Source organism: Paraburkholderia sp. BGA-UO-ETr-F12 (assembly GCF_059567945.1).
This window is the reverse complement of sequence record NZ_JCAQOZ010000018.1, coordinates 54,869-143,934: the sequence shown is the minus strand read 5'-3', so window position 1 is coordinate 143,934 and position 89,066 is coordinate 54,869. Positions and strand designations below refer to the sequence as shown.

Annotated in this window: 93 protein-coding genes, 1 tRNA gene and 1 riboswitch; of the genes, 40 read left to right on the top strand and 54 right to left on the bottom strand. The window is 62.4% G+C overall.

The window, feature by feature from the left end:
• Positions 1–388 precede the first annotated feature (388 nt).
• A complete protein-coding gene (locus AC57B6_RS07720) occupies positions 389–1,165 on the bottom strand; it encodes an enoyl-CoA hydratase (RefSeq protein ID WP_025647763.1) in 777 nt (258 codons plus the stop codon).
• Between the two features lie 132 nt (positions 1,166–1,297).
• Here AC57B6_RS07720 and paaN point away from each other — a divergent pair, with 132 nt between their 5' ends.
• The 5 genes from paaN (at position 1,298) to paaK (ending at position 7,083) form a co-directional block, all read left to right on the top strand.
• Entirely contained in the window at positions 1,298–2,998 is a 1,701-nt protein-coding gene (gene paaN, locus AC57B6_RS07715; RefSeq protein WP_106355207.1) for a phenylacetic acid degradation protein PaaN, read from the top strand.
• Positions 2,999–3,124: 126 nt separating this feature from the next.
• A complete protein-coding gene (gene pcaF / locus AC57B6_RS07710; RefSeq protein WP_046567662.1) occupies positions 3,125–4,327 on the top strand; it encodes a 3-oxoadipyl-CoA thiolase in 1,203 nt (400 codons plus the stop codon).
• Positions 4,328–4,373: 46 nt separating this feature from the next.
• The gene (gene paaG / locus AC57B6_RS07705; RefSeq protein ID WP_046567660.1) at positions 4,374–5,165 is read left to right on the top strand and encodes a 2-(1,2-epoxy-1,2-dihydrophenyl)acetyl-CoA isomerase PaaG; all 792 of its coding nucleotides are present in this window, start codon (positions 4,374–4,376) and stop codon (positions 5,163–5,165) included.
• A gap of 1 nt (position 5,166) precedes the next feature.
• Positions 5,167–5,628, top strand: coding sequence for a hydroxyphenylacetyl-CoA thioesterase PaaI (gene paaI, locus AC57B6_RS07700; RefSeq protein ID WP_025647758.1), 462 nt, complete (start codon positions 5,167–5,169; stop codon positions 5,626–5,628).
• Positions 5,629–5,778: 150 nt separating this feature from the next.
• Positions 5,779–7,083: a phenylacetate--CoA ligase PaaK gene (gene paaK / locus AC57B6_RS07695; RefSeq protein WP_496420936.1), complete on the top strand. Its 1,305-nt coding sequence runs from the start codon at positions 5,779–5,781 to the stop codon at positions 7,081–7,083.
• 108 nt (positions 7,084–7,191) lie between these two features.
• Here the strand turns inward: paaK and mltA are convergent, their stop codons facing one another.
• Entirely contained in the window at positions 7,192–8,316 is a 1,125-nt protein-coding gene (mltA, locus tag AC57B6_RS07690; protein ID WP_491563237.1) for an MltA domain-containing protein, read from the bottom strand.
• 28 nt (positions 8,317–8,344) lie between these two features.
• Between mltA and AC57B6_RS07685 the strand changes: the two genes are divergently transcribed.
• A complete protein-coding gene (locus AC57B6_RS07685) occupies positions 8,345–8,506 on the top strand; it encodes a hypothetical protein (RefSeq protein ID WP_028199700.1) in 162 nt (53 codons plus the stop codon).
• A 46-nt stretch (positions 8,507–8,552) separates the two neighbouring features.
• On the opposite strand, the gene apaG is transcribed toward AC57B6_RS07685, so the two are convergent.
• Positions 8,553–8,927 (bottom strand): Co2+/Mg2+ efflux facilitator ApaG/CorD, encoded by a 375-nt coding sequence (gene apaG / locus AC57B6_RS07680; RefSeq protein WP_028199699.1) that lies wholly within the window; start codon positions 8,925–8,927, stop codon positions 8,553–8,555.
• Positions 8,928–9,204: 277 nt separating this feature from the next.
• On the opposite strand from apaG, the gene rpe reads away from it, so the two are divergent.
• The 8 genes from rpe (at position 9,205) to AC57B6_RS07640 (ending at position 16,508) form a co-directional block, all read left to right on the top strand.
• A complete protein-coding gene (rpe, locus tag AC57B6_RS07675) occupies positions 9,205–9,888 on the top strand; it encodes a ribulose-phosphate 3-epimerase (RefSeq protein WP_028199698.1) in 684 nt (227 codons plus the stop codon).
• Positions 9,889–9,931: 43 nt separating this feature from the next.
• Positions 9,932–10,648, top strand: coding sequence for a phosphoglycolate phosphatase (locus AC57B6_RS07670; protein WP_454806534.1), 717 nt, complete (start codon positions 9,932–9,934; stop codon positions 10,646–10,648).
• Between the two features lie 370 nt (positions 10,649–11,018).
• A complete protein-coding gene (trpE, locus tag AC57B6_RS07665) occupies positions 11,019–12,512 on the top strand; it encodes an anthranilate synthase component I (protein WP_028199696.1) in 1,494 nt (497 codons plus the stop codon).
• A gap of 13 nt (positions 12,513–12,525) precedes the next feature.
• The gene (locus AC57B6_RS07660; protein ID WP_496420935.1) at positions 12,526–13,113 is read left to right on the top strand and encodes an aminodeoxychorismate/anthranilate synthase component II; all 588 of its coding nucleotides are present in this window, start codon (positions 12,526–12,528) and stop codon (positions 13,111–13,113) included.
• 17 nt (positions 13,114–13,130) lie between these two features.
• Positions 13,131–14,162, top strand: coding sequence for an anthranilate phosphoribosyltransferase (trpD, locus tag AC57B6_RS07655; protein ID WP_028199694.1), 1,032 nt, complete (start codon positions 13,131–13,133; stop codon positions 14,160–14,162).
• Positions 14,163–14,180: 18 nt separating this feature from the next.
• Positions 14,181–14,966 carry an indole-3-glycerol phosphate synthase TrpC gene (gene trpC / locus AC57B6_RS07650; RefSeq protein WP_279224574.1) on the top strand — a complete coding sequence of 262 codons (786 nt, stop codon included), beginning with the start codon at positions 14,181–14,183 and terminating at the stop codon, positions 14,964–14,966.
• Between the two features lie 39 nt (positions 14,967–15,005).
• The gene (locus AC57B6_RS07645) at positions 15,006–15,632 is read left to right on the top strand and encodes a CYTH domain-containing protein (protein WP_030100708.1); all 627 of its coding nucleotides are present in this window, start codon (positions 15,006–15,008) and stop codon (positions 15,630–15,632) included.
• A gap of 33 nt (positions 15,633–15,665) precedes the next feature.
• On the top strand, positions 15,666–16,508 hold the full coding sequence (locus tag AC57B6_RS07640) for a uracil-DNA glycosylase (protein WP_496420934.1): 843 nt from the start codon (positions 15,666–15,668) through the stop codon (positions 16,506–16,508).
• A 108-nt stretch (positions 16,509–16,616) separates the two neighbouring features.
• Here the strand turns inward: AC57B6_RS07640 and AC57B6_RS07635 are convergent, their stop codons facing one another.
• From AC57B6_RS07635 to AC57B6_RS07620, 4 genes are all read right to left on the bottom strand, one after another.
• On the bottom strand, positions 16,617–17,213 hold the full coding sequence (locus tag AC57B6_RS07635; RefSeq protein WP_028199690.1) for an FMN-dependent NADH-azoreductase: 597 nt from the start codon (positions 17,211–17,213) through the stop codon (positions 16,617–16,619).
• Between the two features lie 154 nt (positions 17,214–17,367).
• A complete protein-coding gene (locus AC57B6_RS07630; RefSeq protein ID WP_028199689.1) occupies positions 17,368–19,158 on the bottom strand; it encodes a M61 family metallopeptidase in 1,791 nt (596 codons plus the stop codon).
• Between the two features lie 96 nt (positions 19,159–19,254).
• The gene (locus tag AC57B6_RS07625) at positions 19,255–19,980 is read right to left on the bottom strand and encodes a DsbC family protein (protein ID WP_028199688.1); all 726 of its coding nucleotides are present in this window, start codon (positions 19,978–19,980) and stop codon (positions 19,255–19,257) included.
• Positions 19,981–20,101: 121 nt separating this feature from the next.
• Positions 20,102–21,274 (bottom strand): UbiH/UbiF family hydroxylase, encoded by a 1,173-nt coding sequence (locus tag AC57B6_RS07620; protein WP_496420933.1) that lies wholly within the window; start codon positions 21,272–21,274, stop codon positions 20,102–20,104.
• A 263-nt stretch (positions 21,275–21,537) separates the two neighbouring features.
• Here AC57B6_RS07620 and ychF point away from each other — a divergent pair, with 263 nt between their 5' ends.
• From ychF to AC57B6_RS07585, 7 genes are all read left to right on the top strand, one after another.
• Positions 21,538–22,632 carry a redox-regulated ATPase YchF gene (gene ychF / locus AC57B6_RS07615; RefSeq protein WP_046567635.1) on the top strand — a complete coding sequence of 365 codons (1,095 nt, stop codon included), beginning with the start codon at positions 21,538–21,540 and terminating at the stop codon, positions 22,630–22,632.
• 328 nt (positions 22,633–22,960) lie between these two features.
• Complete coding sequence (ugpB, locus tag AC57B6_RS07610) at positions 22,961–24,286, top strand: sn-glycerol-3-phosphate ABC transporter substrate-binding protein UgpB (RefSeq protein ID WP_030100703.1); 1,326 nt, start codon at positions 22,961–22,963, stop codon at positions 24,284–24,286.
• Between the two features lie 78 nt (positions 24,287–24,364).
• The gene (gene ugpA / locus AC57B6_RS07605; protein ID WP_028199684.1) at positions 24,365–25,249 is read left to right on the top strand and encodes a sn-glycerol-3-phosphate ABC transporter permease UgpA; all 885 of its coding nucleotides are present in this window, start codon (positions 24,365–24,367) and stop codon (positions 25,247–25,249) included.
• Positions 25,246–26,091 carry a sn-glycerol-3-phosphate ABC transporter permease UgpE gene (gene ugpE, locus AC57B6_RS07600; RefSeq protein ID WP_028199683.1) on the top strand — a complete coding sequence of 282 codons (846 nt, stop codon included), beginning with the start codon at positions 25,246–25,248 and terminating at the stop codon, positions 26,089–26,091. The genes ugpA and ugpE overlap by 4 nt, the downstream gene beginning before the upstream one ends.
• Positions 26,092–26,189: 98 nt before the next feature.
• Positions 26,190–27,278: a sn-glycerol-3-phosphate import ATP-binding protein UgpC gene (locus tag AC57B6_RS07595; protein ID WP_281662693.1), complete on the top strand. Its 1,089-nt coding sequence runs from the start codon at positions 26,190–26,192 to the stop codon at positions 27,276–27,278.
• Positions 27,279–27,492: 214 nt separating this feature from the next.
• Positions 27,493–29,157, top strand: coding sequence for an energy-dependent translational throttle protein EttA (ettA, locus tag AC57B6_RS07590; RefSeq protein WP_028199681.1), 1,665 nt, complete (start codon positions 27,493–27,495; stop codon positions 29,155–29,157).
• A 271-nt stretch (positions 29,158–29,428) separates the two neighbouring features.
• On the top strand, positions 29,429–30,547 hold the full coding sequence (locus AC57B6_RS07585; protein WP_144193616.1) for a DUF748 domain-containing protein: 1,119 nt from the start codon (positions 29,429–29,431) through the stop codon (positions 30,545–30,547).
• Positions 30,548–30,549: 2 nt separating this feature from the next.
• Here the strand turns inward: AC57B6_RS07585 and AC57B6_RS07580 are convergent, their stop codons facing one another.
• The 3 genes from AC57B6_RS07580 to AC57B6_RS07570 are packed head-to-tail and all read right to left on the bottom strand — an operon-like array spanning position 30,550 to position 33,295.
• On the bottom strand, positions 30,550–31,173 hold the full coding sequence (locus AC57B6_RS07580; protein WP_281662694.1) for an HAD family hydrolase: 624 nt from the start codon (positions 31,171–31,173) through the stop codon (positions 30,550–30,552).
• A 33-nt stretch (positions 31,174–31,206) separates the two neighbouring features.
• Complete coding sequence (locus AC57B6_RS07575; RefSeq protein ID WP_496420932.1) at positions 31,207–33,021, bottom strand: aminopeptidase P family protein; 1,815 nt, start codon at positions 33,019–33,021, stop codon at positions 31,207–31,209.
• A 19-nt stretch (positions 33,022–33,040) separates the two neighbouring features.
• Entirely contained in the window at positions 33,041–33,295 is a 255-nt protein-coding gene (locus AC57B6_RS07570; protein WP_028199677.1) for a hypothetical protein, read from the bottom strand.
• A gap of 205 nt (positions 33,296–33,500) precedes the next feature.
• Between AC57B6_RS07570 and AC57B6_RS07565 the strand changes: the two genes are divergently transcribed.
• The 7 genes from AC57B6_RS07565 to AC57B6_RS07535 all read left to right on the top strand — a co-directional run bounded on the left by AC57B6_RS07565 (position 33,501) and on the right by AC57B6_RS07535 (position 39,583).
• Positions 33,501–34,211: a response regulator transcription factor gene (locus AC57B6_RS07565; RefSeq protein WP_106355238.1), complete on the top strand. Its 711-nt coding sequence runs from the start codon at positions 33,501–33,503 to the stop codon at positions 34,209–34,211.
• A 62-nt stretch (positions 34,212–34,273) separates the two neighbouring features.
• The gene (gene hemA, locus AC57B6_RS07560) at positions 34,274–35,560 is read left to right on the top strand and encodes a glutamyl-tRNA reductase (RefSeq protein ID WP_028199675.1); all 1,287 of its coding nucleotides are present in this window, start codon (positions 34,274–34,276) and stop codon (positions 35,558–35,560) included.
• Between the two features lie 122 nt (positions 35,561–35,682).
• Positions 35,683–36,765, top strand: coding sequence for a peptide chain release factor 1 (gene prfA / locus AC57B6_RS07555; protein WP_028199674.1), 1,083 nt, complete (start codon positions 35,683–35,685; stop codon positions 36,763–36,765).
• A gap of 4 nt (positions 36,766–36,769) precedes the next feature.
• Positions 36,770–37,612, top strand: a complete 843-nt coding sequence (prmC, locus tag AC57B6_RS07550) for a peptide chain release factor N(5)-glutamine methyltransferase (RefSeq protein WP_496420931.1) — start codon at positions 36,770–36,772, stop codon at positions 37,610–37,612.
• Between the two features lie 114 nt (positions 37,613–37,726).
• The gene (gene grxD / locus AC57B6_RS07545; RefSeq protein WP_012434475.1) at positions 37,727–38,038 is read left to right on the top strand and encodes a Grx4 family monothiol glutaredoxin; all 312 of its coding nucleotides are present in this window, start codon (positions 37,727–37,729) and stop codon (positions 38,036–38,038) included.
• 49 nt (positions 38,039–38,087) lie between these two features.
• A complete protein-coding gene (locus AC57B6_RS07540) occupies positions 38,088–38,684 on the top strand; it encodes a UbiX family flavin prenyltransferase (RefSeq protein WP_028199672.1) in 597 nt (198 codons plus the stop codon).
• Between the two features lie 113 nt (positions 38,685–38,797).
• On the top strand, positions 38,798–39,583 hold the full coding sequence (locus tag AC57B6_RS07535) for a DODA-type extradiol aromatic ring-opening family dioxygenase (protein WP_496420930.1): 786 nt from the start codon (positions 38,798–38,800) through the stop codon (positions 39,581–39,583).
• Between the two features lie 116 nt (positions 39,584–39,699).
• Here the strand turns inward: AC57B6_RS07535 and AC57B6_RS07530 are convergent, their stop codons facing one another.
• On the bottom strand, positions 39,700–41,295 hold the full coding sequence (locus AC57B6_RS07530; RefSeq protein ID WP_028199670.1) for an APC family permease: 1,596 nt from the start codon (positions 41,293–41,295) through the stop codon (positions 39,700–39,702).
• A 528-nt stretch (positions 41,296–41,823) separates the two neighbouring features.
• Here AC57B6_RS07530 and AC57B6_RS07525 point away from each other — a divergent pair.
• A complete protein-coding gene (locus AC57B6_RS07525; RefSeq protein ID WP_007180251.1) occupies positions 41,824–42,027 on the top strand; it encodes a cold-shock protein in 204 nt (67 codons plus the stop codon).
• A 111-nt stretch (positions 42,028–42,138) separates the two neighbouring features.
• Here the strand turns inward: AC57B6_RS07525 and AC57B6_RS07520 are convergent, their stop codons facing one another.
• A complete protein-coding gene (locus tag AC57B6_RS07520) occupies positions 42,139–43,389 on the bottom strand; it encodes an Hsp70 family protein (protein ID WP_046567621.1) in 1,251 nt (416 codons plus the stop codon).
• A gap of 189 nt (positions 43,390–43,578) precedes the next feature.
• Here AC57B6_RS07520 and AC57B6_RS07515 point away from each other — a divergent pair, with 189 nt between their 5' ends.
• Positions 43,579–45,054 carry an MFS transporter gene (locus AC57B6_RS07515; RefSeq protein WP_106355246.1) on the top strand — a complete coding sequence of 492 codons (1,476 nt, stop codon included), beginning with the start codon at positions 43,579–43,581 and terminating at the stop codon, positions 45,052–45,054.
• Between the two features lie 167 nt (positions 45,055–45,221).
• Here the strand turns inward: AC57B6_RS07515 and AC57B6_RS07510 are convergent, their stop codons facing one another.
• Both AC57B6_RS07510 and AC57B6_RS07505 read right to left on the bottom strand, forming a co-directional pair.
• Complete coding sequence (locus AC57B6_RS07510) at positions 45,222–45,815, bottom strand: nitroreductase family protein (RefSeq protein WP_028199667.1); 594 nt, start codon at positions 45,813–45,815, stop codon at positions 45,222–45,224.
• Positions 45,816–46,017: 202 nt separating this feature from the next.
• Complete coding sequence (locus tag AC57B6_RS07505; protein ID WP_030100691.1) at positions 46,018–47,301, bottom strand: MFS transporter; 1,284 nt, start codon at positions 47,299–47,301, stop codon at positions 46,018–46,020.
• Positions 47,302–47,455: 154 nt separating this feature from the next.
• On the opposite strand from AC57B6_RS07505, the gene AC57B6_RS07500 reads away from it, so the two are divergent.
• On the top strand, positions 47,456–48,097 hold the full coding sequence (locus AC57B6_RS07500; RefSeq protein WP_028199665.1) for a TetR/AcrR family transcriptional regulator: 642 nt from the start codon (positions 47,456–47,458) through the stop codon (positions 48,095–48,097).
• Positions 48,098–48,182: 85 nt separating this feature from the next.
• Positions 48,183–48,737: a DUF1415 domain-containing protein gene (locus tag AC57B6_RS07495; protein WP_046567616.1), complete on the top strand. Its 555-nt coding sequence runs from the start codon at positions 48,183–48,185 to the stop codon at positions 48,735–48,737.
• Between the two features lie 66 nt (positions 48,738–48,803).
• Here AC57B6_RS07495 and AC57B6_RS07490 read toward each other — a convergent pair whose 3' ends face one another.
• Positions 48,804–49,646, bottom strand: a complete 843-nt coding sequence (locus AC57B6_RS07490) for a class I SAM-dependent methyltransferase (RefSeq protein ID WP_178369219.1) — start codon at positions 49,644–49,646, stop codon at positions 48,804–48,806.
• Between the two features lie 384 nt (positions 49,647–50,030).
• Here AC57B6_RS07490 and AC57B6_RS07485 point away from each other — a divergent pair, with 384 nt between their 5' ends.
• Positions 50,031–50,351, top strand: coding sequence for a type II toxin-antitoxin system HicA family toxin (locus AC57B6_RS07485; protein WP_028199662.1), 321 nt, complete (start codon positions 50,031–50,033; stop codon positions 50,349–50,351).
• A 91-nt stretch (positions 50,352–50,442) separates the two neighbouring features.
• Here AC57B6_RS07485 and AC57B6_RS07480 read toward each other — a convergent pair whose 3' ends face one another.
• Complete coding sequence (locus AC57B6_RS07480) at positions 50,443–50,652, bottom strand: DUF1059 domain-containing protein (RefSeq protein ID WP_028199661.1); 210 nt, start codon at positions 50,650–50,652, stop codon at positions 50,443–50,445.
• Positions 50,653–51,038: 386 nt separating this feature from the next.
• Between AC57B6_RS07480 and AC57B6_RS07475 the strand changes: the two genes are divergently transcribed.
• Positions 51,039–52,313, top strand: a complete 1,275-nt coding sequence (locus tag AC57B6_RS07475; RefSeq protein WP_496420929.1) for a TIGR03862 family flavoprotein — start codon at positions 51,039–51,041, stop codon at positions 52,311–52,313.
• Positions 52,314–52,398: 85 nt separating this feature from the next.
• Here AC57B6_RS07475 and AC57B6_RS07470 read toward each other — a convergent pair whose 3' ends face one another.
• From AC57B6_RS07470 to AC57B6_RS07435, 8 genes are all read right to left on the bottom strand, one after another.
• The gene (locus AC57B6_RS07470) at positions 52,399–53,523 is read right to left on the bottom strand and encodes a methyltransferase (RefSeq protein ID WP_406867586.1); all 1,125 of its coding nucleotides are present in this window, start codon (positions 53,521–53,523) and stop codon (positions 52,399–52,401) included.
• Between the two features lie 425 nt (positions 53,524–53,948).
• A tRNA-Thr gene (locus AC57B6_RS07465) sits at positions 53,949–54,024 on the bottom strand.
• Positions 54,025–54,043: 19 nt separating this feature from the next.
• Positions 54,044–54,574: a ClpXP protease specificity-enhancing factor gene (locus tag AC57B6_RS07460; RefSeq protein ID WP_183803316.1), complete on the bottom strand. Its 531-nt coding sequence runs from the start codon at positions 54,572–54,574 to the stop codon at positions 54,044–54,046.
• Positions 54,575–54,648: 74 nt separating this feature from the next.
• The gene (locus tag AC57B6_RS07455) at positions 54,649–55,260 is read right to left on the bottom strand and encodes a glutathione S-transferase N-terminal domain-containing protein (RefSeq protein ID WP_006052302.1); all 612 of its coding nucleotides are present in this window, start codon (positions 55,258–55,260) and stop codon (positions 54,649–54,651) included.
• 95 nt (positions 55,261–55,355) lie between these two features.
• Complete coding sequence (locus tag AC57B6_RS07450) at positions 55,356–56,111, bottom strand: cytochrome c1 (protein ID WP_496420928.1); 756 nt, start codon at positions 56,109–56,111, stop codon at positions 55,356–55,358.
• Between the two features lie 23 nt (positions 56,112–56,134).
• Positions 56,135–57,514 carry a cytochrome b gene (locus AC57B6_RS07445; RefSeq protein ID WP_028199656.1) on the bottom strand — a complete coding sequence of 460 codons (1,380 nt, stop codon included), beginning with the start codon at positions 57,512–57,514 and terminating at the stop codon, positions 56,135–56,137.
• Positions 57,514–58,134: a ubiquinol-cytochrome c reductase iron-sulfur subunit gene (gene petA, locus AC57B6_RS07440; RefSeq protein ID WP_028199655.1), complete on the bottom strand. Its 621-nt coding sequence runs from the start codon at positions 58,132–58,134 to the stop codon at positions 57,514–57,516. The genes AC57B6_RS07445 and petA overlap by 1 nt, the downstream gene beginning before the upstream one ends.
• Before the next feature lie 222 nt (positions 58,135–58,356).
• Complete coding sequence (locus AC57B6_RS07435) at positions 58,357–59,103, bottom strand: Nif3-like dinuclear metal center hexameric protein (protein WP_028199654.1); 747 nt, start codon at positions 59,101–59,103, stop codon at positions 58,357–58,359.
• 19 nt (positions 59,104–59,122) lie between these two features.
• On the opposite strand from AC57B6_RS07435, the gene AC57B6_RS07430 reads away from it, so the two are divergent.
• Positions 59,123–60,346, top strand: coding sequence for a Do family serine endopeptidase (locus AC57B6_RS07430; RefSeq protein ID WP_028199653.1), 1,224 nt, complete (start codon positions 59,123–59,125; stop codon positions 60,344–60,346).
• Positions 60,347–60,440: 94 nt separating this feature from the next.
• Here the strand turns inward: AC57B6_RS07430 and tatC are convergent, their stop codons facing one another.
• The 29 genes from tatC to AC57B6_RS07285 form a co-directional block, all read right to left on the bottom strand.
• The gene (tatC, locus tag AC57B6_RS07425; protein ID WP_028199652.1) at positions 60,441–61,220 is read right to left on the bottom strand and encodes a twin-arginine translocase subunit TatC; all 780 of its coding nucleotides are present in this window, start codon (positions 61,218–61,220) and stop codon (positions 60,441–60,443) included.
• Positions 61,221–61,254: 34 nt separating this feature from the next.
• Positions 61,255–61,773, bottom strand: a complete 519-nt coding sequence (gene tatB / locus AC57B6_RS07420; protein WP_028199651.1) for a Sec-independent protein translocase protein TatB — start codon at positions 61,771–61,773, stop codon at positions 61,255–61,257.
• Between the two features lie 39 nt (positions 61,774–61,812).
• Complete coding sequence (gene tatA, locus AC57B6_RS07415) at positions 61,813–62,052, bottom strand: Sec-independent protein translocase subunit TatA (RefSeq protein WP_028199650.1); 240 nt, start codon at positions 62,050–62,052, stop codon at positions 61,813–61,815.
• 254 nt (positions 62,053–62,306) lie between these two features.
• Complete coding sequence (locus AC57B6_RS07410) at positions 62,307–62,672, bottom strand: histidine triad nucleotide-binding protein (RefSeq protein ID WP_028199649.1); 366 nt, start codon at positions 62,670–62,672, stop codon at positions 62,307–62,309.
• 82 nt (positions 62,673–62,754) lie between these two features.
• Positions 62,755–63,150, bottom strand: a complete 396-nt coding sequence (locus tag AC57B6_RS07405; RefSeq protein ID WP_028199648.1) for a DUF4870 family protein — start codon at positions 63,148–63,150, stop codon at positions 62,755–62,757.
• A gap of 94 nt (positions 63,151–63,244) precedes the next feature.
• Positions 63,245–63,625: a phosphoribosyl-ATP diphosphatase gene (locus AC57B6_RS07400; RefSeq protein ID WP_030100683.1), complete on the bottom strand. Its 381-nt coding sequence runs from the start codon at positions 63,623–63,625 to the stop codon at positions 63,245–63,247.
• Positions 63,622–64,032 (bottom strand): phosphoribosyl-AMP cyclohydrolase, encoded by a 411-nt coding sequence (gene hisI, locus AC57B6_RS07395; RefSeq protein WP_028199646.1) that lies wholly within the window; start codon positions 64,030–64,032, stop codon positions 63,622–63,624. The genes AC57B6_RS07400 and hisI overlap by 4 nt, the downstream gene beginning before the upstream one ends.
• A 1-nt stretch (position 64,033) precedes the next feature.
• Positions 64,034–64,807, bottom strand: coding sequence for an imidazole glycerol phosphate synthase subunit HisF (gene hisF / locus AC57B6_RS07390; RefSeq protein WP_028199645.1), 774 nt, complete (start codon positions 64,805–64,807; stop codon positions 64,034–64,036).
• A gap of 217 nt (positions 64,808–65,024) precedes the next feature.
• Positions 65,025–65,777 carry a 1-(5-phosphoribosyl)-5-[(5-phosphoribosylamino)methylideneamino]imidazole-4-carboxamide isomerase gene (gene hisA / locus AC57B6_RS07385; protein ID WP_012434504.1) on the bottom strand — a complete coding sequence of 251 codons (753 nt, stop codon included), beginning with the start codon at positions 65,775–65,777 and terminating at the stop codon, positions 65,025–65,027.
• A gap of 214 nt (positions 65,778–65,991) precedes the next feature.
• On the bottom strand, positions 65,992–66,633 hold the full coding sequence (hisH, locus tag AC57B6_RS07380) for an imidazole glycerol phosphate synthase subunit HisH (protein ID WP_028199644.1): 642 nt from the start codon (positions 66,631–66,633) through the stop codon (positions 65,992–65,994).
• Positions 66,630–67,250, bottom strand: a complete 621-nt coding sequence (locus AC57B6_RS07375; RefSeq protein WP_028199643.1) for a YchE family NAAT transporter — start codon at positions 67,248–67,250, stop codon at positions 66,630–66,632. The genes hisH and AC57B6_RS07375 overlap by 4 nt, the downstream gene beginning before the upstream one ends.
• Before the next feature lie 59 nt (positions 67,251–67,309).
• The gene (hisB, locus tag AC57B6_RS07370; RefSeq protein ID WP_028199642.1) at positions 67,310–67,897 is read right to left on the bottom strand and encodes an imidazoleglycerol-phosphate dehydratase HisB; all 588 of its coding nucleotides are present in this window, start codon (positions 67,895–67,897) and stop codon (positions 67,310–67,312) included.
• 120 nt (positions 67,898–68,017) lie between these two features.
• Entirely contained in the window at positions 68,018–69,088 is a 1,071-nt protein-coding gene (gene hisC, locus AC57B6_RS07365; protein ID WP_028199641.1) for a histidinol-phosphate transaminase, read from the bottom strand.
• A gap of 168 nt (positions 69,089–69,256) precedes the next feature.
• Positions 69,257–70,579, bottom strand: coding sequence for a histidinol dehydrogenase (hisD, locus tag AC57B6_RS07360; RefSeq protein ID WP_028199640.1), 1,323 nt, complete (start codon positions 70,577–70,579; stop codon positions 69,257–69,259).
• A gap of 60 nt (positions 70,580–70,639) precedes the next feature.
• The gene (hisG, locus tag AC57B6_RS07355; protein ID WP_028199639.1) at positions 70,640–71,338 is read right to left on the bottom strand and encodes an ATP phosphoribosyltransferase; all 699 of its coding nucleotides are present in this window, start codon (positions 71,336–71,338) and stop codon (positions 70,640–70,642) included.
• Complete coding sequence (gene murA / locus AC57B6_RS07350) at positions 71,335–72,597, bottom strand: UDP-N-acetylglucosamine 1-carboxyvinyltransferase (RefSeq protein WP_028199638.1); 1,263 nt, start codon at positions 72,595–72,597, stop codon at positions 71,335–71,337. The genes hisG and murA overlap by 4 nt, the downstream gene beginning before the upstream one ends.
• A 111-nt stretch (positions 72,598–72,708) precedes the next feature.
• The gene (locus tag AC57B6_RS07345; RefSeq protein ID WP_028199637.1) at positions 72,709–72,948 is read right to left on the bottom strand and encodes a BolA family protein; all 240 of its coding nucleotides are present in this window, start codon (positions 72,946–72,948) and stop codon (positions 72,709–72,711) included.
• A 15-nt stretch (positions 72,949–72,963) separates the two neighbouring features.
• On the bottom strand, positions 72,964–73,728 hold the full coding sequence (locus AC57B6_RS07340; protein ID WP_028199636.1) for an ABC transporter permease: 765 nt from the start codon (positions 73,726–73,728) through the stop codon (positions 72,964–72,966).
• Complete coding sequence (locus tag AC57B6_RS07335; protein WP_028199635.1) at positions 73,725–74,657, bottom strand: ABC transporter ATP-binding protein; 933 nt, start codon at positions 74,655–74,657, stop codon at positions 73,725–73,727. The genes AC57B6_RS07340 and AC57B6_RS07335 overlap by 4 nt, the downstream gene beginning before the upstream one ends.
• 223 nt (positions 74,658–74,880) lie before the next feature.
• Positions 74,881–75,177, bottom strand: a complete 297-nt coding sequence (locus tag AC57B6_RS07330; RefSeq protein ID WP_028199634.1) for an STAS domain-containing protein — start codon at positions 75,175–75,177, stop codon at positions 74,881–74,883.
• A complete protein-coding gene (locus AC57B6_RS07325) occupies positions 75,174–75,806 on the bottom strand; it encodes an MlaC/ttg2D family ABC transporter substrate-binding protein (protein ID WP_028199633.1) in 633 nt (210 codons plus the stop codon). Before AC57B6_RS07325 ends, AC57B6_RS07330 begins: the two co-directional genes overlap by 4 nt.
• A gap of 114 nt (positions 75,807–75,920) precedes the next feature.
• Positions 75,921–76,925 carry an MlaA family lipoprotein gene (locus AC57B6_RS07320; RefSeq protein WP_278500312.1) on the bottom strand — a complete coding sequence of 335 codons (1,005 nt, stop codon included), beginning with the start codon at positions 76,923–76,925 and terminating at the stop codon, positions 75,921–75,923.
• An 11-nt stretch (positions 76,926–76,936) separates the two neighbouring features.
• Positions 76,937–77,500, bottom strand: coding sequence for an outer membrane lipid asymmetry maintenance protein MlaD (mlaD, locus tag AC57B6_RS07315; RefSeq protein WP_028199631.1), 564 nt, complete (start codon positions 77,498–77,500; stop codon positions 76,937–76,939).
• A 91-nt stretch (positions 77,501–77,591) separates the two neighbouring features.
• Positions 77,592–78,359: a lipid asymmetry maintenance ABC transporter permease subunit MlaE gene (gene mlaE, locus AC57B6_RS07310; protein ID WP_030100676.1), complete on the bottom strand. Its 768-nt coding sequence runs from the start codon at positions 78,357–78,359 to the stop codon at positions 77,592–77,594.
• Positions 78,356–79,177 (bottom strand): ABC transporter ATP-binding protein, encoded by an 822-nt coding sequence (locus AC57B6_RS07305; RefSeq protein WP_496420927.1) that lies wholly within the window; start codon positions 79,175–79,177, stop codon positions 78,356–78,358. Before AC57B6_RS07305 ends, mlaE begins: the two co-directional genes overlap by 4 nt.
• Before the next feature lie 94 nt (positions 79,178–79,271).
• On the bottom strand, positions 79,272–80,375 hold the full coding sequence (gene thiE / locus AC57B6_RS07300; protein WP_496420926.1) for a thiamine phosphate synthase: 1,104 nt from the start codon (positions 80,373–80,375) through the stop codon (positions 79,272–79,274).
• Positions 80,372–81,187, bottom strand: coding sequence for a thiazole synthase (locus AC57B6_RS07295; protein ID WP_030100674.1), 816 nt, complete (start codon positions 81,185–81,187; stop codon positions 80,372–80,374). The genes thiE and AC57B6_RS07295 overlap by 4 nt, the downstream gene beginning before the upstream one ends.
• A gap of 39 nt (positions 81,188–81,226) precedes the next feature.
• On the bottom strand, positions 81,227–81,424 hold the full coding sequence (gene thiS, locus AC57B6_RS07290) for a sulfur carrier protein ThiS (protein ID WP_028199627.1): 198 nt from the start codon (positions 81,422–81,424) through the stop codon (positions 81,227–81,229).
• Between the two features lie 83 nt (positions 81,425–81,507).
• Positions 81,508–82,638, bottom strand: a complete 1,131-nt coding sequence (locus tag AC57B6_RS07285) for an FAD-dependent oxidoreductase (RefSeq protein ID WP_496420925.1) — start codon at positions 82,636–82,638, stop codon at positions 81,508–81,510.
• A 230-nt stretch (positions 82,639–82,868) separates the two neighbouring features.
• Positions 82,869–82,992: riboswitch (TPP riboswitch) on the bottom strand.
• Positions 82,993–83,334: 342 nt separating this feature from the next.
• Between AC57B6_RS07285 and AC57B6_RS07280 the strand changes: the two genes are divergently transcribed.
• The 5 genes from AC57B6_RS07280 (at position 83,335) to AC57B6_RS07260 (ending at position 88,236) form a co-directional block, all read left to right on the top strand.
• Positions 83,335–85,086, top strand: coding sequence for an ABC transporter ATP-binding protein/permease (locus AC57B6_RS07280; protein ID WP_030100672.1), 1,752 nt, complete (start codon positions 83,335–83,337; stop codon positions 85,084–85,086).
• A 77-nt stretch (positions 85,087–85,163) separates the two neighbouring features.
• Complete coding sequence (locus tag AC57B6_RS07275; protein WP_028199624.1) at positions 85,164–85,937, top strand: SDR family NAD(P)-dependent oxidoreductase; 774 nt, start codon at positions 85,164–85,166, stop codon at positions 85,935–85,937.
• Between the two features lie 244 nt (positions 85,938–86,181).
• Positions 86,182–86,643, top strand: coding sequence for a hypothetical protein (locus AC57B6_RS07270; RefSeq protein WP_030100670.1), 462 nt, complete (start codon positions 86,182–86,184; stop codon positions 86,641–86,643).
• Between the two features lie 115 nt (positions 86,644–86,758).
• Complete coding sequence (locus AC57B6_RS07265) at positions 86,759–87,400, top strand: hypothetical protein (protein WP_496420924.1); 642 nt, start codon at positions 86,759–86,761, stop codon at positions 87,398–87,400.
• A 95-nt stretch (positions 87,401–87,495) separates the two neighbouring features.
• Positions 87,496–88,236, top strand: coding sequence for a response regulator (locus AC57B6_RS07260; RefSeq protein WP_028199621.1), 741 nt, complete (start codon positions 87,496–87,498; stop codon positions 88,234–88,236).
• Between the two features lie 56 nt (positions 88,237–88,292).
• On the opposite strand, the gene AC57B6_RS07255 is transcribed toward AC57B6_RS07260, so the two are convergent.
• Complete coding sequence (locus AC57B6_RS07255) at positions 88,293–88,964, bottom strand: flagellar basal body L-ring protein FlgH (protein WP_496420923.1); 672 nt, start codon at positions 88,962–88,964, stop codon at positions 88,293–88,295.
• Positions 88,965–89,066 lie beyond the last annotated feature (102 nt).

Below are 89,066 nucleotides of genomic sequence, written 5' to 3'. Positions count from 1 at the left end.
AATACTCGTGTGAGACTTGATACTTTCGCTTCCGGCAGACTCCGGGGAGTCCACCGCGCGTCGCGCATCAAGCGCCCACACTTATCGGCTGTTAATTTTTAAAGATCGAGTCCGCATTCACCACCGAATCCGCACCGCGTTGCCCACCTGCGCAACCACCGGTACCGCTTCGTTCTGCGTCGCTGCATCAGCAGCAGAGAAACGAGATTATGAAGAACTTTCGCTACATCGTCAACAGGTTTTTATCACTTTCTCAACCCGCTCACGTCGCTCAAACCCTTGCCACGACTGGCTCTCCCGCTTCCCCGTGCCCCGGTGTCCGGAGCACGAAAGAGCGAGATTCTAGCGAGCCGGGCACCGCCTTGCAAGCGTTATTTTGACAAGCGTATTAGCGATGCTTGAAAACCGGCTTGCGCTTCTCGACAAACGCGGCCATCCCCTCCTTCTGATCCTCCGTCGCGAACAGCGAATGGAAGAGGCGGCGCTCGAAATGCACCCCTTCTGCAAGCGTCGTTTCGTACGCTCGGTTAACCGATTCCTTGACCATCATCACCGCGGGCAGCGGAAACTCAGCGATGGTCGCTGCTGCAGCCACCGCCTCGTCAAGCAGCGAAACTGCGGGAATCACCCGGGAAACCAATCCAGCGCGCTCTGCCTCGGCAGCATCCATGAAACGGGCAGTCAGACAGAGATCCATTGCTTTCGCCTTTGAGACGGCGCGCGGCAGCCGCTGCGTACCGCCGGCACCCGGCATGATGCCGAGCTTGATTTCCGGCTGGCCGAACTTCGCCGTGTCGGCGGCAAAAATAATGTCGCACATCATCGCCAACTCACAACCACCGCCAAGCGCAAAGCCCGCCACCGCTGCAATGATCGGCTTGCGGATCGAGCGCACAGTTTCCCAGTTGCGAGTGATGTAGTCGCCTTTGTAGACATCCATATAGGTGTAGGTCGCCATCATGCCGATGTCGGCACCGGCGGCAAACGCTTTCTCGCTGCCCGTCACCACGATCGCACCAATCGCGTCGTCGGCGTCGAACTCGCGCAGCGCCGTGCCCAGTTCGTCCATCAAGGCGTCGTTCAGCGCGTTCAACGCCTTCGGACGATTCAATGTGACCAAACCGACCCGCCCTCTCGTCTCAACCAGAATGTTCTCGTAAGCCATGCCGCCTCCTAATGGTTAATGCTGCGCGAAAACGCTTCGCGCGGCCGTCTTAATAATGCTACCATTCACCAACCAACCGGTCGGTCAATTATTCGACAGGCTTTTCCCAACGTACAGTCAAGCCCCTCTGCCATGACACATCCGCTATTCACCAAGCACGAAGACACGCTGCAAAAGGCACTCACCGCGATTGAGACGCGCGGCTACTGGAGTCCGTTCGTCGAGATGCCCAGTCCGAAAGTGTACGGGGAAACAGCGAGCGCAGACGGCGAAGCCGCATTCAAAGCGCTTCTGAACAAGACGTTCGAAATCGACCAGCCATCGACCGGAGAAACCGTCGGCGCCGAAGTCTCGCCGTTCGGGTTCCCGCTCAACGTGCGCTATCCGAAAGCCGATCCGGACGCACTGATCTCCGCAGCGGCCGCCGCCCAGCGCGACTGGCGCCTCGCCGGGCCGCAGGCGTGGATCGGCGTATGCCTCGAAATCCTCGCGCGCGTGAATCGCGCCAGCTTCGAAATCGGCTACAGCGTGATGCACACAACCGGCCAGGCATTCATGATGGCCTTCCAGGCCGGCGGCCCGCATGCGCAAGACCGTGCACTCGAAGCAGTCGTGTACGCATGGGACCAACTGCGCCGCATCCCCGCCGATGCCCACTGGGAAAAACCGCAGGGCAAGAATCCGCCGCTCGCGATGCACAAACGCTACACCGTCGTGCCGCGTGGCACCGGTCTCGTGCTCGGCTGCTGCACCTTCCCGACATGGAACGGCTATCCGGGTCTGTTCGCCGATCTGGCAACAGGCAACACGGTTATCGTCAAGCCGCATCCCGGCGCGATTCTGCCGCTCGCGCTGACCGTACGAATCGCACGCGACGTACTGCGCGAAGCCGGTTTCGATCCGAACATCGTTACGCTGCTGGCGACCGAACCGAACGACGGCCCGCTCGTCCAGGATCTCGCACTGCGCCCGGAAATCAAATTGATTGACTTCACGGGCAGCACACAAAACGGCAACTGGCTTGAGCGCAATGCGCATCAGGCTCAGGTCTTTACCGAAAAAGCGGGCGTCAATCAGATCGTGATCGACTCTGTGGACGACATCAAAGCCGCCGCTCGCAATATCGCCTTCTCGCTCGCGCTGTACTCGGGGCAGATGTGCACCGCGCCGCAAAACATCTATGTGCCGCGCGCCGGCATCCGCACCGCTGAGGGCACGCTCGGTTTCGACGAAGTCGCTCAAGCTATCGCCACCGCGGTACAAAAACTGGTTGCAGACCCGGCGCGCGCCGTCGAACTGCTCGGCGCGATCCAGAACGAAGGCGTAACCCAACGCATCGGCGAAGCCGCCAAGCTCGGACGCGTTCTGGTGGAAAGCCAGTCGCTCGAGCACCCCGCTTTTGGCGGCGCCCGCGTACGCACGCCGCTCGTGCTTCAACTCGATGCCACAACCGACAAAGCGCAGTTCACCAAGGAATGGTTCGGCCCGATCTCGTTCGTGATCGCGACGGATTCGACCGCGCAGTCGCTCGACCTCGCTGGTGCAATTGCCGCCGAGCACGGCGCGTTGACGCTGTCGGTCTACAGCTCAGATGAAGCCGTGCTCGAAGAGGCGCACGAAGCATCGATCCGCGGTGGCGTCGCACTCTCGATCAATTTGACGGGCGGCGTTTTCGTCAATCAATCCGCAGCCTTCTCCGATTTCCACGGCACGGGCGCCAATCCCGCAGCAAACGCCGCGCTAGCTGACGCAGCCTTTGTCGCGAACCGCTTCCGCGTCGTTCAAAGTCGCGTTCATGTTGAACCGAAAGCGGCACCGGCGGTAGCTGGCTGAATGGCATAAGACAAAAGCACGGCTTTCGTCCTATGCCGTTTGGCCGAATAGACCGGGCCGTGCGCCCCAATTAACATGAGACATCGGATCGGCACATCTCGCCGATCCGCTCCGGTAGGAACCCACATGAACGACGCCTTCATCTGCGATGCGATTCGCACCCCAATCGGCCGCTACGGCGGCGCCTTAAAGGATGTCCGTGCCGACGACCTCGGCGCGGTACCGATCAAGGCGCTGATCGAGCGCAATCCCGGCGTCGATTGGCAGGCCGTCGACGACGTAATCTATGGCTGCGCCAATCAGGCCGGCGAGGACAACCGCAACGTCGCACGCATGGCCGCATTGCTAGCAGGCTTACCCACGAATGCACCCGGCGCGACCATCAACCGCCTGTGCGGCTCGGGCATGGATGCGGTCGGCACCGCTGCTCGCGCCATCAAGGCCGGCGAAGCGCGACTCATGATCGCCGGCGGCGTCGAAAGCATGACGCGCGCGCCGTTCGTGATGGGCAAGGCCACCAGCGCATTCTCGCGGCAGGCCGACATTTATGACACGACGATCGGCTGGCGCTTCATCAATCCGCTAATGAAGCGCCAATATGGTGTCGATTCGATGCCGGAGACCGCAGAAAACGTCGCCGTTGAATTCGGTATCAGCCGTGCGGATCAGGACGCGTTTGCGATGTCGAGCCAGAAAAAGGCCGCCCGCGCGCAGCGTGATGGCACCTTGGCTCAGGAAATCGTGGGCGTTGAAATCGCGCAGAAGAAAGGCGACCCCGTGCACGTGACGCTCGACGAGCATCCACGCGAAACATCCCTCGAAAGCCTGGGCAAGCTCAAGGGCGTGGTTCGCCCCGATGGCAGCGTGACCGCTGGCAATGCCTCGGGCGTAAACGACGGCGCGTGTGCACTACTGCTCGCGAGCCAGGAAGCAGCCGATCAATACGGATTGCGTCGCCGCGCACGTGTAGTGGGTATGGCGACGGCGGGCGTGGAACCGCGCATCATGGGCATCGGCCCGGCGCCGGCCACACAAAAGCTGTTGAAGCAACTGAACATGACACTCGAGCAGTTCGACGTCATCGAGTTGAACGAGGCGTTCGCTTCACAAGGGCTTGCCGTCCTGCGCACACTCGGTCTGCGCGACGACGATCCGCGCGTCAATCCGAACGGCGGAGCGATTGCACTCGGTCACCCGCTCGGAGCATCCGGCGCGCGCCTGATCACCACTGCGCTTTACCAACTGGAGCGGATCAACGGTCGCTTTGCGCTTTCCACGATGTGTATCGGTGTGGGTCAAGGCATCGCCCTCGTAATCGAACGGGTCTGAAATCGCCGCTGCCCTGCCGGTAAATGAGACTTTGAGGAGACACCCAATGTCATTTGAAGCGATTCGCCTCGACATCGACGCATCGAGTCGCGTGGCGACCATCACACTGAACCGCCCCGACAAGCTCAACAGCTTTACGCGTGCGATGCACCAGGAATTGAGCACCGCACTCGACCAGGTCGAGGCGTCCGGCGCCCGCGCGCTCGTGCTGACCGGTGCGGGCCGCGGCTTCTGCGCGGGACAGGATCTCGCGGATCTCGACTTCACGCCAGGCGCGATGACCGACCTCGGCGAGCTGATCGACGAGCATTTCAATCCGCTGATTCGCCGCCTGCAAGCACTGCCGTTGCCGGTGATTGCCGCGGTCAATGGCACGGCCGCTGGCGCCGGCGCCAATCTCGCGCTGGCTTGCGACCTCGTGCTTGCCGCTCGTTCGGCCAGTTTCATCCAGGCATTCGTAAAGATTGGCCTCGTCCCGGACTCGGGTGGCACCTGGTTCCTGCCGCAACGAGTCGGCATGGCACGCGCCTTGGGCCTCGCCATCACCGGTGACAAACTGGGCGCGGAGAAAGCCGAAAGCTGGGGGCTGATCTGGCAAGCGGTCGACGACACCGAACTCGCCGCCACCGCAAGCAAACTCGCAGCACAACTGGCGCAGCAACCCACGCGTGCCATCGCCGCGATCAAACAGGCAATGCGCGCGGGCGTGATGCAAACCCTGGATCAACAGCTTGATCTCGAACGCGATCTGCAACGCGAACTCGGTGCTTCGCACGATTACGCGGAAGGTGTGCAAGCGTTCGTGGAAAAACGCGCACCGCGCTTCGAGGGTCGCTGATATGTCCGCACAGCCCAACCACCCGGCCCACATGACCCCAGACGAACTTGCTCGCGCCACCGCGGCAGCAATGTACGAAAACGACGCTTGCAGCAAAGCGCTTGGATTCGAGATCGTAGAAGTCCGTCCGGGGTATGCACGCTTGCGCATGGCCGTGCGCGACGACTTCCTGAACGGCCATCAGATTTGCCACGGCGGCCTGATTTTCACGCTCGCTGATTCGACGTTCGCTTTCGCGTGCAATACGTACAACATCAACACCGTCGCGGCCGGATGCTCGATCGAATTCTTGCGGCCCGTGAAGGGTGGCGACGTGTTGACCGCCGAAGCGGTCGAACAAACGCTGAGCGGCCGCACCGGCATTTACGACATTCGAGTCACGAACCGCGCCGAGGAAACCGTAGCGATGTTTCGCGGCAAATCTGCGCAGATCAAAGGCAACCTGATCCCTACGGGCGATTGATTAGCAGAGCCGCACCAAATTCGCAGCAAAGTCGCAGCGCGCCCGCGACCCATTGGCCGCGCATCCATGAATAGCAATGAGTCCCCGGTTTTCGCGCAGAAGCGTACCGTAACCCCAGACCCAAGCATTGAGGCAGCAAGGAGACATTCGATGACCACCGCCCTTCCTCTCGATCCTATCGAGACAGCCAGCCGCGACGAACTCGCCGCGCTCCAACTCGAACGGCTCAAATGGTCGCTGAACCACGCTTACGAAAATTCGCCCGTATATCGGAAAAAATTCGACGAGGCCGGCGTCCATCCAAGCGAAGTGAAGGCCCTCGCGGACCTCGCGCGTTTCCCCTTCACCACCAAGAAAGATCTGCGCGATAGCTACCCGTTCGGCATGTTCGCGGTGCCGCAGGAACAGATTTCGCGAATCCACGCGTCGTCGGGGACAACGGGGAAACCGACGGTGGTCGGCTACACGGCGCGCGATATCGATACGTGGGCAAATCTCGTCGCCCGTTCGATCCGTGCCGCAGGCGCAAAACGCGGTGACAAGGTTCACGTGAGCTACGGCTACGGATTGTTCACCGGCGGCCTCGGCGCACACTATGGCGCCGAGCGCGCAGGGCTGACCGTGATTCCGTTCGGCGGTGGCCAGACTGAAAAGCAGGTGCAACTGATTCAGGACTTCCGGCCCGACATCATCATGGTGACGCCGAGCTATATGCTGTCGATCGCCGACGAACTCGAACGGCAAGGCATCGATCCGGCGAGTTGCTCGCTGCGCCTCGGCATCTTCGGTGCGGAACCGTGGACCAACGATATGCGCCAGGCAATCGAAAAGCGCATGGGCATCGATGCCGTCGATATCTACGGTCTGTCTGAAGTGATGGGACCGGGCGTCGCGTCGGAATGCGTCGAAACGAAAGACGGCCCGACCATCTGGGAAGATCATTTCTACCCCGAAATCATCGACCCCGAAACCGGTGAGGTGTTGCCGGACGGCGAACTCGGCGAACTGGTATTTACTTCGTTGAGCAAGGAAGCGCTGCCGATCATCCGTTACCGGACGCGCGATCTGACGCGCCTCTTGCCCGGCAGCGCGCGAACCATGCGCCGCATGGAAAAAATCACGGGCCGTTCCGACGACATGATGATCGTGCGGGGCGTGAACGTATTCCCGACGCAGATCGAAGAATTGCTGCTCAAGCAGCGCGCCCTCGCACCTCACTATCAGATCGTGCTGACCAAGGAAGGCCCGCTCGACGTACTGACGTTGAACGTCGAACCGTGTCCGGAATCGGCCCCGGACACAGCCGCGCTGACCAACGCGAAGCAGGCGCTGGCCTACGACATCAAGGCGCTGATCGGCGTAAGCGCGGTTGTGAACGTGCTGGGGGTAAACGGGATCGAGCGTTCGGTGGGCAAAGCACGCAGGGTAGTGGATAAGCGGAAATCGGGGCTTTAGGCCATAAACCGGCACGCCAAGGGTTGATGGTTGCTAACGGTACTGACCGGCATCAGTCCCGTTAGCAAATGTGCCGGCAGCGAACCCGCCGCCGCGCGCACCTAACCTTCACGAATTCGGCAACAGTAGCCACATCCGTCCGCCCTGCTTCATCTTGCCAGCCAGGTCGCCGGCATCGTCGCCGAGACCCCAGAAGTAGTCCGCGCGGACGCCACCCTTGATCGCGGAGCCGGTGTCCTGTGCAAAGACAAGGCGATTCATCGGTGAGTTCGTCAACGGACGCGTGGTCTGCAAGAACACCGGCGTACCCAGCGGAATCGAAGACGGGTCCACCGCGATCGACCGCTCCGGCGTCAACGGCACGCCCAGCGCACCAATCGGGCCATCCGCCCCGCCGCTCGGCGCACCTTCGCCGGACGGCATTTCGCGGAAGAACACGAAGCGCGGATTCGTATCGAGCAAGGCGTCAACCCGCGTGGGATTCGCGCGCGCCCATGCCTTGATGCCCTGCATGGTCGCTTGCGCCGGCGTCAGTTCGCCGCGATCGAGCAACCACCGCCCGATCGATTTGTATGGCTGGTTGTTGGTGCCTCCAAAGCCGACTCGCATTACGCTACCGTCTTCCATCACGATGCGCCCGGAACCCTGCACCTGCAGGAAGAAAGCTTCGATCGGATCGTCAACCCACACGAGTTCATTGCCGTTAAGCACGCCCGAGCGCTCGAGTTGCGCACGCGAAGGCAATGGAGCACCCGCGCGATAGCCGGATGGCCAACGGTACAACGCCGTCTGATACACGCCGTGCCGCGTGCGCGAACCGCGCAGCAAGGGCTCGTAGTAGCCGGTGACGAGGCCGTCGAGCGTGCCGTCGTTATTGGCTAACTGGAACGGCGTGAAATAGGCCTCAAAAAACGCCCGTGCGCCGGTCACGTCCAGATCGTCGATCTGCGAGGCCGCCGCGCATGCGCGCGCCCAGTTCGGTTGACGGGCGAGCCTCAGGCAGTTTTGCCGCAACGCAGCCGTTGCGCCGATCAGCGAATCGTCTTGCCACCCGGGCACCTGTTGCCAGGCTACCGCCGTAAGGCGCGTCGCGGCGATCTGCCCGGGTATGATCGCGGCACCCGTGGGCGGCGAAACCGAAGGCCGGACGGCGCCGCCGCCCCCGCAGGAAGCCAGCATCACCGCAACCGAAAGCGCGCCGAGCCATGCTCCGGCAGCGCGGACAAAACGCATACAATGTTCGTTCTTGATGGAAACCGCCATGTCTGATCTGTTCGACGAATACCCGATGCTCATCTTCGCGCTGGAATCGCTCCTAGCGCTCTTCCTGCTCGTCTTTATCGTTGTATGGACGTCGTCCGGCAAGAAAAAGGCCGCGCGCACCACCACCAATGACCAGCAAAAGCAGCAAAAATCCCAGTAAAGCCGCGCCGTAAAGCCTCTTAAAGACCGCGAGCCGCGCTGGCGGTTCAATGCAACGTACGCGGCATCCGCAAAATGAATTCGGGCACGGGAGCGTCAAAGCGCTCGCCGTCTTCCGCCACGCAGAAATACTCGCCGCGCATGGTGCCGACGGGCGTGGCGATCACCGCCCAACTCGTATATTCGAAGTGCTCGCCCGGTTTGAGCAGTGGCTGATGCCCGACTACGCCCAAGCCTTTTACTTCCTGAACGCTGTTATCGCTGTCGGTGATCACCCAATGCCGCGCAATCAATTGCGCGGGCACCTGGCCGCTGTTACGGATAGTCAGCGTGTATGCAAACGCATACTGGCGGCGCTCCGGGTCCGACTCTTCGGGCAGATACTGCACCTGCGCCGAGACGCTGAATTCGTACTGGCTCATCCTGATTCCGGTCTGGTGAAACGGGCAAAAAAATCGCGGGAAGCCCCGAACGCCAATGGTTTGCGGGCGCATTGGAGAAGCGGCGCTGATGGTTTGGCATTCTGCTTGATGCGCGGCACGCCCGCAACCGGACAAATCCCTCTGGCCAGGGGCGGTTAGGACGTTTTGTCAGCTTTATCGCGCCTCGTCAGTGCCGCCTGCTCAAACCGCCCCCGAACCGGTTCAGCAACGCGCAAAACGGTAAAATGACGTTTTCCCGCTTGCATCCGCCCCCGCCATGACGCAATTTCGCATCGCCCCCAGCATTCTGTCCGCCGATTTCGCCCGTCTGGGCGAAGAAGTCCGCAACGTTGTCGCCGCCGGCGCCGACTGGATTCACTTCGACGTGATGGACAATCATTACGTGCCGAACCTGACGATCGGCCCGCTCGTCTGCGAAGCAATCCGTCCGCACGTAGACGTGCCGATCGACGTGCACCTGATGGTGCGCCCGGTCGACCGGATCGTGCCGGACTTCGCCAAGGCCGGCGCGAATCTGATCAGCTTCCACCCGGAAGGCTCGGACCATATCGACCGCACGCTGTCGCTGATTCGCGACCACGGCTGCAAGGCCGGCCTCGTCTTCAACCCGGCGACGTCGTTGAATCATCTGGACTATGTGATGGACAAGGTCGACCTCGTGCTGATCATGTCGGTGAATCCCGGCTTCGGTGGGCAATCGTTCATTCCTGAGGCGCTCGTCAAATTGCGCGAAGCGCGCAAGCGGATCGACGCCTACAAGGAGAAAACCGGCCGCGAGATTCATCTCGAAGTGGACGGCGGCGTAAAGGTCGACAACATCGCCGAAATCGCGGCAGCCGGCGCAGACACGTTCGTGGCAGGCTCCGCTATCTTCGGCGCACCGGATCACAAGGCCGTGATCGACAAGATGCGCGCCGCACTCGCCAACATCGAGCACTGATCGAACACGAAGCGATTCCAAGGATCGCGCACACGGCAAGCACATGACGACTTCGTACCCTGCCCCGACCTTCACCGGCCCGCGCCTCCTGGCCGCGATCATCGACCTGGACGGCACGATGATCGATACCGCCGACGATTTCACCGCCGGCCTGAACGGCATGCTTGCGCAACTCGACGCGGAGGAAACCTCGCGCGAGGAAGTGGTTGGCTACATCGGCAAGGGTTCGGAGAATCTGATTCGCCGCGTGCTGGCCGAGCGCTTCGAAACGGAGCATGCACAGGAACGTTTCGACGAGGCGCTCGCGCTCTATCAGGAGGAGTACGCCAAGATCAATGGCGTACATACACGGCTTTACCCCGAGGTCGAAGCCGGCCTCAGCGCGATGCGCGACGCCGGCCTCAAACTCGCGTGCGTCACCAACAAGCCGCATCGTTTCGCGGTCGAATTGCTGGAGCAATACGGGCTCAGCCAGTATTTCAGCGTCGTGCTCGGCGGCGACAGTCTGCCGGAAAAGAAGCCGCATCCGCTGCCGATGCTCACCGCCGCGGCTCAGCTAGGCGTCGCGCCGCAAGCCACGGTCGCGATCGGCGATTCGGAAAACGATGCGCTGGCAGGCCGCGCGGCGGGCATGGCCACGCTCACGCTGCCGTATGGCTACAACCACGGCCGAGCTATACAAGAAATAAAATCCGATGGTATAGTTGCCTCGCTGCTCGATGCCGCCAAGGCCATCGCAGCGCACCATTCCACGACTTGAAAAGTCCTTCATCCTCATGTTTCTGAATAAAAAACGGAGTCTGATTAGCATCGACCGGGGAGCCTGGCCCTGGCGTCGCTGGTCGCGCTAACCTCGCCTGAGGTACGCTGAAGCACGTCTTCGGCAACCGTTTTTTACTTCGCTGCGCTCACGCGTTTTTTCCATCACTCTGTTTCGCTGCATCGGTTGATTTGGCTCCCATGTACCCGCAAAGTACATCTGTGGCGCTGAAACCCCTGCATGCGTCGATGGGAAACTCGCGCCGGTCGGTATCATCGTGTCAATACACCCCACCGACGCCTGACCGGCTGCGCAACGCCCCGCTTTGTCTGACGCATAGTGCCGTCTGACGTACGTACAGGATCGGAACATGACCGAACTCGAATTCCAGTCCCTCGCCAACGAGGGTTTCAACCGCATTCCGCTGATCGCCGAAGCGCTCTCCGACCTCGAAACGCCGCTCTCGCTGTACCTGAAGCTCGCACAGAGCGAACGCAACGGCGCGAACTCGTTCCTGCTGGAATCGGTGGTGGGCGGCGAACGGTTTGGCCGCTATTCGTTCATCGGCCTGCCGGCACGCACGCTGCTGCGCACCCGCAACGGCGTGTCGGAAGTGGTGCGGGACGGCAAAGTCGTCGAGACGCACGAGGGCGATCCGCTCGAGTTCATCCAGCAATTCCAGGGACGCTTCAAAGTAGCGCAGCGCCCCGGTCTGCCGCGTTTCGCGGGGGGCCTCGCAGGCTACTTCGGCTATGACGCGGTGCGCTACATCGAGAAAAAGCTCGCCCACTCCGCGCCGCCCGACGATCTGAATCTGCCGGACATCCAGTTGCTGCTCACCGAAGAAGTCGCGGTGATCGACAATCTGGCCGGCAAGCTCTACCTGGTGGTGTACGCGGACCCGACGCAGCCCGAGGCGTACACGAAAGCCAAACAGCGTCTGCGTGAATTGCGCCAGCGTTTGCGCACGACCGTGCAGCCGCCGGTCACCTCGGCCAGCGTGCGCACCGAGACCTACCGCGAGTTCGCGAAAGACGATTATCTGGCCGCCGTGCGCAAGGCCAAGGAATACGTCGCCGCCGGCGAGCTGATGCAAGTGCAGGTCGGCCAGCGTCTGATCAAGCCGTACCGGGACAATCCGCTGTCGCTGTATCGCGCGCTGCGTTCGTTGAACCCGTCGCCTTACATGTACTACTACAATTTCGGTGACTTCCATGTGGTCGGCGCGTCGCCGGAAATTCTGGTGCGCCAGGAAAAGCGCGGCGAAGATCGCATCGTGACGATCCGCCCGCTCGCCGGCACCCGTCCGCGCGGTAACACGCCTGAACGCGACGCGGAGCTCGCCACCGAACTGCTGAACGATCCGAAAGAAATCGCCGAACACGTCATGCTGATCGACCTCGCGCGTAACGACGTGGGCCGCATCGCGCAGATCGGCTCGGTGGTCGTCACTGACCAGATGGTGATCGAAAAGTACTCGCACGTGCAGCACATCGTGAGTTCCGTCGAAGGCAAGCTGAAACCCGGCACCACTAATTTCGACGTGCTGCGCGCCACCTTCCCGGCCGGCACGCTGTCCGGCGCGCCGAAGGTCCGCGCGATGGAATTGATCGACGAGCTCGAACCGGTGAAACGCGGCCTGTACGGCGGTGCGGTCGGCTATCTGTCATTCACCGGCGAAATGGATCTGGCCATCACGATCCGTACCGGCGTGATCGCAAACGGTAATCTGTATGTGCAGGCGGCAGCGGGTGTAGTCGCGGATTCGGTGCCGGAATCCGAATGGCAAGAGACCGAGAACAAGGCGCGCGCTGTGCTGCGCGCCGCCGAGCAGGTTCAAGACGGCCTCGATAGCGACTTCTGACCGGAGACACACCATGCTGCTAATGATCGACAACTACGACTCGTTCACCTACAACCTAGTGCAGTACTTCGGCGAACTCGGCGAAGACGTGCGCACCTATCGGAACGACGAAATCACGCTGGACGAAATTGCGAAGCTCAACCCGGAGCGCATTTGCCTGTCGCCCGGGCCGAGCAATCCGCAACACGCCGGCATCACGCTCGACGTGCTGCGCGATTTTGCCGGCAAGACGCCGATTCTGGGCGTCTGCCTCGGCCATCAAGCGATCGGCGAAGCCTTCGGCGGCCGCGTAGTGCGCGCGCAAACCATCATGCACGGCAAGGTGAGCACGATCGAAACCGACTGCAAAGGCGTGTTCGCCGACTTGCCGAAGCATTTCGTCGTGACGCGTTACCACTCGCTCGCGATCGAACGCGAATCGCTGCCGGATTGCCTCGAAGTGTCTGCATGGACCGAAGACGGCGAAATCATGGGCGTGCGTCACAAGGAATTGGCCGTTGAAGGCGTGCAGTTCCATCCGGAATCGATTCTTTCAGAACACGGCCACGCGTTGCTCGAAAACTTCGTGAAGCAGTCGAAGACCGCCCACCGCACTGCTTGATGAAGAGAGACGAAATCATGTCGATTACGCCCCAGGAAGCGCTGCAACGGACCATCGAGCACCGCGAGATTTTCCACGACGAAATGCTGCATCTGATGCGGCTCATCATGCGCGGCGAACTGTCGCCCGTGATGTCGGCGGCAATCATCACCGGCTTGCGCGTCAAAAAAGAGACCATCGGCGAAATCACCGCAGCCGCCACGGTGATGCGTGAATTTGCCCGGCACGTCGAGGTGCAGGACAACTCGAACTTCGTCGATATCGTCGGTACCGGCGGCGACGGCTCGCAAACCTTCAATATTTCCACCGCAACCATGTTCGTTTCGGCTGCGGCGGGCGCCAAGGTCGCGAAGCACGGTGGCCGCGGCGTATCGAGCAAATCGGGCAGCGCGGACGTGCTCGAAGCGCTCGGCGTGAACATCGATCTGCAACCGGAGCAGGTGGCGGCATCGATTGCGGAAACCGGCATGGGTTTCATGTTCGCGCCGAACCATCATCCGGCAATGAAGAACATCGCACCGGTGCGCCGCGAACTCGGCGTGCGGACTATCTTCAACATTCTCGGGCCGCTGACCAATCCGGCCGGCGCACCGAATCAGTTGATGGGCGTGTTCCATGCCGACCTCGTCGGCATTCAGGTGCGCGTGATGCAGCGCCTCGGCGCGAAACACGTGCTGGTGGTGTACGGGATGGACGGCATGGATGAAGTCTCGCTCGGTGCGGCCACGCAAGTCGGCGAGTTGCGCGACGGCCAGGTCCACGAGTATGAAATCCATCCGGAAGACTTCGGCATGCAGATGGTGTCGAACCGCACGCTGAAAGTGGCCGATGCCGCCGAATCCAAACTGATGCTGCTCGAAGCGCTCGACAACAAGCCGGGCGTCGCGCGTGAAATCGTCACGCTGAACGCGGGCACGGCGCTGTATTCGGCGAACGTAGCGGCGTCGATTGCGGACGGCATCCAGTTGGCGCGCGAAGCGATCGCGAGCGGCAAGGCACGGGCCAAGGTCGACGAACTGATCCGCTTTACCCAGCAATTCAAGCAGTAACTACGAAGCGAGACACTCATGAGCGACATCCTCGACCGCATCATCGCGGTCAAACGCGAAGAAGTCCGCGCGGCTGAACAGAGCGCGCCGCTCGAAGAACTGCGCCTCGAAGCGTCGTCGCGCGACATCCGCGATTTCGTCGGCGCATTGCGCGCGAAGCATGCGGCAGGCCTCGCCGCGGTCATTTCCGAAGTGAAGAAAGCGAGCCCGTCCAAAGGCGTGCTGCGCGAAAACTTCGTGCCGGCCGAGATCGCGCGTTCGTATGAAAAGCACGGTGCGGCCTGCCTGTCCGTGCTCACCGACGTGCAGTTCTTCCAGGGCAGCGTGGCGTACCTGGAAGAAGCCCGCGCCGCCTGCAATCTGCCGGTGCTGCGCAAAGACTTCATCGTCGATCCGTACCAGATCGTCGAAGCCCGCGCGATGGGTGCGGACGCGATTCTGCTGATTGCCGCGGCGCTTGAAACCTCGGAGATGCAGGATCTCGAGGCGCTCGCGCATTCGCTGGGCCTCGCAGTGCTAGTCGAAGTGCATGACCACAATGAACTGATGGAATCGCTTAAGTTGAAGACGCCGCTGATCGGCATCAACAACCGCAATCTGCGCACCTTCGAAACGTCGATCGAAACGACCATCGGCATGCTCGAATCGATTCCGGACGACCGCATCGTGGTCACCGAGTCGGGCATTCTGTCGCGCGTCGATGTCGAACGTCTGCGAGCGATGGACGTGCATACGTTCCTCGTCGGCGAGGCGTTCATGCGCGCGGAAGAGCCGGGCGTGGAACTTGCGCGGATGTTTTTCTAAGCGCGGCTTCAACACGCAGGCTACGTAGCGGAGCAGGTCATGGGCATGGAACGTGAAATCAAGCTGACGCTGCCGCCCACGCAGGTGCAGGCGGCGACGCAGTGGTTCGTCGCGCGCGCCGGTGCGGCGGGCCGGTCGGTCAAGTTGGTGAATATTTACTTCGACACGCCGCAGTTGACGCTGGCAGGCTCGAAAAGCGCATTGCGTTTGCGCCAGACGCCGGACGGCTGGCTACAAACCTTCAAGACGGTGGGCAAGGCCAGCAATGGTTTGCACAGCCGCCACGAGTGGGAAATGCCGGTGGCCGGCGAAAAACTGGAGATCGACGCGTTACTGCGCGAATGCGACGAACCCTCCGCCGCCGACGCTTTGCGTCAGGCCGCGCCCGACCTCATCGAACTGTTTCGCACGAATTTCACCCGCACGCTGTGGAACATCGAGCTGGACGGCTCGGAAATCGAAGCGGCGATCGATCAAGGTGACGTGTTCGCCGAGGTCGATCGCGAGACGCGTCGCGCACCGATTTCGGAAGTCGAACTCGAGCTGAAATCCGGCGACGAAGCGGCACTGCACACGCTTGCGGCAGAACTCGGCAAGCAGATAGCGGGCCTCGCGCCGGACAATATCAGCAAGGCGCAGCGCGGTTATCAGTTGCGGGCGGGTTGAGCAACGCCCCGTTTGCTGCGACACTTCCCCGCCATGACCTCCGCTTCCCCTACCCGCCCCAGTTCGTCGCAAGCCTCGCTGTTTGGCGATGACCCCTCCACACCGGCCGGTGCGACCGCGCAGCCGCAGCAAACGCCGGGCGCCGACGGCTCGCCGCCGCCAACGCTCGAAGCCCAATTCGACGCCCTGCCCCCGGCGTGGCGCGCGCACCTGAAACCGTTCATCGAAAGCGACGCCTATCCGTCACTGTGCCGTTTCGTCGACGGCGAGCGCGCAGCCGGCAAAACCGTCTACCCCGCCGATGTCTTTCGGGCTCTGCGGCTCACCAGTCCCGACGAAGTCAAAGTCGTGATTCTCGGCCAGGACCCGTATCACGGTGAAGACCGCGGCACGCCGCAAGCGCACGGACTCGCATTTTCCGTAGCGCCGAACGTGCGCACGCCGCCGTCGCTGCGCAATATCTTCAAGGAAATCGCCGCCAGCCTCGGCCACGAGCCGCCACGTCATGGCTGCCTCGACACTTGGGCCAAACAGGGCGTGCTGCTGTTGAACACGGTGCTGACCGTCGAGCGCGATTCGGCTGCGAGTCATGCAAAACGCGGCTGGGAGAAATGCACGGACACGCTGATCCACGAATTGGCCATGCGTCATGACGGCCTCGTATTCATGCTGTGGGGCGCGCATGCGCAAGCCAAACGCGCGTTGCTGGGCGGCAAGTCGCATTACGTGCTGGAGGCGCCGCACCCGTCGCCGCTGTCGGCACATCGTGGCTTTCTCGGTTGCGGGCACTTTGCGGCAGCGAACGACTATCTCGTGAAGCAAGGCCGCGCGCCAATCGATTGGCGCTTGCCCGAAGAAGCGCAGATGCTGGCATAGGTTCAATATCGCATCGGCAAGAAACAAAAACGCCACGGAATTCACATTCCGTGGCGTTTTTCAATTCCACCGCACCGCGATCACGCCGCGCGGCTCAAACCTCAAACCTTATGCAGCGGCAATCGCTTCGCGCGCGCCAGCCAGCGCTGCGCTCGCGGCGTCCGGGCCCATGTTCAGGCCTTCGGCGTAGATGAAGTTCACGTCGGTCATGCCGAGGAAGCCGAGGAAAGCCTTCAGGTAAGGCGTTTGGCTATCGTTCGGGGTGCCCAGATACTTGCCGCCGCGAGCCGAAACCACATAGACCTTCTTGCCCTTCACGAGGCCTTCGGGACCGTTCGCCGTGTACTGGAACGTAATGCCGGCGCGGGCGATGAAGTCGAAATACGTCTTCAGTTGCGACGAGATACCGAAGTTGTACATCGGTGCGCCGATCACGACGATGTCGGCGGCTTGCAGTTCGGCGATCAGCGCTTCGCTGCGTGCAGCGATCGCGACTTGTTCCGGCGTGCGCTGGTCGGCCGGCGTGAAGAACGCGCCGAGCACGGCGTCGTCCAGATGGGGCAGCGGTTCAGCTTGCAGGTTACGGACGACGACTTGCGCGCCCGGATTCGATTGTTGCAGCTTTGCGGTCAGCTCGTTCACGAGCAGGGTTGAGTTCGCGCCTTGCGAGCGTGCTGCCGAGTTGATTTGCAGGATCGTGGTCATGGTTGACTCCAGTAGGGGCGCGCAATGTTGCGCGAGTGGAGCCATTGTGTTTTTTTACCGACCCGGGAAAAAGCCGTGCGGCAGCGAAGGATTGTTGCACTGGTAGAACAATCCCCCGCTTTGAAACAGCGATTAACGCTGCTACGGATTACGATCAGCTTGCTAACCAGCGCTCCCGCGCCTTGCGCGCGGCAGGCCGCTTGTCGCTCGCCGTCAGCTTGTAGCGCGACACCTCAGGGCCGTCCAGCTTGACTTGCGCGGTACGCAACTCGTCCCGGCGGAAGGCGTGGACTTCGACTTTTGCGCCCGGCAGATAGCGCGACAGGAGCGAATCAAGATTCGAGCCGGTTACGCGCAAACCGTCGAGCGCGATCAGCACGTCGCCTGCGGACAGACCGGCTTTTTGCGCCGCGCTGCCTTCGTGAACCACTGCCAATGTGCAATCCGCGCCGCCGCGCACGCGTGCGCCGAGCGACGGCTTGCCGTTCTTTTCCAGATCCGGCGCAAGCGTGACGCCAAACGGTTCGAGCAGCGTGTCGAGCGGCAGATCGCGCGTGCCGTACACGGCATCGGCGAACAATTCACCCAATTGCACGCCGGTCGCTTCGGCGAAAATCGCCTCGACCTCACTTTCCTCCACGCCAACGGGCTTGCCGCGATAGAAGTCGCGCCCGAACCGCTGCCACAGCAGACGCATCACGTCGTCGAGCGACTTGCGGTTATTGGTCTGCGCGCGAATCGTCAAATCGAAGGCGAGCGCGACGAGCGAGCCCTTCGTGTAATAGCTGACGATCGCATTCGCTGCATTTTCGTCCTGCCGGTAGTATTTGACCCAGGCGTCGAACGAGCTTTCGGCTACCGACTGCTTCAGACGGCCACTGCCGCGCAGCACGCCGCCAATCACCTTGCCGAGCAGGCCGAAATAGTCGTCTTGCGAGATCAGGCCGCTGCGCACGAGGATCAGGTCGTCGTAGTAAGAGGTGAAGCCTTCGAACAGCCACAGCAGCGGCGTGTAGTTTTCGACGCTCAGGTCGTACGGCGCGAACACAGCCGGCTTGATGCGCTTCACATTCCAGGTGTGGAAGTATTCGTGGCTGCACAGGCCGAGATAGGTCCGGTAGCCCTCAGTCGGCGCCTCGCGGCCTTGCACGGGCAGATCGCTGCGATTGCAGATCAATGCGGTCGAAGCACGATGCTCCAGTCCGCCATAACCGTCGGTGACCGCCTGGGTCATGAACACGTAGCGATCCACCGGCGCCTTCTTCGACTTCGGCTCGAACAACGCGATTTGCGCTTCGCAAATACGTTTCAGGTCGGCTGACAAACGCGCCATATCGAGCCCGACCACGCGCCCCGCGATCACGATATCGTGCGGTACGCCGTGCGCCTTGAAGGTCTCCAGCGCGAACTCGCCCAACGTGACCGGGTGATCGATCAGTTCATCGTAGTTCTGCGCGCGATATTCGCCGAAGCCGTAGCGTTTCGTGCCGCGCGCTTCCGGCAACGCGGTCGCGACCCGCCAGTTGCGATACACGGCGCCGTCCGGCCTCTGGATATCGACCACGCACTGCGCCTCTTCATGACCGAGCGGCGCGAGGAACACGCTTGTGCCATTGAAAAAGCCGGTCGTGTCGTCGAGATGCGCGGCGCGCACCGACATATCCCATGCATACACCTCGTAGCGCAGCGTCAGCGCGCCTTTCACCGGTGCGGCCTGCCACGTGTGCTTGTCCGTTTTCTCGACGCGCACCTTCCGCCCGGCCTCATTGGTGCCGCGCAGCGTGACGATGTTGCGGGCAAATTCGCGCACCATGTAGCTGCCCGGAATCCAAACCGGCAGCATGAAACGCTGACCGGCCGGATCGGGATCGGCGACGGTCACGGTGACTTCGAACAGATGGGCGGCGGGTTGGCGGGGAACGATGGTGTAGCGGATCGGCTTCATCGGCGGCGACTAGAGATTGTTCTGGCAGGAAGGTTCGGGGCTTGATGTGAAAGGAGGCGCACTGCGCGCCTCCTTTCTTCGACTTGTGATGCGTGCTCAGTGCACGGCGGACATTTCCTTGTCCAGCCGGTCTGCCGAGACGGCGCCCGGCAGGCGGCGGCCGTCGGCGAGAAACACGGTCGGCGTGCCGTCGACGCCCATCGCGTGGCCGAGCGCCAGGTTCTTGTCGAGTGCAGCCGTATCACAGGTGCCGGCAGCAGTAGGCGCCTGGTGATCCTGCATCCACGACTCCCACGCCTTCGCGCGGTCGGTCGAGCACCAGATCGACTTCGACTTGGCGGTCGAATCCGGCGACAGCACCGGGTACAGGAAAGTGTAGACCGTGACGTTGTCGAGCGACTTGAGCGAGGTCTCGAGCTGCTTGCAGTACGGGCAGTTCGGATCCGAGAACACCGCGATCTTGCGTGCGCCGTTGCCCTTCACGACCTTCACCGCGTTGCCGAACGGCAGGCTCGCGAAATCGATGCGATTGGTTTCCGCCAGACGCGCTTCGGTCAGATTCTTGCGCGTTTTCGCGTCGACCATATCGCCAAGCATGAGATAGTCGCCATTCGCATCGCTATAGATGATCTGCGTGCCGAGATTCACTTCATACAGCCCGGCAATCGGCGACTTCGTCACGCTCTTGATCGTCACGTCGGCCAGACGCGTTTGCAGCGTGGCCTTGAGCTTGTCGGTGGCTTGATCGGCCTGCGCGGAGCAGCCCATTGTGACGGCGGCGATCACGAGCGCGGCGGCCGCGATGCGGAAGGATTTTTTCATGCTGAATTCCTGGAGTTCAATCGCGCGATGCGCGTTTTGGGGACGTATCCGGTCTGACCGGAATGGCGCCCATGCGTTCATGATACCCGTCCCGCCGGCCGGGCATGCCGGCCCGAGCGTTTTATCCGAGCGCGGCCGACACCAGCCAGCGCTTGATGAACGGCTGCGCGCCGACAAACGCCATGCCGGTATTACGCAATACCTTGGCAAACGGGCCGGGCGCCGAGAAGAGCTTTTGCAGGCCGTCGGTGGCGATCATCAGCGCGCGGATATCTTCGCGGCGGGCGCGCTCGTAGCGGCGCAGCAGCACCATGTCGCCGAGATCCCGGAAGGCTTCCTTGCCGGCGACCGTCTCGGCGAGCGCCGCGACATCGCGCAAACCAAGGTTCATGCCCTGCCCCGCCAACGGGTGAATCAGATGCGCGGCATCGCCGACCAGCGCGACGCGCGGCGCCACGAGTTTGTCGACGGTTTGCAGTGCGAGCGGGAAGCCCTGCGCTGGCGTCACGCATTCCAGGGCGCCAAACTGCCCCCCGGTCACGCGCTCGACTTCGGCCGCGAGTTGCGCCGGATCAAGCGCGAGCAGTTGTTCGGCGTGCTCGGTGCGCGCCGACCAGACCAGCGACACGTGGCCTTCCGGCATCGGCAGCAGCGCGATGATCTCGCCGTCCTTGAACCACTGGTAAGCGGTCTCGCCGTGCGGTTTTTCAGCCTTGAAATTCGCGACCACGCCGGTTTGCTTATAGTCGCGCCGGTTCATCTTCGAGCCGATCTGCGCGCGCACCCATGAATGCGCGCCGTCTGCGCCGACCACGAGATCGGCCTCGAGCACGTTGCCATTGGCAAGACCGACGCTCGCACTGTCGGCGGTGAAGTCGAGCGCCTGGGCGCGCGTGTCGATCCAGCTGAGATTCGGCTGGAACCGCAACGCGGCATCGAGCGCGCGTTCGATCACCGACGACTCGACGATCCACGCCAGTTGCGGCACAGAGGCCTGGAACGCGGAGAAATGAAGTTCGGCATGCGCATCACCATAGACGCGCATGTCGTAGACCGGGCCGAGCTTTGAAAGATCGAGCGCCTGCCAGACCCGCAGCCGCTCGAGAAGCGCCTGCGAACTCGACGACAGCGCGTAGACCCGCGAGTCGAAGGTCGCGCCCGGCGGCAGCGCCGCGCACGGTTGCGCGAGCAGCGCTACGCGCAGCCCGCCTTGCGTGAGCGCCAGCGCCGCGGTCTTGCCGACGAGCCCGCCGCCGATCACGGCGGCATCAAAGGTCTGGTGGTGTGCGTTCATCCGCGCATTATAGCTGCGGGGGTTGCGAGGGACGGATCGAGGCGCCAGCTTTACCGCAGGCAGATCAAGAACCCGATCCGAACGGGTTACAATTGCGCTTTCCGAGACAAAACTCGCCCGGAATCGTCGAGGCTACGCCCCGATCTGGTGTCTTGTCCCGCTCCGCTGCGCTTTCCTCCGCCACGCCAAACGCGAAGGCTTTTCGAATCCTGCACACAGCGTCGAGCGCATCACGCAACTTACTGATTCACTGAAGGATTTCCATGAGCCTCAAATGCGGCATCGTCGGCCTGCCTAACGTCGGCAAGTCCACCCTGTTCAATGCGCTGACCAAGGCGGGCATTGCCGCCGAAAACTACCCGTTCTGCACGATCGAGCCGAACGTCGGCATCGTCGAAGTGCCGGACGCGCGTCTGAAGGCCCTCGCCGAAATCGTCAAGCCGGAGCGCATCCTCCCGGCAGTCGTGGAATTCGTCGACATCGCCGGCCTCGTGGCCGGCGCAAGCAAGGGCGAAGGTCTGGGCAACCAGTTCCTCGCGAACATCCGCGAAACCGACGCAATCACGCACGTTGTGCGCTGCTTCGAAGACGACAACGTGATCCACGTCGCGAATAAGGTCGATCCGCTGTCGGATATCGAAGTGATCAATACCGAACTGGCGCTCGCCGACCTCGCCACCGTCGAGAAGGCATTGACGCGCTATTCGAAGGCCGCCAAGTCGGGTAACGACAAGGAAGCCGCCAAGAACGCCGCCGTGCTGGAAAAGGTCCGCGCGCAACTCGACCAGGCCAAACCCGTCCGCGCGCTCGACCTGTCGGATGAAGAAAAGGCCACGCTCAAGCCGTTCTGCCTGATCACCGCCAAGCCGACCATGTACGTCGCCAACGTGAAGGACGACGGTTTCGAGAACAACCCGCACCTCGACGCGGTCACGAAGTTCGCGGCCGCCGAAGGCGCGCCGGTGGTCGCCGTGTGCGCGGCGATCGAAGCGGAAATCGCCGATCTCGACGAAGCGGACATGGAAGTGTTCCTCGCCGACATGGGCATGGAAGAGCCGGGCCTGAACCGTGTGATTCGCGCGGGTTTCAAGCTGCTGGGCCTGCAAACCTACTTCACGGCCGGCGTGAAGGAAGTGCGCGCGTGGACGATCCATATCGGCGACACCGCACCGCAGGCGGCAGGCGCGATTCATACCGACTTCGAGCGCGGCTTCATTCGCGCGCAGACGATCGCCTTCAACGACTTCATCACCTACAAGGGCGAGCAAGGCGCGAAGGAAGCCGGCAAGATGCGCGCGGAAGGCAAGGAATACGTCGTGCACGACGGCGACGTGATGAACTTCCTGTTCAACGTGTGAGGTTCCGGCTGGTCGGCGCGTGACGTTAATCGGCAGAGCGCCAGACGGACATCACGCACCGCAGTCTGTTACCTCCATCGGAAAGCCCGCTCAAAAGCGGGCTTTTTGTTTTACTGCGCGACCGCTGTGTCAGTTGCGTCAGTTGCAGCGCACACAGGCGCCACGTCAAACGCCCACTATTTCAGTTTCGTGACAGCCGGTGTAAATTGCGGCAACCGGCCCCTGTCAAAAGCGGACCGTCGTCCGGCAATCGACGCCAGACTGTCATCGAACACAAATAGAATCGCGCGATTCGCATTCGCGCCCGTTCCGACCTGGAGACAAATCGATGAGTTGCAAGCCGCTATTCCGTTCGCTTTCCGTTGCCGCTGTGCTGAGCCTCGGCATCAGCCAGGCAGCCCACGCCGCGACTGAAATCCAGTTCTGGCACGGCATGGAAGCCGCCCTCGGCGAACGTCTGAACGACATTGCCAACGCGTTCAATGCGTCGCAAAGCGACTACAAGATCGTGCCGGTGTTCAAGGGTACTTATGACCAGACCCTTGCCGCCGGCATCGCCGCTTATCGAAGCGGCAACGCGCCGGCCATTCTGCAGGTCTACGAAGTCGGCACCGCCACCATGATGCAGGCGAAAAAAGCCATCATCCCGGTCTCGGAAGTGTTCAAGCAAGCCGGCGTGCCGCTCGACGAAAAGGCCTTCGTGCCGACCATTGCCAGCTACTACAGCGACGCTAAAACCGGCGAACTGATCTCGATGCCGTTCAATAGCTCGACGCCGGTGCTGTACTACAACAAGGACGCCTTCAAGAAGGCCGGACTCGATCCGAATCAGCCGCCGAAAACCTGGGCCGAATTGCAGGTAGACGCGCAGAAGCTGAAGGCGTCCGGCATGTCGTGCGGCTATTCGTCGGGCTGGCAGAGCTGGATTCAACTCGAAAACTACAGCGCCTGGCATGGCGTGCCGTTCGCATCGAAAAACAACGGTTTCGACGGCGCCGACGCGCAACTGGAATTCAACAAGCCGTTGCAGGTCGCGCACATCCAGTTCCTGCAGAACATGCAGAAGGAAGGCACCTTCACGTACGTCGGCCGCAAGGACGAACCGGTGTCGAAGTTCTATAGCGGCGACTGCGGGATCATCACGAACTCGTCCGGTTCGCTGGCCACGATCAAGAAGTACGCGAAGTTCAACTTCGGCACCGGCATGATGCCGTACGACGCGAATGTGAAAGGCGCGCCGCAGAACGCGATCATCGGCGGAGCAAGCCTGTGGGTGCTGTCGGGTAAAGATCCGGCCGTCTACAAGGGCGTGGCGAAATTCCTCGCGTATCTGTCGTCGGCGCCGGTTGCAGCGAAGTGGCATCAGGACACGGGCTATCTGCCGGTCACGACCGCCGCGTACCAGTTGACGCAGCAACAAGGCTTCTACGAGAAGAATCCGGGCAGCGACACCGCGATCAAGCAGATGCTCAACAAGCCGCCCCTGCCGTACACGAAGGGCTTGCGTCTGGGCAACATGCCGCAGATCCGCACCGTGATCGATGAAGAACTCGAACAGGTATGGGCGGGGAAGAAGACGCCGCAACAGGCGCTCGATTCCTCGGTAGCGCGTGGTGACGAGTTGCTACGCCGCTTCGAGAAAGCCGGCAACTAAGGCTTGCTGTACTAGCCGGCGGGGTTTCGGTGCACTGGTACCGAAACCCTCGCGATAGTAGAACCTAGGAAACTCTCGATGGAAAAGCGCTCACGCTTCGGCACCAGCGTCCTGCCCTACCTGCTCGTTGCGCCGCAACTCCTGATCACGCTGCTGTTCTTTCTGTGGCCGGCAGGCGAAGCACTGTGGCAATCCACCCAGAGCCAGGATGCGTTCGGCACCTCGACCGAATTTGTCGGCCTCGCCAATTTCAAGCAGTTATTCGCCGATCCGCTTTATCTGTCGTCGTTCTATACGACGCTGATTTTCTGCGCGCTCGTCACGGTTTCGGGGCTGGTCATCTCGCTGCTGCTCGCCGTGTGCGCGGATCGCGTGACGCGTGGCGCCAAGGCTTATCAAACGCTGCTGATCTGGCCGTATGCGGTCGCACCCGCGATCGCGGCCGTGTTGTGGTCGTTCCTGTTCAACCCGAGCATCGGCCTCGTGACCTACGCACTCGCGAAGTACGGCATTGTGTGGAATCACGCGTTGAACGCTGGCCAGGCGATGTTTCTGGTGGTGCTGGCATCCGTGTGGAAACAGGTCAGCTATAACTTTTTGTTCTTCTATGCCGGCTTGCAGGCTATCCCGCGTTCGCTGATCGAAGCGGCGGCCATCGACGGCGCCGGTCCGGTGCGGCGGTTCTTCGGCATCGCGCTGCCACTGCTTTCGCCGACCAGCTTTTTTCTGCTGGTGATCAACATCACCTACGCATTCTTCGACACTTTCCCGGTGATCGACGCCGCCACCGGCGGCGGCCCGGCGCAGTCCACCCGCACGCTGATCTACAAGATTTTCGCCGAAGGCTTCCAGGGTCTCGACATCGGCAGCTCGGGCGCGCAGTCGGTGATCCTGATGGTGATCGTCGTCGCGTTGACGGTCGTGCAATTCCGCTTTATTGAACGCAGGGTTCAATACTCATGATCGAGAACCGACGCGGTTTCGACCTCTTTTGCCATGCGGTGCTGATTCTAGGCGTCGTGCTGGTGGTGTTTCCCGTGTACGTCGCGTTTTGCGCGGCGACGATGAGCGCGCATGAGGTGTTCAGCGTGCCGCTGTCGCTGGTGCCGAGCACGCACCTGTTCGAGAACATCGCGACGGTCTGGTCGCATGGCAGCGGCAATGCGGCGGCGCCGTTCGGCCGCATGCTGTTCAACAGCCTCGTGATGGCGCTGGTGATTTCGATCGGCAAGATCGCGATCTCGATGATCTCCGCGTACGCGATCGTGTTTTTCCGCTTTCCGTTTCGCAATCTGTCGTTCTGGCTGATCTTCATCACGCTGATGCTGCCGGTCGAAGTGCGTATTTTTCCGACCGTACAGGTCGTGTCGTCGATGCATCTAAGCAATACATACAGCGGCCTGACCTTGCCGCTGATCGCATCGGCCACCGCGACCTTCCTGTTCCGCCAGTTCTTCATGACGCTGCCCGACGAACTGATGGAAGCGGCGCGCATCGACGGCGCCGGCGCGTTGCGTTTCTTCTGGGACGTGGTGCTGCCGCTGTCGAAAACCAACATGGCAGCGCTGTTCGTCATCACCTTCATTTACGGCTGGAATCAGTACCTGTGGCCGATCCTGATTACGAGCCAGCAATCGCTGACCACCGCAGTGGTCGGCATCAAAAGCATGATCGCTTCCGGCGACACCGCGACCGAATGGCACCTCGTGATGACCGCAACCCTGCTCGCCATGCTGCCGCCGCTCGCGGTCGTGCTGACGATGCAGCGCTGGTTCGTGCGCGGGCTGGTGGACGCGGAGAAGTAACTCGCACAACGAGGCGAGCTTTGGCGCGGGACGGGGAATCACGAACGCCGCGCGGGACATCACAAATGCACGGCAAGCAACGAAAAGGTTAAAACAGCATGGCTGCACTGACTCTGCAAGGCGTTAAAAAAACCTACGACAGCAAACAGTTCGTGCTGCACGGTATCGACGTGGACGTCGCGGACGGTGAGTTCGTGGTGATGGTCGGCCCGTCGGGCTGCGGCAAATCGACCTTGCTGCGGATGGTGGCCGGCCTCGAAGGCATTTCCGAAGGCACCATCTCGATCGCCGGCAAAGTGGTCAATCAACTGGAACCGAAGGATCGCAACATCGCGATGGTGTTCCAGAACTACGCGCTGTATCCGCACATGAGCGTGGCCGAGAACATGGGCTATGCGCTGAAGATCGCGGGCGTCGATCGTGCGCAGATTGCGAAGCGCGTGGGCGCTGCCGCGCAGATTCTGGAACTCGAGGCGTTACTTACGCGCAAACCGCGCGAATTGTCGGGCGGCCAACGGCAACGCGTCGCCATGGGTCGCGCGATCGTGCGCGAACCCGCGGTGTTTCTGTTCGATGAACCGCTGTCGAATCTCGACGCACGGCTGCGCGTGCAGATGCGCCTCGAAATCCAGCGCCTGCATGCGCGGCTCGCCACCACGAGTCTCTACGTCACCCACGATCAGATCGAAGCGATGACGCTGGCGCAACGCGTGATCGTGATGAACAAGGGTCATGCCGAGCAGATCGGCGCGCCAACCGAAGTCTACGAACGGCCGGCGACGGTGTTCGTCGCGAATTTCATCGGCTCGCCCGGGATGAATCTGCTGGAAGGCCGCGTGTCGGACGACGGCTCGACGTTTGAAGTCGCGGGCAACGGCCCGAAGCTGCCGCTTCAAGGGGTTGCATCGATCGGGCAGGAAGTCGCCAGGGGCCGCGAATGGACGCTGGGAATCCGTCCCGAACACATGACGCCGGGACAAGCCGACGCCGCGCACGCTACGCTCACCGTCGACTCCTGCGAGCTGCTCGGCGCGGACAACCTCGCGCACGGCCGTTGGGGCAAGCACGACGTGACGGTGCGCTTGCCGCACACGCATCGGCCGGCCGCCGGCGAAGCGCTGCAAGTGGCGCTGCCCGCACGGCATCTGCACTTCTTCGATCCGTCGACAGGGCGGCGCGCAAACTGAGGCCGCTGCGAGCCACCCTCTGCCGCTGCACCCTCACCCCGAAGTACAATGCCACCTGAACCACCCGCCCGCGCGGCGTCGCGAAGTTAGACCCGAAGTTCGACGCCCCGCTGGCCGGCGCCGGGCACACTGCCCGGCTACAACACCGATTACCCATCCACCCACGACCGCCCGCCCTTACGCGGCCGGCGGCGTCAACGTCTATTGCAAGCAAATGGCCCAATACGTCTTCACCATGAACCGGGTCGGCAAAATCGTGCCGCCCAAGCGTCAAATCCTGAAAGACATCTCGCTGTCGTTTTTCCCCGGCGCGAAAATCGGTCTGCTCGGCCTGAACGGCTCGGGCAAGTCGACGCTGATCCGCATCATGGCGGGTGTGGACAAGGACATTGAAGGCGAAGCCACGCCGATGCCGAACCTGAACATCGGCTATCTGCCGCAGGAACCGCAACTCGATCCGAACAAAACCGTGCGTGAAGCGGTCGAGGAAGGTCTCGGCGACGTCTTCGGCGCGCAAAAGAAGCTCGACGAAATCTACGCGGCTTATGCGGAGCCGGACGCCGACTTCGACGCGCTCGCCGCCGAGCAAGCCAAGTACGAAGCGATTCTCGCCACCACCGACGGCAGCGCGGAACAACAGATCGAAATCGCCGCCGACGCGCTGCGCCTGCCGCCATGGGACGCGAAGATCGAACACCTGTCGGGCGGCGAAAAGCGCCGCGTCGCGCTGTGCAAGCTGCTGCTCGAAAAACCGGACATGCTGCTGCTCGACGAACCGACCAACCACCTGGACGCGGAATCGGTCGACTGGCTCGAACAGTTCCTGACACGCTTCCCGGGCACGGTCGTCGCCGTCACCCACGATCGCTACTTCCTCGATAACGCCGCTGAGTGGATTCTCGAACTCGACCGCGGCCACGGCATTCCGTGGAAGGGCAACTACAGCAGTTGGCTCGATCAGAAGGAAGAGCGCCTGAAGCAGGAAGAGTCGTCGGAATCGGCGCGTCAGAAGGCGATCAAGAAGGAACTGGAGTGGGTGCGCCAGAACCCGAAGGGCCGTCAGGCGAAGTCGAAGGCGCGGATTGCCCGCTTCGAGGAACTGAACAGCCAGGACTACCAGAAACGCAACGAAACCCAGGAAATTTTCATTCCGGTCGGCGACCGCCTGGGTAACGAAGTGATCGAGTTCAAGAACGTCAGCAAGTCGTACGGCGACCGTCTGCTGCTCGACAACGTCAGCTTCAAGGTTCCGCCGGGCGCGATTGTCGGCATCATCGGCCCGAACGGCGCCGGTAAGTCGACATTGTTCCGCATGCTCACCGGCCGCGAACAGCCGGATTCGGGCGAGATCGTGCAAGGCCCAACGGTCAAGCTCGCATACGTGGACCAAAGCCGCGATGCATTGGACGGCTCCAAGACCGTGTTCGAAGAAATCTCCGGTGGCGCGGACGTGCTGACAGTCGGCAAGTATGAGACGCCTTCGCGTGCATACATCGGCCGCTTCAACTTCAAGGGCGGCGATCAGCAGAAGACCGTCGGCAATCTGTCGGGCGGCGAGCGCGGCCGGCTGCACCTGGCGAAAACACTGATCGCGGGCGGCAACGTCCTGCTGCTGGACGAACCGTCGAACGACCTGGACGTCGAAACGCTGCGCGCGCTGGAAGACGCGTTGCTCGAGTTCGCCGGCTCGGTGATGGTGATCTCGCACGATCGCTGGTTCCTCGACCGGATCGCGACGCATATCCTGGCATTCGAAGGCGATTCGCAAATCACGTTCTTCGACGGCAACTACCAGGAATACGAAGCGGACAAGCGCGCACGCCTCGGTGAAGAAGCTGCACGTCCGAAGCGCTTGCGTTACAAGCCGATCGCGCGATAAATCGCGAACCTGGCGGCCCGCTCGTGGGTGGATGAGCGGGCCGTTTTGCCTCAGCTGCCGGTCAATTGCCCATCGAGGCACCGGCAACGCCTTGCGTTTGCCAGACAAGCGGCGCACGGCACACGCATTGCTGATCACGCGGTGATACAAGTCGTCCGACCGGATGCGTCAACTCCGCCGGATCAGACGCATCGAATAACCGTGCGCCGAACCGGCGCGCAATCAGGCCGATCACAGCTACCGCGCCCGGCGCGGCGACGAGGAGGCAAGCATGGCGATGTCGAAGGGCAAGCGCTGGGCCATCGCCATCGGTGGCGTGCTGCTGGTGCTGATCGTCGTCGCAGTCGCTGCGTTGCAGTTCGCGCAGCGCGAAGTCAAAGAACGCGTCATTGCAGCGCTCGGGCCGTTAGGGAGCGCCGAGAGCATTCACGTCGGCCTCACGTCAGTCCATCTCACCAACGTTCTGCTCAAGCCGCCACCCGGCTGGCCCGCTGGCGATCCTTTACGCGCCGACGAAATCACGCTCACGCCCGACATCCGCGATCTGCTCGCGCGGCGCATCCATATTCGCAGCGTGGTGGTACGCGGCTTCGACATCGCCGTATTGCGCACCAAAGACGGCACGATCCGCCTGATGCCGAATCTGCGGGAATCGGTGAACCAGTCCGATCAAGAAGCCGGCGGCGCCCCCTCCACCCCGCGCGAAAAGCTGATCGACCACATCGCCTTCGAGCAGGGCAACTTCCATTTCTACGATATGACCGTTGGGCCACCGGCATTCAAGGTGACGGTCAGCAACGCCAATGCGACGGTCGATCATCTGCATCTGCCCGCGCTCAGCGAACCGACCGCCGTCGATCTCACCGGCTCGATCAAAGGCCCGGCGCATACCGGCACGGTCTCGTTTAACGGCTGGATCAAGATCGCCAACAAGGATTCGCAGACCACCAGCAAGCTAAGCGGCATCGACGTCGTGATGCTCGATCCGTATTTGCTGAAGAAGGCCGGCGGGAAGGCGCAGGTGAGCGGCGGCACGGTCGACCTGACTGTGGAGTCGACGGTGCGCAACTATCAGTTGCACGCGCCCGGCACGGTGACGATCCACCATCTGCAACTCGCCGACAGTGACAATCCGCTGGACACCTTCATGTCGATTCCAACCAAGGCGGCGATTGCGGCGCTCAAGACGCGCAACGGCGATATCACGCTGCATTTCGAGCTCGATGGCAACCTGCGCGACCCGAAGTTTTCGGTCCGGGAGAGTCTGATGAAGCGCCTCGGCGCCGGGTTTGCGAAATCGCTGGGCGTGAGCGTCGAAGGCGTGGCTAAGGGCACCGGCGAAACGGTGAAAGGCTTGGGTAACGCGTTGAAGAATCTGCTCGGGCAGTAGGCTTAAACCCGCAAGCCCAAGCCACGCAGGCGCGCCTCGGTTTGCGCCGCGCTCGTATGATGCACGCCGTGCCAGCCCAAGGCCGTCGCGGCCTCGGCGTTTTTCAGATTGTCGTCGATGAAGACGAGTTCGGCTGGCTGAATGCCAGGCAGTTGCGCCTCGATCCGCTGGTGCATGAGCGCGAAAATCGCCGGATCGGGCTTCACCAGCTTCACCCTGCCCGACACGACGATGTCGCGGAACCGCCGCAGCACGGGGTAATGCTCCCACGCATACGGAAACGTCTCCGCCGACCAGTTGGTTAGCCCGAAGAGCGGCACGTCAGCCGCCTCGAGCTTTTCCATGATCGCCACACCCTCTTCCAGCACGCCGGCCACCATCTCGTGCCAGCGCTCGTAGAACGCGCGGATCAGCGGTGCGTGATCGGGAAACCGGGCGACAAGTTCGTCGGTCGCCTCGACGATTGGCTGACCGCCGTCCTGACGGATCACCCAATCCATCGAACAGACGTGGGTCAGAAACCAGCGGCGTTCTGTGTCGTCAGGAATCAACTGACGATAGAGATACTCGGGACTCCAGTCGATCAGCACACCGCCGAAATCGAACACCACTGCCTTGATGGCCATGCACGCACTCTCCGTGGGATCGTGGCGACACACTCAGATGGGTTGGGTACGCAGTTCGAGCCACGCCTTCGCCTCGCCCGACACATGCGGCGACAGGCGCGCGCGCACCATTTCGTGATACCCGTTGAGCCATGCACGCTCGTCTTCACGCAACAGCGACAGATCGAGGCAGCGCGTGTCGATCGGGCACAGCGTCAGCGTTTCGAACTTGAGGAAATCGCCGAACTCGGTTTTCTCCGCCGGCACGTTCAGCACCAGATTCTCGATCCGCACGCCCCACTTGCCCGGCCGGTATATACCCGGCTCGACCGAGGTGATCATGCCCTCTTCCATCGCCGTCCATGGTTCGGCCGGCGCGTAGTGCGAAATCACCTGCGGACCTTCGTGCACGTTCAGGAAATAGCCCACGCCGTGACCGGTGCCATGACCGTAATCGGCGCCGGCCTCCCAGATCGGCGCGCGGGCAATCGCGTCGAGCATCGGCGAACGAATGCCGCGCGGGAATTTCGCGCGCGACAGCGCCATGGTGCCTTTCAGCACGATAGTGAAATCGCGCCGCTGCGCGTCGCTGATGGTGCCGATCGGCACGACCCGCGTGATGTCGGTCGTGCCGCTCAGATACTGCGCGCCCGAATCGATCAGCAACAAACCATTGCCCTCGATCACCGAATGCGATTCTTCGGTTGCGCGGTAGTGCGGCATCGCGCCGTTCGCATTGAAGCCCGCGATGGTCGCGAAGCTCAGCGATACAAAGCCCGGACGGCGCGCGCGGGCTGCCGTCAGACGCTGGTCGATCGTCAGTTCGGTGATCGATTCACGGCCCAATGCACCTTCGAACCACGCGAAGAATTCGGCGAGCGCAGCACCGTCCTGCTCCATCGTCTCGCGCACGTGCTCCGCTTCCGCCTCGGTCTTGCGCGACTTGAAGAAGGTGGACGGATTGACCGCCTCCACCACCTTCACCGTGGCCGGCACCAACTGCAGCGAGCCATAGGTAATGCGGCGCGGGTCGATCAGCAGCGTGCTGCCGGCCGGCAGCGCGGCTAGCGCGTCGGCAGCCTTCGCATACGGCTCGACGCTGATGCCGTCACGCGCGAGCGCCTCGGCCAGCTCTCGAGGCACCTTGCCGTCGGCGACGAAAAGCGACGCGCTTTGCGGACCGATCAGCGCGTGCGCGACAAAGACGGGGTTGTAGCTGACATCGGCGCCGCGCAGATTCAACAGCCACGCCAGGTCGTCCAGCGTGGAAATGAAGTGCCACTGCGCGTCCTTCTCCGCCATAGCGCGGCGAATCTGCGCGAGCTTTTCCGAACGGGCGACGCTTGCGTGCGGCGCGGCATGCTCAAACACGGCGGCGGCGGGCAGCGCCGGGCGCTGCGGCCAGATCGCGTCGAACAGGTCGACGTCGGTGCGCAATTTCACGCCGCGCGCGCTGAGCGCCTGGCCCAAGGCACGCGCCGCCGCCACGCCGAGCACCGCGCCGTCCACACCGACCGTACCGCCAGCCGCGACGTTCTGTGCGAGCCACTCGCAATGCGGCGCGGTCTGCTGGCCGCCGGTCATCTTCATCAATTGGACGCCGGTGCCGGCCAGTTGCGCGTTGGCTTGCTCCCAATAGCGGCTATCGGTCCATACGCCGGCGAAATCGGCGGTCACGACCAGCGTGCCGGCCGAGCCGGTGAAACCCGACAGCCACTGCCGGCCTTGCCAGCGCCCAGGTAGATATTCGGACAGGTGCGGATCGGAAGACGGCACCAGATAAGCGGCTACCCCTTCGCGCGCCATTGCATTGCGCAATGTCGCGAGCCGTTCGGGGATGGAGGAGGTTTCGGGAAGTCGGGCATTCATCGGAGTCACCTGCAAGTATTCATCGACGGGAAAGCAAGCCGACCGTCACGGCAACGGCGATCAACGCGACGCCGGTGCATACCGGCCATTCGAGCGTATCGCCATCATGAAAGAGACCAACCACATTGCCGGCCATGCGCGCGAGCGCCGCGCCCAGCACGCCGGCCAGTAGCGCCGCCCACCACGGAGCGCGGCTCGAACGGCGCAGCGGATGCAGCCACCAGCCCGCCAGACCGATCACCACACCCAGCACCAGAATTCCGGGCCACCCCATCAGCAGGGGACCTCAAATAGATTCAGACTTGTCTCATGGGCGCCCGGGGTCAAGACGGCTAGCATTTTCTTCTCATTAACTATAGAGGTTCAGCACGGCGCTTTCCGCATAGCGGTTGAGTTTAGGGGGTCGGGGTGATGTTAGGCAAGCTGTAAGCCTTACGGAGAAGCCTAGCCTCTGGTCCCTGCCACGCTGACAGCGCGCCATGCGTATCGCCCTTATCGAGCCGGATCTACGGCACGCCACCCTGGTCGGCCGGCTGATTTTTGCGGGCGGCCATATGTGTCAGCACTTCACCGCCAGCGCACCGTTCCTGGATCAGGCTGCCGACGAATTCTTCGATCTGCTCATCACGGAAAGCTGGGCCGGCGACCGTTCCGCCGAAGACGCGATCCCCCGCGCCCGCTCCATCCTGCCCGGCTTGCCCGTGATCGTACTGTTATCGGACCCACGCGAGAGCCAGATCGTCGCCGCGCTGCACGCGGGCGCCGACGACTGCCTGGCCAAGCCGGTGCGCGGCCCTGAAATGCTGGCCCGGGTAGATGCGCTGCTGCGGCGCGCCAGCTTGCGGCGGCCGCCCAACCGGCGGCGCGACACGATCGGCGGCTATGCATTCGACGCCGCGCAGTTTGCCGTCACATTCCGCAATCAAACCGTTGCCTTAACGCCGAAAGAATTCCGCTTTGCGTTGCTGCTTTTTAGCAACCTGTCGCGGCCGGTATCGCGCGCGCATATTCTTGAAACTGTCTGGACACGCCGCCGCGACGTAAGGTCGCGCACCGTCGATACCCATGCATCGCGCGTGCGGACCAAATTGCAGCTGCGTCCGGAGCACGGTTATTGCCTGACACCGCTTTACGGCTATGGCTATCAGCTCGACGCTATCCCGCCGGAAGCGGTTGTGGAGGCCGGATGACGCGCGCAGAATGAAAGAATCATGAAAACGCTATAATATTGGGCTAAACCATAGCGCCCCATATGCAGCTTCTAACGATCGGAATCAATCACCACACTGCGCCTGTCGCCTTGCGCGAACGCGTGGCGTTTCCGCTCGAACAGATCAAGCCTGCACTGGATACCTTCAAGAGCGTCTGGCTCGGCCGCACCGCCCGCACGGCGCCGGAAGCGGCGATTCTGTCCACCTGCAACCGCACCGAGCTCTACTGTGCGACCGACGACCTGGCCGCGCGTGAAGCCGCGATCCAGTGGTTCTCGAAATACCACAACCTGCCCATCGACGAACTCGCGCCGCATGTCTACGCGTTGCCGCAGTCGGAAGCCGTGCGCCACGCTTTCCGTGTCGCCTCGGGGCTGGATTCGATGGTGCTGGGCGAGACGCAAATCGTCGGACAAATGAAAGATGCTGTGCGCACGGCGTCTGAAGCCGGCGCGCTCGGCACCTACCTGAACCAGTTGTTCCAGCGCACCTTCGCCGTCGCGAAGGAAGTGCGCAGCACGACCGAAATCGGCGCGCAGTCGGTTTCCATGGCAGCAGCAGCCGTACGGCTCGCGCAGCGGATTTTCGACAAGGTCTCGAACCAGCGCGTGCTGTTCATCGGCGCGGGCGAAATGATCGAGTTGTGCGCCACGCACTTCGCCGCGCAGCAGCCGCGCGAGCTGGTCGTCGCCAATCGCACCGCCGAACGTGGCAGCCGCCTCGCCGAACGCTTCAACGGCCGGGCCATTCCGCTGTCGGAACTGCCGGCGCGCATGCACGAGTTCGACATCATCGTGTCGTGCACTGCTTCCACCCTGCCGATCATCGGTCTGGGGGCGGTCGAGCGAGCCGTGAAAGCGCGCCGCCACCGGCCGATTTTCATGGTCGATCTGGCCGTGCCGCGCGACATCGAACCCGAAGTCGGCCAGCTCGAAGACGTGTTCCTGTACACGGTGGACGACCTCGGCTCGATCGTGCGGGAAGGCAATGCGTCGCGGCAAGCCGCCGTGGCGCAGGCCGAGGCGATCATCGAGACGCGGGTGCAGAATTTCATGCAGTGGCTCGACGCGCGCAGCATCGTGCCGGTGATCCGCCACATGCATACGCAAGCCGATGTGTTGCGTCGCGCCGAGGTCGAACGCGCGCAGAAAATGCTCGCCCGCGGCGAGGATCCCGCAGCGGTGCTCGAAGCGCTGTCGCAATCGCTCACCAACAAACTCATCCACGGCCCGACGCACGCGCTCAATCGCGCGAGCAGCGAGAACCGTGACACGCTCATCGAATTGATGAGCGGTTTCTACAAACACTCCGGTTCTACGGAGCGTTAGCGGCGCAGCCACCGCCGCACCATCCGCGCCGCCCCGAGTGGCCCGCGATGTGCTTCTGACCAGGGCATCCGCCCACTCCCCTAGTCGTCGTCCTTGCCGGAGCCCGCTCCGATACCCGTCCGATGAAAACGAGCATGCAACGCAAGCTCGACCAGCTCACTACCCGGCTGGCCGAACTGAACGACCTGTTGAGCCGCGAGGACATTACCTCGAATCTCGACCAATACCGCAAGCTCACGCGTGAACACGCCGAGCTTGGACCGGTCGTCGAACATTACGCGCTGTGGCGCCAGGCCATGACCGACGCGGCCACCGCGCAGGAACTGCTGGCGGACGCGTCGATGCGCGACTTCGCGGAGGACGAAATTCGCACCTCGCGAGAGCGGATGGAAAAACTCGGCGCGGAATTGCAGAAAATGCTGCTGCCGAAAGACCCGAACGACGATCGCAACATCTTCCTAGAAATCCGGGCCGGCACGGGCGGCGACGAATCCGCGCTGTTCGCCGGCGACTTGCTGCGCATGTACTTGCGCTTTGCCGAGCGCAATCGCTGGCAAGTGGAGATGATGTCGGCGAGCGAATCGGACCTCGGTGGCTACAAGGAAGTGATCGTGCGAATCGCCGGCGAAGCGGCGTATTCCAAGCTCAAGTTCGAGTCGGGCGGCCATCGCGTGCAACGCGTGCCGGCCACCGAAACGCAGGGCCGCATTCACACGTCGGCCTGTACGGTCGCGGTCATGCCGGAAGCGGACGAAATTGGCGAGGTCGAGATCAATCCGGCCGATCTGCGCATCGATACATTCCGCGCGTCTGGCGCGGGCGGTCAGCACATCAACAAGACCGATTCGGCCGTGCGCGTCACGCACTTGCCGACGGGCATCGTCGTCGAATGTCAGGACGACCGGTCGCAGCATAAGAATAAGGATCGTGCGCTGAAGGTACTGGCCGCACGCATCAAGGACAAGCAGTCGCACGAGCAGCAGGCGAAGGAAGCCGCAACCCGCAAGAGCCTGATCGGCTCGGGCGACCGCTCGGAGCGGATTCGCACCTACAATTTCCCGCAAGGGCGTCTGACGGATCACCGGATCAATCTGACGCTGTATCGCCTCGACGCGATCATGGACGGCGATCTCGACGAACTGATCGCGGCTCTGGTCAGCGAGCACCAGGCCGAGCTGCTGGCATCGCTAGGCGACGCGGACTAAGCGGATGGACCCGGTCACACCCGCTGCGCTGTTGCGCGCCTCGCCGCTGCCGCCGCTCGAAGCGCGGATTCTGCTCACGCACGTGCTCGGTTGGCGGCACACGCAATTAATCACCCGCAGCGAAGATGCGCTCGACAGCCCGGTCGTTGAACGATATCGGGCGCTGGAAGCCCGGCGCGCGGCCGGCGAGCCGGTGGCGCAACTGGTCGGCGCGCGCGAATTCTTTGGGCTCGATTTCGAGGTGACACCCGAAGTCCTGATTCCGCGCCCCGAAACCGAGTTGCTGGTCGAAACGGCTTTGGCGGCACTGGAAAACGTCTCGCGGCCACGCGTACTCGATCTGGGCACCGGCACAGGCGCGATTGCCGTAGCCATTGCGTCGATGCGTCCCGACGCGCGAGTCTGGGCGCTGGATCGTTCCGCCGAAGCGCTAGCGGTGGCCACCCGCAATGCCACGCGTCTGCTGGATGGCGGACGCCCTGGCGGCGCCGTGACCCTGTTGCAGAGCGACTGGTACGGTTCGCTCGATACATCATTGCACTTCGACGTGATCGTCAGCAATCCGCCGTATATCGCGAGCGGCGACCCACATCTGTCGCAAGGCGATCTACGGTTCGAGCCGCGCGGCGCGCTCACCGATGAAGCCGATGGGCTCAGCGCGATCCGCAAGATCATCGCTGGCGCACCCACACGGTTGGCCGCCAACGGCGTATTGTGGATCGAACACGGCTACGATCAGGCGCAAGCCGTACGCGGTTTGCTGAGCGCGCAAGGTTTTGCGCAGGTTCGCTCGGAGCAGGATCTTGCCGGCATCGAGCGAATCAGCGGCGGCCAATGGCCTAATTAAGTCCGCTTGTCCGCCTTAATTCCCAAGGCGGCCAAGCGTCCCCCGGCCGGTCTCACCGAAATCCGCTATCATTTCAGCCTATTCCCTACACATAACGGAACCGCAAGGTCAGTCATGGATACGCAACAACGCATCAAGCAAATCGTCGACGAAAATAACGTCGTGCTCTTCATGAAGGGCACCGCCCAGTTCCCGATGTGCGGCTTTTCTGGCCGCGCCATCCAGATTCTGAAGGCATGTGGCGTCGGCGAAATCAAGACCGTCAACGTGCTGGAAGACGACGAAGTCCGCCAGGGCATCAAGCAGTTCTCGAACTGGCCGACCATCCCGCAACTCTATGTGAAGGGCGAGTTCGTCGGCGGCTCGGACATCATGATGGAAATGTACGAATCGGGCGAATTGCAACAATTGTTCGCTGCGGCCTGAACGGCCGCTGCCCGACCGTTCGTTGTCCATCGATAAGGCGCCGCGAGCCATGGAAACACGCGCTGCGGCGCCACGCCGGCTGATCGTCGCGATCACCGGCGCGACCGGCGCCATCTACGGCGTCCGGTTGCTCGAGACGTTGCGCAAGCTTGGCGGCGTCGAGAGCCATCTGCTGATTTCGAGCGCGGGCTGGCTCAATATCCAGCACGAACTCCAGTTGAGCAAAGAAGACGTGCATCCGCTCGCGGATGTCGTCCATTCGGTACGTGACGTCGGCGCGAGCATTGCATCCGGCTCGTTCGCCACCGACGGCATGGTGGTCGCCCCCTGCTCGATGAAGACGCTGGCAAGCGTCGCACACGGCTTTTCCGACAATCTGATCACCCGCGCCGCCGACGTCACGCTCAAAGAGCGCCGCCGGCTCGTCCTTCTGGTGCGCGAAACGCCGTTCAATCTTGCGCATCTGCGCAACATGACGGCGGTCACCGAAATGGGCGGCGTGATCTTTCCCCCGTTGCCCGCTTTCTATAACCAGCCCGCAACGATCGACGAAATGGTCGATCACACGGTGGCGCGCGTGCTGGATCTGTTCGCGCTGAGACCCGCCATGTCCTTGGCCTGGCAGGGCCTGCGCGAGACGAATTAACAACACCTGCGACACAATCAATTCCATTTCCGCCCGTTTATAAAACATCGGTGCGAATCTATATTGATAGCAACCCCACTTCCGCGCCGCGCTCCCGCGGCGACGTTGCTGCCATGAATCGCTTACCGTCGCTTTTCCTTTCTCACGGCGCCCCTACGCTGCCGATCGATCCGTCCCTGCCGTCCGTTGAATTCGGTGAACTGTCGGCGCAACTGCCACGTCCTGACGCCGTGCTGATGCTGTCGGCTCACTGGGGCACGGCGCAGCCGGTGGCGAGCACGTCCACGACACCGGAAACCATTCACGATTTCTACGGCTTCCCGCGTCAGTTGTACGAGATTCAATATCCGGCTCCAGGTGCACCCGATGTGGCACGCCGAGCCGCCGCGCTGCTCGGCGAACACGGCATTCTCACCGCCGCCCAGCCGCATGGGCTCGACCACGGCGCGTGGGTGCCGATGCTGCTGATGTTCCCGGAAGCGGACGTGCCGGTCGCGCAGTTGTCGATCCAGCCTCACATGGACGCAGCCCATCACTTCCGTGTGGGCCGCGCGCTGCGCTCGCTGAAAGACGATGGCGTGATGGTGATCGGCTCGGGCCAGATCACGCACAACCTGCGCGCAGCGGATTTTTCCGCGCGCCCGGAGGACGCCGATCCACGCGTGGCCGAATTCACCGACTGGTTCGAGGCCCGGCTCGCCGCGCATGACATCGACGCGTTGCTCGACTATCGTCGCCAGGCGCCGCACGCGGTGCTGATGCATCCGACCGACGAACACCTGCTGCCGGTATTCGCGGCGCTAGGCGCGGCGGACGACGACTATTCGCTGGCAATTCAGTCGCTTGGGACTTATCAGCGCTCGCTCGCCATGACGAATTACGTGTTCGGCACCGTCTGAAACACGCCAGACGCAATAAAGCGCCACAAACAGAAAAGCCCGCCTGACAACTCAGGCGGGCTTTTTTCATACTGTGCCGGACCAGCGCGGTCCGGCGCAAAACTCAACGTGGCAATTTAATGCGCGCCCATGCCTTCGAGCACTTCGTCGTGCGTCTGACGCTCTTCGAGGTATTCCGAACGATAGCCGCTATGCACGCCCCAGTAGTAGAACACCAGCGAAAACGCGATCACCACCAGCATGTCCCAGCCATACGGCAGAACGCCACGGCCACCGAACTCCTTGCTGCCGATCAGCGACAGGAGCGCCATCACCGGCAGGTAGGCCACCAGCCACCAGGCGGCCTTCAGATCACGCCCCCAGCCGCTGAAACCCGACTTCGCCTGAAAGTAGAAGTACACCGGCAACGCAACGATCATCAGCAGAATGATTTCGCCGGTCAGCGGCCACTTCGCCCAATACAGGATCAGCGACGCGCACACGAAAGCGAACGGCGCAATGATCTTCATGCCGGGGATGTGCAGCGGGCGCTCCAGGTCCGTCGCCGCGCGGCGCAGTGCCATCAGGCTGATCGGGCCGGTCAGGTACGAGATCACGGTCGCGACCGAGATCACCGCCGCCAACGAGCTCCAGCCGCGGAAGAAGAACAGGAAAATGAACGACACCAGCAGGTTGAACCACATCGCCTGACGCGGCACGCCGTAGAACGGGTGCACGTTACCGAACATCTTCGGCATCGTGTTGTTGCGTTCCATCGCGTAGATCATGCGGGTAGTGGTCGCCATGTAGGTCGTGCCAGTGCCGCTCGGGCTGACGAACGCGTCGACGTACAGCAGGATGGCCAGCCAGTTCAGGTTCAGCGCAATCGCCAGTTCGGCGAACGGCGACGCGAAGTTGAAGTGGCTCCAACCCTTCATCACGTCGCTCGGGCTCACCGCGCCGATATACGCGATCTGCAGCAGCACGTAGATCACCAGCGCCAGCAGGATCGAGCCGATCACCGCAAACGGCACGCTCTTGGCCGGATTGCGCGCTTCACCGGCAAGGTTGATCGGGCTCTGGAAACCGTTGAACGCGAACACGATGCCACTCGTCGCCACGGCGGTCAGCACGGCCGACCAGCCGTACGGCGCGAAGGTGCTCACTTCGCCGAAGTTTTCCTTGTGGAAGCCCGTCAGCATGAGACCCGCGATCGTCGCGCCCGGAATCAGGAACTTGAAGATCGTGATTGCCGAATTGGCGCGCGCGAACAGCTTGACGCCCCAATAGTTCAGCAGGAAGTAAACGATCACCAATGCGGCGGATAGCAATAGCCCATTGGTAGTTAATGACCCGTTCACGAATAGCGCGTGCGCCCATGGATACGGCCACGTGCTCATATATTGAATGGATGCTTCCGCCTCGATTGGAATCACCGAGACAATCGCGATCCAGTTGGCCCATGCGCTGATGAAACCGACCAGCGCGCCGTGCGAATAGCGTGCGTAACGCACCATGCCGCCCGACTCCGGGAACATCGCGCCGAGTTCGGCATAGGTCAAGGCAATCGCGAGAATAACCACCGCGCCGATTACCCATGCACAAATGGCAGCCGGCCCGGCAATTTTTGCAGCCTTCCAGGCGCCGAACAGCCAGCCCGATCCGATGATCGAACCCAAGCCGGTCAGCAGCAGCGCGACCGGGCCGATGTTCCGTTGTATAGAACTTTTCACATCTTCTCCTGTGTCGACCGGAGCTGGCGCTGTAGCACTTACTCCGGTCCCATACACCGTGTGTCGGCCGGAGCTCATGCTTTAGCGCTTACTCCGACCCTATGCAAGTTTGCCGCATGCCGGCACCACGTGACATCGCTTATGACGGTGGGAACGGGTGACGCGCATGCATACGCGCCGGTCCATTCTAATCAGGTGCAACCGACGCGCGGCGCGTAGTTTAACGGTTGCACCCCGCCGTTGCAGCGGAACTAAGGGTTCTCCCTGGCAAAATTTTCGGGCCGACAGCAAGGTTTGTAAGCAATTTCTACGCCAATCCGTCAAAATCTTGCAAAATTGGGACGAGAGTGTTGACCTTCTCCCGAAATCGCCGTATAACGTTCGGGCAGGATTTCAAGCGGCGAGTGAATTGGTCTTTCGTAGTTCGCCCATCAACGGTACTCCGGTTGGTCCCATTACCCCCTTCCTTGATTTTCATGCGCACCCATTGGGCTTCGGCCTTATTTACCATCTTTAGGAACAAGTAATATGGAAACCGGTACCGTCAAGTGGTTCAATGACGCAAAGGGCTTTGGCTTCATCACGCCGGACGGCGGCGGCGAAGATCTGTTCGCGCATTTCTCGGAAATCCGCACGGAAGGCTTCAAGACGCTGCAAGAAAACCAAAAGGTTACGTTTGAAGTGAAGACGGGCCCGAAGGGCAAGCAAGCTGCTAACATCAAGCCGGTGTAAGTAGGCACGCTTCCTTCTGGACGCAAAAAACCCCGCCTTGGCGGGGTTTTTTTATATTCGCTGTAACTGCATACGGTGATTATCTTCGCAGTATGCGATTGGTAAGTCTGTTTATCCAAACACACGCCGCGCGTGAATACCGAGACCTGTCGCAACGCTGGCAAGACGGTCGCCGAATACTGCTTTGGCATCGGGAAATGCCGCCGCCAATGCGCCCGATAGAAATGCCAAACCGGTCGAGCCACCCGTAAAGTAAATCGCGTTGACGTCGCGCGGAGCGACGCCGGCCGCCTGCACCGTGTCGCGCGCCGCCTGCACGATGCGCTGCGTCTCGTCGTGCCCGGCCTTGATAAGTTGCGCTTCGTCGAATGCGAGGCGCAGGTCGTCTTCCACCTCGTCGAGGTCGATCACCGTCTCGCCGCCCGCCGCCACGCCGATCTTCGCCTCTTCCGCATGCGCCGCCAGCGCATGGCCCAAACGGCGCTCCACGACACGCATCAGGCGGTCGTGATGTTTGGTCTGGAGGAACAGGTGCCGCATGAGCGCGAGTTCGCTGACGCGCTTCGGAGCGTAGACCGTGTTGATCAGGTGCCAGGTGGCCAGATCGAAATAGATGCGGTTCGGAATCTCACGACCTTCGGGGTCGAGCGTCTGATAGCCGAGTTCACGCAGGATCGTCACCAGTTCGACACGGCGGTCGAAATCGGTGCCCGCAACGTGCACACCGTGGTGAGCCAGCACGTCGTCTTTACGCTCCACGCGCTTCATCCGCTCCGGCCCCACCCGCACCAGCGAAAAGTCCGACGTACCGCCGCCGATGTCGGCCACCAGCACGAGCCCCTCTTCCGTCAGATGCGATTCGTAGTCGAACGCGGCTGCGATCGGCTCATACTGAAAGTGAATCTCCCGCAAACCGACTGAACGCGCCGCCGCTTCGAGCTGCTGCTGCGCCATCTGGTCTGCACGCGGGTCGTCGTCGACGAAGAACACCGGGCGGCCCAGCACGGCGCGGCTGATCGGGCCACCCGCGCTCTTCTCGGCCGAGCGCTTCAGATGGTCGACGAAAATCGCGATGATGTCCGTGTACTTGATCGCCGAACCATCGCCGAGATCGGTCGAATTCTCGGCAAGCGGCGAGCCGAGAATACTTTTCATCGAGCGCATCAAACGGCCGTCAAAACCGTCTATGTACTGCGCCAATGCCGCACGCCCGAACTCGCGGGTGTTTTCGTCGGTGTTGAAAAAGACGGCGGTCGGCAGCGTCGTATAGGCGCCCTCGACCGGCGCAAGCTTAAGCGCAGCGCCGTCAGGGACGGCTACGGCCGAATTGGAAGTACCGAAGTCAATCGCGCAATAGTTCATGGCAGGAATCGCCGCTCACGGCTGGCGCGGACAGAAAGGGGAGCGGCTTTGTAACACGAAAGGCCAATCAGCATCAACTGACGCTTTCCGGTACTCCGCAACACGCTGCAAAGTCCGCCCGACGGAACAAAAATTGCTCAATTCCACAGGATACGCCGCCAAATTTCAGTAATCAGGAGACTTGCAGCAATGAGCGCGCCGCCTACCGCCGTTGTGCACGAGAAAAACGCCGCAGTGATTGAAACGAATCTGCCCTCGCGGCTCGACCGCTTGCCCTGGGGACGCTTTCATTCGTTGATCGTTGTCGCGCTGGGCGTGACGTGGCTGCTGGACGGTCTCGAAGTCACGCTGGCGGGTGCGGTGGCGAGCGCGTTGAAGTCTAGCCCATCGTTGCGCTTTACCAACGCCGACGTGGGCCTCGCCGGCAGCGCTTACATTGCCGGCGCCGTGCTCGGTGCACTCGGATTCGGCTGGCTGACGGACCGGCTCGGCCGTCGCAAGCTGTTTTTCATCACGCTCGCGCTCTACCTGGCGGCCACCGCGGCGACCGCTTTGTCGTGGAATCTCGCCAGTTTCCTGCTGTTTCGCTTTCTCACCGGCGCCGGCATCGGCGGCGAATACACCGCGATCAATTCGACCATTCAGGAGTTCACACCGGCGCGGGTGCGCGGCTGGACGGATCTCGGCATCAACGGCACCTTCTGGGTCGGCGCGGGACTCGGCGCGGCAGGCTCGCTGATCCTGCTCGATCCGAACCTGCTGCCGGGCGACTGGGGCTGGCGCGCGTGTTTCTTCATCGGCGCGGTGCTGGCGCTGGCGATTTTGCCGATGCGCATCTGGGTGCCTGAAAGTCCGCGCTGGTTACTCACGCACGGCGATGAAGGCGATGCGCGCTCGATCGTCGAGGGCATCGAAATGCGTTTTCGCGACGAAGGCCACACGCTTGCCGACGATGGCCTCACACGCCTCAAGCTGAGGGCGCGCGGACATACGCCGCTGCGCGAGGTGTTTCACACGCTGTTCAACGTGCACCGTCGACGCGCGCTGGTCGGCCTCTCGCTGATGACTGCGCAGGCCTTCTTCTACAACGCGATCTTCTTTACCTACGCGCTGGTGCTGACCGATTTCTACGGCGTGCCGGGCGATCATATCGGTTGGTATCTGCTGCCGTTCGCGCTCGGCAACTTCCTTGGACCCTTGGTGCTCGGCCGGCTCTTCGACGTTGTCGGGCGACGCAAGATGATTGCTGCGACTTACGCGCTGTCCGGCATCCTGCTGACGGTAAGCGGCTACCTGTTCGAACAGCAGATGCTCACCGTCACGACCCAGACCATCGCGTGGATGGTAGTTTTCTTCTTCGCCTCGGCAGCGGCGAGTTCGGCGTATCTGACTGTCAGCGAATCGTTTCCGCTGGAAATCCGCGCGCTGGCGATCGCGGTGTTCTACGCGTTCGGCACGGCGTTGGGCGGCGTCATCGGCCCAGCGTTCTTCGGCCGGCTGATCGACACGCATCAGCGCAGCGAAGTGTTTTCGGGCTATCTGGTCGGCTCGGCGCTGATGCTCGCCGCGGCGGTGATCGCCGCGATCTGGGGCGTGGATGCGGAGCGCAAATCGCTCGAGAGTGTGGCGGCGCCGCTTTCGAGCGTCGTGGACGACGCGGGATAAAGCATGCGCTCTAAGACGTCGCAAAGGCGCGGACCGGACCACACACCCTGACACGTCGCGGCGGCCACCAACCGCACCATGCGCCTCAATGCATCGCAGCAAACACAGAACGAAAAAACGCGCAGTCAGTGCTGCGCGTCTTTATTACCATCAAAGCTGCCGGACGTTCAGAACGCCTTCTTCCAGGCACCGCCATAAGCGATCTCGGCAAGCGGCAAACGCTGACGCACCGATTTTTCGCGCTCGCGCAGCACCGGGTCGAGTTTGTCCACGTCGCCGTAGTGGCCGAGCGAAATGATCGCGATCACGTCGACGTCGGTCGGCAACTTGAATGCCGCGCGGAACGCGTTCGGATCGAAGCCGCTCATCTGATGCGCGGCGAGGCCGAGCGCATGTGCCTGCAACACCAGCGCCATTGCCGCGGCACCCGCGTCGTACGCTGCGCAGCGATTCGCTTCGCCCTTGCTGGTGAGCGTGTGCGTGGTCACCGCGATCAGCACCGGCGCCGGTGCATTCCAGCCCTGATTGAACGGCACCAGCGTAGCAAAGGCCTGCTTGAACGAGACTTCATCGACGCTGCGGTCAAATACGAGAAAACGCCACGGTTGTGCGTTATACGAAGACGGCGCCCAGCGTGCCGCTTCGAGCACCGACTGCAGGTGCTCGCGGCTCACCGGCTCGCTCGAATACGCGCGCGGGCTCCAGCGACCTGCAATCAACTCGTGAATGGCAACTGCGGTAGGGGCGGGTTTGTTGGTCATGCGCTTCTCTCGGTCGAAATTCATGATCGACGGGCGGCTGCCCGGGGTTTCATAGCATAACCGGGCTGAGCCGCTCGTGCTCCAACAAGTGCACAGTTAGTTTTTCAGATCGGCTGCAATGGCAAACGGCCTCATATAAGAGAAAGGCCGTTTGCGCGGGTTCGCGTTTTTTAAAGTGCACGAGGGGCGGGCGGCCGCAGTTTCATACCGCTTGCGGCTCCGGCACCTTGGCCGGCCGGTTGATCCGCAGCACGATCACGGCGGCCACCAGGCACAATCCGCCAGAAATCATCGATGCGACCGTGTACGTGCCGAGGCTCGCGCGCAGCATGCCCGCACCGAGCGCCGCGAAGGCCGCGCCCAGTTGGTGACCGGCGACCACCCAGCCGAATACGACCGGCGCCGATTCCTTGCCGAAGACATCGGTCGCAAGACGCACGGTGGGCGGCACGGTCGCGATCCAGTCGAGCCCGTAGAACACCGCGAACAGCGGCAAGCCGAAGAAATCGATACCGAACGCGTGCGGCAGGTACATCAGCGACAAACCGCGCAAACCGTAGTACCAGAACAGCAAAACGCGACTATTGAAGCGATCCGACAGCCAGCCCGACAGTGTCGTGCCGAACAGATCGAAGATACCCATGGCAGCGAGCAAGGATGCGCCCTGCACTTCGCTCATGCCGTAGTCGCCGCACATCGCAATCAGGTGAGTGCCGACATAACCATTGGTGCTCGCGCCGCAGATAAAGAAGCTGAAGAACAGCAGCCAGAAATCGCGCGTCTTGCTCGCCATCGCGAGTGTGCCGAAGGCGATGGCCAGCGGATTCTGCTTGGTCACCGTGGCGGAGATCGGCGCGTCGGCCGGCTCGCCGAATGGGCGCAGCTTCATATCAGCGGGCCGCTCCGGCAACAGAAACGCGACCAGCGGCAAAACGACTGCGGCAGCGCCCGCCACCACCCACACCACCTGACGCCACCCGTAATGCTCGGCGATGGCCGCGAGCATCGGCAGGAACACCAGTTGGCCGGTCGCCGAACTCGCGGTGAGAATCCCCATGACGAGGCCACGATGCGTGGTGAACCAGCGCGTCACCACCGTCGCCGACAACGACAGCGCCGCCACCCCGGTCGAGCCGCCGACCATCACGCCCCAGATCAGGACCATCTGCCACGGATGCGTCATCAGCGACGACAATGCCACGCCCGCCGCCATCGTGCCGAGCGCGATCAGCAATGTGGGACGCACACCGAAACGCTGCATCGCCGCAGCCGCGAACGGCCCCATCAGGCCGTAGAGCGCAATATTCACGGAGATCGCGAGCGAAATCGTCGCGCGGCTCCAGCCGAATTGATGCTCCAGCGGCACCATCATCACGCTGGGCGTAGCGCGGGTGCCCGCGGCCGCCAGCAACACCAGAAACACCACCGCCACGGTCAACCAGCCGTAGTGGAAACGTCCGCCAATCAGTCTCGCTGCCCAGTTCATCGGTTCTCCAGTCGGCGCTTGCCCGCAGGCCGCTCCGCTCGCATTGTTACGCCTTAGGTAAAGGACTTGTGACAGATCGGTCACAATGAGTGTTGCGATATTAGTTACTGGTCGGTAACATGTCAAGGCGTCAATTCAATTCAGGTGGTATGCCATGTCCGACAGTGAAACCTCCAGGCCGGCCAGTGCAAGGCGAGCACGCGGCACGCAGACGGCCGGCCCGGAAGCGCAGCAGCATCTATTGCGCGCCGCGGACGAGTTGTTTTATCGCGAGGGAGTGCGCACGGTCGGCGTCGACGCGGTGGTCGAGCGCGCGGGCGTGAACAAGATGAGTCTGTACCGCCAGTTTTCGTCGAAGGACGAGCTGGTGCTGGCGTATCTTGAGCGCAAGGACGAGCAGTTTTTCGGTTACGTGGAAAAGAGTTTCGCGAAGCATCCCGGTGAGCCGGCGAAGCAGCTTCAGCAATATTTCGACGACCTGGCGGTGCGTGCATCGATCGACGAGTATCGTGGCTGTCCGTTTGTGAATGTCTCGGTAGAGTTTCCTGACACGGCGCATCCGGCGCGGCGATTCGTGTTTCGCAACAAGGCGCGGTTGATGGCGCGGCTTCTGGAGCTCAGCACCGCAGCAGGCGCTGACGATCCTGTGGCGTTAGCCAACGGGCTGGGTTTGCTGATCGAAGGCGTGTACGCGGCCAGCCAGACGTACGGCCCGGGCTGCGGGCCGATTCTTGCCGCCCCGAAGGTGGCGGCGCAGTTGATCGCCGCGGCGTGCGGCGGGTCGCCGGCGCGTTAAGGTTTTTGCCGTTCTATTGCGGCAGCGCGCGGATAGGCAACGTTGCGCGCCATTAGAATGACGGTTTCCCCTTTCGTTGCTTGCCATGTCGTCGCCTGTCGAATCTCACGATGCCGTTATAGCCGCCGTTCGTCATTGGCTGACAGAGGCCGTGATTGGCCTCAATCTCTGTCCTTTTGCCAAAGCCGTGCATGTGAAAGGTCAGATTCGCTATGCCGTGAGCAACGCTGAGAATATGGAAGGCGTTTTAACCGATCTCGAAGCCGAGATTCAGGCTCTGGTCGCGGCAAGTCCTGAAACGGTGGATACCACGCTACTGGTTTTACCGCGGGCGCTCGGCGATTTTCTCGATTACAACGATTGTCTGTTCTTCGCGGAAAGAATGATCAAGCAACTTCGGCTGGAAGGCGTTATCCAGATTGCGAGCTTTCACCCTCATTATCAGTTTGAAGGAAGCGAGCCCGACGACATTGAAAATTACACGAATCGTGCGCCTTATCCGATTTTTCACCTGCTTCGCGAGGACAGCATTGAACGCGCAGTTCAGGCGTTCCCCGATCCGGAAGCGATTTATGAACGGAATCAGGAAACGCTTCGGCAAATCGGTCTTAAAGGCTGGAATAATCTGATGAAAATGTAGTTCGCGCGGCGGCCGGCAAAAGGCCGCCGCCAGCCCACCACGCAGCCGCCACGCAGCGCAAACAGATCAGCCGGCGACAAAGAATCTTTCTTTCAACTCTTCGATCCCGAGCGTTTCCATTACTTCATTGAGCCGCTCGGCCGGCCGGCGCCTCGGCAGATCCTTGAACTGGGCGATAATCAGTTCATTCTTCATCGAATGCTCCCACCCGACCAACTCCGTCACGCTCACCTGATAACCGTGCGCTTCAAGCTGCAAGCAGCGCAATACGTTAGTAATCTGGCTGCCGAATTCCCGGGTATGCAACGGATGCCGCCAGATCTCGGTCAACGCGTTGCCCAGCGATTTACTCTTGTTTTGCCGTAAAACACCTGCCACTTCGGCCTGGCAGCACGGCACCACCACAATGTATTTCGCGCGCTTTTCCAGCGCAAAGCGGAGCGCGTCGTCTGTCGCGGTATTGCATGCATGCAGCGCCGTGACGATATCGATTTGCGCCGGCAAACGCTCCGATGTAATCGACTCCGCCACCGACAAATTCAGAAACGACATTCCCTTGAAGCCTAGCCGGGCGGCCAGTTCCTCGGATTTCTTGACGAGTTCCTCGCGCGTCTCAATGCCGTAAATGTGCGACGCACCACCCGCGGCATCCTGAAACTCCTTGAAGAAAAGGTCATACAGGATAAAACCTAGATATGACTTGCCCGCGCCGTGGTCGACGAGCGTCACCGCGCCCTGCTGATCCTTGAGATCTTTCAGTAGCGGCTCGATGAACTGGAACAGGTGATAGACCTGCTTCAGCTTACGGCGGCTGTCCTGGTTCATCTTGCCGTCGCGCGTCAGGATATGAAGCTCCTTCAGCAGTTCGACGGATTGGTTGGGACGAATTTCGTGAGTTTTGCTGGACATCTCGGGGGACCGGCATCAATTGCGCGCGAACGTGCGACAGATGACGGAAAAAAGGAAAAGTTACTGCCAGTTTACCCAAAGCGCGCGCCGCCCACCTGGAGAGCCGTGTCGACAACGCAAGAAACGCCACAAACCTGGAACACTTCCTGCATAAAACGCACTGCGCGGGACGTTTCCAACGTGGCCAGAAAGCATCTTGCGGGCCGGCTCACCCGATGGCGTAAGCCGTGTCGCGCATAACAAGAGGCTGCCGGCCGTGGCGTCGATCACGCGAACCGAATGCATGTGGGGAGGACGGTCCCGGAACACGGGCCGAACGTTACGTAACCAGCAGCGCGCCGCGATATCAAACGGACGCGCGCCTGGAAATTAGAAGAGGCAGCGATGGACACGGTACCCAACGGAAACGTCGAACAGAAATTTCAGGAAATGCTGGCTAAGCTCACCGCCGCGCCGGCGTGGTCGGAAAAGCAGCAGCTCGAACTGGAGATGGCACGCGATATTTCCACCGAAATGCTGCGACTGGCCGAAATCATGCGCGACGGCAGCGTCGACATGGAAACGTGCCTGACGATGCTCAAGTACGCGAAAGTGCTCGACTTCGTGATGACAACACTCGCTTCGCGTCGCGACATCAAACCGCAAACGCTGCGGGTCATTTTCAAACTGGCCGGCCTGAAGGTGGACGAGGCTTACCCCGGCTAGGACGCCCGCACAAAGTCACGCTCAGTTCGAGCGGCTCGGCGCCGCTCGAACTGATCACGCGCATGCTGTTCGCGGCGCGCGCGACCGTGCATTACGCGCGCGGGGCTTCGACGGGTGGCGTGCCTTCATGAAATAGCGTCTTGAGTTGTGAGCGCAATTCCGGCGAGTCCGCATGCTTGTGCACTGTCACGGCGTGTTGGACGGCCGCGTCCAGCAGTTCGCTCTCGCTGTCGGCGGACAGGGCAACGGTGCAATTCATTTCGCTCGGAAACTCGCGACAGTCGATGTATTTGCGAGTCATGGCAATCTCCTTGATCGAAAGACGAAACACCCCCAAGGGGCAGCAGGGGCGCAGGCCGCCTCCACGTCCTCAGTGGCAACACGGCAGCGTGGGCGGCGTCGGGCGCAATGGAAATGGCGGGATCGGTTGACGCGGAGACGACGCGGGCCGCGTCCGATGGAAGGTGTTTGAAAAGTATAGTTCGCGTGCGGGGATTGAAAAGCAGTGAGCGCAGACCGGGCAAAGTCGAAACGGCCCGAACCCAGGTTTTTTCGGCCGCCTGCTCCGGCACCGAGGTTCCCGTTTGCCCTGCGCTGCCCACGGTGTGAAAATAGCGCCCTTCGCGCCGCCCGATCGCCGGAACGGATCAATCGGCGCGCCGACCTTCCGCTCATCCGCAGGACAGCATGTCATCCTCCCTCGATTCCGCCCGCGTTGCCGTGATCGGCGGCGGCCCCGCCGGCTTGATGGCCGCCGAGGCGCTTGCCCTGCACGGCGTGCAGGTCGACGTCTACGACGCGATGCCGTCAGTCGGCCGCAAATTCCTGATGGCGGGCAAAGGCGGCATGAATATCACGCATTCCGAGCCACTCGCGCCGTTTCTCGGCCGCTACGGCGCGCGCCGTGAACAGATCGCGCCGCTGCTCGACGCGTTCGGTCCCGACGCTTTGCGGGCATGGCTGCAGGGACTTGGCATCGAGACGTTCGTCGGCAGTTCGGGACGGGTTTTCCCCACCGACATGAAAGCGGCGCCGATGTTGCGTGCGTGGTTGCATCGCTTGCGGGAAGCCGGTGTGCGCTTCCACATGCGCCACAAGTGGACCGGCTGGGACGGCGATAGCGGTGACAACATCGCCGCCCACACACTTCGCTTCGCCACACCCGACGGTGAGCAACACGCGAGCTATGACGCCGTGGTGTTCGCGCTCGGCGGGGCAAGCTGGCCGAGGCTCGGTTCGGACGCCGCCTGGGTACCGCTACTGAGCGCGCGCGAGGTGGCGGTGGCGCCATTGCAGCCGGCGAACTGCGGCTTCGATGCGGACTGGAGCCCCTATCTGCGCGAACGTTTCGCCGGTCAGCCAGTGAAATCCGTGGCCATCACGCTCACCGATGTAGACAATAAAGTCCACAATCGACAAGGTGAAATACTTCTGACCGAAACCGGTCTCGAAGGGAGTCTGATTTATGCGCTGTCCGCCACTATCCGGGAGCGAATTCTCGCCGACGGCGATGTGACGATTTCGCTGGATCTGGCGCCAGGCTTGACGTTGGAGCGTGTCATCGGCGAAGCCACGCGACCAAGAGGCTCGCGCTCCATGTCCACTCACCTGCACGGCAGAATCGGTATAAGCGGCGTAAAACTGGCCTTGCTGCACGAGATTCTGTCGAAGGAAGCGTTCGCCGATGCACATGGCCTCGCGCATGCGATCAAGGCGCTTCCGGTCCGGCTCACTCGCGCCCGGCCTATCGCTGAAGCGATCAGCACCGCCGGCGGGGTTTCGTTCGAAGCGCTGGACGAGCATCTGATGATCGAGCATCTGCCCGGCGCGTTTTGCGCGGGCGAAATGCTCGACTGGGAAGCGCCGACCGGCGGTTATCTACTCACCGCCTGCTTCGCCAGCGGGCTTGTGGCCGGACGCGGCGCATTGGCGTATCTCGCGGCGCACGGCGTGCCGCTCTGACATGCCCACGCCGCGTGTCAGCGGCGCCCTATTGCTGCGTGCGTGACCGCGCTCGATCTCGCTTCAGCATGTCGGGCACCGTCGTTTAGCGCGCCTTCAGACGCCAGAGCGACGTCACTTCAGCCACACGCGCCGTGTGCAGCGCATCGGTTTCGTCGGTCGACTTCGGGTGCCGCGGACGAATATCCTCGCGGCCAACCACGGTCAACCCGGCGGTTTCGATCGCGGCAAGCAGCCACTCGCGAGTACGCAGACCCAGATGCTCGGCAAAATCGGACATGATCAGCCAGCCTTCGCCACCAGGCGACAAATGCTCCGTCAAGCCGTTCAGAAAGCCGAGCAACATGCGGCTTTCCGCATCGTAGATGGCGTATTCGATCGGCGACGCGGGTCGCGCCGGCACCCACGGCGGATTGCAGACCACCAGCGGTGCGCGGCCTTCCGGAAACAGATCGGCCTGCACGATCTCCACTTGCTGATCGTAGCCAAGCCGCGTGAGGTTCTCGCGCGCGCACGCAAGCGCGCGCGGATCCTGATCGGTCGCAACGATTTTCTTCACGCCGCGTTTGGCGAGCAGCGCGGCCAGCACGCCCGTGCCGGTGCCGATATCGAACGCCTTGTTAAGCGACGGCAACGGTGTGCGCGCAACCAGATCCACATACTCGCCGCGCACCGGCGAAAACACGCCGTAGTGCGGATGAATGCGCTCGCCGAGCGCCGGGATTTCGACACCCTTCTTGCGCCATTCATGCGCACCGATCAGGCCGAGCAATTCGCGCAGCGACACGACCGAGGGTTCGTTGCTCGAGGGTCCGTAGGTTTCGACGCAGGCCTGCTGCACTTCAGGCGCGCGGCGCAGCGGAATGCCGTAAGCGGCGTCGAGTGGGATCAGAATCATGCCGAGCGTGCGGGCACGTTGCGACTGTGCCTGACGATGCAGATTGAACGCGTCGATCGGCGTTTCACCCTGTTTGCGCGGTTTGCGTTCCAGCCGGCGCGTGACCGCCTGCAGCAGTTGGCGGGCGTTCTGAAAGTCGCCGTTCCACAGCAACGCCGTGCCTTCGCACGCGAGCCGATAGGCCGAGTCGGCGGTCGTGCGGTCGTCCGCGACGACGACGCGCCTGGGCGGCGGAACCGCGGCTTCAGAGCGCCAACGCGCGGAGCGGGGGCCGTCGGCTTCGGGCCAGGAGATGGTTGCGGGGCTGGTCATGATGAAGGTGGGGTCTGTGTTGCGGAAGTGACGCGGGGAAATCTCGCGTCTCGGGGGGCGTCGCCCGCCGGAGTGACTGATCGTGATGCCGACTGACGCCCGAATAGTACCTCTCTCAACCGGGTTCGCGGGATGGTATCTGTAGGAGGTCGCCCGGCAGAGCTTGATGCCACGCCCGTCCGGCCTGGTCTAAGAGCAAATAACGAGACCATCGTAGACTGAAGCGTCCACAATCGACAAGGTGAATGAGATATGGTGAAAATAGGCCCTTTTCCGTGTTCACCCATCACCGGCAATCGGCAAGCCTGCGCGCTCCTGCCCCGCGCGGCAAGGGCCGCCGCGCGCAAGCTGATTCCGTGCGCCTGATTCAGCCCCAAATAAAAAACGGGTTTCTGAAATTCTTCAGAAACCCGTTTCCATGCTACTGGTGCCGGCTGCAGGACTCGAACCCGCCACCTCATGATTACAAGTCAAGCGCTCTACCTGATGAGCTAAGCCGGCATGAGGCCGTGATTCTACTTCATTTCACGATCTTGAGGCGAGCCCTTCCGCCACCTTTCGTACCGTCATCGTCAGGTTGCGGATCGCCGGTCGCGCCATCCGTCCTCGCGGAGGTGGCATCAGCAGCAGAAGACGACGTTTCGACCGCGCGAGGCCCCGCGCCGATAGGCGCAGCCGGCGATTCGGGTTCGTCCGCCAGTTCCGCATCGGCGCCGGAATCCTGCGCTTCGCCACCTGCCGATTCGACCGGGAACGCCATGCCCTGGCCATTTTCGCGCGCGTAGATCGCGAGAATATTGGTGATCGGCACTTCGATCTTGTGCGACTTGCCGGAGAAGCGCGCGCTGAACTCGATCCATTCGTTGCCCATCTGCAACTGGCTGGTCGCCTCGAAGCTGATGTTCAGCACGATCTCGTTGTCACGCACAAACTGACGCGGCACGCGCGTCTGATTGTCGACCCGGACCGCGATATGCGGCGTATAGCCGTTATCCGTGCACCACTCGTACAGCGCGCGCAGCAGATACGGTTTGGTGGAAATCTCTTGCATCAACAGTCCTCTTACCGGGTTTGGGCGCGCACGGAAAACGATCGAGACGCGGCGCCCTCACCCCAAAGCCAAACTCAACGACGCATCACCTTTTCCGAAGGCGTCAGCGCTTCGATATAGGCCGGGCGGCTGAAAATGCGCTCAGCGTACTTCATCAGCGGTGCAGCGTTCTTCGACAACTCGATGCCATAGTGATCCAGACGCCACAGCAACGGCGCGATCGCGACGTCCAGCATCGAGAACTCTTCGCCGAGCATGTACTTGTTCTTCAGGAAGATCGGTGCGAGTTGTGTCAGACGATCGCGGATGGCAAGACGCGCCTTCTCGTGATTCTTCTCAGCCGCCTTACCCTTTTCGTTTTCGAGGGTGCCGACGTGAACAAACAGTTCCTTCTCGAAATTGAGCAGGAACAGACGGGCGCGGGCGCGCTGCACCGGATCGGCCGGCATCAGTTGCGGATGCGGAAAACGCTCGTCGATGTACTCGTTGATGATGTTCGATTCGTACAGAATCAGGTCCCGTTCGACGAGAATCGGCACCTGACCATACGGATTCATCACAGCGATGTCTTCCGGCTTGTTAAACAGGTCGACGTCGCGGATCTCGAAGTCCATGCCCTTTTCGAACAACACCAGCCGGCAGCGCTGGGAGAACGGGCAAGTTGTGCCGGAATACAGAACCATCATATTTACGTTTCCTCAAAAAGCTGAAAGGCCAGCGCGCGGAAAAACCGTTCAACAGGTCTTTCCTGGCGCCGGCCCCACGCCGGATAACGGCGTGATTATTTGATATCTTTCCAGTACGCGGCGTTCAGTCGCCAGGCGAAAAAGCTCAGGATGCCGAGGAACATCAGCACCCACACGCCTAGCTGCTTGCGGGTTTTCTGTGTCGGTTCGGACATCCATGACAGGTACGACACGAGGTCGGCCACAGCAGAATCATAATCTACCGGCGACATCGTCCCCGGCGTGACCTGTTGGTAGCCGACGAATTTGTGCACTGTCTCGCCGGTTTTTTCGTCGACTTCGTCACCGAACTTCGCGGTACGTTGCCCCTGAAGTTGCCACAACACGTGAGGCATGCTCACGTTTTCATACACCAGATTGTTCCAGCCGGTCGGCCGCGTATTGTCGCGATAAAAACTGCGCAAATACGTATAGAGCCAGTCCCTGCCACGCGCCCGCGCTTCCACCGACAAATCCGGCGGGCTCGCGCCGAACCACGCTTTCGCGTCCTCCGGGCGCATCGCCACCGTCATGGTGTTGCCGATTTTATCCGTGGTGAACAGCAGGTTCGACTGGATTTCGTTCGGCGTAATGCCGAGGTCGGTCAGCCGGCTGTAGCGCATCAGATTCGCGCTGTGACAATTCAGGCAGTAGTTTACAAACAATTGTGCGCCGTGCTGCAACGAAGCAAAATTCTCCGCGTTATCGGGCGCGCGGTCGAGAGGGAAATTCTCGTCCGCGTGCGCCGGCCCGGCCAGCACCGCGAGCAGTGTCGCGCCGATCAGCGCGCACGTCGAAAGCAGTTTTTTCATCTTCGTGTTCTCCTGGCTCGCGATTAGTGGGGCTTGAACCGCACCCGCTCGGGTGGCTGCTTGAACGTGCCAAGCCGCGTCCAGACGGGCATGCCGAGGAAAAACGCGAAATAGATCAGCGCGCACACCTGAGCAATCAACGTCGAGGCTGGCGACGGCGGTTTAGTGCCGAGGAAGCCCAACGTCAGGAAAGCGAGCACGAAGATCCCGTAGAACACCTTGTGGAAAAACGGCCGGTAACGGATCGACTTTACCGGCGAGCGGTCGAGCCACGGCAGGAAGAACAGCGAGATCACCGCGCCGCCCATCACCACCACGCCCCAGAACTTCGATTCGGTGAAGGCCATGGCCAGCACCACGAGCACCGCGAGCACCGGCAAACCGAGCTTCCACTTGCCACGCGCGCGCACCAGTGCAAACAGCCCAAGCAACGCGACGATGATCATCAGCACGATCTTGAACGGATCGGTAGTGGCGCGCAGCATCGCATAGAATGCCGTGAAGTACCACACCGGCGCAATTTCCTGCGGCGTTTGCAGCGGATTGGCGGCAATGAAGTTATTGGCCTCAAGGAAATAGCCGCCCATCTCCGGCGCGAAGAAAATGATCGCCGCGAAGATCATCAGGAACACCGAGACGCCCATGAAGTCGTGCACGGAGTAGTACGGATGGAACGGAATGCCGTCGAGCGGAATTCCATCCGCGCCCTTCTTCGCCTTGATCTCGATGCCGTCGGGGTTGTTCGACCCCACTTCGTGCAGCGCCACAAGGTGAGCGACCACGAGGCCGATCAGCACCAGCGGAATCGCGATCACGTGAAACGCGAAGAAGCGGTTCAGCGTCACGTCCGACACGACATAATCACCGCGGATCCACAACGACAGATCCGGCCCGATGAACGGAATCGCCGAGAACAGGTTCACGATCACCTGCGCGCCCCAGAACGACATCTGGCCCCACGGCAGCAGATAGCCGAAAAACGCCTCGGCCATCAGGCACAGAAAAATCGCGCAACCGAACACCCACACCAGCTCACGCGGCTTGCGATACGAACCGTACAGCAGCCCGCGGAACATATGCAGATACACGACGACGAAGAACATCGACGCGCCCGTGGAGTGCATATAACGGATCAGCCAGCCCCAGGGCACCTCGCGCATAATGTACTCGACCGACGCGAACGCGAGCGTCGAGTCGGGCTTGTAGTTCATGGTGAGGAAAATACCGGTGACGATCTGATTGACCAGCACCAGCAATGCGAGCGAACCGAAGAAGTACCAGAAGTTGAAGTTCTTCGGCGCGTAGTACTCGGAAACGTGCTTCTTCCATGTGGACGTCATGGGGAAGCGCCGGTCGATCCAGCCAACCAGCCCGGTTGTCTCTACTTCATGATCGATCGCCATTACGCTTCTCCTTTCTCGTCCTTGCCGATCACGAGGCTGGTAGCCGACGTGAACATGTAAGGCGGGATGTCGAGGTTCTGCGGCGCAGGTTTGTTCTTGAAGACGCGGCCGGCCATGTCATAGGTCGAGCCGTGGCAAGGGCACAGGAAGCCGCCTGGCCAGTCGTCTGGAAGATTGGGCTGCGGCCCCTCCTGGAAGCGCGGCGTCGGCGTGCAGCCCAGATGGGTGCACACGGCGACAGCGACGAAAAGATTCTTATGGTCGGTGCGCGAACGGAACTCGTTGTTGCAGTACTCCGGCAACGGCATCGAAAAAGGATTCTTGGTGTGGGGATCCGCTACTTCGTTATCGGCTTTCTGGACATCGGTAAGCATCCGGTCGGTGCGGTTGATGATCCACACCGGTTTGCCACGCCAGGCAACGGTTTTCATGTCGCCGGGCTTGAGATCACTGATATCGACTTCGACCGGGGCGCCTGCCGCCTTGGCCTTTTCAGATGGTGCAAACGAACTAACAAAGGGTACGACAGTGGCAACGCCTCCTATGCCACCTGCTACGGTCGTCGCTATCAGCCAGGTACGGCGGCCGCCGTCGACGCGTTCATCTTCCTTGTCTCGCATTACACGCCCCACTTCTGAGTTGGATTTTTCCTTCACGTCGCTTCTACCGCCGCTAGTTTGCGCGAATGGAGTCGGCATTTACAAGGCCCCATTGCCAAAAACCGTGCGAAGCCCTTGATAAGTCAGGGTTTCTCCGTACGGATCGCAAACTTTTCTGCACCTCCTTTTAAGTACCCTCTACGTTATTCGTGCCTTTTTCTTATCTAATGCCAATTTTCAGTTTCAGACGGGATTAGGGATATCGATAAACACGTGTTCGATATCGAACTGCTCGGACAGATGCTTGCCCACCGCCTGCACGCCAAAGCGCTCGGTGGCGTGATGGCCGGCTGCGAGGAACGCCACGCCGCTTTCCGCCGAGGTGTGCATCACCGACTCCGACACTTCACCGGTCAGATAAACGTCGGCGCCGGCATTGATGGCAGCGTCGAACATGCCTTGTGCGGCCCCCGTGCACCAGCCGACGCGGCGCAGTTCGCGATCCGGGTCGCCAAACACGAGCGGCGTGCGCCCAAGCGTCTGCTCGACTTGCGCGGTGAAGTGCGCGAGCGTGATCGGCATCGGGAAGGTGGCGAGCCAGCCGAGATCGTTCTCGCCAAAGCGCGCGTCGCTGATCCAGCCCATCTTCTGGCCGATCTGCGCGTTGTTGCCGAACTCGGGATGGTCGTCGAGCGGCAGGTGATAGGCGAACAGGTTCAGGTCGTTGCCGATCAGGAGCTTCAGCCGCGCGTGTTTGCGCCCGGTGATTTGTGGCGCCTCGTTGCGCCAGAAGTAGCCGTGATGGACCAGCACCGCGTCCGCGCCCCAGTCGAGCGCGGCCTCGAGGAAGGCCACCGAAGCCGTCACGCCGGTCGCGAGCTTATTGATCCTGCGGCGCCCCTCCACCTGCAATCCATTGGGGCAATAGTCCTTGAAGCGCGCGGTTTCAAGAAGATTGTTCAAGTACAATTCAAGTTCGATCCGATCCATATAAACCTCTAGTCTTCAGATGCTTAGACGCTTTTGGCTGTTCTTTGCCCAAGCGGTGACTGTGCTGTTGGCGCTGATGTTCATCATTGCGACGCTCAAACCGCAGTGGCTGCAGCGTCAAGGGCAATTCGGCAAGCAACTCGCCGAACCGATCGTCGCCCTTCGGGAAGTGGCGCCAGGCATCGGCACGGGCCCCGCACAGGCGTCGTATGCGGACGCCGCGCAAAAAGCCATGCCCGCGGTCGTCAACGTGTTCTCCAGCAAGGATGGCTCACTGCCGCCCGATCCGCGCGCGAAAGATCCATTGTTCCGCTACTTCTTTGGTGACAAGAACAAAGGCAAGCAGCAGGAACAACCCGCGTCGAACCTGGGCTCGGGTGTGATAGTGAGTTCGGAAGGTTACATTCTAACGAACCAGCACGTCGTGGACGGCGCCGATCAGATCGAAATCGCCCTGGCCGATGGTCGCACCACCGAGGCGAAGGTGATCGGCGTCGACCCCGAGACCGATCTGGCCGTGCTGAAGGTCAATATGACCAATCTGCCCACCATCACGCTCGGCCGCATGGACCAGACGCGTGTGGGCGACGTGGTGCTGGCGATCGGCAATCCGTTCGGTGTCGGCCAGACGGTGACCATGGGCATTGTCAGCGCGCTCGGGCGCAATCACCTCGGCATCAACACGTTCGAAAACTTCATTCAGACCGACGCGGCGATCAACCCGGGCAACTCCGGCGGTGCGCTGGTCGACGTGAACGGCAATCTGCTCGGCATCAATACCGCCATCTATTCGCGCTCGGGCGGCTCGCTCGGCATCGGCTTTGCGATTCCTGTGTCGACCGCGCGCAGCGTGCTGGAAAGCATCATCACGACGGGTTCGGTCACGCGTGGCTGGATCGGCGTGGAGCCGCAGGACGTGACGCCGGAAATCGCCGAATCGTTTGGGCTCGAACAGAAGTCGGGGGCGATTGTCGCCGGCGTGCTGAAGAACGGACCGGCCGACCGTGCGGGCATCAAGCCCGGTGACATCCTCGTGAGCGTGAACGGCCAGGAGATTACCGACACCACGCGCCTCCTGAATGTAATCGCGCAGATCAAGCCGGGCACGGCCGCAAAGGTCCACCTGGTGCGCAAGAGCCGCGAGATGGATCTGGACGTGACCATCGGCAAGCGCCCACCGCCGCCAAAGCAACCGGCGGAAGACAACGGCGGCGGCGGCGATCAGGACGACGACGGCGGTTGAGAAGATATCGATAGCGCCCACGCTGGCGGCACCGCAAAACAAAAAAGGGCAGTTCCTTGACGGAGCTGCCCTTTTTGCTTGAAGTGCGTCGTGTTCAACCCGGGGGACTATCGTCCGCAATCACGGGCTTCTGCTTGCCCACAATCAAGCGCGCCGCGATGATGCCCGCCTCGTACAGCACGATCAGCGGAATCGCGAGAATCAGTTGCGAGAACACGTCCGGCGGCGTCACCACCGCCGAAATCACGAACGCGCCCACGATCACGTACGGACGGATTTCCTTGAGTTTCTTGATAGTCAGCACGTTCATGCGGACCAGCAGCACCACCACGATCGGCACTTCGAACGTCACGCCGAACGCGATGAACATGGTGAGCACGAAGCTCAGGTAATTGTCGATGTCGGTCGTCATCTCCGCGCCGAGCGGCGCGTTGTAGTGCGCCATCACGCGGAAAATGGTCGGAAACACCACAAAGTACGCGAACGCCATGCCGCACAGGAACAGCGTGTAGCTGCTGCCCACCAGCGGCCCGACCAGCTTCTTCTCATGCTGGTACAGACCCGGCGCGACGAACGCCCAGATCTGGTACAGCACGATCGGCAACGCGATCACGAAGGCGACCAGCATGGTCACCTTCATCGGCACGAAGAACGAGCCGGTGACGTCGGTGACGATCATCTTGCCGTCCTTCGGCAGATTCTGCATCAGGGGCCGCGCCAGCAGCCGGAAGATATCCGGCGCCCAATATACGAGCCCGATGAACACCACGATGACGGCAAGGCCGGCGCGGATGATGCGGTCGCGCAGTTCAACGAGGTGGGAAATGAAGGTCTCTTCAGTGCCTTCGTCCTGGGTTTGCTGGGGGTCGCTCACACCGGCCCTCGGTTAGAGATTGTCGTTCTGATCATCAGAAGAACCGCGTCGGACGACGCATGGTGGCCGGCGTATGCCGCGCCACGCGCGCCGCACCCGACTGCACGCGCGTACGGCGCGCAGTGGCGCGCTTGTACCAGGTGGGCATGGCGGTCTGCTTGACGCGCCAGTTTTTGCGTTTGGGACCTGCCGGTGGCGTGCTGATCGGCCAAGACGAATTGCCGACGTCTTCAAGCGCGCCGCCGGCAATGCTCGGCGACACCGACGTGCCGCTGTTCCACGCATCGTTCAGTTCGGCTTCATGCTTGCGCAGATTGTCGTGAACGCTGGTTTCGACGTTGCTCGCCGCCGCTTCGAACTCCGTTTTCATGCGACGCAATTCGTCGAGTTCGATTTCGCGGGTCACTTCCGCCTTCACGTCGTTGATATACCGCTGCGCGCGGCCGAACAACGCGCCGGCCGTACGGGCGACGCGAGGCAGGCGCTCAGGCCCGAGTACGACCAGCGCGACGACGCCGATCAGCGCCATCTTGGTTAGACCGAGGTCCAGCATGAAGTGAAGTGTCCGTCAGTAACGCGGTTGGGCCGCGGCTTAGCGGTAATCGCCGGAGCGCGGCGTCTTTTCCTTCGCATCCACATCCACGGTGCCGTTACGCGGCAGTTCGCGCTGTTGCGCTTCGCCTGCGGGCGTTTCGGCTTCCTTCATGCCTTCCTTGAAACCCTTCACCGCGCCACCCAGATCGGTACCGATATTGCGCAGCTTCTTCGTGCCGAACACGAGCGCCACGATCAACAACACGATCAGCCAATGCCAAATGCTCAACGAACCCATGACTACTCTCCTTAACCCCGACACCGCATCGTGATGCGGCAAAACTCGTGCGCCTTGCGGCGTGAATCGAAGCGCGGACGCTCCATCTGTACGTTGCCGCGGGCTGTTTCGATTCGACCCGCGACACGGTGTGCCATTCTGACCCGGCGATCACGTCGCCGTCATTACAACCTGGTAAAAAACCACGGTGTTGCCGGTGTTGCCGGTGCTGACGGCCAAACCTCGCCGCGCACCTTCGGTAGCGCCCTTTTCCGTCAACCCATCCGCTGCCATGGCCGCGGCCCGGCCAGGATGTGCGCGTGCAGGTGATACACCTCTTGCCCGCCACCTGGCCCCGTATTGATTACCGTGCGAAAACCGGTTTCGCCACCGGTGTACGCGACGCCCAATTGCTCAGCCAGACGCGCCACTAAAACAAGCATTCTACCAAGCAGCGGCGCCTCGCTTTCGGTGCAATTCGACAGCGTGGCGATGTGCTTGCGAGGAATCACCAGCACATGCGTTTCGGCTGCCGGACGGATGTCGCGAAAGGCGACAAACTCTTCGTCTTCGTGAACTTTGGTCGACGGAATTTCGCCGGCGGCGATCTTGCAGAACAGGCAGTTTGGGTCGTGGCTCATCGTATTCCTGACACAGTATGGCTACAGCGCGAAGCGTGCCGCGACGCGGTTCAGGTCCCGCCCGGCCGCAACCGGACTCGACTCAAACCCAGCCACGCGGATTCGCGAACGGCTTGTTATCGTACAGATACAGCCAGCCTTTGATAATACGGTACAACATCCAGATGCTGACGGCCCACAGAACCGGAATACCGATCAGCACGAACAACAGCAGCCCGCCGATCGCATAACCCAGCAAAGCCATCCAGAACGTACGGATCTGCCACTCGAAATGCGCCTCATACGGCGTGCCCACCACATCCGGGCGCTTCACGTAGTTGATGATGATCGCGATCAGAATCGTCAGGCCACCGGTCAGCCAGTGCACCGCATACAACGCGTACAGCACATGCGTGAGCGTGCGCAGACTGCGCTCGCGCTCCGGCTCGATCGCGTTGCGGTAGACCGGCGGCGGATAATTCCCTTGCGACTGTTCCATGCTTGCGTCCTCCCGAGGATGCGATCCGATGCGTTCAGTGCAATGTGGGTGCCGACGTTCGCCACTTCAAGACATCGCGGCAGGCAGGCGGCATTCAGTCGCCGTTCGCTTCACGCTCGCGGCTCTTGCGCAGCGCCTTTTCCTCGATGCCCGACAGGCCTTCACGGCGCTCGAGTTCGGCAACCACGTCAGCCGGACTCAGGTCGAAATGCGACAGCATCACGAGACAGTGAAACCAGAGGTCCGCTACTTCGCCGACCAGGGCTTTCGGCGCGCCGCCGTGGCGCGTATCTTTCGCGGCCAGCACGACTTCGGTGGCTTCTTCGCCGATCTTCTTGAGAATCGCGTCATCGCCCTTGTGGAACAGGCGCGACACGTACGAGACGTCCGGATCACCGCCCTTGCGGCTGTCGATAATCGCCGCGAGGCGCAGCAGCGTGTCGCTGGTGGACGTAGATGGCGTGGATTGCGTCATTTGTAGATGTGTTCGGGGTCTTTCAACACGGGATCGACGGCGACCCAGCCGCCATCTTCAACCGTGCCTTCGAATTTCTGGAAAAAGCACGAGTGACGGCCGGTGTGGCAAGCGATGCCCGACACCTGCTCGACCTTCAGCAGCACCACGTCTTCGTCGCAATCGAGCCGCACTTCATGCACATGCTGTACGTGGCCGGATTCTTCGCCCTTGAACCACAGGCGCTGGCGCGAACGCGAAAAGTACACCGCGCGGCCGGTTTCGACGGTTTTCGCCAGTGCCTCGCGGTTCATCCACGCGAACATCAGGACGTCGTTGCTCGAGGCTTCCTGCGCGATCACCGGCACGAGGCCGTTCGCGTCCCACCTGACCTTGTCGAGCCAATCTGCTGCCGAAGAATTCGTCACGTTACAACCTCACCGAAATGCCTTGATCGGCCATGAAGCGCTTGGCCTCCCCCACGGTGTGTTCGCCGTAGTGGAAGATGCTGGCGGCCAGCACGGCGTCCGCGTGACCGTTCTTGATGCCGTCGGCCAGATGCTGCAGCGAGCCGACGCCGCCGGAGGCGATCACGGGAACCGACACGGCATCGGACACCGCGCGCGTGAGCGCGAGATCGAAGCCGCTCTTGGTGCCGTCGCGGTCCATGCTGGTCAGCAGGATCTCGCCCGCACCCAGTTCGGCCATCTTGCGCGCCCATTCGACGGCCTCGAGGCCGGTGGCCTTGCGCCCACCATGCGTGAAGACTTCCCAGCGCGGCGGTTCGCCGTCCGCAGAGACGCGCTTCGCGTCGATCGCAACGACGATGCACTGCGAGCCGTATTTGTCCGTCGCGTCGCGCACGAGTTGCGGATTCGCGACCGCCGACGAGTTCATGCTGATCTTGTCCGCGCCCGCATTCAACAGCCGCCGCACGTCTTCGACGGCGCGCACGCCGCCGCCGACCGTCAGCGGAATGAACACCTGCGAGGCGACCGCCTCGATGATCGGCAGGATCAGGTCGCGCTGGTCGGAGGTGGCGGTGATGTCGAGGAAGGTGAGTTCGTCGGCGCCCTGGTCGTCGTAGCGGCGCGCGATTTCGACCGGGTCGCCGGCATCGCGCAGTTCGACGAAGTTGACGCCCTTGACCACGCGTCCAGCCGTGACGTCGAGACAGGGGATGATGCGTTTAGCTAGAGCCATGATCTTGCAATTCTGCCAATACCGCTGATGAGGCCGCTCGCCTGAATCTTCACGAGCGGCGCTGTGCCGGCGCGGCGAGCCGCGTCATACCGCAACAATGTGCAAACAAAGATGCGGCTTGACGCGCTTTCGGAACACGCCGTTGCGTCCGCTTTCGAGTTCGCTGCTGCCTGCCGCGCCGATTCCAGGTTGACCGCGGCGCTTCAGGCATTCGACCTTAAGCGTCGTCCGATTCGCGCAGCCGGTCCGCGAGGGTTTGCGCCGCCGCGAAGTCCAGATCGCCCGAGTAGATTGCCCGGCCGCAGATCACGCCTTCGATGCCCTCGTCCTCGACTTCGCATAGCGATTCGATGTCCGTGAGATTCGACAGGCCGCCGCTCGCGATCACCGGAATCTTCACCGCGCGCGCCAGACGAACCGTGGCTTCGATGTTGATGCCCTGCAGCATGCCGTCGCGGCCGATGTCCGTGTAGATGATCGACTCGCAGCCATAATCCTCGAACTTGCGCGCCAGATCAGCCACTTCATGGCCGGTCAGCTTGCTCCAGCCGTCGGTGGCCACTTTGCCGTCTTTCGCATCCAGCCCGACGATGATGTGGCCGCCGAAAGCCGTGCAGGCATCCTGCAGGAAGCCCGGATTCTTCACCGCAGCCGTGCCGATGATGACGTAGGACAAACCGTCGTCCAGATAGCGCTCGATCGTGTTCAGGTCGCGGATACCGCCGCCCAGCTGGACGGGAATCTCGCCACCCACTTCCTCGATGATCGCGCGAATCGCGTCTTCGTTTTTCGGCTTGCCGGCGAATGCGCCATTCAGATCGACAAGATGCAGACGGCGGGCGCCGCGGTCGACCCAATGCCGGGCCATTGCCGCCGGTTCCTCGGAAAATATCGTCGCCTGGTCCATATCGCCCTGTTTGAGGCGTACACACTGACCATCTTTCAGGTCGATGGCGGGAATCAGCAGCATAGCAATCGGGTGTTGTCTGGGAGGTGGTTGAAGGTTGGCGGCAGCGTCTGGTAAGCCAGCTCGCCGTAACGCCGTTCCGCTAGTTTAGTACAACTCTTTCGGCACCCTTGCCGGGCGTCCTCTCGGGAGGAAATCAACGTGCTACGGTGGCGGCGCGCGGCAGCCGCCCTGCGGGTCGCGGAACGGCGCACGGCAACAGGACGAAAAAAGGCGCTCACGGGTTCCAGTGCACGAAGTTGCGATACACGCGCAGCCCCGCCTCGGCGCTCTTTTCCGGGTGAAATTGGGTCGCGAAGATGTTATCCCGCGCCACCGCCGAGGTAAAGGGCACACCGTACACCGTTTCGCCCGTGGTATGGGCGGCGTTGTCCGGCACGACGTAATAGCTGTGCACGAAGTAGAAAAACGCGTTGTCCGCAACGCCGTCCCACAACGGATGCGGCAGCGCCTGACGCACGCGGTTCCAGCCCATTTGCGGCACCTTGAAGCGCGAACCGTCGTCCTGCACCTGGCCTTCCAGGTCGAAGCGCAGCACTTTGCCCGGCAACAAGCCCAAGCCAGGCGTATCGCCTTCCGCGCTCCAGTCGAACAGCATCTGCTCGCCCACGCACACGCCCATCAGCGGTTTGCTGCGCGAGGCTTCAATGACCGCCTCCTGCAGGCCGGATTCGGCCAGACTGCGCATGCAGTCGGGCATCGCGCCCTGACCGGGCAGCACCACGCGGTCGGCCGAACGGATTGCCTCGGGCTGATCGACGATCGCCACGTCCGCTTCCGGCGCGGCTTTGCGCAATGCCTGGGCAACCGAACGCAGGTTGCCCATTCCGTAATCCACAATCGCTATCGAAGTTTTCATTTCAAGTTAGGCAGCAATGCCTTCAATCCATCGACGATGAATTCCACCGCCAGCGCCGATAACATCAAACCCATGAGCCGCGTGCCGATGTTGATCCCCGTGCGACCCACCCAGCGGGCAATCGGTTCAGCGAGGCGCAGCGAAAAAAAGCAGATCGCCGCCAGTACCGCGCCGATCGCCACGAGGCTCAACCGGTCGTACCAGTGCGCCGAACCGGCCGCGTAAATAATCGTGGTGCTGATCGCGCCCGGGCCGGTCAGTAGCGGAATCGCCAGCGGCACGACCGCGATGTTGTCCTTCTGCTCGGCTTCATGGCGCTCTTCCGGCGTCGAACGACTGTTGCCGATCTGCGCGTTCAGCATGTTGATCGCCATCAGCAGCATGATGATCCCGCCGCCGACTTCAAGCGACCCGACCGAAATGCCAAAGAAGCTGATGATCTGCTGCCCGAGCAGCGTGGTCACCGCAATCACGCAAAACACCGAAATCGCCGCGATACGGATGGTTCTACGCCGCTCCACGTCGCTCTGATGCGCCGTCAGGCTCATAAAGAACGGAATGGCGCCGACCGGGTTGATCAGCGCCAGCAGCGAAATAAACGACTTCAGAATGTCCATCGCACACCGGGTGCGGGCAAGCGCAGCCGGTCCTGGTCTCGAGACTGGTAAATGAGCGCTTAAAGGCTGCCCTTGGTCGACGGAATCTGCCCCGCCGCGCGTTCGTCCAGTTCGACGGCCATGCGCAAGGCACGCCCGAACGCCTTGAACACCGTTTCCATCTGATGATGGGCGTTCAAGCCGCGCAGGTTGTCGATATGCAGCGTGACGCCGGCGTGGTTCACGAAGCCGCGGAAAAATTCGATGGAGAGATCGACGTCGAACGTGCCGATGCGCGCGCGCGTGAACGGCACGTGGAATTCGAGGCCCGGACGGCCGGAAAAATCGATCACGACGCGCGACAGCGCTTCGTCGAGCGGCACGTAGGCATGACCGTAGCGGCGAATGCCCTTGCGCTCGCCGATTGCCTTGGCAACGGCCTGACCGAGCGTGATGCCGACGTCTTCGACCGTATGGTGGTCGTCGATTTCGAGGTCGCCATGCGCTTCGATGTCGAGATCGAACAAGCCGTGCCGTGCGATCTGGTCGAGCATGTGATCAAGAAACGGCACGCCGGTGGCCAGCTTCTGCTGACCGGTGCCGTCCAGATTGATCTTCACACGGATCTGCGTTTCGCTGGTATTGCGAACGACTTCCGCAAGGCGCATGGTAATTCCTCGAATCTAGCTAGAAAGCGATAGGTAGGTGGGATGGGAAACAGCGAGCGGTGGCCCGCGCGCGCTTTTCGCCATGGGGAAAAGCGCTCACGCGGCCATTCAGCTAGCCGTTCAGTGCAATACGAGTTTCAGTCCGGCGATCAACTGGGCGTTTTCTTCGGGCGAACCGACGGTCAAACGCACGCAATTGACCAGCAATGGATGCATTTTACTCACGTTTTTGATCAAAACCCGTGCTGCCAGCAGCGTTTCGAACATAACGGATGCATCAGGCACCCGCACCAGCAGGAAGTTGCCGGCGCTCGGGAACACTTCGGCACCCGGCAGCTCGGCCACGGCTTGCGCGAGTTTCGTGCGTTCTTCACGCAATTGCGCGGCTTGAGCGTCGAGCACGTCGACGTGATCGAGCAGGAAATCGGCGGCGGCTTGCGTCAGCACGTTGGTGTTGTAAGGCGGCCGCACCTTGTCGAATTCGGTGAGCCACGCGGGTTTGCCGACCAGATAACCGAGGCGGATCCCGGCTAGACCGAGCTTGGACACGGTGCGCATCACAACGACGTTGTCGAACGCATCGGCACGCGGCAACCAGCTTTGCTGCGCGAACGGCTGGTAGGCCTCGTCGATCACCACCAGGCTTTTGTTCGCTGCGGCGATGATGCGCTCCATGTCCGCGTCGTCGTACAGCGTGCCGGTCGGATTGTTCGGGTAGGCCAGATAAACGATCGCCGGCTCATGCTCGGCGATCGCCGCCAGCATCGCTTCGGTGTCGAGCGTGAAATCGGACTTCAGCGGCACGCCGATGAAGTCCAGATTCGCCAGCTTCGCCGACATCTGATACATCACGAAACCCGGCACCGGCGCGAGCACTTTGGCGCCCGGTTGCGCGCACGCCACCGACACCATGCTGATGATTTCATCCGAGCCGTTACCCAGCAGCACCTCGCAACCCGCGGGCACGCCCATAACGCGCTTGATCTTTTCGATCAGCGCTTCCGGACGCGGCGCCGGGTAGCGATTCAGCGCCACCCCGGCCAGATGCTCGCCCAGATGGGCGGCAAGCACCGGTGGCAGCGGGAACGGGTTTTCCATCGCGTCGAGCTTGATGTAGCCCGTGGCGTCAGGAACCGGATAGCTCGTCATCGCGAGCACGTCGCGGCGGATGATATCTTGAGGTGTCGTCATAAGTCAGTGGACCGGCCCACATGAAGGACGCCGGCCCGGCAGCGGGTATCGGCGGCTTGGGGACTGCCCCAGGTTGGTCTGTATTGTCGTTATTTAACGGGAAACCGCGCGAAATCCGTCGGTAAATTTCGCGGGCATCGGTTTGATGCCCGCCCCGCGCCTGTACGGTCAGCCGCCTTGCCGCATCCGGTATTCAGCACTACGGGCGTGAGCCTGCAGGCCTTCGCCGTAAGCGAGTTCGGCGGCGATCTCACCCAGTGTCTGCGCGCCTTCCGCGCTGACCTCGATCACGCTCGAGCGCTTGAAGAAATCGTAGACGCCCAACGGGGACGAAAACCGTGCGGTACGCGACGTAGGCAGCACATGATTCGGCCCCGCGCAGTAGTCGCCGAGGCTTTCGCTGGTGTAGCGGCCGAGGAAGATCGCACCGGCGTGGCGAATCAACTGACCCCATTGATGCGGCTCCAGCGCGGAGATTTCGAGATGCTCCGGTGCGATGTCGTTGGCAATCGCGCAGGCCTCGGCCATATCGCGCACCTTGATCAGCGCACCACGGCCTTCGAGCGACGCGCGGATCACGTCTTGACGCGGCATGGTAGGCAGCAATTCGTTGATCGCGTCACGCACGCGGGCAATGAATGCATCGTCCGGACACAGCAGGATGGATTGCGCGAGCTCGTCGTGCTCGGCTTGCGAGAACAGATCCATCGCGATCCAGCGCGGGTCCGTCGTACCGTCGCACAACACGAGAATTTCCGACGGCCCGGCGATCATGTCGATCCCGACTGTGCCGAACACACGGCGCTTGGCCGAGGCGACATAGGCATTGCCCGGGCCGCAGATCTTGTCGACCGCCGGCACCGTTTCCGTGCCGTACGCCAGTGCGCCCACTGCCTGCGCGCCGCCGATCGTGAACACGCGATCCACACCGCCCAGCAAGGCAGCCGCCAGCACCAGCGGATTTTTCACGCCGTCCGGCGTGGGCACGACCATGACGATTTCACGCACACCGGCCACGCGGGCCGGAATCGCGTTCATCAGCACCGACGACGGATACGCCGCCTTGCCGCCCGGCACATAGATACCCGCGCGATCCAGCGGCGTGACCTTCTGGCCGAGCACGGTGCCGTCGGCTTCCGTGTACTGCCAGCTATGGCTGCCGCACTCGATCTTCTGCTTCTCGTGGTAACCGCGCACGCGCGCCGCCGCCGCTTCGAGCGCCGCACGGCGCTTCGGCTCGAGGCTTTCCAGCGCGGCTTCGAGTTCCGACATCGGCAACTCGAGCGCTTCGACGCTCTTCGCCTCGACCCGGTCGAAGCGGTTCGTGTACTCCAGCACCGCGGCGTCGCCGCGCGCCTTCACGTCATTCAGAATCTGCGCGACCGAGCGCTCGATTGCTTCGTCTTCGCTCGCCTCGAACGCGAGCACCGCGTGCAGCGCCTTGTGAAAGTCGGGCGCGCTGGAATCGAGTTTGCGAATCTTGATAGACATACGGGTATCCGTTTCGGTAAGGCGCGCGTTAAAGCCTGACCACGCGCGTGGTCAAACGATTCAGGCGGCCGCGGTGCCGGCCTTCGACGCGCGTTCGAATGCGTCGAGGATCGGTCGCAGCGCGGCGCGCTTGAGCTTCAGCGCCGCCTGATTCACAACGAGGCGCGACGAAATCTGCATGATCTCCTCCACCTCGACAAGATTGTTGGCGCGCAAGGTGTTGCCCGAACTCACCAGGTCGACGATCGCGTCAGCGAGACCGACCAGCGGCGCCAGCTCCATCGAACCGTACAGCTTGATCAGGTCGACGTGCACACCCTTGGCGGCAAAATGCTCACGTGCGGTCTCAACGTACTTGGTCGCCACGCGCAGGCGTGCGCCCTGGCGCACCGCGTTCGCGTAGTCGAATCCGGCCGCCACCGCCACCGACATACGGCACCGCGCGATATCCAGGTCGACCGGCTGATACAGCCCGCTGCCGCCGTGCTCGAGCAGGACGTCTTTGCCTGCCACGCCGAAATCGGCCGCGCCGTATTCGACGTAGGTCGGAACATCTGTGGCGCGCACGATGATCACGCGCACATTCGCGTCCGTGGTGGGCAGAATCAGCTTGCGCGAAGTTTCCGGATCTTCGGCAACTTCAATGCCGGCCGCGGCGAGCAGCGGCAGCGTCTCTTCGAAGATACGCCCTTTCGACAAAGCCAGCGTAAGCGGCGCGCTCACGGCCGGCGACGACGACGTTTGCGGCATCGAACTCATGCCTGGCTCCCGGCGATACGACGCACCTTGGCGCCGATGGCGTTGAGCTTGGTTTCCATCCGGTCGTAACCCCGATCCAGGTGATAGATGCGGTCGATCAGCGTTTCACCTTCGGCACGCAGCGCGGCGATTACCAGGCTCGCCGAAGCGCGCAGGTCGGTTGCCATCACCTTCGCGCCGGACAGTTTCTCGACGCCGGTCACGAGCGCGGTGTTGCCGTCAATCGTGATGCTCGCGCCGAGGCGGTTCAATTCCTGCACGTGCATGTAGCGGTTCTCGAAGATCGTCTCGACGACTTGCGAGGTGCCGTCCGCGATCGTGTTGAGCGCCATGAACTGCGCCTGCATGTCGGTCGGGAACGCGGGATATTCGGACGTGCGGAAGCTCACCGCGCTCGGCCGCTTGTCCATGCGAACGCGCATCCAGTCGTCGCCTTCTTCGACCGTGACGCCTGCTTCACGCAGCTTTTCGGTCACGGCTTCCAGGATCAGCGGACGTACTTTACGCAAGGTGACATCGCCGCCGGCGGCCGCGACCGCGCACAGGAATGTACCGGCTTCAATACGATCCGGAATCACCGTGTGCTTCGCGCCATGCAACCTGTCGACGCCCTGGATGACCAGACGGTCGGTGCCGATACCTTCGATTTTTGCGCCCATCTCGACCAGCAGATGCGCGAGGTCGCCCACTTCCGGCTCACGCGCGGCGTTCTCGATGACCGTCTCGCCTTCAGCCAGCACCGCTGCCATCAGCAGATTTTCGGTGCCCGTCACGGTGATCATATCGGTCACGATACGCGTGCCCTTCAGACGCTTCGCGCGCGCTTCGATGAAGCCGTGCTCGATCGTGATTTCCGCGCCCATGGCCTGCAGGCCCTTGATGTGCTGATCCACCGGACGCGCGCCGATCGCGCAGCCACCCGGCAGCGACACCCTGGCGTGGCCGAAGCGCGCCACCAGCGGGCCGAGCACCAGAATCGACGCACGCATGGTCTTCACCATTTCATACGGCGCGACGAGGTTATCGACCTTCGATGCATCCAGCGACACCCGCCCCTCACCGCTCTCGATGCGCACGCCCATCTGGCCGAGCAGCTTCAGCATCGTGCGCACGTCCTGCAAGTCGGGCACGTTCTCCAGATGCACCGGCTCCGCGCTGAGCAGACTCGCGCACAGGATCGGCAACGCCGCGTTCTTCGCGCCTGAGACGACGACTTCGCCCGACAGCGGGTAGCCACCTTCAATGACGAGTTTATCCATGCCTGTCAGTTCCTGATCGACCCGGACTTCAGCCGGGCCCGCTTTGACTTTGTTCGACGCGCCGCTACCGGCGTCGCGCCCTTCTTGAGTAATTCGCACTAAATTTCCAGATTACGCGTTCTGCCATTCGGCGGGCGTCAGCGTCTTCATGCTGAGCGCGTGGATTTCTTCGCGCATGCGGTCGCCGAGCGCCGCATACACGAGTTGATGGCGCGCGATCAAACGCTTGCCTTCGAAGCTCGGCGAAACGATGGTCGCGAAGAAATGCTGACCGTCGCCCTCGACTTCGAGATGCTGGCAAGCGAGTCCAGCCGCGATGTATTGCTTGACCTGTTCGGGAGTCGGCAACATGAGAGAAGCTCCTGATCAGTGGCGCAGTTTGTAGCCGGAAGCGAGCATGCGCATCGCCACCACGGCCAGCACCACAAAGAAACCGGCAACGATCGCGAGGCTCTCGAGCGGATTGATATCCGACATCCCGAAGAAACCGTAGCGAAAGCCGTCGATCATGTAGAAAAAGGGATTGAGCCGCGACACTTCGCGCCACACCGGCGGCAGCGTGTGCGTCGAGTAGAACACGCCCGAGAGGAACGTGAGCGGCATAATCAGAAAGTTTTGAAATGCAGCAAGCTGATCGAACTTTTCGGCCCAGATGCCCGCGATCAAACCAAGCGTGCCCAGGATCGCCGCGCCAAAGATGGCGAACGCGATAATGTAAAGCGGCGCACTGAAGCTGACCGGCACGAACCAGATCGTCACGATAAACACACCGAAGCCGACCGCCAGACCCCGTGCCACAGCCGCGAGCACATACGCGCCGAACATCTCGTAGTGCGAGAGCGGCGGCAGCAGCACGAACACCAGGTTACCGGTGATCTTCGACTGGATCAGCGAGGACGAACTGTTGGCAAAGGCGTTCTGCAACACGCTCATCATCACGAGGCCGGGAATCAGGAAGCTCGTGTATTCGACGCCCGGATAGACCTGAACGTGACCGCGCAACGCGTGGCCGAAAATCGTCAGATACAACAGCGCGGTGATGACCGGCGCCAGCACGGTCTGGAACGCCACCTTCCAGAAACGCAGGATTTCCTTGTAAAACAGCGTACTGAAACCACTGTAACCGCTCATGCAAGCCCCTCGATCACTTCCGGACCGTTCATCACCTGAACGAACACATCTTCGAGGTCGGCTTTGCGGACCTCGATTTCTTCGAATGTACAGCCCGCCGCGCGGCACTGCGCGAGAATCCGCTCGACGTCGTCGTAGCTCGCGAGGCGCAGCAGATGCTGACGGCCATTGCCGTTGCCCGTGCCGCTGTCCACTTCGAGGGGACGCAACTCGGCCGGCAACACGCCTTCTGTAAAGCGCAGGAACAACTGCATGCCGGCGAAGCGTTGCAGAAGCGTGCTGGTGCGCTCGAGCGCCACGACCTCGCCGCGCCGCAACATCGCGATGCGGTCGCACAGCGATTCGGCTTCTTCCAGATAGTGCGTGGTCAGCACGATCGTGTGACCTTCGCGATTCAGGCGCGAGATAAATTTCCACAAGGTTTGACGCAGCTCGACGTCGACGCCCGCGGTCGGCTCATCCAGCACGATCACCGGCGGCCGGTGCACCAGCGCCTGCGCGACGAGCACGCGGCGCTTCATGCCGCCGGATAGCGCGCGCATGTTGGCGTCGGCTTTGTCGGTGAGGTCGAGATTGGCCATGATCTCGTCGATCCACGCGTCGTTATTGCGCAGCCCGTAGTAGCCGGACTGGATGCGCAAGGTTTCGCGGACGGTGAAGAACGGATCGAACACGAGTTCCTGCGGCACCACGCCGAGCGCGCGGCGCGCGTCGCGGAAGTCGCTGACTACGTCGTGGCCACGAACCGCGATGCTGCCTTCATCGGCGCGTGCGAGACCGGCGAGTATGCTGATGAGCGTCGTCTTGCCCGCGCCGTTCGGACCGAGCAGTCCGAAGAACTCGCCTTCTTCCACCGTGAGGCTGACGCCCTTGAGCGCTTGCAAGTCCTTGTAGCGCTTCTTGACGTTACGAATTTCTATGGCTGACATGACTATGGGCCGCGTGCGTCGCGGCGCCTAAAGGAGCCCCGAGGGGGCGCAAAAATGCTGGAAGGGACGAAATTGGGGCCGGTTATATGCCCCAAAAAACGTTTGATTATAGGGCAAAAATCGGCGGCCCCGGCTGAGCCGGGGCGATTGGAAGTGACGCTATGGGAGCGTCAATGTCGTGCGCGCTGCAAGCAGCCTGAGAGGAGAGTCGGCACTTGAGCGCTCACTGCGGCCGACACAACAGGGTGTCGACGCCATAGGCTTGTGCAAGGCTGGCGAGACCAGCCGGCAGGTTGACGATCTGGAACGCGGCGCCGCGTGCCTGAGCGGCACGCTCCCACGCGAGCAGGACGGCGAGCGCGGTCGAATCGAATTGCACGAGCGGCGCGCAGTCCACGCCGTTCGCGCCCGCCGCGATACGCTGCAAACCCGCCTCGAACGCGGCTTTCGCGCTCTCGTGGGTCAGCGTCGCGCCGCTTTCGAAGCGGCTCGCGACGGCGGCGTTCAGCACTTCGCTCACGACTGCTTGCCCGCGGCGAGTTGCTGATTACGCTGCGTGAGGAACTGGATCAACCCGTCCACGCCCTTCTGCTGGATCTGCTCGTTGAACTGCTGCTGATACGCCTGGATCAGCCACGCGCCGAGCACGTTGATGTCATAGACGCGCCAGCCTTGCGGGGTCTTGTACAGACGGTAGTCGAGTTCGATCGGCGAGCCGTTGTTCATCACGACCGAGCGAACCACCGTGTCGGTGTCGTCCGGATTCATGCGGAACGGCTTGTACTGGATCTGCTGATCGCGGACCTGGGCGAGCGCGCCCGAGTACGTGCGGATCAGCAGCATCTTGAACTGCTCGACCACCTGATTTTGCTGCTCCGGCGTGGCGGTGCGCCAGTTGCGGCCCATTGCCAGCTGCGTGGTGCGGCGGAAATCGGTGTACGGCAGGATTTTTTCGTTGACGAGCTGGGTGATGTGCGAAATGTCGCCTTGCTGGATCGACTTGTCGGCGCGCACGGCGTCGATCACTTGCTGTGTGACGGTCTTGATCAGGGCGTCAGGCGAACTGGAGTCGACCGTTTGTGCCGAGGCACCGGCACTGGCGAACGAAAACAGCGCAGCAAACAAAGGAAACAGGAAGAATTTTTTCATATCGAGCCTTGCTTTAAAAATAGTGCAACCGTTTGAGCCGACATTAACACGCGAGTTCAGCAGCAATCCATGCGCAAACTGCGAGAGTCGTTTCGAGGTGTTACGGCTGCACGATCAACGCAATTTGAATGACGGGAAGTTGAACCGCTGCGGCGGGACCAGTTGACCCGCCGGAATCTGCGTGGTTTCCGGACCGCCGTTCAGATCGAGCGGCGGCGTTGCCGCGCTGCCTGAAGCAGCTTCCGGCGCTGCTGCCGTGCCGGCTTGCGTCGGCGTTGCAGCCGCTGCACCCGAGGCGCCCGACGCGTTCGCGGCAGCACCCTGCGTGCCTGCCGGCGCCGCAGCCGCGCCGCCCTCCACGTCGTCATACTTCGGCAGCGGCGCTTCGTCGCCGTAGTTCGGCAGCGCCTGCGATTGCTTGCCGTCCGACAACAAATACTGGCGGCGTTGCAGATACGCGTTGCGCACGAACGAATACTTGTCCAGCGCGGCGCCTTCGAGCACGTCGCTCGCGCTCAACAGATTCGCACGCGTGTTGATCACATTCAGGCCGTACAACGCCCAGCTCAGCCCGTCCGGATGAATGTAGCTGAGCGGATTGACATAGTAATTACCGATCGAGCCGACCGCATCGCGCACCGTGCTCGGACCGAACAGCGGCAGCACGAGGTAGGGACCTGCCGGCACGCCATAGTGACCGAGCGTCAGGCCGAGGTCGTTGTCGTGCTTGGGCAGCTTGGCGAGCGTCGCCACGTCGAACAGCCCGCCGACGCCGAACACCGTATTGATCACGATCCGCATGATGTCTTCGACGCCATCGGTGATCTTCAACTGCAGCAGGTTGTTCGCCGCAATGTAGACGTCGCCGATATTCGAAAAGAAGTTGGTGACGCTGTCGCGCACCGGCTGCGGCGTGATGAAGACGTAGCCCTTGGCGACCGGCTTCAGCGCGTACTGGTCGAGCTTGTCGTTGACGGTGAAGATGGTGCGGTTCAGGCCCTCGAGCGGGTCGCCCTTGGTCGGGGTCGGCACGCTCGAGCAGCCGGCTAGCGTAGCGGCCGCCAGTGCGAACGTCGCTATCTGGACAGTGCGCACACCTCGTTTGCGTAGGGTCTGCATTTTTATTCTCCTTATTGACCGGCCGCGCCGGAGGCGGGCGGAGTCGATGCCGCCGGCGCGGGCACCGTGGCAGGGGCGGCCGCAGGCGCAGCCGAACCCGCGCCAGGCTTGGACGCACCCGAGTCCGCGGCCTTGCTGTACAGGAATTGTCCGATCAGGTTTTCCAGCACGATCGCCGACTGCGTCATCGAAATCGTGTCACCCGCCTTAAGCATCTCGCTATCGCCACCGGGTTCGAGCCCGATGTATTGCTCGCCGAGCAGACCCGAAGTCAGGATCTTCGCCGAGGTATCTTTCGGAAACGGATATTGCTTGTCGATGTCGATCGTGACGACAGCCTGATACGAATTGCTGTCAAAGCCGATCGAGTCGACCCGGCCGACCGTCACGCCCGCGCTCTTTACCGGTGCGCGCGCCTTCAGTCCGCCGATATTGTCGAATTTGAGCTTGACCGGGTACGTTGCCTGAAACGACAACGAGCTCATATTGCCTGCCTTCAGCGCGAGAAACAGCAACGCCACGAAACCCAACACCACGAACAGGCCGACCCAGAAGTCGAGAGCAGTCTTTTTCATCGTCATCCCAAAGTGAATCCGCCACGCTGCTGCCGCTTCGCTCACGCGCGAACCCGGGCGCGTTCGCTGAGCAGAAACGTGCAGCGCAGTCTTAGCTGAACATCAGTGCGGTCAACAGAAAATCGAGGCCGAGCACCGCGAGCGACGCGTACACGACCGTCTTGGTCGTGGCGCGCGACACGCCTTCCGGCGTCGGCTTGGCTTCGTAGCCCTGAAACAGCGCCACGAAGGTCACCGCGAGCCCGAACACCACGCTCTTGATGACCCCGGCGCCCACATCGCGCCAGACGTCGACACCGCCTTGCATCTGCGACCAGAACGCGCCGGCATCGACGCCGATCAGCAGCACGCCCACCACATAACCACCGAACACACCGACCGCGCTGAAAATCGCGGCCAGAATCGGCATGGCAATGATCCCCGCCCACAGCCGCGGCGCTACCACCACCTTCACCGGATCCACCGCCATCATTTCCATCGCGGTGAGTTGCTCGCCTGCCTTCATCAAACCGATCTCGGCCGTGAGCGACGTGCCGGCACGGCCCGCGAAAAGGAGCGCGGTGACCACCGGACCGAGCTCGCGCACCAGCGAAAGCGCGACCAGCAGCCCCAACGCCTGCTCGGAACCATAGCGGTTGAGCGTGTAATACCCTTGCAAGCCGAGCACGAAACCGACGAACAGCCCCGACACGGCGATGATCACCAGCGAATAATTACCCACGAAGTGGATCTGCTTCGTGACAAGGCGCGGCCGGCGCAATAGTGGGAAAAATTCGAACAGCAGCCGGAAGAAGAAACGCGTGGCATAGCCGGCCGTGCCCAAGCCGTCGATCACCGATCGACCCAAAGCACTGATCATGACTGACCTCCGCCAATGCCGAAGTCCGCCGCGAGCGGCGTCTGGCTGGGGTAGTGGAATTTGAATGGACCGTCCGGCGCGCCGTCGATGAACTGGCGCACCGTGGCGTCGGTCGACGCACGCAGCTCGGCCGGGGTGCCTTCGGCATGCACCCCGCCGTTGGCGAGGAAATAGACGTAATCGGCGATCGCGAACGATTCCGGGACGTCGTGCGTGACGAGAATCGAGGTTGCGCCAAGCGCCTGATTCAGCGCGCGAATCAGGTTCGCGGTGATGCCGAGCGAGATCGGATCGAGGCCGGCGAACGGTTCGTCGTACATCATCAGCTCGGGGTCGAGCGCAATCGCCCGGGCCAGCGCCACGCGCCGCGCCATGCCGCCCGAAATCTCCGACGGTGCGAGATCGCGCGCGCCGCGCAACCCAACCGCGTTGAGCTTCATCAATACGAGATCGCGGATCAGTTCTTCGGGGAGGTCGGTGTGCTCGCGCAGTGCGAACGCGACGTTCTCGAACACCGACATGTCGGTGAACAGTGCGCCGAACTGGAACAGCATGCCCATCTTGCGGCGCAGCGCGTAGAGACCGTCGCGCGTCTGCTGGCCGATGTCATGGCCTTGAAACAGGATCTGGCCGCGCTGCGCGCGCACCAGACCGCCGATCAGGCGCAGCACCGTGGTCTTGCCGCAACCCGAGCCGCCCATGACCGCGACGACCTGGCCACGCTTGAAGCGCAGATTCAGGTTCGACAGGACGAGCCGGTCGCCATAACCGAAGTCGACGTCACGCAGCTCGAGTAAGGTCTCGGGGGAGGAAGACACGAAACTGACAGTCCTTTTACACGGAAGGCCGAATTATAGGGCCATCATGCAAAAGCTGCCGTGAGGTGCCCCGTCCCTTTACTGACTTTGACGATTATTGCGTAAACGCATGTTGCAGCGCAGAAACCGCGGCAGCCGGATCGGCGGCCTCGGTCACGGCGCGCACAACCGCGGCGCAGCCTACACCCGTCGCCAGCACTTGGGGCAGCACCTGCAAATCGATCCCGCCGATCGCCACCAGCGGCACGACGCCGTCGAGCAGGCGCACATACCGCGCCAGACGCTTGAGCCCCTGCGGTGCGGTCGGCATGAACTTGGTCGTGGTCGGAAACACGGCGCCCAACGCAATATAGCTGGGCCGGAAATGCAGTGCTTTCAGAATCTCGTAGAAGCCGTGCGTCGACAGGCCAAGCCGGATGCCGGCGCCGGCAAGCGCCGACAAATCGGCCGTGTGCACGTCTTCCTGGCCCAGGTGGACGCCGTAAGCGCCCGCTTCCAGCGCGGCCAGCCAGTGATCGTTGATGAAAACCTGGGCATCGTGCTCGCGACCCGCAGCGACAGAACGAGCGATTTCGCGCTTCAGTTCGTCGGCGGGTTCGGCCGATTTGCGGCGCAACTGGATTGTCTTTACGCCGAGGGCCGCCACCCGTTCGACCCATTCCGCGGTCGGCAGTACCGGATACAGGCCAAGCCGGTCGGGACAACGCGCAAAAGCTTGCGCCGGCGCGGCCGGCAGGCCGGTCAGACGCGGGAAGCGGGCAATATCGGCCGGAAAGGCGTCGTCCGCACGGGTTTCGTCGCCGTCACGCCAGGCCAAAGCCAGCACCAGCGCGTCGTGCGGATCGAAACCGCAGTCCAGAAACGCCGCCAGCGCGGCTATCCAGTCTTCCGCCAGATGGCCTTCCAACCCGTATTTCTCGCCGCCCAGATGGAGCGTCGCCGCATTCTCGGCTGCGACGATCACGCCGGCGCCCTGCACCTGCCAGCGCGCCACCTGTTCGCCGTGCTGTTGCGCGTCGGCGACAACGATCAGGTCGCCGCCGTTCGGCTCGTCCGGCGCGGTCAGGCAAATGCGCCACGGCGCGTGCGTCGGCGGCCAGTCGCCCAGGCGGGCGCGGATCCGCTCGGCGGCTTCGGTGAGTTCATCGGCGGGCGGCCAGAAGAGGTCGCGGCCGGTCAAAGGCAAAGTTTGCGTCATGCAGCACTCCCGTCTTGATGCCAGAACGGCATGCCGACCACCGGCGTGCTCGCGTGCGCGCTTTCGCGCTCGGCCATCGGCCCCGCCAGAAAAGCCTGGCGGCCCGCTTCGACGCCCAGCGCAAAGGCGCGCGCCATCGCGTCAGGGTGCGTTGCCTGCGACACGGCGGTGTTCAGCAGCACGCCGTCGAAGCCCCACTCCATTACCTGCGCCGCGTGCGACGGCACGCCGAGGCCGGCGTCGACGATCAGCGGCACATCCGGCAGACGTTCGCGCAACACGCGCAGGCCGTACGGATTGATCACGCCCTTGCCGGTACCGATCGGCGCGCCCCACGGCATCAGCGCCTCGCAGCCCGCGTCGAGCAGACGGCGGCCGATCACCAGATCTTCGGTGCAGTACGGCAGCACCTTGAAACCGTCCTTGATCAACTGCGTCGCCGCTTCGATCAGGCCGACCGGATCGGGCTGCAACGTGTAGTCGTCGCCGATCAGTTCGAGCTTGATCCAGTCGGTCTCAAAGATTTCGCGCGCCATGTGCGCGGTGGTCACCGCCTCGCCGACCGTCAGGCAGCCGGCGGTATTGGGCAAAAGCGGCACGCCGTGGCGCTTGAGCAGGTCGAAAAAGCCGGCTTCGGCGCCGCCTTCGTTCATCTGCCGGCGCAAAGCAACGGTCACCATGCCGGGTCGCGCCGCGTCGATCGAATCGGACAGCGATTGCAGCGAGGGATAGCGCGAAGTGCCGAGCAGCACCCGACTCGCGAAGGTTTGGCCGTACAGCGTGAGCGCGTCGGCGGTTTGGGGGGCAGTCATTTGCATAATCCTGGTCTCCGGCAAGGCGTGGTGCGGCGCTTAGCCGCCAGCCACGGGTTGCACGACATCGAGCTTGTCGCCCGGCTGCAGCGCGCGCGCCGCATGCTGGGTGCGCGCGACGAAATCGCCGTTCAGTGCGACCGCGAACGGCGGACGCGCGCCGAACGCGGCGAGCGCATCGGCGACAGTCGCGCCTTCGGGCAGCGACAACGGCTTCTGATTGATATGAATGTCCATGGTGTTCGAATACGGTTCAGTCAATAGCGGGAGCGGCACGTGCTGGCTTGCCCGCGGTTATTTCATCCGCGGATGCGCAACGCTCATGCCGGTTCCCGCGCACAGTCCAGTTGAAACAGCTCGCTCCAGCGCGCAGCGCGTTGCCAGTCGGCGAAAGCTTCGGCGTCGCCAATGCGGCCATCGAGCAGCGCCGCGGCAAAGCGCACGGCTTCGTCGGCGACTTCGGGCACGATCATGTAGCCGTGCCGGTACAGGCCGTTCACGCGCAGCGTCTGCGCGCCGTCCCACAGCAAGGCCGGACGGTGGTCCGGCAAAGTCGGGCGGCACTGCGAATTCAATTCGAGGATGCGTGCCTCGCCGAAGCCGGGATGCACGGAGAACGCCGCGCTCAGCAACTCGAGCGCCGAGCGCACGCTGACCGGCGACATGTCCTCGCCTTCTACCTCGGTCGCGCCGATCACGTAGAGATCGTCCTGCTTCGGCGCGATATACAGCGGATAGCGCGGATGCAGCAATCGCACCGGCCGCGTCAACTTGATGCCGGGCGCATGCACACGGGCGACTTCGCCGCGGATGCCGCGCAGCGTGGGCAGCACCGGTTTCGCGCCCAAACCCCGGCAGTCGATCGTGACGCGCGCAGGCGGCAGCGCGTGATCGTCGACCGGCGTATTCCAGTGCGTATCGACACCGCGCTGCGCCAGACCCGCGGCAAGCGCGGCCAGCACCTGACGGTTATCCAGTTGACCTTCATGCGGCAGCAGCCAGCCCTGATTGAAGCGGCCCGCCAACGCGGGTTCGGCCGCACCGAGCTGGGCGCCGGCCAGCGTCACAAAGCCGCCGTCGAGCAATTCGGCAGGCGCGTTCGAGCGCACGCGGCGCTCGAACAACGGCGCTTCGGTCCGGTCGGCGTGATGCCAGACCACAAGCGTGCCATTGCGCTGGAAGAACACCGGTTCGGGCAATTCGGCCAGCACTTGCGGCCAGGTCTCGAGCGAACTTGCGCCGAGACGCGTGATCAGCAATTCGGCGCTGGCGGCTTCTGCCAGCGGCGCCAGCATGGCGGCGGCGACCCAGGCGGCGGCCTGCGAGCCGGCGGCGTCGCCGCGCTCGTAGAGCGCCACGCGATATCCTTCACCGGCAAGGCGCCATGCGACCAGACGCCCGCACAGCCCGCCGCCGAGCACCGCGAAATCAGGTTGAGCACGACGGTTCATCGCGCCCGCTCCGAGCCGCGACAGACGGCAACGCTCAAGCAGCACGGCGCATCGACGTAAGCGGCTGGAGCGCGGCGAGCAGTAAAACACATGTATGAAGAATAGGCGGTCATCGAGTCCTTTCTGTACGGCCCAAAAACGCACGTACCCAGGACGAAACCGGCGGGTGAGGCCGGCCGGGCAAAACGCGCGTCCCAATAGCTGACGCCGCCCGGCGGGGAATGGAAGACTGGCTGCTTCCGGAAACTTCCCGCGCCGGTATTACCCGGATCGGGTGCAAAGGGTCTCTCTCAGCCTAGCCGCCGCTGCATGAGAATCACGCAGCCTGTGGGCAAAGCACCCCTGTTTCGTCGAAGGTCATTAGACCATAAAAGGCGCAACGCCCGCAAACCGATGGCCCATGCAGGCGCGCGGCAGTTGATCCGGCACCATCTTTCGATCCGCCAATATGGCCGGAGCCGGCGCTCTGGCACAATGCCAGCACCGGATACTGCGGGGCCGCCTGGCCGCACGCGCGGCGTCGAGGCGCAGCCGCCGGGTGGAAATTAATTTTCGCTTAAGGGCCTCGCGCCAGAATCAGGCGCTCACCCGGGCGTGGGTTCGTCGAGCATGACGCCCGGGGCACGTACCGCAAACCGCCGTGGGGTCGGTCCGAAATGGGCCGGCCAGATGGGCCAGCACTTCATCAGGATGCTCATGACACCGAATACCGCTTCCAGCCCCGCGCTGCCGCCGGACGAAAAAGTCTCCGCCTGGAGCCTGATCAAACCTTACTGGGTTTCCGAAGAACGAAAAACGGCGTGGGGGCTGCTCGTCGCGATCATCGTGATGAATCTGCTCGTCGTGTGGATCAACGTGCGCCTGAATCGCTGGAGCGCCGACTTCTACAACGCGCTGCAGACCAAGAACGTGCACGACTTTCCGCACCTGCTGATGGTGTTCACCGGGCTCGCGTTCGGCTTCATCATCCTTGCCGTGTACGGCCGTTATCTGCGCCAGATGCTCGGCTTCCGCTGGCGCCAGTGGCTGACCACGCGTTATCTCAACGAATGGCTGCGCGACAGCGCCTTCTACCGGATCGAACGCGACCGGCTCGCCGACAACCCCGACCAGCGGATCAGCGACGACCTGCAATCGTTCGCCACCACCACGCTCTCGCTAACGCTCGACCTGCTCTCCACGGTCGTCACGCTGGTCTCGTTCATCACGATCCTGTGGTCGCTGGCCGGCGCGCTGACCATTTCGCTCGGCGGCATGCCAATACAGGTTCCCGGCTACATGGTGTGGGCCGCGGCGCTCTACGCCGTGGTGGGCTCGCTGATCATCCAGAAGGTCGGCCACCCGCTCGTGCCGATTAACTACCAGGCACAGAAAGTCGAGGCGGATTTCCGTTTCGGCCTGATCCGCCTTCGTGAGAACGCCGAACAGATCGCCTTCTATAACGGCATGGAAACGGAGAAGACGAACGCGCACACGCTGTTCGGCCGCATCCGCGACAACTGGTGGCAGGTGATGAAGTACACCAAGCGGCTCACCTTCGTGCTGAGCTTCTACGGTCAGATCGCGATCATCTTCCCGATCGTCGTCGCCGCGCCGCGCTACTTCGCAGGCGCTTTCTCATTCGGCGTGCTGATGCAGATCTCGCAAGCATTCGGCACCGTCAGCGATTCGTTTTCGTGGTTCATCAATAGTTACGGCACGCTCGTCGAGTGGCGCGCCACCGTGAACCGGTTGCGCGAATTCAAGCGAATCGTACATGCGCCGCGTCTGAAGGAGTCCGTGTCGCCGGCCACCGCGCATGGCGGCATCAACCTGCATTTCGTCGATGAAGACCGGCTTTCCACCGACGGCCTCCAGCTTGCGCTGCCGAACGGCAACCCGCTGTCGCGCATCCGCGATATCGCGATCACACCGGGCTCGCGCTGGCTGGTGCGGGGTCCGTCCGGCTCCGGCAAGAGCACGCTGATGCGCGCGCTCGCCGGCTTGTGGCCGTTCGGCGACGGTTCGATCGACGCACCGGTCAACGCGCGCATGATGTTCATCCCGCAGGTCAGCTACATGCCGATCGGCACGCTGAAGGCAGCACTCACCTATCCTTCTCCCGCGGACACCTACACCGACGAAGAATGCCGTGAAGCGCTCGTCACCTGCCATCTTTCGGAATACGCCGAGCGCCTGCAGGAATCGGGGCACTGGACGCGCATCCTCTCGCCAGGCGAACAGCAACGTCTCGCCGGCGCTCGCGTGCTGCTGCACAAGCCGGACTATCTGTTCCTCGACGAAGCGACCAGCGCGCTCGATGCGGAAAACGAAGCGCGTCTCTATCACCTGTTCACCGAGCGGCTGCCGAAGGCGGCGATCGTCAGTGTCGCGCATCGCGAATCGCTGGCGGCGTTCCATGGCGACACGCTCGACGTCGAGCGTTCGGGCGAACCGATCGCCGCATAAACAGCACAAGCAGCATCACCAGCCTGCACAGCGAGAGCGACATGAGCCGAGCCGACGACGCGAACAGCACGACTGACATGAGCGACTCCGGCTTCGATCGGGTCGTCCTGATCACCGGCGCGGGCTCCGGCATCGGCGCGGCATTGGCACGGCGCATCGCCGCACCGCGCACCGCGCTGATGCTGCACGCACGCGGGGCCGACGACGAAGCGCGCCGGCGTCTCGCGCAGGTCGCCGCCGATTGCAGCGCGAACGGCGCACACTGCGCGACGGTATGCGCCGATCTGGCTGAACGCGGCGCCCCCGAGCACGTGATTCATCAAACGCTCGCGCAGTTCGGCGCGCTGGACCAACTGGTCGCGAATGCCGGCCACGCGCAACGGCAAACGCTCAACGCACTCGACACGGATGCGTTCAACGCCGCCTTCGCCGCAATGCCGGGCGCCTTCGCCGCGCTCGTCAAGCGAGCCACGCCGGCACTGGCGACCTCGGAGCGAGGCCGCGTGGTCGCGCTCAGTTCGTTCGTCGCGCATCGCTATCGCGTCGATGCGCCATTCGCCGCTACGGCGGCCGCGAAAGCCGCACTCGAATCGCTGGCCAAAACCGCCGCCGCCGAACTGGCGGCGCATGGCGTGACCGTCAATTGCGTCGCGCCCGGCTACACCCGTAAAGATCGCGGTCCAAGTGCCGATAATGCATCGGTGTGGACTCGCGCCGCCGAGGCAACGCCGCTTGGCCACGTCGCCGAACCGGCGGATATCGCGGCGTTGATCGCCTTCCTGCTCTCCGACGAAGCGCGCCACATCACCGGCCAGGTGATTCATATCGACGGCGGCCTCACGCTCGGCTAAGCGGCACGCCGCTCGTCAGCGCGGCAAGGCCGCACGCCTATTTGCGAGACCTTGCTGCGAGACCTTGCGCGCAATCGACCCACACATCGCAACATCCTGAAACACGCGAGAAGAGTTCGAAAGCACTCGCGAAGCGGGCAAGCTGTTCCCCGCTTTGAAAAGCCCCTGCTGCAGCGACGATAGTCGTGCGGGCCGTACCCTCTCCGGTCCGCCACGCCACTCACTGCTACCGGACTCTCCGCACATGTCATTCGATCGCCGCTCTCATCCTTCGACCCAGCGCGCAGCGCTCGCTCTTGGCGCAGCCCTGCTGCTCGCGAGCGCCACGCATGCGGCGCTTGCCGCCCAGCCCGCCGAACCCGCGGACGTTTGCCCCGCGCTCAAACATATCGTCAGTGCTGCCGACTTCAAGCAGTTGCATTCGCAACCCGCCGCGCAACTGCCAGGTGTCTCGGCTGCGGACGACTGCCGCGCCAACGCGCACGCCTACGATTGCCACTGGCGCGCGCACTGGCAAGCCGACGGCGTGGTCAACGATCCGCTCGAGGAGTTCGGCGCCGATATCGCCGCCTGTTTTCCGAACGTCGTGCACGACGTCAACACGCCGACGCGTCAGCATTTCATCGTGACCACCGATGACCGGCGCGTGAGCGTCACGGCCAGCGTGCAAGGGCAAAACGAACTACGCCTGCGCGTCACGCGCTGAGCGTGGACCCTGCTTGCCGCGAGCCGTTACCGTTATCGTTGCCGTTACCCTGCACCGCTGTTCGCAGCGCCCCTTTGTGACGCCGCACGTCTTCACCGCTACCAGGCACCGCATCATGACCTCCATGCCACGCTTGCGCGTTGACGCTTTCACGCGGGCCCCGATGGCCGCGTGGGTCAGGTTGCGGCGGCCCGGTGCCCGGCTCGCTGCCTCGGCCTGCCTCGCGTTAGGCCTGAACGGCTGCGCGTGGACACTGATCTCGGCGGCCGACGCCACCGGCTCCGTGATTCAGGCCGGCTACGCGATCGCCGCGAACTACTCGTCGCCGACCTTCGTCAACGGCCGGCGGGCGGACGTGCACAACGTCTGCATCGAAGTGAATCAAACGGTGTCAGTCGGCGATTTCGTGCCGGCACTGCAGCTCGCGCTCGACCGCCGCGGCATTCGTTCGGACGTCTACAATCCGGGCACATCGCCCGCCGGATGCGAGGCGCGTCTCGTCTACAACGCGGCGATCGATTACGGCCGCCGTTCGTTCAGCGACGAAACGATCCAGTATCTGTCGATCATCGATCTGACGCTGATCCAGCACGGGCGCATTCTCGTCACCGCGCGCTACCAGACCGGCGGCCTCAATACCGACCGCTTCTCCACCGCATCGACCAAGCTCAATGGTTTGATCGACAAGATGGTGGTCGATCAGACCGACCTGGAACGGCAACCGATGCAAACGATGCAGACATCGCTGGCAAACTAGAAGAAGGCCTGTCTGCTTGCTTTCTCTTACACGCGAAAGGATTCGAAAGCGTTACGTGCTTTGCGACGCTCGCGCGGATCACTAAGATGACCTGGATGAACCAATCCATTCTGGTCGTCGACGACGACCCCGTCGTCCGCGAACTCGTCAGCGAATATCTGCTAGGGCGCGGCTTCAATGTGTCCACGCTCGAACACGGTATGGCGCTGCAGCGCGCGTTGCAAAACGAGCGCCCCGCGCTGATCGTGCTCGACATCATGATGCCGGAGCTCGACGGCATCAGCGCACTGCGCGCATTGCGTGTCGCCGGTGACGATATTCCCGTGATCCTGTTGACCGCTCGCGCCGATCCGATCGACCGCGTGATCGGCCTCGAACTCGGCGCCGACGATTATCTCGGCAAGCCATTCGAACCGAGCGAACTGGTCGCGCGGATTCGCACGGTCCTGCGCCGCCGCGGTGCGATTGCGCCGAGCGCGCCGGAGCAACGCGCACCCTATCGTTTCGGCCGCTTCGAGGTGAATTTTCCGGCGCGCGAACTGCGCCGCGATGGGGAACGCATTCCACTGCGCTCGAGCGAGTTCGCAATGCTCAAGGTATTCGTCACGCACGCGATGACGGTACTCACGCGCGCGCAGTTGCTGGAGAAACTGCACGGCAATAGCGAGGCGCATCGCAATCGCAGCCTTGATGTATCGATCTGGCGTTTGCGGCGGCTGATCGAGGTGGACCCGTCCGAGCCGCGCTATGTGCAAACTGTGTGGGGCCGCGGCTACGTGTTCGTACCGGACGGTGAGATCGGCGCGGCGGAACGCAACGCGGCGCCGCTTTCGTAAGACCTGAGAGAGCGTGCCCCGGCGTGTCGCACAACTCGCGCGCACCGCGATCGACTTCAGAAAGTCAGCACGCTCAGAAACATCCTTTGCAGCCAGCCCATCGTGGTGGCGTCGGACACCATCCCCACGCCGGCCTGTTCGATACGTGCATTGGCGACCTTGCTCGACGCGACATAATTCCCGGCTTCGATATCCTTCGGATTGACGATACCCGACAGGCGCAAGCGGTCGCGATTGCCGCTCATCGCGATGACCTTCTCGCCCGACACCACCAGATTGCCGGTCGACATCGTGCCGATCACCGTCACAGCGAGTGTGCCAGTCATGCCGCTGGTGTCGGTGAGACTGCCCTGTCCTTTGTAGTCGGTGCTGGCCGAGCCGACATTGAACAGCCTCGCAAGCCGCGCAGCGGCGTTGGTCGACTGATCCGCAGCGGTCGCGGTGATGCTGCTCGAGCGGCTCGCGGCCGCGGTCGAGCTGTTGTTGCCGCTGTACGACTCCGACAAACGGATCGTCAGCACGTCGCCGATATGCTGCGCACGCGGCGTTTCGTAAAGCAGCAACGGCGCGCCGGCCTGATAGATCGCGCCCTGCGTATTGACGTTCAGCGGCGCCGAGGCGATCGGCGGCGACATCGGCGTTTCAACGATTGACGGTGGCTGGCTGCTGCCGCAAGCCGCGAGACAGCCTGCCGCGCCTAGCGTGACAGTCAGACGTAGCGCAGTCATAGTTGCTCCTTGGCCGGATCGGCCGGAATGAAAACGGACCGTGCGGTCGCGCCGCCGATGCTTCGCTTAACGACGCAATCGACGCCACGCGCGATCCCGCAA

What these genes read in the sequence shown, in the direction of transcription:
- AC57B6_RS07720 (WP_025647763.1), bottom strand. Translation starts at nt 1,165, where the DNA reads ATGGCTTACGAGAACATTCTGGTTGAGACGAGAGGGCGGGTCGGTTTG.
- paaN (WP_106355207.1), top strand. Translation starts at nt 1,298, where the DNA reads ATGACACATCCGCTATTCACCAAGCACGAAGACACGCTGCAAAAGGCA.
- pcaF (WP_046567662.1), top strand. Translation starts at nt 3,125, where the DNA reads ATGAACGACGCCTTCATCTGCGATGCGATTCGCACCCCAATCGGCCGC.
- paaG (WP_046567660.1), top strand. Translation starts at nt 4,374, where the DNA reads ATGTCATTTGAAGCGATTCGCCTCGACATCGACGCATCGAGTCGCGTG.
- paaI (WP_025647758.1), top strand. Translation starts at nt 5,167, where the DNA reads ATGTCCGCACAGCCCAACCACCCGGCCCACATGACCCCAGACGAACTT.
- paaK (WP_496420936.1), top strand. Translation starts at nt 5,779, where the DNA reads ATGACCACCGCCCTTCCTCTCGATCCTATCGAGACAGCCAGCCGCGAC.
- mltA (WP_491563237.1), bottom strand. Translation starts at nt 8,316, where the DNA reads ATGCGTTTTGTCCGCGCTGCCGGAGCATGGCTCGGCGCGCTTTCGGTT.
- AC57B6_RS07685 (WP_028199700.1), top strand. Translation starts at nt 8,345, where the DNA reads ATGTCTGATCTGTTCGACGAATACCCGATGCTCATCTTCGCGCTGGAA.
- apaG (WP_028199699.1), bottom strand. Translation starts at nt 8,927, where the DNA reads ATGAGCCAGTACGAATTCAGCGTCTCGGCGCAGGTGCAGTATCTGCCC.
- rpe (WP_028199698.1), top strand. Translation starts at nt 9,205, where the DNA reads ATGACGCAATTTCGCATCGCCCCCAGCATTCTGTCCGCCGATTTCGCC.
- AC57B6_RS07670 (WP_454806534.1), top strand. Translation starts at nt 9,932, where the DNA reads ATGACGACTTCGTACCCTGCCCCGACCTTCACCGGCCCGCGCCTCCTG.
- trpE (WP_028199696.1), top strand. Translation starts at nt 11,019, where the DNA reads ATGACCGAACTCGAATTCCAGTCCCTCGCCAACGAGGGTTTCAACCGC.
- AC57B6_RS07660 (WP_496420935.1), top strand. Translation starts at nt 12,526, where the DNA reads ATGCTGCTAATGATCGACAACTACGACTCGTTCACCTACAACCTAGTG.
- trpD (WP_028199694.1), top strand. Translation starts at nt 13,131, where the DNA reads ATGTCGATTACGCCCCAGGAAGCGCTGCAACGGACCATCGAGCACCGC.
- trpC (WP_279224574.1), top strand. Translation starts at nt 14,181, where the DNA reads ATGAGCGACATCCTCGACCGCATCATCGCGGTCAAACGCGAAGAAGTC.
- AC57B6_RS07645 (WP_030100708.1), top strand. Translation starts at nt 15,006, where the DNA reads ATGGGCATGGAACGTGAAATCAAGCTGACGCTGCCGCCCACGCAGGTG.
- AC57B6_RS07640 (WP_496420934.1), top strand. Translation starts at nt 15,666, where the DNA reads ATGACCTCCGCTTCCCCTACCCGCCCCAGTTCGTCGCAAGCCTCGCTG.
- AC57B6_RS07635 (WP_028199690.1), bottom strand. Translation starts at nt 17,213, where the DNA reads ATGACCACGATCCTGCAAATCAACTCGGCAGCACGCTCGCAAGGCGCG.
- AC57B6_RS07630 (WP_028199689.1), bottom strand. Translation starts at nt 19,158, where the DNA reads ATGAAGCCGATCCGCTACACCATCGTTCCCCGCCAACCCGCCGCCCAT.
- AC57B6_RS07625 (WP_028199688.1), bottom strand. Translation starts at nt 19,980, where the DNA reads ATGAAAAAATCCTTCCGCATCGCGGCCGCCGCGCTCGTGATCGCCGCC.
- AC57B6_RS07620 (WP_496420933.1), bottom strand. Translation starts at nt 21,274, where the DNA reads ATGAACGCACACCACCAGACCTTTGATGCCGCCGTGATCGGCGGCGGG.
- ychF (WP_046567635.1), top strand. Translation starts at nt 21,538, where the DNA reads ATGAGCCTCAAATGCGGCATCGTCGGCCTGCCTAACGTCGGCAAGTCC.
- ugpB (WP_030100703.1), top strand. Translation starts at nt 22,961, where the DNA reads ATGAGTTGCAAGCCGCTATTCCGTTCGCTTTCCGTTGCCGCTGTGCTG.
- ugpA (WP_028199684.1), top strand. Translation starts at nt 24,365, where the DNA reads ATGGAAAAGCGCTCACGCTTCGGCACCAGCGTCCTGCCCTACCTGCTC.
- ugpE (WP_028199683.1), top strand. Translation starts at nt 25,246, where the DNA reads ATGATCGAGAACCGACGCGGTTTCGACCTCTTTTGCCATGCGGTGCTG.
- AC57B6_RS07595 (WP_281662693.1), top strand. Translation starts at nt 26,190, where the DNA reads ATGGCTGCACTGACTCTGCAAGGCGTTAAAAAAACCTACGACAGCAAA.
- ettA (WP_028199681.1), top strand. Translation starts at nt 27,493, where the DNA reads ATGGCCCAATACGTCTTCACCATGAACCGGGTCGGCAAAATCGTGCCG.
- AC57B6_RS07585 (WP_144193616.1), top strand. Translation starts at nt 29,429, where the DNA reads ATGGCGATGTCGAAGGGCAAGCGCTGGGCCATCGCCATCGGTGGCGTG.
- AC57B6_RS07580 (WP_281662694.1), bottom strand. Translation starts at nt 31,173, where the DNA reads ATGGCCATCAAGGCAGTGGTGTTCGATTTCGGCGGTGTGCTGATCGAC.
- AC57B6_RS07575 (WP_496420932.1), bottom strand. Translation starts at nt 33,021, where the DNA reads ATGAATGCCCGACTTCCCGAAACCTCCTCCATCCCCGAACGGCTCGCG.
- AC57B6_RS07570 (WP_028199677.1), bottom strand. Translation starts at nt 33,295, where the DNA reads ATGGGGTGGCCCGGAATTCTGGTGCTGGGTGTGGTGATCGGTCTGGCG.
- AC57B6_RS07565 (WP_106355238.1), top strand. Translation starts at nt 33,501, where the DNA reads ATGCGTATCGCCCTTATCGAGCCGGATCTACGGCACGCCACCCTGGTC.
- hemA (WP_028199675.1), top strand. Translation starts at nt 34,274, where the DNA reads ATGCAGCTTCTAACGATCGGAATCAATCACCACACTGCGCCTGTCGCC.
- prfA (WP_028199674.1), top strand. Translation starts at nt 35,683, where the DNA reads ATGAAAACGAGCATGCAACGCAAGCTCGACCAGCTCACTACCCGGCTG.
- prmC (WP_496420931.1), top strand. Translation starts at nt 36,770, where the DNA reads ATGGACCCGGTCACACCCGCTGCGCTGTTGCGCGCCTCGCCGCTGCCG.
- grxD (WP_012434475.1), top strand. Translation starts at nt 37,727, where the DNA reads ATGGATACGCAACAACGCATCAAGCAAATCGTCGACGAAAATAACGTC.
- AC57B6_RS07540 (WP_028199672.1), top strand. Translation starts at nt 38,088, where the DNA reads ATGGAAACACGCGCTGCGGCGCCACGCCGGCTGATCGTCGCGATCACC.
- AC57B6_RS07535 (WP_496420930.1), top strand. Translation starts at nt 38,798, where the DNA reads ATGAATCGCTTACCGTCGCTTTTCCTTTCTCACGGCGCCCCTACGCTG.
- AC57B6_RS07525 (WP_007180251.1), top strand. Translation starts at nt 41,824, where the DNA reads ATGGAAACCGGTACCGTCAAGTGGTTCAATGACGCAAAGGGCTTTGGC.
- AC57B6_RS07520 (WP_046567621.1), bottom strand. Translation starts at nt 43,389, where the DNA reads ATGAACTATTGCGCGATTGACTTCGGTACTTCCAATTCGGCCGTAGCC.
- AC57B6_RS07515 (WP_106355246.1), top strand. Translation starts at nt 43,579, where the DNA reads ATGAGCGCGCCGCCTACCGCCGTTGTGCACGAGAAAAACGCCGCAGTG.
- AC57B6_RS07510 (WP_028199667.1), bottom strand. Translation starts at nt 45,815, where the DNA reads ATGACCAACAAACCCGCCCCTACCGCAGTTGCCATTCACGAGTTGATT.
- AC57B6_RS07505 (WP_030100691.1), bottom strand. Translation starts at nt 47,301, where the DNA reads ATGAACTGGGCAGCGAGACTGATTGGCGGACGTTTCCACTACGGCTGG.
- AC57B6_RS07500 (WP_028199665.1), top strand. Translation starts at nt 47,456, where the DNA reads ATGTCCGACAGTGAAACCTCCAGGCCGGCCAGTGCAAGGCGAGCACGC.
- AC57B6_RS07495 (WP_046567616.1), top strand. Translation starts at nt 48,183, where the DNA reads ATGTCGTCGCCTGTCGAATCTCACGATGCCGTTATAGCCGCCGTTCGT.
- AC57B6_RS07490 (WP_178369219.1), bottom strand. Translation starts at nt 49,646, where the DNA reads ATGTCCAGCAAAACTCACGAAATTCGTCCCAACCAATCCGTCGAACTG.
- AC57B6_RS07485 (WP_028199662.1), top strand. Translation starts at nt 50,031, where the DNA reads ATGGACACGGTACCCAACGGAAACGTCGAACAGAAATTTCAGGAAATG.
- AC57B6_RS07480 (WP_028199661.1), bottom strand. Translation starts at nt 50,652, where the DNA reads ATGACTCGCAAATACATCGACTGTCGCGAGTTTCCGAGCGAAATGAAT.
- AC57B6_RS07475 (WP_496420929.1), top strand. Translation starts at nt 51,039, where the DNA reads ATGTCATCCTCCCTCGATTCCGCCCGCGTTGCCGTGATCGGCGGCGGC.
- AC57B6_RS07470 (WP_406867586.1), bottom strand. Translation starts at nt 53,523, where the DNA reads ATGACCAGCCCCGCAACCATCTCCTGGCCCGAAGCCGACGGCCCCCGC.
- AC57B6_RS07460 (WP_183803316.1), bottom strand. Translation starts at nt 54,574, where the DNA reads ATGCAAGAGATTTCCACCAAACCGTATCTGCTGCGCGCGCTGTACGAG.
- AC57B6_RS07455 (WP_006052302.1), bottom strand. Translation starts at nt 55,260, where the DNA reads ATGATGGTTCTGTATTCCGGCACAACTTGCCCGTTCTCCCAGCGCTGC.
- AC57B6_RS07450 (WP_496420928.1), bottom strand. Translation starts at nt 56,111, where the DNA reads ATGAAAAAACTGCTTTCGACGTGCGCGCTGATCGGCGCGACACTGCTC.
- AC57B6_RS07445 (WP_028199656.1), bottom strand. Translation starts at nt 57,514, where the DNA reads ATGGCGATCGATCATGAAGTAGAGACAACCGGGCTGGTTGGCTGGATC.
- petA (WP_028199655.1), bottom strand. Translation starts at nt 58,134, where the DNA reads ATGCGAGACAAGGAAGATGAACGCGTCGACGGCGGCCGCCGTACCTGG.
- AC57B6_RS07435 (WP_028199654.1), bottom strand. Translation starts at nt 59,103, where the DNA reads ATGGATCGGATCGAACTTGAATTGTACTTGAACAATCTTCTTGAAACC.
- AC57B6_RS07430 (WP_028199653.1), top strand. Translation starts at nt 59,123, where the DNA reads ATGCTTAGACGCTTTTGGCTGTTCTTTGCCCAAGCGGTGACTGTGCTG.
- tatB (WP_028199651.1), bottom strand. Translation starts at nt 61,773, where the DNA reads ATGCTGGACCTCGGTCTAACCAAGATGGCGCTGATCGGCGTCGTCGCG.
- tatA (WP_028199650.1), bottom strand. Translation starts at nt 62,052, where the DNA reads ATGGGTTCGTTGAGCATTTGGCATTGGCTGATCGTGTTGTTGATCGTG.
- AC57B6_RS07410 (WP_028199649.1), bottom strand. Translation starts at nt 62,672, where the DNA reads ATGAGCCACGACCCAAACTGCCTGTTCTGCAAGATCGCCGCCGGCGAA.
- AC57B6_RS07405 (WP_028199648.1), bottom strand. Translation starts at nt 63,150, where the DNA reads ATGGAACAGTCGCAAGGGAATTATCCGCCGCCGGTCTACCGCAACGCG.
- AC57B6_RS07400 (WP_030100683.1), bottom strand. Translation starts at nt 63,625, where the DNA reads ATGACGCAATCCACGCCATCTACGTCCACCAGCGACACGCTGCTGCGC.
- hisF (WP_028199645.1), bottom strand. Translation starts at nt 64,807, where the DNA reads ATGGCTCTAGCTAAACGCATCATCCCCTGTCTCGACGTCACGGCTGGA.
- hisA (WP_012434504.1), bottom strand. Translation starts at nt 65,777, where the DNA reads ATGCTGCTGATTCCCGCCATCGACCTGAAAGATGGTCAGTGTGTACGC.
- hisH (WP_028199644.1), bottom strand. Translation starts at nt 66,633, where the DNA reads ATGAAAACTTCGATAGCGATTGTGGATTACGGAATGGGCAACCTGCGT.
- AC57B6_RS07375 (WP_028199643.1), bottom strand. Translation starts at nt 67,250, where the DNA reads ATGGACATTCTGAAGTCGTTTATTTCGCTGCTGGCGCTGATCAACCCG.
- hisB (WP_028199642.1), bottom strand. Translation starts at nt 67,897, where the DNA reads ATGCGCCTTGCGGAAGTCGTTCGCAATACCAGCGAAACGCAGATCCGT.
- hisC (WP_028199641.1), bottom strand. Translation starts at nt 69,088, where the DNA reads ATGACGACACCTCAAGATATCATCCGCCGCGACGTGCTCGCGATGACG.
- hisD (WP_028199640.1), bottom strand. Translation starts at nt 70,579, where the DNA reads ATGTCTATCAAGATTCGCAAACTCGATTCCAGCGCGCCCGACTTTCAC.
- hisG (WP_028199639.1), bottom strand. Translation starts at nt 71,338, where the DNA reads ATGAGTTCGATGCCGCAAACGTCGTCGTCGCCGGCCGTGAGCGCGCCG.
- murA (WP_028199638.1), bottom strand. Translation starts at nt 72,597, where the DNA reads ATGGATAAACTCGTCATTGAAGGTGGCTACCCGCTGTCGGGCGAAGTC.
- AC57B6_RS07345 (WP_028199637.1), bottom strand. Translation starts at nt 72,948, where the DNA reads ATGTTGCCGACTCCCGAACAGGTCAAGCAATACATCGCGGCTGGACTC.
- AC57B6_RS07340 (WP_028199636.1), bottom strand. Translation starts at nt 73,728, where the DNA reads ATGAGCGGTTACAGTGGTTTCAGTACGCTGTTTTACAAGGAAATCCTG.
- AC57B6_RS07335 (WP_028199635.1), bottom strand. Translation starts at nt 74,657, where the DNA reads ATGTCAGCCATAGAAATTCGTAACGTCAAGAAGCGCTACAAGGACTTG.
- AC57B6_RS07325 (WP_028199633.1), bottom strand. Translation starts at nt 75,806, where the DNA reads ATGAAAAAATTCTTCCTGTTTCCTTTGTTTGCTGCGCTGTTTTCGTTC.
- AC57B6_RS07320 (WP_278500312.1), bottom strand. Translation starts at nt 76,925, where the DNA reads ATGCAGACCCTACGCAAACGAGGTGTGCGCACTGTCCAGATAGCGACG.
- mlaD (WP_028199631.1), bottom strand. Translation starts at nt 77,500, where the DNA reads ATGAAAAAGACTGCTCTCGACTTCTGGGTCGGCCTGTTCGTGGTGTTG.
- mlaE (WP_030100676.1), bottom strand. Translation starts at nt 78,359, where the DNA reads ATGATCAGTGCTTTGGGTCGATCGGTGATCGACGGCTTGGGCACGGCC.
- thiE (WP_496420926.1), bottom strand. Translation starts at nt 80,375, where the DNA reads ATGACGCAAACTTTGCCTTTGACCGGCCGCGACCTCTTCTGGCCGCCC.
- AC57B6_RS07295 (WP_030100674.1), bottom strand. Translation starts at nt 81,187, where the DNA reads ATGACTGCCCCCCAAACCGCCGACGCGCTCACGCTGTACGGCCAAACC.
- thiS (WP_028199627.1), bottom strand. Translation starts at nt 81,424, where the DNA reads ATGGACATTCATATCAATCAGAAGCCGTTGTCGCTGCCCGAAGGCGCG.
- AC57B6_RS07285 (WP_496420925.1), bottom strand. Translation starts at nt 82,638, where the DNA reads ATGAACCGTCGTGCTCAACCTGATTTCGCGGTGCTCGGCGGCGGGCTG.
- AC57B6_RS07280 (WP_030100672.1), top strand. Translation starts at nt 83,335, where the DNA reads ATGACACCGAATACCGCTTCCAGCCCCGCGCTGCCGCCGGACGAAAAA.
- AC57B6_RS07275 (WP_028199624.1), top strand. Translation starts at nt 85,164, where the DNA reads ATGAGCGACTCCGGCTTCGATCGGGTCGTCCTGATCACCGGCGCGGGC.
- AC57B6_RS07270 (WP_030100670.1), top strand. Translation starts at nt 86,182, where the DNA reads ATGTCATTCGATCGCCGCTCTCATCCTTCGACCCAGCGCGCAGCGCTC.
- AC57B6_RS07265 (WP_496420924.1), top strand. Translation starts at nt 86,759, where the DNA reads ATGACCTCCATGCCACGCTTGCGCGTTGACGCTTTCACGCGGGCCCCG.
- AC57B6_RS07260 (WP_028199621.1), top strand. Translation starts at nt 87,496, where the DNA reads ATGAACCAATCCATTCTGGTCGTCGACGACGACCCCGTCGTCCGCGAA.
- AC57B6_RS07255 (WP_496420923.1), bottom strand. Translation starts at nt 88,964, where the DNA reads ATGACTGCGCTACGTCTGACTGTCACGCTAGGCGCGGCAGGCTGTCTC.